A 115343-nucleotide genomic window follows, 5' to 3' on the forward strand; every position below is an offset into this window, starting at 1 on the left:
CGCTGAAGGACTTCGTCCTGCAGTTCCTGTTTTCCTGCGTGTTCGTGATCATGCTGGTGCTGCAGCCGGTCTATGGCTGGCTGGTCAGTCGCTTCCCGCGGCGGGTGTTCCTGCCGGCGGTGTATGGCTTCTTCATCGCCACCCTGCTCGGGTTCTATGCCCTGTTCGACAGTGGCATGCCGGGGCGTGGCATGGCGTTCTTCTTCTGGATCACCGTGTTCAACCTGTTCGCAGTGGCGGTGTTCTGGAGCTTCATGGCCGACGTGTTCTCCAATGCGCAGGCGCGGGCGTACTACGGCTATATCGGTGCAGCGGGTACCGTCGGCGCGTTCCTCGGCCCGATCATCACCAGTGCGCTGGTGCAGCGCGTCGGCATCGCCAACCTGATGCTGGTGTCGGCCGGCTTCCTGGCCGTCTGCCTGCTGTGCATCTGGCGCCTGCGGCATTGGGCGGTGCTGCGCGAGCGCGAACAACAGCTGGTGTCCGGTGAGCAGCCGATGGGCGGCAGTGTGCTTGATGGCCTGAAGCTGATCGTGCGCGAGCCCCTGCTGCGCTGGCTGGCGATCATGGTGGTGTTCGGCGTGGGTGTCGGCACGTTGCTGTACAACCAGCAGGCCGCCATCGTGCGTGCCTCGTTCACCGATGCGGCTGCCAGTACCGCGTTCTTCTCGCGCATCGACCTGGCGGTGAACGCGCTGGCATTGCTGATGCAGCTCGGGCTGACCCGCTGGCTGCTGTCGCGCCATGGCATCGCACCGGCGTTGCTGATTCCGGGCTTTGCGATCCTGATCGGCTTCTCGGTGCTGGCCGCCTCGCCGATGCCGCTGATGGTGGCGGTGGTGCAGGTGATGACCCGCGCCAGCGAATTCGCCTTGGCCAAGCCAGCCCGCGAAACCATCTACACCCGCGTGGACCGCCAGTGGCGCTACAAGGCCGGTGCGGCCATCGACACCGTGGTCTATCGTGGTGCTGACCTGAGCTTCGCCTGGCTGCACAAGGGGCTGTCCCTGTTCGGTTCGCACGTGGTGTTCATCGGTGGCGTGGTGGTGGCTGCCTGCATGACCGCTGCGGCGTTCGGCGTGCTGCGCGAAGAAAAGAAGCTGCCGCGCGACCGTTGAGTGATCCAGGGTCAGAGCCCTTTTCATTGGAAAAGGGCTCTGACCCCAACTTTCCAAAGGAGAGAGTCGATGTCATTGCTAGCGCTGCTGCTGACCGTGCTGGTTGCCGTGCTGCACCTGTATTTCCTGGTGCTGGAAATGTTCCTGTGGACCCGCCCGCTGGGTCTGAAGACGTTCCGCAATACGCCGGAGAAGGCGGAGACCACGCGCGTGCTGGCGGCCAACCAGGGCCTTTACAACGGCTTCCTGGCGGCAGGCATCGTGGTGGGGCTGGTGGTGGCGCAGCCGGTGCTGGTGACGTTCTCGCTGGCGTGCGTGGTGGCGGCGGGGTGCTATGGCGCGTACAGCGTGAGCCGGCGCATTTTCATGATCCAGGCGGTGCCGGCGATCCTGGCGTTGATCCTTCGCGCGGTGGCGTGAGTTTCCAGCCAACGGCGCAGCCCCTCGTGGGTGGGTCGCGTAGAGCGGGTCATGTGGTTGGGTCGGGCGGGTTGGGTTCGCGGGGGACGCCGCAAGTACGTCCATGTAGGCTTGGCCGCGGCATCCATGCCGCGGACACCCCCGCGAACCCAACCCGCCCGACCCCCGACAGTTTCCGTGCGCGGCCAGCCCACGGAGAAGAAAAAGAAGATCAAGAGCAACAGCGGGTCGCTGCGCTCGTGGGTTCTGCGCGCATGAAAAAAGCGGCCACCGGGCCGCTTTTGTTTTTGCTTTTGCTTTTGCTCTTCTTTTTTCTCTTGCGTGGGTGGACGCCGCAGAGAACTGTCAGAGGCCGGAGGGCTGGGGCCGGGCGGGGTATCCGCGCCATGGATGGCGCGGCTAAGCCTACAGGGACGTACTTGCGGCGTCCCCGCCTGGCCCCAGCCCTCCGGCCCAACCCATGACCCGCTTCCAGCGTCCCACCCACGAGGGGCTGCGCCGTTCGCAGGAACATCACTTCGCCGGCGACACCCACATGTCGATCACCGCACTGAATACCTCCGTGCCCGCGCGGTCGCGCACGCTCACCGTCACCGGCAACGCGTAACCTTCGGCCGCCACCACGATCGGCTGCGCCGGCAACGCCGTCGCGTGCAGCGTGCCGCGGGCCTTGGCCAGGTATTGCACCTGCATCCCCTTGGGGATCCAGCGCATGCCCTTCGGCAGCGACGCATCGACCATCAGCCCGGCGGTCAGCTCGGCCAGATTGCACATCGCGATCGCGTGCACCGTGCCGATGTGGTTGCGCACCTTGCGGCGGTCGACGAGCGTGCCCTCGCAGCGGCCGTTCTCGAGGAGAGTGATGCGCGGGGCGATGCTGGCGAAGTAGGGTGCCTTGAAGCACACCGCGCGCGAGAACAACCAGTTGCCGGCAGGCCAGCGCTGCAGGCGGTGGTAAAGCGTAAGCAGTGGAGCAGACATCGGGTGTCTCCCTAAAGAAACGGCGGACCGAAGTCCGCCGTTGTCGTTTACATGGTGGCTGCGATCACGCGGCCTGCGACTGCGCGCCCTTCTGTTCGCGCTTGTAGTAGCCCGCCGAGCGCAGCTCTTCCGGATCGAAGTCGTCCACGGTGATGGTTTCCAGGGTGAGCGTGCGCAGCTCCTCGAGCAGGGTGCGTTCGTCCTGGGTGATCACGCCTTCGGCCACGGCCTCGTCCAACTGGGTGACGAAATCCAGCGCTTCGATGCCCTTGGTCTTGAGCGCCTTGATGAACTTGCGCTCCACCGGCTCGGCCATGATCGCCTTGCTCAGGTAGCTGTTGATGCGGCCACCCGGGTTGTTCTCGCACGGGGTCAGGAACACGCCGCTGGCGAGGCGGTCACGGGCTTCGTTCGGTGCCATCAGCAGCGCAGCCACGCGACGGCTCAGGCGGTCGCCCGGGGCCTCGGCACGACGGCCCAGCGGGAAGATCAGTGCCCACATCAGCCAGCCGATCGGACGGATCGGGAAGTTGCGCAGGGCCGCCGACAGCGATTCCTCGATCTTGTGCACGCTGTCATGGAAAGCCCAGGCCAGCAGCGGCTGGTCGGCCTGCGGTGCGCCTTCGTCGTGATAGCGCTTGAGCATGGCGCTGGTCATGTAGACGTGGCTCAGCACGTCGCCCAGGCGACCGGACAGCGATTCCTTGAACTTCAGCTTGCCGCCCAACGTCATCATCGAGATGTCGGCCATCAGCGCCAGGTTGGCCGAGTAACGGTCCAGCTTGCGGAAGTAACGGCGGGTGTAGGCGTCACCCGGGGCAGCACCGAAGCGCGCGCCGGTCAGGCCGAACCAGAACGAACGCACGGCATTGGAGATGCCGTAGCGGATGTGGCCGAACAGGCTGCGGTCGAAGTCCTGCAGGCCGGCACGGGTGTCCGGATCCTGCGCGGCCTTCATTTCCTTCAGCACCCACGGGTGGCAGAGGATCGCACCCTGGCCGAAGATCAGCAGGCTGCGGGTCATGATGTTGGCGCCTTCCACGGTGATCGCGATCGGTGCGGCCTGCCAGCTGCGGCCGGCGAAGTTGCGCGGCCCCAGGATGATGCCCTTGCCGCCGATCACGTCCATCACGTCCGAGATCACTTCACGGCTCATGTTCGTGCAGTGGTACTTGGCGATCGCCGACGGCACCGACGGCACGTCACCGCGGTCCACAGCGGCAGCGGTGGCCTGCGACAGCGCGCTGATCTTGTACGCCTTGCCACCAATGCGGGCCAGCGCTTCTTCCACGCCTTCGAAGCGGCCGACCGACAGGCCGAACTGCTTGCGGATACGCGCGTAGGCACCGGTCACCACCGCGCCGGCCTTGGCACCGCCACTGGCGGTGGAGGGCAGGGTGATCGAGCGGCCGACGGCCAGGCACTCGTTGAGCATGTTCCAGCCCTTGCCGGCCTTCTCGGCGCCGCCGATCAGCTGGGTCAGCGGGATGAAGACATCCTTGCCACGGATCGGGCCGTTCTGGAAGGTCGAGTTGAGCGGGAAATGGCGACGGCCGATTTCCACACCGGCGGTGTCACGCGGCAACAGGGCCAAGGTGATGCCGATATCGCGGGTGGTGCCGATCAAGCCGTCCGGGTCGTACATGCGGAAGGCCAGGCCGATCAGCGTGGCCACCGGGGCCAGCGTGATGTAGCGCTTGTCGAAGGTGAGCTTGACGCCGAGGACCTGCTCGCCGTTCCACTCGCCCTTGCAGACGATGCCGTAATCGGGGATCGAGGTTGCGTCCGAGCCGGCGAACGGACCGGTCAGGCCGAAGCAGGGCACTTCGCGGCCATCGGCCAGGCGCGGCAGGTACTGGTCTTTCTGTTCCTGGGTGCCGTAATGGTTGAGCAGCTCACCCGGGCCAAGCGAGTTCGGCACGCCGACGGTAGAGCTGACCACCGAAGACACCGAGGCCAGCTTCTGGATCACCTTGTGGTGGGCCAGCGCGCTGAAGCCCAGGCCGCCGTATTCCTTCGGAATGATCATGCCGAAGAACTTGTTCTTCTTGATGAAGCTCCACAGTTCCGGCGGCAGGTCGGCATGGACGTGGGTGATCTCCCAGTCGTTGACCATCTTGCACAGCTCTTCGACCGGGCCATCGAGGAAGGCCTGCTCTTCAGCAGTCAGCTGCGGCTTGGGGTAGTTCAGCAGGATGTTCCAGTCCGGGTCACCGGTGAACAGTTCGCCTTCGAAGCCGACCGAGCCGGTTTCCAAGGCGATGCGCTCGGTCTGCGACAGCGGCGGCAGCACCTTGCGGAACACCTTCATCATCGGGCCGGTCAGCAGCGGCTTGCGGATGAACGGCAGCAGCAGCGGCACGACGATCACGGCCAGTACGGCAGCAGCGACGATCGTGGCGGTCTGGTTGACGTAGGGAATGAACCAGCAGGCGACCAGCAGGGCCACGCTGATCAGCGTCCAGGTCAGCAGGCGCATGCGGTGGTAGGCAACGAACGCGCCTGCCAGCAGCAGGGCGAGGAAGGGAATGACGAGGCTCATGAGCGTGCTCCGGTGACGTGCTCGTTTATGGCGGACGAAGCTGCAGCATCCGCTGCGGGCAACACGTCCAGATAGTCCAACACAGTAGCGGTAAAGGCGTCGTTGTCATCACCGGCGACCATGTGCGTGGCCTGCGGCAACTGTACGTGGCGCGCGTGCGGCGCCAATGCCAGGAATTCGGCCACCGTCTGCGGGGTGACCAGATCGCTGCGGCCACCGCTGACCAGCAGCAGGGGGCACTTCACCTGGCGCGCGGCCTCGGCCAGTGCATCCTGGTGCTGCTCGCTGTCGCGGGCCAGTTCGGCCACCAGGCGCGGGTCCCAATGCCAGCGCCAGCGGCCGTGGCCATCTTCGCGCAGCAGGGCGCGCAGTGAATCCTCGGATTTGCGCGGGCGGTGCGGCACATAGGCCGAAATCACATCGGCAGCCTGCGACAGCGAGGCGAATCCTTCCGGGTGCGCGGTCATGAAGGCGAGGATGCGTTCGACGCCAGCGGTGTCCCAGCGCGGGGTGATGTCCACCAGCACCATGGCCGAGAACAGCCCGGGCCAGCGTGATTCGGCCAACAGGCCGAACAGGCCCCCCATGGACGCGGCCACCAGCACCGGCGGTCGCGGCTGCTCGCCGGCCAGCACGATCAGGTCATCGGCGAACTGCTCGCCGTGATAGGCCAGATCGGCCGCATTCCAGTCGGAATCGCCATGACCGCGTGCGTCGTAGGCCAGTGTCTGCAGGCCAGCGGCCGACAGTGCTTTGGCCGTGGTCGTCCAAGCGTGGCGGGTCTGGCCAAAGCCGTGTGCGAACAGCACGCGTCCGCGACGGCCGGAGGTGCTGGCAGTTGCAGCCAGCGAGGCGCCGTGGGCAGCCTCCAGGCGCAGGTCATGGAATGCAGCGGGAGTAGGGGACATAACCATACTCGCTAGTATGGATTGCTTCTGCAGGAAGTCAATACTGCACGGTATGGTGCGCTGCAGGAATCCCTTCTGGCCCGGCTGCCGACGGTTTCGGCCGCAACCGCGTACTGCAACGAACCCCGGCGTATGGTTAAATCAGCAAATGAATCAACCTGACGCTTCCGCCGGCGAACCGCGTGCCGGCCGCAACAGCCGCCTGAGTGCCGAAGACTGGGCCCAGGCGGCCCTCGATCTGATTGCCGAGCAAGGTGTCAGCGCCGTCGCGGTGGAGCCGCTGGCGCGCCGCCTTGGCGTGACCAAAGGCAGTTTCTACTGGCACTTCCCCTCGCGTGATGCGCTGCTGCAGGCCGCGCTGGAACGCTGGGAACTGTTCGAGCAGGAACAGGTGTTCGGCAGCCTGGAAGACGTGCCGGACCCGCGCGTGCGCCTGCGCCAGCTGTTCCAGATGGTGGCGCACGAAGTACAGCCGCACATCATCTACAGCGAGTTGCTGAAGGCGCTGGACCATCCGATGGTGCGGCCGGTGATCGACCGTGTGTCGCAGCGGCGGCTCGATTACCTGATCGCCTCCTTCCGCCAGGCGGGCCTGAGCTCGACCGATGCACGCCATCGCGCACGCCTGGCCTACGCGGCATATGTGGGCTTCCTGCAGTTGTCGCTGCAGCTGCAGCAGCCCAAGCAGGCACGTGAGGATTTCGAAGCGTATGTCGAGCACCTGATCGACACGTTGATTCCGAACGGCTGAACGATCTTCATCGCTGGATGCAGAAAGGCCGCGGCGATGCCGCGGCCTTTTTCGTTGGGGTTGGCGCCAGCGCGGCGAATGCCCAAAAAACAACGGCCCCTTGCGGGGCCGTTGCTGCGTCAGCTGATCAATGGAGCGATCAGAACTTCTGCTTGTACTGCATGTACATGTAGCGGCCCGGCAGGTCGTACTGCGGGTCGAACATGTTGTACGACACCTGGTAGGAGACCGGCGGCTGCTTGTCCCAAGCGTTGTTCAGGCCCAGCATGATGGTGCCCTTCCACGGGGTGTTGTAGCGCACCTGGATGTCGTGGTATGTGGTGGACGCGATGTGGTTCTTGCCGTTCTGGCCGTCGGAGCAGTAGCCGACCAGATCGGCATCAGCCACAGGATCGAACGGGCAGGCTTCGGTCATGCCCGACTTGTAGCGCAGACCATAGTTCACGCCGAAATCGCCGTAGGACCAATCAACGTACAGGTTGGAACGGACACGCCAGTACGGATCCTGGTCGAGGTAACGACCGGCGCGGCCATCGACCGGGGCATCAGAGGTGGACTTGGTGTCCCACTTGGACAGATAGGTGCTGTCCCAGCTGACGGTGAACTGGCCGAACGAGGTTTCCGGCAGCTTGTACAGGACGCCCAGATCCCAGCCTTCCACCTTGTACGAGGACAGGTTCTGCAGCGGCATGTCGACGTTGGTGATGGTGTAGCGCTGGGTCGCGGTGCCGTAGGTCGGATCACGGGTGATCAGGCCGCAGTACGCTGCCTGCTCCTGCGGCGAACCACCGTAGCAGCGATCCATGATGTCCTGGATGGCCGGGCGGGTGATGGCGTCTTCGATCTCGATCTGCCACCAGTCCAGGGTGACGTTGAGGCCGCTGACGAAGCTCGGGCTCCACACCAGACCCAGCGTCTTGCTGGTCGAGGTTTCCGGCTTCAGATCCGGATTCGACTTCCAGGTGAACGCTTCCGGTGTCTGCTTGTTCGCACCGCTGCCGGCACCCGGCTGCTGGAAGTTGGCCGGTACGCCTTCAGCGGCGCACTGTGCAGCCACCGCACCGGTACGACGGCCACTGGAGGCCGAGCACGGATCGGCGTAGGTCTCGAACGAATCAGTATCGCCGCGGTACAGGTTGTTGATGCTCGGGGCGCGGAAGCCTTCCGAATAGTTACCACGCACCATCAGGTCGTCGATCGGCTTCCAGCGGAAACCAAACTTGTTGTTGGTGGTGTTGCCGAAGTTGCTGTACTTCGAGTAGCGAGTTGCCACGCTGAAGTCGAGCAGCTTGGCGCCCGGCAGATCGGCCAGCACCGGAATCGACAGTTCGAGGAACACTTCATCCAGGTCGTACCCGCCCTTGGTGGGCGCAGCACCGTTACCGGTGCTCAGGCCTGCAGCGATGAAGGCGTCCGGATCGAACTGGCCGGTTTCCTTGCGGTACTCGTAGCCTGCGGCGAAGGCCAGTGCACCGGCCGGCAGCTGCACGATTTCACCGGACAGGTTGGCATAGTAGCCCTTCGACACCAGGCTGGCAGAGTCGTGTGCGGTGAACGAGGCGTAGTCCAGCGCTTCCTGCGAGATCGAGCCGAGGCCACCCAGCGGGTTGATCGGCACGCAGCCGGCGATGACCGCCCCTGCCGAGGTCAAGCATGCCGGCTGGCCATCGCGAATTGCCGACGGGCCGTAGGCCTCGGCCAGACGCTGGCGGTTGAACAGGCCGTAGGTCAGGTCGTTCTGGTCGGTCTTGTCGTAGCGGTAGCCAACGTCCCAGTCGAAGTTACGGTCTGCAAACTCGAAGAAGCCTTCAAAGCCGCCGTAGAAATGCCAGTTCTTGACATTCTGGTTGAACGAGCGGCCGCCCGTCTCGTTGAAGCGACGCGAGACGCTGGTCAGGTCAACGCCGTACGGGTTGTACATGCTGCCTGCGCTCAGACGCTGACCGGTGACGGGCATGGCCGCCAGCAGCTGTTCCGACTTCCGCTCGTTGTACATCGCCTCGGTGCGGAAGGTGATGTTGTCAGTGACGTTGTACGAACCGACTGCGAACAGCGAGGTGCGCTCGTTCGGGGTCAGCAGGTAGTTGTCCGGGGAGGTGTTGTAACCGTGGACATTGGCGTTGAACGGCGTTTCCACACCATTGATGATGACGTAGCGCTGGTCATTGCGGATGTAGGAACCCGGCAGACCGGTGCTGCTCTGGCCGCCGAAGAACGGCGGGCCACCGGCGGAGATCTTGCGATCACCGGCCATGACTTCCTTTTCGTTCACGTAGGACGCACCCAGCACCAGCGATGCGCGATCAGTGGTGGTGCCGATGGTGAAGTCATACGCTTCACGCTCGCCGTCGCCAGCGCTGTACTGGCCCTTGTAGAAGTTTGCCTCGGCGCCGTCGAAGTTCTGCTTGGTGACGATGTTCACCACGCCGGCGATTGCATCGGAACCGTAGATGGTCGAAGCGCCGTCCTTCAGGACGTCGATGCGCTCAACCATTGCGACCGGAATGGTGTTCAGGTCGACGCTGCCGTCCAGACCGGTGGTCCAGCGACGGCCGTTGACCAGCACCAGGGTGCGCTCGGCGCCCAGGTTGCGCAGGCTGATGCCGGCCGTACCGTCACCGCCGTTGTTGAAGGTACGGTTCAGGGCTGCACCGTTGGCGGCAACGCGCTGCAGGATGTCGGCGACCGAGGTCACGCCCTGCTTCTCGATGTCAGCGCGGGTCAGGCTCAGGACCGGCTGCGAGGTTTCGATATCGGTGCTCTTGATGCGCGAACCGGTTACCGAAATGCGATCCAGGTTGGTCGCTTCCTGCGCCTGGGCTGTTACGGACGTCGCCGCACCGGCGATCAGCGCGACGACGACAGCGTCACGCAGCTTGTTGGACTGGAAATTCATTGGCTCTCTCTCTCCAAGAAATCTTGGCTGGGGTAGTGCCTGCGCGGCGGAGTCCAAAAGAGAGCTCCAAAATCGCGAGGCTGAATCGATAGTAACGGCCCTCTGCCAAAAATTAAAGCTGCGTTAATTCACGCTGTGGTTACACATGAATGCGCCTCGATTTCTTTTATTTCAACGAGTTATCCTGGCGCGCGGGCGGTCGCCACTGCGTCTGCCCGCCTCCGAAGCACAAAAAAGTTTCAGTTGATGCATGTCGTGATGTATCTGTTTGTAACAGATGAGTGCTTTTCGCACTTGACAGGGGTGTCCGGAAACAATTCGGGCGCCCCAAGGCGCCCGATGTTGAACACTGCTTGTTACCAGTCGATGAGCGGCTACAGATCCTGCTCGTAGCGCACGTACGGCACGGTGCCGTCATCGTTGCTTTCGTTGCGCGGGGAGAACGGGTTCTTGCCGCGGCTGATGACGTTTTCCGCGCCGACGGTGAGCTGGCCGGACCACGGGGTGCGCCAGGTCAGGCCGATGCCCAAGCCTTCCCATTTGCCGGGCTTGCCGGGAACGTCAACCACGCGACCGATGATGCTGCCACTGAAATTGCCGTAGCCGGCGCCCAGGCTCAGGCTCTTGCTGTCCCAGCGGTCGACGATGGCCGGCGAGGCGTCAGCCAGCGGTACCAGGCGTGCTTTGGCATACGTGCCGGCGATGGAGACAAAGCCCTCGCGACCGATGTTCTTCTGTGCGAACACGGTCAGGTCATTCTGTTCGGCGCGCAGCGAGGGGGTCTTGCTGGGCGTCGCCAGCCAGGCGGGCAGGGTCTCGCGACCGGTGCCGGCAGTGATTCCCAGGCGGCCGGTACCACGGTTGAGCGCGGCGGTGCCGGTCAGGCGCCGGTTGGAGCCGATGGCGTCATCGTCGTCACCCAGGCTGGCCAGCATGCAATGGCTCGCCAGTCCGCTGATGCTCGAACCGCTGCTGCTATTGCACAGCAGGCCCAGCGAGTCGCCCGAGGACAGGCCGAACGCAGCATCGAGCGAATTGCGGCCGAAATGCCAGCGTGCGCCGACGGCCTGTTCACCGGTCGGCTCCAGGTACAGCAGGGCCTCGACCTTGCCACTGCCCTTGTTCCAGACCGGAATCACGGTGCGGGTGTCCTTGCTCTGCGCATGCACGCCCGTGATCGCGCCAAGGGCGATCAGCAGGGTCAGCGGTAGACGCAGGAAGGTACGCATCGGACCAGTTCAGACAGTGACGGACAGTGAAAGTTCCCGCTGGGGCGGGAACTCGATCCTAGGGTGTTTATGAATTCTTAACAAGCCTTGTTCCTCCCCAGATACAAGACTCATTCGTTTTCACTGAAGACGTTCAGGTGCCGGTACAGCCCCCTGGGCACCGTGGAACAGTATGCCGAACTCCGTCAACGGAAAGTGATACTCCTGTCCGCAGAATTCGCAACGTACGTCCACCGCGCCGGTGTCTTCGGCAGCCGCACGGGCCTCTTCCTCGCCCAGCGAGAACAGCATCGAGGCAACCCGCTCACGCGAGCAGGAGCAGGCGAAGGACAGCGCCTTGTCACCCACCAGCTCCGCTTTTTCCTCGTGGAACAACCGGTGCAGCAGTTCCTCGGCCGGGGTGGCCAGCAGCTCCGCCTTGCCCAGGGTGTCGAACAGCGCGCTGGCGCGGGCCCAGCCGTCGTCGTCGCCCTCGTCGCCCGGCAGCTTCTGCAGCAGCAGGCCGGCAGCACCGTCGCGGCCGGCGGCCAGCAGCAGGCGTGTCGGCAACTGCTCGGACTGGCGGAAGTAGTCCTCGAACGCTTCATCCAGTTCCGGCGCGGTCAGTGCGACCAGGCTCTGGTAACGCTGCGGTTCGCGCGGATCCAGGCCCGGATTCTCGATGGTGATGGCCAGCAGCGAGTCCTGGCCCAGGTCGGTCAGGTCGCGGGGGGCGTCACCGCCCTCGGCCAGCTGGACGATGCCGCGCAGGGTGCCGGCGGCAGTGCATTCGGCGAACAGCGTGCGCAGGGCCGTGTTGCTGCGCAGCTGGATCGACAGGCGGCCGTCCACCTTGGTGTGGCCGGTGAACAGCGCCGAGGCCACGCAGGCCTCGCCGAGCAGTTCGGTGGCACTGTCCGGATACTCGCCGTGGGACTGGATGTCCTGCCAGGTGGCCTGCAGGCGCACGTGGACGCCACGGACACCGGCGTCGGGGAGCAGGAAACGGATAAGGGAATCGGATTGGGCGGTCATCGGCTCACATCGCGCGGAAACGGGGATGGTTGCCGGATAATGCGCCGACAACCAGGCATAAGAAGGATGCACCAGTAATGGGGGCAGGGGGAGAGCAGGACAAGGTAGTGGCCGCCGCCGAAACGGCGCCGCGTCGGCGCTGGCGCTGGAAGCGGCTGCTGTGGCTGCCGGTGCTGTTCGTGGCCTTCAGCTGCCTGCAGGTGCTGGTGCTGCGTTTCATCGATCCGCCGCTGTCCACGGTGATGGTCTGGCGTTTCGGCGAGGCAGTGGGTGAAGGCGACTGGTCCTACCGGCTGCACTACCAGTGGCGGGACCTGGACCAGATGGCGCCGAGCCTTCCCATTTCGCTGGTAGCCGCGGAGGACCAGCGCTTCCCTGACCACAGCGGATTCGATCTGCAGGCTATTGAAAAGGCGCGCGACCACAACGCGCGCGGCGGGCGCCTGCGCGGGGCCAGCACGATCAGCCAGCAGGTGGCCAAGAACCTGTTCCTGTGGCAGGGCCGCAGCTGGATCCGCAAGGGCCTGGAGGTCTGGTACACGGTGCTGATCGAAGCGTTCTGGCCGAAGCAGCGGATCCTGGAGATGTACGCCAACATCGCCGAGTTCGGCGACGGCGTGTACGGCGCCCAGGCGGCGGCGCAGACATTCTGGGGCAAGGACGCCGCGCGGCTGAGCCCTGCGGAGAGCGCACGTCTGGCGGCAGTGTTGCCGGCGCCGCGTCGCTACAACGCGGCCAAGCCAGGCCCGTACGTGCAGCGGCGCGCGGCGTGGATCCAGCGGCAGGCACGGCAGCTGGGTGGAGCGGGGTATCTGGCCGAGGATTGAGGGCGCCGACAGCAGCGGCGTCCGTGCTGCCTTTGCTTCTGGTGCCGGAAGCGGGTGGCGTGAACGGTGGACGGGCGGGCTGCACGCCCGTCAACCACGTACAATCCGGCGATGACTCGTGAGCGTCTTACCTTCGTCATCGCCGCGCACAATGAAGAGCTGGTTCTACCCCAGCTGCATCCGCGATTGTGCGCGGTACTGGACGGCTTGGCCGGAATCGATGGACACATCCTATACGTGGATGACGGCAGCAGTGACACGACCTGGTCGTTGATCGCATCGCTGGCCCAGGCCGACCCGCGGGTATCGGCGCTGAAGCTGTCGCGCAACTTCGGCAAGGAGGCGGCGCTGACCGCCGGCCTGGACCATGTGCGCGAAGGCGCGGCGATGATCCTCGACGCCGATGGCCAGGACCCGCCGGAACTTGTGCCGCACTTTGTCGAGCGCTGGCGCGAAGGCTACGACAACGTCTATGGCACCCGTCTGGTGCGTGACGGTGAGAGCTGGAGCAAGCGTGCTGCCGCATCGGTGTTCTACCGGGTGATCGGCCGCCTCTCGCGCACGCCCATCCCTGCCGATACCGGCGATTTCCGTTTGCTGTCGCCGCGCGCGCTGAGCGCACTGCGCGAGATGCGCGAACGTCACCGGTTCATGAAGGGGCTCTTCAGCTGGGTCGGCTTCCGCCGCGTGGCGGTGCCGTATCACCGGCATGCCCGCTTGGCCGGCAGCAGCAAGTTCAGCCTGTGGCGGCTGTGGAACTTCGCACTGGAAGGCATCACCGGCTTCTCGACGGTCCCGCTGCGGGCGGCCACCTACATGGGGCTGGCCACCGCGGGCGTGGCCTTCGTGTTTGCCATCTGGGTGATCGCCAAGGCTGCGATGTATGGCGACCGGGTGGCCGGCTGGCCGACGATGATGGCGGTGATCCTGTTCCTGGGGGGCGTGCAGTTGATCGCGCTGGGGCTTATCGGCGAGTACCTGGGACGCCTGTACGAGGAGTCCAAGCAGCGGCCGTTGTACCTGGTTGACGCATGGTTGGCTCCTTCCGTGGCAGACTCGGAGCTGCAACCCACCCTGGGAGGGCACGCAGATGACGTCGGTACGGCAACTGTTGGACGGCAAGTCCCCTGAAGTGCATGCGGTCGCGCCTGGCGCGGCGGTGATCGATGCGATCCGGCTGATGGCGCAGAAGGGGATCGGTGCGGTGCTGGTGATGGACGGACCGCGACTGGTCGGGATCCTGTCCGAGCGCGACTACGCACGCAAGATCGTGCTCCACGATCGTTCGTCGCGCGACACGGCGGTGTCGGAGATCATGACCGCGAAAGTAGTGACAGTAAGTCCCGGTGAGCAGGTGGAACACTGCCTGCAACTGGTGACCGATTACCGCATCCGCCATCTGCCGGTGGTCGAGGGCGGGCAGGTACTGGGGGTGATTTCCATCGGTGATCTGGTGAAGTCGGTGATCGATGCGCAGCGGCGCGAGCTGGATCAGCTGCAGCAGTACATCGTGGCGGGGTGAGTTTGTCGCTGGCGGGCCTGCGGCCCGCCGGCCCGCTTTTTCAAGCAACTGCCAAAGCCAAAGCCAAAGCAGCGCCTTCCTGATGTGCGGGGAGGCGGAGGGCATGTTCCTGCCAGCGCGGCTGGCTTCAGCCCCGACAATCTGCCGTTGGCAGATGCCAACCTTGGTTGGCACTGCTTTTGATTCTGCTTTTTTTCTTTTGACTTTGAATTCCTGCTCTCGTTACACGGCTGCAGGAAACTGTCCGAAGCCGGAGCAAGGCGGCAGGCAGGACCGTGAGGCGCATGGATGCGCCGACCGAGCTCCCACGGACGGGTTTACGGCGTGTCCTGCCTGTTGCCTTGCTCCGGCTCTCCGCATGGGAATCAAGGCGCCGAACGACCGCTCTACTTCGCGTAGTGCCCACCGCAGTCGGCATCCTTGCCCGGGCCCAGCTCGATGGTTGCCAGCAGTGCCGCCGGCGGCGCGATGCTGCCCAGCGTCAGCGCCACCGCACCACGGATACCCAGCGCCTTGAAGTCCGGACGGAACGACGGGTCCTTGAAGGTGCCGCCGATCCGCAGCGGCGAGCGCAGTACCAGGATGCTCCTGTCCTTCGGTCGTGGCTTCAGCAGCAGGTCCAGTGTTTCATCGCGCAGGCTCACATCGCCCTCGCCGAGGATGATCGTATCGGTGGTGTCCACTGCCATCGACCGGGTATGCATCAGGCCCTCGCGCACGCCGAAATCGGCGAAGGCGCAGCGCAGCGGAATCTGTTTGTCGCCGGTGAACAGGAATTTCAGCGACTCGGTGATGTCCAGCCCTGCCACTTCCATCAGCAGGTTGCCGACATGGCCGCGGCCCACGCCCAAGGCCACGTTGCCGCTGCTGCTGCCGAGCATCGCCGCGATCGAGTTGCCGTTGCCGGTCAGATCAATGTCGCCGCTGATACCCCCCTTGGCCTGCTCGGCCAGCTTGGCATCGGGGAACAACTGGCCCAGCTGCACGCCGCGCACGCTGGCCTTGAGCGAAGTGGCGATCTGCGGGCGGCGTGCGTCCATGCGGATGGTGCTGCGGATGTCGCCGCCGGCAACGCCGAAGTTCAGCGGGTCCAGCCGCAGCACACCATCATCCAGCAGCAGATGCGCATCCATGTCGTCCAGCGGCAGCTTCGGCGCATTGATGCGCTGGGCCTTCCAGCGCACGTCGGCATCCATTGCACGCAGCTTGCCCAGGTTGTACGGGGTGGCCGGCAGCACCTTTGCGCTGGCGGCCACGCGCGCAGCCTCGGCTCTCTGTTCTGCATTGGCGGTCTCGCCGCCACCGGTCTTCGGCGGCGCACCGACGAAGCCGGCAAGGTCATCGAAATCCAGACGACGCGACACCAGGTTCGCGGTCATCCGTGGTCGTTCCCGGGAGACATCGAACTGCACATCGCCGCCCAGATCGCTGTCGCCGACTTTGCCGGTGAAGCGCTCGTAGCGCCACACCTGGTGATCACGCTTCAGGCGACCGTCCAGGGCATACGGCGGGGAGGGTGGAATGGCGATGCCCAGCAGTGGATAGAGGTTGGCCAGGTCGTTGCCGCTCAGCGCGAACTGCAGGTCGAACACCTGCAGCTGGAACGGGTTGGTCAAGGTGCCGCTGGCAACGGCGTGGGTCGCGCCAGCGCGGCCATCCAGATGGATGCGGAAGGGATGGGCGCTGTCGGTCAGTTCAAGCGGCGATTCGGTGCCACCACTCAGGATGAAGGGATTGCCCCGCCAGCGGCCTTTGCCGGCCACCAGCAACGGTGGTGCGGCGTCGGCCCGTTTCGGTTCGCCGCTGCGCACGTTTACCAGGATATCGGTGCGGCCGAGCGCGTCGAGGAACTGCAGGCGGCCATCATCGATGCGCAGGCGCTTGAGCTGCGGTGTGGTGCCGCCTTTGCTGTCGCCGAGGAAATTCCAGTTGCCCGGGTCACCTTTGCGCGGCGCCGTCTCCAGCAGTACGTCAGGGCGGGTCAGGCGCACTTCGGGAAGCTGCACGTTGCCGCGCAGCAGTGGCCATACGCGCACGTCGATCTCGACCCGGTCGGCGCTGGCCATGTTCGGCTGTTTCGCCCACGTCGCATTGGCGAAGGTGAGGGTATCGGCGCGCACGGTGGTGGTGCGGCCGAGGTCGACATCCAGGTTGCCGATGTGCAGGGCGCGCCCGGTACGGGCCTGCACCGCACGTTCCACCGGGCCCTTGAACCAGTTCCAGTCCCACAGGGCAATGAGGATCAGGATCGCCGCGAACAGGAACACCAGCACGGCCAGCCAGCGCTGCCCGCGTGGACTGGGGCGACGCAGGCGCCAGCGCGACGCCTTGGGAGCAGCAGGAGCAGAGGCAGCATTCACGTTGCCATGGTTGCCCCGTCGCGGTGGACGGGGCGCGAAGCGTTCATGTGCATGGCGTGCACAGTGGACGCCTGCTTGCCGGGCAGGGCCCGGCGCTACCGCAGATCAGCGGTCACAGCACCTGTCGGGTCACTGCGACGAAGTGGCAGACGCTGCCGCCAATCACGAACAGATGCCAGATCGCATGCGAATAGGGGATGGATTCGCGGTGGTAGAAGTAGGTGCCCAGCGTATAGGACAGGCCGCCGCCGAACAGCCAGGCCAGGGTGCCGCCATCGATCGAGGCCCACATCGGCTTGATCGCCACCACCACCAGCCAGCCCATGGCGATGTAGATCACCGTGGACAGCACCTTGAAGCGGCCGGTGTAGAACAGCTTGAACACCACGCCGCCGAGCGCCAGCGCCCAGATCGCGGTGAACATGCCCCAGCCCCAAGGGCCGCGCAGGCCGATCAGGGTGAACGGGGTATAGGTGCCGGCGATCAGCACATAGATCGCGCAGTGGTCGAACACCTTCAGGCGACCCTTGGCCTGCGGGTGCTGGATGGCGTGGTACAGCGTGGAGGCGGTGTACAGCAGTAGCAGGGCGATGCCGAACACGATCGCGCTGGCCAGCTGCCAGCCATCGCCGTAGATCGCGGCCAGGGTGATCAGTACCGCGCTGGCGGCCAGGGCAAGCACCGCACCCAGCCCGTGGGTCAGGGCGCTGGCGATTTCTTCACGGATCGAAGCAACAGAAGTCGTGGACATGGCATGGGCATCGTCTGCAGGGAGGGGGACCCGCACCCCCCTATCATCGCCGCGATGGCGGGCGCGTGCACCCCCGCCACCGTATGGTCGCTGCGATCAGTTGCCGGTGACTGTATGCGCGGCTTCCCGGGTTGCCGAGAAACGCACATCCGGCGCGCGTTCCTGCGCCAGCTGCAGGTTGACCCGGGTCGGCGCCAGGTAGACCAGGTGGCCGGCGGCGTCGAGGGCCAGGTTCAGCGCGTTCTTCTCGCGGAACTCCTCCAGCTTCTTCTCGTTGCTGCAGTGGACCCAGCGTGCGGTGGTGACACTGACCGGCTCGAACGTGGCTTCCACGCCGTACTCGTCCTTCAGGCGGTACGCGGCTACATCGAACTGCAGCACGCCGACGGCGCCCAGGATCAGGTCGTTGCTGGTCAGCGGACGGAAGAACTGGGTCGCGCCTTCCTCGGACAACTGTGCCAAACCCTTCTGCAGCTGCTTGAGCTTGAGCGGATCGCGCAGGCGGGCGCGACGGAACAGTTCCGGAGCGAAGTTGGGGATGCCGGTGAAGGTGATCGCTTCGCCTTCGGTGAAGGTGTCACCGATGGAAATGGTGCCGTGGTTGTGGATGCCGATGACATCGCCCGGCCACGCCTCTGCGGCGATTTCGCGGTCGCTGGCCATGAAGGTCAGCGCATTGGCCAGCTTCATATCCTTGCCGGTGCGCACGTGCAGGGTCTTCATGCCGGCAGTGAACCGTCCCGAGCAGACGCGCATGAACGCCACGCGGTCACGGTGCTGTGGATCCATGTTGGCCTGGATCTTGAACACGAAGCCGGTCAGCTTCGGCTCCTGCGGGGCGACGTCGCGGCCGGTGGTGGAGCGTGCCTGCGGCGACGGCGCGTGCTCGACGAAGAAGTCCAGCAGCGGCTGCACGCCGAAGTTGTTCACGCCCGAACCGAAGAACACCGGGGTCTGCTTGCCGGCCCGATAGGCCTGCAGGTCGAACGGGTGGCTGGCGCCCTGCACCAGTTCCAGTTCGTCGCGCAGATCGGCCAGCATGCGCTCGCCGATCTTCTCGGCCAACCCGGGCGAATCGATCGACGGGAAGATGGTCGAATCCTGGCGGGTGAAGTTGCGGCCCTGTTCGTACAGGTGCACTTCGCCGGTGATCAGGTGGACCACCCCCTTCAGGCGCTGGCCCATGCCGATCGGCCAGGTGACCGGTGCGCACTGGATGCCGAGCACGCTTTCAACCTCATCCAGCAGGTCGATCGGCTCCTTGCCCTCGCGATCGAGCTTGTTGATGAAGGTCATGATCGGGGTGTCGCGCAGGCGGCACACTTCCATCAGCTTGATGGTGCGCTCTTCCACGCCCTTGGCCACGTCGATCACCATCAGCGCCGAGTCCACCGCGGTCAGCACGCGGTAGGTGTCCTCGCCGAAGTCGGCGTGGCCGGGGGTGTCGAGCAGGTTGATGATCTTGCCTTCGTACGGGAACTGCATCACCGAGGAGGTGACGGAGATGCCGCGCTCCTTTTCCAGCGCCATCCAGTCCGAGGTGGCGTGGCGGGCAGCCTTGCGGCCCTTCACCGAGCCGGCCATCTGGATCGCGCCGCCGAACAGCAGCAGCTTTTCGGTCAGCGTGGTCTTGCCGGCGTCAGGGTGGGAAATGATGGCGAACGTGCGGCGACGCGACGCTTCGGTGGCGACTTCGGACATGGCAGTGGCGCCCGCACGGGGCGCTTTTCAAAGAGATAAGCGCCCGATTATACCGGCCTGCCGGCGTCGGCGGGTCAGCGCCCGGCGCTGGCGTCGCCGCTGCCCTCGCGGGCGAAGTGCAATTCGCCCTGCGGGGCGAGGATGCGCACCGGCACCGAGCGCAGGCCCATGCCCCGGTTGAGCTGCACCACGAAGTGCAGGTGCGGGGCGGTGCTGTAGCCACTGTTGCCGGACAGGCCGATCGGCTGGCCCGCCTGCACGGCCTGGCCGGGACGGACCCGCATGCCGCCGGCCTGCAGGTGGGCGTACATCGCCATGCTGCCGTCGCTATGCAGGATGCGAATGAAGTTGGCGCGTCCGGCATCGCGTTCACGATCCAGGCCATTGCCGCGGAAACCGTCCTGTACCTGCATCACCGTGCCCTCGCGGGCAGCCAGGACCTGCGTTGCCTCGGGCAGGGCAAAGTCGATGGCGTCGCGGTTCTCCTCGTCATCGTGGCTGAACCGGCCCTGCGGGGCCTGGTCCACACGCAGCTGGACAGCTGCGAACGGCAGGCGATAGGCGACGTCTTCGGCGCGCGCGGCCGGATTGCCCGGCACCGACTGCAGGCGAAGGTCCAGTGCCTTGCCGTTGGAAGGGGAGGGCAGGTGGCCGACTACCAGACTGCCGGTGGCCTGCACCAGCGACTGCAGCGGCAGGCCGTCCACCTGCGTGCCGGGGGCCGCGCGCAGCTCGATCTGCACCGGGCCGGACAGCGGATTGTCGATTCGTGCCTGCCACTGGTCGCCGATCGGCTGCAGCCGCAGGTGCGCCATCGACGTCGCTTGCGGCGCAGCCTCGGTACTGGGCGCGGCTGCAGTCTTCGGCACCATTCCCCAGCCCCGGCGCCAATCGGCGGCGTTCGCGGAGGTGCTCGCCAACAAGGGCAGCAGCAGGCAGGACAGGGGCAGGCGGCGCATCGATGGCTCCAGCGACATGGACCGCCGGGACTCTACGCAAGCTGTCGGGAAGGGGGAAGGGCGGCGGGCCCCCTGCTTATTCATCTCTTTATCCGCATGAAGGGATTGACATGCCCGGAAAGGACTGGCATCGTGGCTCCACCATCGAGACCGGCAGAGGGACAGGCCCTTTGAAGCCGGGGCAGCCCGCAGACGCGAAAGCGCCTGCGTAGGTGCCAAATCCTGCGGGGACCGTGGCGTCCACCGAAAGATGGTTCGAACCTGCACACAACGTGCATTTCGAACGCGAGCCCCGCGAAGGCTCGATGGCCGATTTCCCTACCGGAACCCGCCATGAGCTTCGCCACCAGCACCGTGCTTCGCCCCGAACCCTTTGTCCCCGTCAGCGTGCCGGTCGATGACCGCGTGCACGCCGAGCGCGGCGAGTTCGCCGCCGTGCTGTCGATGCGCCATGCCGGCCCTTGCCCGGTGCGCCTGCGCTATGAATGGGTCGGTCCGGTCAACGCACCGGTGGTGGTGCTGGCCGGCGGCATTTCCGCGCACCGCCATGTGGCCTCCAATGCGCAGTTCGCCGAGAAGGGCTGGGCCGAAGGCCTGGTCGGCAGTGGTCGCGCACTCGATCCGCAGCAGCTGCGTGTGCTCGCGTTCGATTTCATCGGTGCCGACGGTGCCTTGGATGTGCCGATCGATACCGCCGACCAGGCCGATGCGCTGGCATTGCTGCTGGATCACCTCGGCATCCGCACGTTGAAGGCGTTCGTCGGCTATTCCTACGGCGCGCTGGTCGGCCAGCAGTTCGCGATCCGCCACCGTGCACGGGTCCGCCAGCTGGTGCTGGTCAGCGGCGCACATCGCCCGCATCCGTATGCCGCTGCCTGGCGTGCGCTGCAGCGCCGTGCCGTGGCGCTGGGCCAGCTGCAGTGCGGCGAAGACCACGGCCTGGCGCTGGCTCGTCAGTTCGCGATGCTCAGCTATCGCACGCCGGAAGAATTCGGCGAGCGCTTCGACGCAGCACCGGAAGTGGTCAATGGCCGCGTCCGGGTCGCCGCCGAAGATTACCTCGACGCCGCTGGCGCGCAGTACGTGGCGCGCACGCCGGTCAATGCCTACCTGCGCCTGTCCGAGTCGATCGACCTGCACCGCGTGGACCCGAGCGCGATCCTGCCGCCGACCGTGGTGGTTGCCGTTGAAGGCGACCGCCTGGTTCCGCTAGCCGACCTGGTCGGCCTGGTCGAGGGACTGGGCCCGCGCGGCAGCCTGCGCGTGCTGCGCTCGCCCTACGGTCACGACGCCTTCCTGAAAGAAACCGATCGCATCGACGCGATCCTCGCCACCGCCTTCCGCACTTCTGGAGAGTCCGCATGAGCCTGCACGCCGCTGAACCATCCTGTTGTCGCACCACCGCCGCCGTCCGCGCCGGCATCGATCGGGACACCGCCCATGGCGCGGTCACGCCGCCGATCGTGCTGTCGTCGAACTTCAGCTTTGAAGGCTTCGGCAACAAGCGCCAGTACGACTACACCCGCAGTGGCAATCCCACGCGCGACCTGCTGGGTGAAGCGCTGGCCGAACTGGAAGGCGGCGCCGGCGGCGTGGTCACGGCCACCGGCATGGGCGCGATCAACCTGGTGCTGAACGCACTGCTGCAGCCCGGCGATACCCTGGTGGTGCCACATGATGCGTACGGCGGCAGCTGGCGCCTGTTCAACGCGCTGGCGAAGAAGGGCCATTTCGAACTGGTCACCGCCGACCTGACCGACCCGCGCGCGCTGGCCCAGGCGCTGGCCACGCAGCCGAAGCTGGTGCTGGTGGAAACGCCATCCAACCCGCTGCTGCGCATCACCGACCTGCGCTTCGTCATCGACGCGGCGCACAAGGCCGGTGCGCTGGTGGTGGTCGACAACACGTTCCTGTCGCCGGCATTGCAGCAGCCCCTGTCGTTCGGTGCGGACGTGGTGCTGCATTCCACCACCAAGTACATCAACGGCCACAGCGACGTGGTCGGCGGCGCGGTGATTGCCCGCGATCCCGCCGTGCACGAACAGCTGGTGTGGTGGGGCAATGCACTGGGCCTTACCGGTTCGCCATTCGATGCGTTCCTGACCCTGCGCGGCCTGCGTACGCTGGATGCACGCCTGCGCGCGCACCAGGAGAATACTGCCGCGATCGTCGCACTGCTTGATGCGCATCCGGCGGTGGCCAGGGTCTACTACCCGGGCCTGGCCGATCATCCCGGCCACGCCGTTGCCGCCCGCCAGCAGAGTGGCTTCGGCGCAATGCTGTCCTTCGAACTGGCCAGCTGTGCCGGCGATGATCCACATGCGGCTGTGCGCGCGTTTGTCGATGGCCTGCGTTACTTCACGCTGGCCGAGTCGCTGGGGGGCGTGGAGAGCCTGATCGCGCACCCGGCAACCATGACCCACGCGGCGATGACGGCCGAAGCACGCACTGCTGCGGGCATCAGCGAAGGCCTGCTGCGGTTGTCGGTTGGCATCGAAGGCGAGCGCGATCTGCTGGCGGATCTGGGCGCTGCACTGGCGCGTGCGGAGGCGGTGATCGATGCGGTGGCGCGTGGCAAACAGGTGGCAGACGCATGAGCGCTTTGCCTGTCGAGATTCCGCTGCTGGGTACCGGCCGCCTGGCGCTGCTCGGAACCGGCACCGTCGGTTCGGCCTTCGTACAGCGCTACCAGGCGCTGCAGGCGCGCGGGCTGGAGTTGCCCAGCGTGCAGTGGCTGGCCAATTCGCGCACGGCGCTGGCGATCGACCGTGATCTGGCGTTGCCGCTGGAACTGGCACGCCGTGCGCCACGTGATGGTCAGAGTTCGCCGCCGTGGGCCAGCGCCGAAGGGCTGGAGCGTGGTGACGTGGTGGTCGATGCCACCGCCAGTGAAGATGTAGCGGCGCGCCATGTGCAGTGGTTGGCGCGCGGCGTGCACGTGGTGACCGCCAACAAGCTCGGGCGAGGTGCACAGCTGTCGCGCGCGCAGGCCATCGCCGACCGTTGCGCCGACAGCGGTGCGCGCTACGGCGACAGTGCCACCGTCGGCGCGGGTCTGCCGTTGCTCAGCAGCCTGCGTGCGCTGGTAGCCGGTGGCGACCACATCCATGCCATCGAAGGCGTGCTTTCCGGCTCGCTGGCGTGGCTGTTCAATCGGTATGACGGCCAGTCACCGTTCTCGGCAGCGGTGCGTGAAGCGCTGGCGGCCGGCTACACCGAGCCGGACCCGCGACTGGATCTTTCCGGCGAGGATGTGCGCCGCAAGTTGTTGATCCTCGCGCGCAGCAGCGGCTTGGCGCTGGACGCTTCGCAGGTGCAGGTCGATTCACTGGTGCCGGATACGCTGGCAGCGTTGCCGCTGGAAGATGCAGTGAATGCGCTGGAGCAGCTGGATGCACCGCTGCAGGCGCGTTGGCAGCAGGCGCGCGCGAACGGTCGGGTGCTGCGTTTTGTCGGGCGCGTCGATGGCGAGGGTGCGCAGGTAGGCCTGCGTGAGCTGGCGGCCGAGCATCCGCTGGCACAGGGCGCGGGCACCGACAACCGCGTGGCCATCCACAGCGATCGCTACCGCGCGCAGCCGCTGTTGATCCAGGGGCCGGGCGCGGGTGCGGAAGTCACCGCAGCGGCGCTGCTGGATGACGTGCTGCGGATCGTGGGTTGACCCCAGCCGCCGCTGCGCTCGCCGGGCATGGCCCGGCGCTACCGATACCGATCCTGGTAGCGCCGGGCCATGCCCGGCGGTCATGGAACGTCAACGCGCCTTCAGCGACTTCAGCAACGCCGCATTGAACTGCTTCGGATCCTGCACCTGCGGCGAATGGCCCAGCGCTGCGAACTCGACCAGCGTTGAGCCTGGAATCGCTGCGGCGGCCGCCTTGCCCAGCACGGGGTAATTGCCCAGCGCTGCCTTCAGTTCGGGCGATGCCTGGTCACGGCCGATCGCTGTGCGGTCCTTCTGGCCGATGAACAACGTGGTCGGCACCTGCAGGTTCTTCAGTTCATGGACGACGGGTTGGTTGAACACCATGTCCGAGGTCAACGCCTGGCTCCAGGCGACCTGCTGCTTGCCCGGGCCTTCGTACATGCCTGACTGCATGCGCGCCCACGGTTCGTACGCCGGCTTCCACTTGCCGTCGTAGTACACGTCCAGCTGGTAGCGGCGGATGCTGTCATAGCTGATGTTCATTTCGCCGGCATACCACGCGTCCACGCTGCGCCAGGGCACGCCCAGCGCCTTCCAGTCCTCCAGCCCGATCGGATTGACCAGCGACAGACTGCGCAGTTCCTGCGGATACATCAGCGCATAGCGGATGGCCAGCATGCCGCCCATCGAATGACCGACCACATGCACCGGCACGTCACCAAGCTGCAGCTGCTGCAACAACGCATGGGTGTTGTCGGCCAGCTGCCCGAATGAATACTGGTAGCGCTCGGGCTTGCTGGATTTGCAGAAACCCACCTGGTCCGGTGCGATCACCCGGTAGCCTGCAGCCACCAGTGGCTTGATCGTCTCCTTCCAGGTCGCTGCACAGAAGTTCTTGCCATGCAGCAGCACCACCACGCCGATCGGCTTCTTCTTCGGCGCGACATCCAGATAGGCCATCTCCAGCGGCTGGCGCTGCGATTCCAACGCAAAGGTCTTCACCGGATAGCCGTAATCGAACCCCTCCAGCCGCGGCCCGTAGGCCGGCGCAGCGAGAGCGGACAACGGAACGCAGGCAAGCAGGGCAGCAGCGATCACACGCATGGGACATTCCGGAGCAGGGGATGCCCGAGCCTAACCGGAAAGCGGGGACGGTGTTGTCCGCTGTAGAGCCGAGGCCATGCTCGGCTGCACAGTAGAGCCAGGCCATGCCTGGCTGCGCCAACCATCAGCACTCGATGACGTTCACCGCCAGCCCGCCGCGGCTGGTTTCCTTGTACTTGTCCTGCATGTCGCGGCCGGTATCGCGCATGGTCTTGATGACCTTGTCCAGCGACACCTTGTGCTTGCCGTCGCCGCGCATGGCCATGCGCGAGGCATTGATTGCCTTCACCGCACCCATCGCGTTGCGCTCGATGCACGGAATCTGCACCAGGCCACCGATCGGATCGCAGGTCAGGCCCAGGTTGTGCTCCATGCCGATTTCCGCCGCGTTCTCGATCTGGCTCGGGTTGCCGCCCAGTGCCGCGACCAGGCCACCGGCGGCCATCGAGCAGGCCACGCCGACCTCGCCCTGGCAGCCCACTTCGGCGCCGGAGATCGAGGCGTTTTCCTTGTACAGGATGCCGATCGCCGCCGAGGTCAGCAGGAAGTCGAACACCCGCTGTTCGTTCGCGCCGGGGCAGAAGCGGTCGAAGTAGTGCAGCACCGCCGGCAGTACACCCGCCGCGCCGTTGGTGGGCGCGGTGACCACACGGCCACCGGCGGCGTTCTCTTCATTCACGGCCAGCGCGTACAGGTTGACCCAGTCCAGCGTGGTCAGCGGATCACGCATCGCCGCTTCCGGCTTCGACGACAGCTCGCGGTACAGCGCCGGCGCGCGGCGGCCCACTTTCAGGCCACCCGGCAGCACGCCTTCCTCGCGGATACCGCGCGCCACGCAGGCCTGCATTGCGCTCCAGATCTCGCGCAGGTTGTCGCGGATCTCGTCTTCCGTGCGCCAGCACTTCTCGTTCTCGAACATCAACTGGGCGATGCTCAGGCCACTGCGTGCGGTCTGCGCCAGCAGCTCGTCGCCGCTCTTGAACGGGTAGGGCAACGGCGTTTCATCAGGCACGATGCGGTCATCGGCCGCGTCGTCCTGGTTGACCACGAAACCACCGCCCACCGAGTAGTAATCGCGGGTGGCCAGCACTTCGTCATCGGCGTTGTACGCGGTGAAGCGCATGCCATTGGTGTGGTAGGGCAGCTTCTGCCGCTTGTTCAGGCCCAGGTCGCGCTTTTCGTCGAAGGCGATCTCGTGCTGGCCCATCAGCATGATGCGCTTGCTGCTGCGGATGCGCTCCAGCGTGGACGGGATGATGTCCGGGTCGATCAGGTTCGGACGCTGCCCTTCCAGGCCAAGCAGGATCGCCTTGTCGGTGCCGTGGCCGCGACCGGTCAGCGCCAGCGAGCCGTACACATCGGCACGGATGCGTGCGACCTCCCCCAGCTTGCCCGGGTCGAGCAGCCAGCGATGGATGAAACGCTCGGCGGCCCTCATCGGCCCGACGGTGTGCGAGGAGCTCGGGCCAATGCCGATCTTGAAAACGTCGAACGTGCTGACAGCCATGGTTGCCGTACTGCGGGTACCGGGAGAGACCGCTATTCTAGCGGTTCACGCCGCACTTCCATGGCTGCGGCGCAGCATTTCCGCCAAGGGAGCAAACCCCGGTGTTGACCCTGTTCCAGCGTGACGACTGCCATCTGTGTGACATGGCCCTGGCCGAACTGGCCAAGGCGCGGGCGCCCGAGTTCGAATCGGTGTTCCTTGATGACCAGCCGGCGCTGGAGGCGCGTTATGGGACGCGGGTGCCGGTGCTGCGTGATGAGACCGGCGGGCGGGAGCTGGACTGGCCGTTCGATGCGGCTGCGGTGCAGGCCTGGTTGGCTGCGGGCAGGTAGCGCCGGGCCATGCCCGGCGAGCGCGAAGCGCGGCCATCGGGGGAAGCCGCCGGGCATGGCCCGGCGCTACCGCGGACGCCAGGGCGTCTTATTTCGCGTCGAACTTCACGATCGTGCTGATCGCGGTTTCGTCCGGGATGGTCTTGGTATCGGCCCAGTCGCCACCACCGACACCGAAGTCCAGGCGCTTGACCGTGGCCTTGCCGGTCAGCACCGGCTGTGCGCCGGGCTTCCAGGTGAAGGTGAAGGTGACCGGCTTGCTGACGCCGCGCAGTTCCAGCGTGCCATCGGCGGCGAACTGGTCGTTGCCAAGCGCGCGGAAGCCCTTGGCGGTGTAGCGTGCGGTAGCGAACTTGCCGACGTTGAAGAAGTCCGCGCCCTGCAGGGTGGAGTCGCGGTCGCTGTTGCCGCTCTTGGCGCCGGCCAGCGGAATCACCACGTCCAGCGAACCCGCAGCCGGATTGGCCGGGTCGAAGCTGAGCTTGGTGGCGAAGCCCGGGAAGCTGCCGGTGAACACTTCACCGTCGTACTTGGTGGCAAAGGCCAGGAACGAACCGGCACCTGGCGCCTGGGCGTAATCGGCGGCGAGCACAGGTGCGGTGGCCAGCATGCCGGCGAGGGCGGCGGCCACGGCGGCCGGGGTGGTCAGTTTCAGGTTCATCGGTCAGTCCTTCTGGGGAGAGGCGAGCCAGCCACGCGGCAACATCCGGGACAGGGTGGCATCGCGCTGGAACAGGTGGTGGTAGAAGGCAGCACCGGCATGGGCCAGTACCACCGCGATCAACAGCCAGAAGCCGTATTCGTGCAGGGCATGGGAAACCGCCACGACCTGCGGGTCCGGTCCGCTGAGCTTGGGTACTTCGACCAGACCGAACCAGCGGAACGGGCGCAGGCCGCTGGCCGAGTCGTATATCCAGCCCGACAACGGGATGGCGAACATCAGCACATACAACAGCACATGGGTGGCGCTGGCGATGCGCTCCTGCCAGCTCGGCACGCCCGGTACCGGCTTGGGGGCGCCGGCATACAGGCGCCAGCCCAGGCGCAGCACCACCAGTGCCAGCACGGTGATGCCGATCGACTTGTGCGCGGTATAGACCCAGAAGTACTTGGGCGTCTTCGGCAGCTCGCCCATGGTCAGGCCGACGATGCCCAGGGCGAGAATCAGCAATGCGATCAGCCAGTGCAGGGTCTGGCTGACACTCCCCCAGGCGGCGGGGGTGTTCTTGGCGGTCATGAAGGGTCCTTGGTGGCCGTCTGGCTGTCGGAGTGGGGTTGGGGCGCGGGAGTTCCCGGAGAATCGCTGCGGTCGAGCGTGGCTTCAGCCTCGATCCGCACCTGCACCGCGTCGCCGATCACGCCCGGCCAGGCGGTGATGCCGAAGGCTCGGCGGCTCAGTGTCGTGGTGGCGGAGAACCCAGCAGTACGCCGGAACGGCGGCAGCGGATAGCGTTTGACCTGGTTCAAGGTCACCTCCAGCGTGACTTCCTGGCTGACGCCGCGCAGGGTCAGTGTCCCGGTCACGTGGGCACGTTTCGCGTCGATCGGTTCGACATGGTGGGAAACGAAGCGGGCGGTGGGAAAGCGTTCGCCGTCGAGCAGGCTGCGCGCCAGCGTGGCCTGGTTCCACTTGGCATCGCCAAGGTCCAGTCGTGCTACCGGAATCTCGACGTCCAGTGTCGCATCGCGCCAGTTGTCGCTATCGAACTGCAGTTGGCCCTGGCTTCCGGAGATCGTACCCAGCGCCTGCGAGTAGCCGGCGTGGTCGATGGCGAACAGCACCCGAGTGTGTACCGGATCGATGCGGTAGGCATCGTTGCCTGCCCAGGCGGGGGCGACGGCAAGCAGCATCGGCAGCAGGGCCAGGCAGTGGCGCATCGGCGGTGGACTCCGGGAAAAAGACTGTTCGATCATACCCATAGCCCCTGCGCAACGCTGTGTGCATGGCTGCAACAGTTCGTGGTGCCGATGTGGCCGGAAACAGGCTGTTGCAGCGATGGCTGCAGCCCTGTGTGACAATCGGCACAGGACAGGGGGTTCAGGATGACGAGCGGCTGGCGCCGGTGGTGCCAAGGCATTGCAGGAGCAGGTCTGGTGCTGTTGGCGCTTTCCGCGGCAGCCGCGACCTTGGACATGGCCGGCGAAACGCCGCGCCTGCGCCGTTTCGGCGCGGCCGAGGGATTGCCCTCGCGCATGGTGGTCGCGCTGGCCGAAGACCGACAGGGCCGTGTGTGGGCTGCCACCGACGGCGGCCTGGCCAGCTATGACGGCGGTGAACTGCGGGTGTGGCAGCACGACCCGGCACAACCGGACTCGCTGCCCGGCAACGAGATCGAAACCCTGCTGGTCGACCCGCTCGATCGGGTATGGGTCGGCATCAACGGCAAGGGGCTGGCCCGCCTGGATGCCGATCGCGAGCGCTTCAAGACCTTCGATTCCGTCACTGAAGGCTGCCAGGGACAGTTCTGGACGCTGGCCTATGCCGAGGATGCGCTATGGATCGGCAGCAGCAGCCATGGGGTCTGCCGCTTCGGCGAAGACGGCTCGCTGCGCCATTTCCAGCATGATCCGGCGCAGCCTGGCGGTCTGCCGAGCGACACCGTTTTCAGCAGCCTGGTCGATGCGCAGGGACGGCTGTGGGTGGGAACCGAAACCGGCGTGGCGCGCTGGAACGGCCATGCCTTTGAAGCCGTGGCGCCGCGCGAACTGGCGGCGGTCAGCGTGCTGCGGCTGAGCCGCGATGCCGAGGGCGCAGTCTGGGTCGGCACACAGAACGACGGCCTGTACCGCATCGATGCGCAGGATCGGGTAACGCGACCTGCCTGGGCCGACAGCGCCGGTCTGCGTTCGGCACTGGTGCTGCCCGACAGCCGCGGAGGCTACTGGGCGGGAACCTCCGATGGCCTGCTGCGCGGTGACGGCCAGGTGCTGCGCAAGCTGGAAGGCGACCGTGGCAGTGGCTTCCTGACCGGCCATAGTGGCGTGCTCGACCTGCTGCAGGATCATGAAGGAGGGCTGTGGGTCGCGTTGTTGACCCAGGGCCTGGCCTACCTTCCGCCAGACTGGCGGCGTTTTTCGACCTGGTACCAGCTTGATGGCAAACCGCTCGACAGCCAGTACCTGTTGAGCGCCGCCAGTGACGGTCGCAGCTACTACGTTGGCTCTGCCCATGGTGTCTACCAGATCGATGCGCAGGGGACGTTGAGGCTGCTGGCCAGCGACCGCGAGCTCGGCGGTGGCGCGGTGTGGTCGGTGCTGCCACGTCCCGATGGGCGGCTATGGCTGGGCCGCGCCGGACGCATCAGCGTCTATGACCCCGCCACCCGTGCGCTGCGCGACTGGCGCATCGGCGGCGGCTCCGACCTGCGGCAGCGGATCGATCTGATGCGGCAGGCGCCTGATGGCACGGTCTGGGTGTCTGTGATGAATCTGGGCCTGCAGCAGCGCAGTGCCGAGGGCCGCCTGTTGCGCAGTTTCGATGGCGCCATGCTGCGTGGTGATACCGATGCACCGGTCGAACAGATCCGCTTCGATGCCACGGGGCGGGCCTGGGTGATGGGGGAAACGGGGATCATGCGCGAGCAGGGTGACCGTTTCGAAGCGGTGCCGGGCGTTTCCCGGGGCCCGATCTACGATCTGGTGTGGATCGATCCCCGGCAGATGTGGATCGCACGCCAGGGCGCATTTGAACGCTACCAGTGGGATGGCCTCAGCCTGCGCCTGATCCAGCGCGTCGATGCTGGCGCCGGAGTGCCGCCGGTCAGCATGGGTGGGCTGGCCCTGGCCGCGAACGGGCAGTTGTGGGCGACGACACCGCGTGGCCTGCTGCGCTGGGATCCGAAACAGCGTCGCCTGCAGATATTCAATGAGCGCGATGGCCTGCTCGATGCCGAGTTCACCGGACGCCCGCCGGCGATCGATGCGGATGGCCGGGTGCTGGCCGTTACCCAGACCGGCATGGTGGGCTTCGATCCGAATGCTGCGGATGTCGAGTTGCCACCGTCGCAGCTGGTGATCGCGCAGGTGCGCGTGCGTCGTGATGATGCGCGCGGCTGGCAGCCCTTGCCGACCTCCGGCCTGCTGTTGCTGGGGCCCGATGACCGAGACCTGCAGATCGATGCGCGGCTGTTGTCCTATGCCAACCCGCAGGGCAACCGCTACCGGTTCCGTGTGGAGGGCTACGACCAGAACTGGGTGGAACAGGGCGGGGATGGCCAGCGTACGTTGTCGCGGCTGCCGCCCGGGGCCTATTCGATCGAGGTGCAGGCCGCATCGGCCAGTGGCCCGTGGACACCCTCGCAGCAGCTGCACATCAAGGTGTTGCCGCCCTGGTGGCGCAGCGGCATGGCGATCTTCGGCTACGTGATGCTGGGCTCGCTGTTGCTGTTGGCACTGCTGTGGTCGATCCGCAGGCGGCTGCGGCGGCGCCAGCAGTGGCAGTTGACGGTGCACAAGCAGCAGATCGCCGAGCAGGCATCGCAGGCCAAGAGCCGCTTCCTGGCGACCCTGGGCCACGAAGTGCGCACGCCGATGACCGGCGTACTGGGCATGAGCGAACTGCTGCTGGCCACCGAACTGGATCCGGTGCAGCGCAGCTATGCCGGCTCGATCCAGCAGGCCGGCAGCCATCTGCTGCGGCTGGTCAACGATGCGTTGGACCTGGCACGGATCGAGGCCGGCCGGCTTGAACTGGACATCCGGCCGTTCGACCTGGGCGGACTGCTGGACCAGGTGCAGGCATTGATGCAGCCGATGACACAACAGCGCAGGCTGGCTTTCCAGCGCGGGGATGCATTGCCTGGCCCGATCTGCGTCAGTGGCGATGAGATGCGCGTCCGCCAGATCCTGCTGAACCTGCTGGGCAACGCGATCAAGTTCACCGAGCGCGGCCATGTCGGTCTGGTGGCGCGTCTGGACGAGGACGGTGGCGCGGTGACATTTGAAGTCAGCGACAGCGGGCCGGGCATCAATGCCGAACAGCAGCAGCGCCTGTTCCACCGCTTCGAACAGGCCGATGGCCCGCGCACCGCCTCGCGCTATGGCGGCAGCGGGCTGGGTCTGGCGATCTGCCAGGAGCTGGCCGTGGCGATGGGCGGCCGCATCGATGTCGACAGTCAGCCGGGGCGCGGCGCACGTTTCGCAGTGCGGCTGCCGCTGCCATGGAGCCGGCAGCAGGCCTCCAGCCCTGGTGAGGCAGCGTCGCCGACCCTGCCTGCACTGCGCATCCTGCTGGTCGAGGACGATGCAACCGTTGCCGAGGTCATCGCTGGCCTGCTGCGCGGCCGCGGGCATGAGGTGGTGCACGTGCTGCATGGCCTGGGCGCACTGTCGGAGATATCCACAGAGGGATTCGATGTCGGCCTGCTCGACCTCGACCTGCCGGCACTCGACGGCACCGCCATCGCCCGCCAGCTGCGCGCGATGGGCTACGAACTGCCGTTGGTGGCCGTTACCGCGCGCTCGGATGCCTATGCCGAGACCCAGGTGCTTGCGGCCGGATTCGATGGTTTCCTGCGCAAGCCGGTGACCGGCGATCTGCTGGTGGCGGCGATTGCCCAGGCGCGCAGTAAACGCCAGATCATCAGCTGAGTACGGCATCTTGCGGCGTGAATCCCGCAACTTTCGGTTTACCATGCCGACGCCCACGGCGTGGGCATCATCAACAGCAGCGTGAGGAGGCCATCGGTGGTGTATCTGCGGGCAGTGACGCTGCTGATGCTGCTGCTGTGCTGCCTGGCGCCCGCTGCCGCGCAGCCGGTGCCACCTTCGCCGCGGCAGGTCACCGTGTTCGATGGGTTGCCGTCCAACACCGTCAACCGCATGGCCGAAGACCGCTACGGCTACCTGTGGATTGCCACCAACGATGGCCTGGCCCGCTACGACGGGCGCAACTACCGCATCTGGCGTTCCGAAGACGGCCTGCGCGACAACCGCATCTGGAGCGTGCTGGTCGATGCCCGCAACGAGTTGTGGATAGGCACTGAAAATGCCGGTCTGGTGCGGATGTCGGCCGATCGCCGGCAGCTGCGCTTCTACGACCGCAGCAGCCAGCCACTGATGGGCAGCAATACGGTCTGGAGCCTGGCTGCGACGCCGGATGGCGCGATCTGGTTCGGCACCCACGAAGGCGGCCTGTACCGGCTGGACAGCAATGATCGTCTGCAGCGGTTCCTGCCCGAAGCCAACAACCCGCGCAGTCTGCCGGCCGCATCGGTACCGTACCTGGCCACGATTGCCGACGGCAGCCTGTGGGTCGGCACCAAGCATGGTGTGGCGCGCTGGACCGGCACCGATTTCGAACGCATCGGCGGCGACCTGGTGCCCAGCCTGCTGATCAATGGTTTGACCGCCGAGCCCGACGGCAGCCTCTGGATCAGCACGATGGCCGGGGCCACCGTGCGCCGCCCGGATGGCCGTTTCGAATCCGTGCCCTGGACATTGCCGGCCGGCGACCAGGTGCTGGGCATGATGCTGCGCGACGAGCAGGGCGGGCACTGGCTGGATACCCGCAGTGGCCTGGGCCGGGGCATCGATGGCCGTTACCAGACAGTGCCGCTGTACAGCGCCATCGCCCGTGGCCTGGTGCGGCCGAACTGGACCGGCGCCTATGAGGATCGCGAAGGCGGCATCTGGCTGGCCAGCACCAATGCCGGCCTGTGGCATCTACTGCCGCGCTGGTGGCAGTTCTCGGTGTTCTCGCGGCTGGAGGATGATCCGTCCTCGCTGCGCAATTCCTATGTGCTGGGTACCAGCCCCTCCAGCAATGGTGGCGTGTGGACCGTCGGCAGCCATGGCGCGCTGGACCGTTTCAATCCACGCACGGGCGTGATCGAGCAGCACCGCACCTTCGTCAACGGCATGCACTGGCTGACGTCGGTGCGCGAAGACCGGCAGGGACGGGTGTGGGTGGGTTCGACCGACGCCTTGATGCGCTACGACCCGCGCCGGGGCGAGCTGCGGCGCTGGGGCCGGGATGCCGGTGCCGACGCGACCATGGAAGGCAACATCGAGGCGATGATGACCTGCGATGGCGACAGCCTGTGGTTGATGCTGTCGGCGGGCCTGCAGCAGCGCGACCTGGACGGGCACGTGCGCCGGCAGCTGGAAAACGGCCAGGACGGTCTGCAGGCGGGTCAGCTCAATCTGGACGTGGAATGCGGTCCGCAGGACCGGATCTGGCTGGCCAGCAGCCGTGGCCTGCTGCAGTGGCAACCGGACGCGCAGCGCTTCCAGCCGGTGCCCGGCGCGCCGGCCACGGCGGTGTATGCCCTGCACGTCGGCAAGGACGGCCAGGTCTGGTTGTCCGAAGATGGTCGCCTGTCGCGCTACCTCTGGAGCCAGGGCAGGCTGGAACGGCAGGCGGTAGTGGGCGCGGAGCAGGGCTATCCGGCGATCTCCGCCACCGGTCTGGTGGTCGACGCACAGGGCGTGGCGTGGGCGACCAGTGCCCGTGGCCTGGTGCGGGTCAGTGCCGATGGCGAGAGCGTACGCCTGTATGGGGTGCACGATGGGCTTCCCAGCCAGGAGTTCCGCGAACACACCCTGATTGCCTCCGCCGCTGGACGCATGGTGGCCGGTACCCCCGCTGGTGTGGTGGTATTCGATCCCGAGCAGGTGCGGCCTTCCACCCGGCGTGCGCCGCTGGTGATCGAGCGGGTGGAGGTGCGCCGCAACGAACAGTTGCTGGACCTGACCCATGACACGCCGCTGCAGATCGCCGATGGCGACCGCGACCTGCGTATCGTCGCGCGCCTGCTGTCCTTCGCCGATTCGGCCTCCAACACCTACCGCTACCGGTTGGCCGGCTATGACCCTGATTGGGTCGAGGTGGGCCCGGCAGGCGAGCGCCTGTTCTCACGCCTGCCACCCGGGGCCTACCGGCTGGAAGTGCAGGCGCGCTCGGCCGACCACGTGTGGTCGCGGGTGCAGACCCTGGAATTCCACGTGCAGCCGCCATGGTGGCGCAGCTTGTCCGGCCTGCTGGTGCTGGCCTCGATTGCGTTGCTGCTGACCAGCTGGTTCGCCTGGCTCTACCGGCGCCGGCTGCAGCGCCAGCACGCCTATCAGCTCGCCCTGCACAAGCAGGATCTGGCCGAACACGCGTCGGCGGCCAAGACGCGGTTCCTCGCCAATCTCGGCCATGAAATCCGTACGCCGATGACCGGCGTGCTGGGCATGAGTGAACTGTTGCTGGCCTCGCCACTGGATCCGCAGCAGCGTGGCTACACCCAGTCGATCCGGCATGCGGGTGAGCACCTGCTGCATCTGGTCAACGATGCGCTGGATCTGGCGCGGATCGAGTCCGGGCGCCTGGAACTGCAATCCAATGCGTTCGGTCTCAATCGCCTGCTGCAGGATCTGGCCGCGCTGATGGGACCGCTGGCTGCGCAGAAGGGCCTGCGGTTCATCCTCGACAACCAGTTGCCGGCAGGGCTGCAAGCGACCGGCGATGCGATGCGGGTGCGACAGATCCTGCTCAACCTGCTCTCCAACGCGGTCAAGTTCACCAGCCGCGGCAGCATCACCCTGCACGCGCGCTGCGAGGAAGGGCCGCGTGGGCTGTATTTCGAGGTGCGCGACACCGGCCCGGGCATCAGCCAGGAGCAGCAGCAACGGTTGTTCCGGCGTTTCGAACAGGCTGATGGCGCGCGCACTGCCGCGCAGTACGGTGGCAGCGGCCTGGGCCTGGCGATCTGCCGCGAGCTGGCACTGGCCATGCAGGGCCGGATCCGCGTGGAAAGCCAGCTGGGCAGCGGTACCTGCTTCGGTGTCAGCCTGCCACTGCCGCTGCAACAGGGTGCGGCCAGCGACGGAGGTGCCGACAGTGATGCCGCTGCTGCCGCGGTCAACATGCCACCGCTGCGGGTGTTGCTGGTGGAGGACGATGCGACCGTGGCCGATGTGATGTGTGGCCTGCTCGCGACCCGTGGCCATGAGGTGGTCCACGCCGCCCACGCGCTGGCCGCACTGCGTGAGATCAGCGCAGGTGATTTCGATGTCGGCCTGCTTGATCTGGATCTTCCGGGCCTGAGCGGTTTCGAACTCGCCCAGCATCTGCGCAACCAGGGCTACACGCTGCCGCTGCTGGCAGTGACCGCGCGCACCGACCCCGATCTGCAGCAGCAGGTGGAAGCGGCGGGCATCGGTGGTTTCCTGCGCAAGCCGGTGACCGGTGAGCTGCTGGTGGAAGCGATCGCCCGCGTGCTGGGGAGGTAGGGATTCGGCAGGGCTGCGCCCTGCACCTGCAGAGGCAACGGCAACGGCCGAAGCAACAGCAACAGCCGAAGCAACAGCAACAGCAACAGCCGAAGCAACAGCAACAGCAACAGCCGAAGCAACAGCAACAGCTGGCTATCCGTGGGATGGCGGGGTGGGTCCGGTTGCGGGGGACGCCGTAAACCCGTCCATGGGGGCTTGGCCGCGGCATCCATGCCGCGGACACCCCCGCAACCGGACCCACCCCGCCTTCGACAGATTTCCGCGATCTGTCGGAACGGCGTTCTGTGTTGCTGTTGGTGGGTGTCGACCTTGGTCGACCCCAGAATTATTTCGATATCTGAAAGAGATTCATCCACGCATGGCGTAGATCCATCAGCCACCGGAAATCTGTCGAAGGTGGGGCGGTGTCGGATTGCGGGGTGTCCGCGGCATGGATGCCGCGGCCAAGCCTACAGGGACGTACTTGCGGCGTCCCCGCAATCCGACACCGCCCCGCCATCCCACGGATAGCCCGCTGTTGCCGTTGCTGTTGCTTGCGTAGTGGCCTCTGCAGGTGCAGGGCGCAGCCCTGCCGAACCCACTACTCCGCCACGTGCTCGACCTCGCGCGGCTCCGGCTTGGTGTCGGGCAGCTGCCAGAAGATCAGCGTCGAGGTCAGGGTGATCGCGCCCACGCACAGGAACGTGGCATGCAGCGCAGCCGTCGCGCCGTGGCCTTCCAGCTGAGTGCCGAACGCGGCCAGCAGGCTGCCTGCAGCCGCCGCACCGAAGCCGGCGGCGAGCATCATCACCATCGACAGCAGGCTGTTGCCGGAACTGGCGAACTCGCGATCCAGGTCGCGCAGGGTGACGGTGTTCATCACGGTGAACTGCAGCGAATTGACCGCACCGAAGAAGGCCAGCTGCAGCAGGCGAATGCTCAGGTGCTGGCCCGGTGTCATCAGGATGAAGCTGGCCATCGCCAGGCCGACCAGCACGGTGTTGGTCATCAGTACGCGGCGATAGCCGTAGCGTTCAACCAGCTTCACCGCCAGCTTCTTCGACACCATGCCCGCGGCCGCCACCGGCACCATCATCAGGCCGGCGTTCATCGGCCCCAGGCCAAGGCCGACCTGCAGCAGCAGCGGAATCAGCATCGGCATGGCACTGCTGCCGATGCGCGAGAACAGGTTGCCGAGAATGCCGATGCGATAGCTGGGCACGCGGAACAGCGCCAGCGAGAACAGCGGTGCCGTTGAATTGGCCGCGTGCAGCCAGTAGCCGACCAGCGCAGCCAGGCCGGCCACGGTCATCAGCATCACCAGCGCGTGCGGTGTGCCGAGCCCGGAGATGCCATCCAGCGCCAGCGACAGCACCACCATCGCAAAGGCCAGCATGGCGTAGCCGCGCAGGTCGAAACGGGTGCGGTGGCTGGCGTAGTGGTCGGGCATGATCTTCATCGCTGCGATGAAGCCGATGACGCCGATCGGCAGGTTGATCAGGAACACCCAGTGCCATGATGCGATTTCGACCAGCCAGCCGCCCAGGGTCGGGCCGATCAGCGGACCGACCAGTGCGGGGATGGCGATGAAGCTCATCGCACGCAGGAAGTCCTCGCGAGGCACCGAGCGCATCACCGCCAGGCGCCCGACCGGCAGCAGCATCGCACCACCGATGCCCTGCAGCACGCGTGCGCCGACCAGCTGGTGCAGGTGCTGGGCCAAGGCGCAGGCCAGCGAGCCGAGGGTGAACAGGATGATCGCTACCAGGAAGGTGCGACGGGTGCCGTAGCGGTCGGCGATCCAGCCGGAGGCGGGGATGAAGGTGGCCACGGCCAGTGCGTAGCTGAACACCACCGACTGCATCTGCAGGGGGCTTTCGCCGAGGCTGGCTGCCATCGCCGGCAGCGCCGTGTTGACGATGGTCGAGTCCAGCATCTGCATGAAGATCGCCAAGGAAACCAGCCACAGCAGTGGGCGCTGGCGGGTGTAGGTCGATGGCGCTGTGGACATGGGGTGGGGCCGGTGCAGCGTGGGGGCACCATGATCGCGCACTGCGGGTCACGGCGCGATCAACATCGCGCCGCGACTGCATGCGGAATGCTCAGCGTTGGCTGTGCGCGTGCACCGCGTCGACCAGCACCTGTACATGGGCCGGGTCCATGTCCGGCGACATGCCGTGGCCGAGGTTGAACACGTGGCCCTCGCGCGAACCGCCATTGCCGGCGGCATAGGTGTCGAGTACGCGTGCGGCCGCGGCGGCGATCGCATCGGGCGAGGCATACAACGTGGTCGGGTCCAGATTGCCCTGCAGGGCTACGCGCCCGCCAGTGCGGCGCAGTGCTTCATCCAGGTCCAGCGTCCAGTCCAGGCCGAGCGCATCGGCGCCGGTCTGCGACAGCGCTTCCAGGTGCAGGCCGGTGCCCTTGCCGAACAGGATCAGCGGCGTGCGCTCGCTGCCTTCGCCGCGCTCCAGGCCTTCGGCGATGCGCTGCAGATAGCGCAGCGAGAACTCGCGGTACATCGCCGGCGACAGTACGCCGCCCCAGGTGTCGAACACCTGCAGAGCCTGCGCACCGGCGGCGCGCTGCGCGCCGAGATAGGCGATCACCGCGTCGGTGGTTACCTCCAGCAGACGGTGCAGGGCCTGCGGATGATTCAGCGCCATCGCCTTGATGCGGGCGAAATCCTTGCTGCCGCCGCCTTCGACCATGTAGCAGGCCAACGTCCACGGGCTGCCGGAGAAACCGATCAGCGGCACCTGGCCGTCCAGTTCGCGGCGGATCAGGCGTACCGCGTCCATTACGTAGCCCAGGTCCTGTTCCATGTCCGGGACCGCCAGCCTGGCGATGGCCGCTTCATCGCGCACCGGGTGGCGGAACTTCGGGCCTTCGCCTTCGACGAAGTACAGCTCCAGGCCCATTGCATCGGGAATGGTGAGGATGTCCGAGAAAAGGATGGCCGCGTCCAGCGGGAAGCGGCGCAGCGGCTGCAGGGTGACTTCGCAGGCGATCTCCGGGTTCTTGGCCATGGCCAGGAAGCTGCCGGCCTTGGCCCGGGTGGCGCGATATTCCGGCAGATAGCGGCCGGCCTGGCGCATCAGCCAGACGGGGGTGCAGTCCACCGGTTCGCGGCGCAGGGCGCGCAGCAGGCGATCGTTGCGGAGAGGGCTGGTCACAGTGGGCATTCCTTGGGCGAAAAGGGCAGCGGCGCAGTCAGTCGCCGTGCGAAAGAATCTGGAAGCCCCGATGCAGTTCGGCATCGCGGGCCTTCTCGTAGGCGTGGCGGGCTTCGTCGGCCTTGAGGTACAGCTCGCGCCGCAGCTGCGAGCGGGCGCCGACGCGGCCGGATTCGCGCAGCAGCTCCCAGCCGCCGAACAGGTCCGGGACCAAGGTCAGGCGCAGGAAGCGCGGTGCCTGGGCACCGTCGGCGGGTTGTTGCAGGTGGACGTGCATGGCGTCGATTGTAGCGGGGGTGGTGTGACCCCTGCCGCAACGCGGTAGTGCCGGCCGCTGGCCGGCAACCTCATGAAACCTCCCCGGTGGCGCCGGGCCATGCCCGGCGAACGCGGAAGCGGTCAGCCTTCGCCCAGCACCTTCAGTACCGCCGCTTCATCCACATCCGGCACCACTTCGGCACGGCCCATGCCGCGCCACAGCACCAGGCGCAGACGGCCGGCCACGTTCTTCTTGTCCAGGCGCATGCGGCCGAGCAGGGCCTGCGGGTCCAGTCCGGCGGGGATTGCCACCGGCAGGCCCAACTGCTCCAACAGGGCCTGCAGGCGCACACGGTCGGCGTCCTCGGCCAGGCCCAGCTGGGTGGAGAGGCGGGCCGCCAGCACCATGCCCACCGCCACGGCCTCACCGTGGTTCAGTGCATCGCGCCCCGGTGCGGAGTAGCCCTGTTCGGTTTCGATGGCGTGGCCGAAGGTGTGGCCGAGGTTGAGCAGGGCGCGCTCGCCCTTCTCGAAGGGATCGCGCTCGACGATCGCCGCCTTGTGCCGGCAACTGCGGGCGATGGCCTCGGCGATCACGGCATCTTCGCCGGCCGCCAGCGCGTCGGCATGCTGCTGCAGCCATTCGAAGAACACCGCATCACCCAGTGCACCGTACTTGACCACTTCGGCCAGGCCGGCGCGCAGTTCACGCGGCGGCAGGGTGTCCAGCACGCGGGTATCGGCGATCACCGCACGCGGCGGATGGAACGCGCCGACCAGATTCTTGCCGGCCGGGATATCCACGGCGGTCTTGCCGCCCACCGAGGAGTCGACCATCGCCAGCAGCGTGGTCGGCAGCTGCACGCAGTCGACGCCGCGCATCCAGCAGGCTGCGGCAAAGCCGGCAAGGTCGCCGACCACACCGCCGCCGAGGGCGAACACGCAGGCATCCCGGGTTGCGCCGAGCGCAGCCAGCGCCTCGATGACCGAGCCGAACTCGGCCAGGGTCTTGGAGGCTTCGCCGGCAGCCAGCACATGCTCACCCACGATCAGGTCCGGGCGTGCGGCCAGCAGGGTCTGTTTGACGGCATCCAGATAGCGCGGCGCAACCTCGCTGTCGCTGACCAGCAGCACATGGCGGCCACGTACATGGTTGGCCAGCGCGGAACCTTCGGTCTGGGCGCCGGCGCCAATGGTGATGGAGTAGGGGCGGTCGCCGCCAACGGCGACCTGCAGCAGGGCAGGGGAAGTCATGCAGTGGGGTCCTGTCGCTGCCAGTGCGTGGCCAGCTTGAGCACAAGCTGGGCGGTCGCATCGGCTGCGGTAAACGGGTCGGTATCAAGGGTGACATCGGCCAGGTCGCGATACAGCGGGTCGCGATGCGCGGCCAGATCCTGCAGTACCTGTTCGCGGTCCGGCCGCTGCAGCAGGGGGCGCGCCTTGTCGCGTGACAGGCGCTCCAGCTGGGCCGCGACGCTGACCCGGAGGTAGACGACAAAGCCACGCCGGGCGATCAGGGCGCGATTGTCCGGGTCGAGCACGGCACCACCGCCGGTGGACACCAGCTGGCCACGGCCGGCCAGCACCTGTGCCAGTGCCTGGCGCTCATGGGCGCGGAAGCCGGCCTCGCCGGAGTGTTCGAAGATCGTGGGGATGCTGGCCCCGGTCGCATCGACGATGGCCTGGTCGACGTCGACGAAGTCCAGCGTGAAGCGCTCGGCGAGGCGGCGGCCGATGCAGGTTTTACCGGCGCCCATCGGGCCGATCAGGATCAGGTTCGGAGCGGGATTCATGCCCTCTGATGCTAACACCTCCGTGCCTTGGCCTTTACGTTCTTCACGTCAGGGTGGAGGTTCCTGCGGGGTTTCCCGCGCCTGACGGAGTACCTGCCATGTCGGTTGCCAAGGTCATCGAAATCAATGCGTCCTCGCCCAAGAGCGTGGAGGACGCGGTGCGCAGCGGATTGAAGAAGGTGTCCGGGACGGTCAAGGGCATCCAGGGCGCCTGGATCAACGAGACCAAGGTGGTCACCGACGGCAACGGTGAGATCACCGAATGGCGGGTGAACCTGCGGATCACCTTCCTGGTGGAGTGAGCCTGCTCAGCGCAGCCCCAGCACCTGGCGCTGCGCATCCAGCACCACCATCCGGTCGGCAATGGCCGGCAGCGCACGCAATGCCTGCCGGCTGACCCGCTCGTAGTACTGCACGAAGCGCTCCAGCTGTGGCCGGCTCATGCCGTGCCGGCCTGGCTGGGCCGCCTGCAGGTTCTGCTCCTGCTGCCAGCGCCAACGCGGCACCACCGAGAAATCCGGTGGCTGCAGGAACCACAGGCGGTCGCAGCGCTGCCACAGCGCCGGATAGTCGCGGGCCAGCGCCTGGTTGCACCAGCGCCGCCAGCGGCCATCGGCATCGGCCTCCCGCTCCAGGGCGTTCAGAGGAGTATCCAGTTCGGACGCGTCCTGCGCCGGAGTGCCGAGGAACCAGCCCTCGAACACCAGCAGGTCCAGCGGCTTTTCGAGGTGGGGCCACTGCGCTTCGGGCAGGCGCTCGTCGGCCAGTTTGTCGAAGCGGGGCAGGGCCAGCGGCTGTCGTGCGGCCACTGCATCCAGTACCGCATGCGCCAGCGGCAGGTCGTGGGTGCCCGGCGGGCCACGGGTGATCAACAAGGGATGCACCTGACGTGCCAGGCGCTGGCGCTGCGCGCGGGTCAGGTAGACATCGTCGATGGAGAGCGTTGCGGCGTTCAGGCCACGGGCCTGGGCACGGGCGACCACCTGCGCGGCCAGCGTCGATTTGCCGCTCCCCTGCAGGCCGCTGATCGCCAATACTGGAACGGCTGTACTGCTGCCCAGCGCGTCATCCAGCGCCTGCTCGACCACTGTTTCGGGGAATCCTTTCACCTGGGGCATGTACGCAGCAGCGACCATGCCGCCACAATAGCCCAAACCGTGTGAGAAGAATGCTGTCATGAGCGACCTGTACGCCGAAGCCCTGTCGACCTTTGCCGCCCTGTTCGAAGAAGCGAAACAGAGCAGCGAGGTGGAGCCCAATGCGATGACTGTAGCCACTGCCGATACGCAGGGCCGGCCGTCGGCGCGAACTGTGTTGCTGAAGGCGTTCGACGAGCGCGGCTTTGTGTTCTACACCCACCTGGACAGCCACAAGGGCAGCGAACTGCAGGCCAATCCGCAGGCAGCGCTGCTGTTCCTGTGGCGCAGCCTGCGCGAGGCCGGCATCCAGGTGCGCATCGAGGGGCGCGTGGAGCAGGTGGCCGACGCCGAGGCAGATGCCTATTTTGCCAGCCGTCCGCGCATGAGCCAGATCGGCGCATGGGCGTCGCTGCAGTCGAAGACCTTGAGCACGCGCGAGGAGTTCGACGCGCGCGTGGCCGAGGTCGAGGCACGTTTCGACGGCAAGGACGTACCGCGTCCGGACGGCTGGAGTGGTCTGCGGGTGGTGCCTGACCGTATCGAATTCTGGTACGGCGCGCAGTTCCGCCTGCACGAGCGCTGGTGCTATGAAGCGGGTGCCGAAGGGCGCTGGAGCAAGCGTCTGCTGTACCCGTAAGGCGTAGTGATGAGGCGCGTGTGGCACTTGTAGTGCCCCGCGATGCCAGTAGATCCACGCCATGCGTGGATGAGGTGTTTGACGGAAGAGCGGTGCGAGCCAAGGTTCGCACCCACCAGACATCGGTTCGCACCCACCAGGCAACAGGCGGTTACAACCCCTCCGCGCGCAGCCACCGCCACAGCGTGGTGCGCGATACGCCCAGCGCCTGTGCCATGCCTTCGCGGTCATTGCGGTGTTCCTGCAGCAGCGCCTCCAGCTGCGCACGCGGCGGTCGCTTGCCGTTGCTTTCCACCGGTAGTGCCGCGACGCCTTCGTTCACCAGCTCAGGCGCCAGCTGCAGCAGTCGCGCGGCATCGATCAGCCCTTCACCCGGCTGCCAGTGGATGCGCAGCCGATCGACCAGATTGCGCAGCTCACGCACATTGCCCGGCCAGTCGGCAGCGCTGAGCAGGGCCAGCGCTTCTGCATCCAGCGGTGCATCGATGCCGCGCAGCTGGCGGAAGAAGTGCGTGGTCAGCAGCGGGATATCGCCGCGACGCGCGCGCAGAGTCGGCAGCGCGATGCGCAACGCGGCCAGCCGGTAATACAGATCGCGACGGAAGCTGCCAGCCGCCGCGCGCTGTTCCAGCGATTGCAGGGTGGCGGCGACCACGCGCAGGTCGACGGGCGTCGGTTCGGTTGCACCGACGCGCAGCACCTCGCGTTCTTCCAGCACGCGCAGCAGGCGGGTCTGCAACGGTAGCGGCAGTTCGCCGATCTCATCCAGGAACAATGTACCGCCGTCGGCGGCCTCGACCAGGCCGACGCGACCACCGCGCCGCGCACCAGTGAAGGCGCCATCGCTGTAGCCGAACAGCTCGGCCTCCAGCAGCGATTCGCTGATCGCGCCGCAGTTCAGTGCGACGAAGCGACCCCGCCGGCCGCTGGCCGCATGCAGCTGGCGAGCTACCAGTTCCTTGCCGGTGCCGGTCTCGCCGGTGACCAGTACGGTGCTGTCGTGCGGGGCGTACAGCGCGATCTGTGCACGCACGTCGGCCATCGCGTTGCTGTCGCCGAGCAGCGCATGCGCATCGGCGCGCGGTGTGGCCCGTCGGCGCGTAGCCGGGCGCGCGTCCGCCGATCGTGCCAGGGTCTGGGTCAGTTCCAGCGCGTGCTCGAAGGCCTGCCGCACCGAATCTGCCGAGTACAGCAGTACGCCGGGCAGGCCTGCCTGTTCGGCATGGTCGATGGCCATGCCGGTGCCGACGATCACTTCGATGCCGTTGGCGCGCAGGTCGGCGATGCAATCGCGGGCGTCTTCGCGGGTGACGAAACGGCGATGCTCGATGTCCAGGCCGAAGCTCTGCTGGAAGCTGCTGAACACCGGCACGTCGCTGGCGTGGGTGACCAGCCCGATGCGTGGGGCGATGCGGCGCGCCCGCGCCAGCGCTTCCATCAGATCGAAACCGTTGGCCTGGATCGGCACCAGCGGCAGGTCCAGGCGGCCGCGCAGCCAGGCCGCGTTGGAGCCGCCAGCGATCACGACATCGCAGTGCTCGCGGCGCAGGCGTTGGCCGATCACGTCCACTGCTTCCTCGAAGCCGAGGTTGATCTGCTCGATGCGGGCGCGGCGGTCGAATTCGGGAATGACATCGCCCAGCAGGCCGGTCAGGCGCGAGACGCTGACGGTCCAGATCACCGGGCGGCCGGGGTCGGCATCGGCATGGCGCAAGGGCGAGCGGGGCAGGTACATGGCGCGGGGATCGGGTGTGGCGATGTTTCATGATACATCTGTTTCAATGTTTCATATGTTTCGCCGAGGTTGGGTGGTCATCCCCGTGAAATCAATCGCTTGCAGGTTGGCACGGTGCTTGCGCTTACCTCCCCGTCCTTCAACCTGGATCGCCGCATGACCGCTTCCACCCCCTTCTCCGCTGGTGCCCGCTTCCGCGAGGCGCTGGCTGCCGAATCGCCGCTGCAGGTGATCGGCGCGATCAACGCCAATCATGCGCTGCTGGCCAAGCGCGCGGGTTTCCGTGCCATCTACCTGTCCGGCGGCGGCGTTGCGGCCGGTTCGCTGGGCCTGCCGGACCTGGGCATCAACACCCTGGAAGACGTGCTGGTGGACGTGCGCCGCATCACCGATGTCTGCGACCTGCCGCTGATGGTCGACATCGACACCGGCTTCGGCCCGAGCGCGTTCAACATCGCGCGCACCGTGAAGTCGCTGATCAAGGCTGGCGCGGCCGCCTGCCATATCGAAGACCAGGTCGGCGCCAAGCGCTGCGGTCATCGCCCGGGCAAGGAGATCGTCTCGCAGGGTGAAATGGTCGACCGCGTGAAGGCGGCGGCCGATGCCAAGACCGATCCGGACTTCTTCCTGATTGCACGCACCGACGCCATCCAGGTGGACGGCGTGGACAAGGCCATCGAGCGCGCCATCGCCTGCGTCGAAGCTGGTGCCGACGGCATCTTCGCCGAGGCCGCCTACGACCTGGAGACCTACCGCCGCTTCGTTGATGCGGTGAAGGTGCCGGTGCTGGCCAACATCACTGAATTCGGCGCGACCCCGCTGTTCAGCCGCGACGAGCTGGCCTCGGCCGGCGTGGCCATCCAGCTGTTCCCGCTGTCGGCGTTCCGCGCCGCCAACAAGGCGGCCGAGAACGTCTACCAGACGGTCCGCCGCGAAGGCCACCAGCGCAACCTGATAGACAGCATGCAGACCCGCGAGGAGCTGTATGACCGTATCGGCTACCACGCCTTCGAGCAGCAGCTCGATGCGCTGTTCGCCGCCAAGAAATAAGCAGTACCCTGCACCATCAAGTTTCGGAGGGAAACATGAACGATACGACCGCAACCCCGACCTTCAAGCCGAAGAAGTCCGTCGCCCTGTCCGGCACCGCCGCCGGCAACACCGCGCTGTGCAGCGTCGGCCGCAGTGGCAACGACCTGCATTACCGCGGCTACGACATCCTGGACCTGGCCAACACCAGCGAGTTCGAGGAAATCGCCTACCTGCTGGTGCACGGCAAGCTGCCGACCCGCGCCGAGCTGGTTTCGTACAAGGCCAAACTGAAGTCGCTGCGTGGCATTCCGGCTGCGGTGAAGGCTGCGCTGGAAGAACTGCCGCCGTCGGCGCACCCGATGGATGTGATGCGCACCGGCGTGTCCGTACTCGGCTGCGTGTCGCCGGAGAAGGACGACCACAACCATCCGGGCGCACGTGACATCGCCGACAAGCTGATGGCCTGCCTGGGCTCGATGCTGCTGTACTGGTACCACTGGAGCCACAACGGCCGCGCGATCGACGTGGAAACCGACGATGACTCCATCGGTGGCCACTTCCTGCATCTGCTGCACGGCGAGAAGCCGCAGGATTCGTGGGTGAAGGCGATGCACACTTCGCTGATCCTGTACGCCGAACACGAGTTCAACGCCTCGACCTTCGCCTGCCGCGTCATTGCCGGCACCGGCAGCGACATGTACAGCGCGATCTGCGGTGGCATCGGTGCGCTGCGCGGTCCCAAGCACGGTGGCGCCAACGAAGTGGCGTTCGAAGTACAGAAGCGCTATGACAACCCGGACGAAGCCGAGGAAGACATCAAGGCCCGCGTCGAGCGCAAGGAAGTGGTGATCGGTTTCGGCCACCCGGTCTACACCGTGTCCGATCCGCGCAACAAGGTGATCAAGGACGTCGCCCGCGAACTGTCCGAAGAACAGTCGAGCCTGAAGATGTACGACATCGCCGAGCGCCTGGAAACGGTGATGTGGGACATCAAGAAGATGTTCCCGAACCTGGATTGGTTCAGCGCCGTCAGCTACCACATGATGGGCGTGCCGACCGCGATGTTCACCCCGTTGTTCGTGATCGCCCGCACCGCCGGCTGGAGCGCGCACATCGTCGAACAGCGCATCGACGGCAAGATCATCCGCCCGAGCGCCAATTACATCGGCCCGGAAGATCGTGAGTTCGTGGCCATCGACAAGCGTTCCTGATCATCGCCACTGTTGCACTGCTGCATGCATCCGGCCGGCCCCGTGCCGGCCGGATGTTTTCGCCGCCGCATCGCCGGCACCCGGCCCGCCTCAAGCATTCCGCCAGCCCATGAATATCGACTATCGCAAGAACCTCCCCGGCGCCTCGCTGGACTACTTCGACGCGCGCGCCGCGGTCGATGCCATCCAGCCCGGTGCCTATGCCACGCTGCCGTACGTTTCGCGCGTGCTGGCCGAAAACCTGGTGCGTCGCTGCGACCCGGCCACGCTGACCGACTCGTTGAAACAGCTGATCGAGCGCCGTCGCGACCTGGACTTCCCGTGGTTCCCGGCGCGCGTGGTGTGCCATGACATCCTCGGCCAGACCGCGCTGGTCGACCTCGCTGGCCTGCGTGATGCGATCGCCGACAAGGGCGGTGACCCGGCCAAGGTCAATCCGGTGGTGCCGGTGCAGCTGATCGTCGATCACTCGCTGGCGGTGGAGTGCGGTGGTTTCGATCCGCAGGCGTTCGAGAAGAACCGCGCCATCGAGGATCGCCGCAATGAAGATCGCTTCCACTTCATCGACTGGACCAAGCTGGCCTTCGAGAACGTGGACGTGATTCCGCCGGGCAACGGCATCATGCATCAGATCAACCTGGAGAAGATGTCGCCGGTGATCTACGTGCAGGACGGTGTGGCCTTCCCCGATACCTGCGTGGGCACCGACAGCCATACCCCGCATGTGGATGCGCTGGGCGTGATCGCCATCGGCGTGGGCGGCCTGGAAGCGGAGAACGTGATGCTGGGCCGCGCGTCGTGGATGCGCCTGCCGGACATCATCGGCGTCGAGCTGACCGGCAAGCCGCAGCCGGACATCACTGCCACCGACGTGGTGCTGGCCCTGACCGAGTTCCTGCGCAAGGAACGTGTGGTCGGCGCCTGGCTTGAATTCTTCGGCGAGGGTGCCGCCGCACTGACCATCGGTGATCGCGCCACCATCTCCAACATGTGCCCCGAATACGGCGCCACCGCCGCGATGTTCTACATCGACGGGCAGACGCTTGATTACCTGCGCCTGACCGGTCGCGAGGAAACGCAGGTCGCACTGGTCGAAAACTACGCGCGCAGCACCGGCCTGTGGGCCGATGACCTGGTCACCGCGGAGTACGAGCGCGTACTGCACTTTGATCTGTCGACGGTGGTGCGCAACATGGCCGGCCCGAGCAATCCGCATCGCCGCCTGCCGGTATCGGAACTGGTCGAGCGTGGAATCGCCGATGCCGCCAAGCTGGAGGCCGGCAAGGCCGAACAGGCACAGGGCCTGATGCCCGACGGTGCGGTGATCATCGCCGCCATCACCAGCTGCACCAATACCTCCAACCCGCGCAATGTGATCGCTGCGGCGCTGCTGGCACGCAAGGCCAACGAGCGTGGCCTGCTGCGCAAGCCGTGGGTGAAGTCGTCGCTGGCGCCGGGTTCGAAGGCCGTGCAGCTGTACCTTGAGGAATCCGGCCTGCTGCCTGACCTGGAGAAGCTGGGCTTCGGCATCGTCGCCTTCGCCTGCACCACCTGCAATGGCATGAGCGGCGCGCTGGATCCGAAGATCCAGCAGGAAATCATCGATCGCGACCTGTACGCCACCGCAGTGCTGTCGGGCAATCGCAACTTTGATGGCCGCATCCATCCGTACGCGAAGCAGGCCTTCCTTGCCTCGCCGCCGCTGGTGATCGCCTACGCCATCGCCGGCACCATCCGCTTCGACATCGAAAAGGATGTGCTGGGCGTGGACACCGACGGCAACGAGGTGCGCCTGAAGGACATCTGGCCGAGCGACGCGGAAATCGATGCGGTGGTGAAGGCTGCGGTGAAGCCGGAGCAGTTCCGCAGCGTCTACAACCCGATGTTCAACGTGCGCGTGGAGCACGCTGCAAAGGTCAGTCCGCTGTACGACTGGCGCGCGCAGAGCACCTACATCCGCCGCCCGCCGTACTGGGAGGGCGCACTGGCCGGTGAGCGCACGCTGGCGGGCATGCGTGCGCTGGCAGTGCTGCCGGACAACATCACCACCGACCACCTGTCGCCGTCCAACGCGATCCTGGCGTCGAGTGCTGCCGGTGAGTACCTGGCGAAGATGGGCCTGCCGGAAGAGGACTTCAATTCCTACGCCACCCACCGCGGCGACCACCTGACTGCGCAACGTGCCACCTTCGCCAACCCGAAGCTGTTCAACGAGATGGTGCGCAACGAAGATGGCAGCGTGAAGCAGGGCTCGCTGGCGCGCGTGGAGCCGGAAGGCAAGGTCATGCGCATGTGGGAGGCGATCGAGACCTACATGGAGCGCAAGCAGCCGCTGATCATCATCGCCGGTGCCGATTACGGCCAGGGCAGTTCGCGTGACTGGGCCGCCAAGGGCGTGCGTCTGGCTGGCGTAGAGGCCATCGTTGCCGAAGGCTTCGAGCGCATCCACCGTACCAACCTGATCGGCATGGGCGTGCTGCCGCTGGAGTTCAAGCCGGGCACCACCCGCCTGACCCTGGGCATCGACGGCACCGAGACCTTCGATGTGATCGGCGAGCGGACGCCGCGCGCAGAGTTGCGCGTGGTCATCCACCGCCGCGATGGCCAGGACGTGATCGTGCCGGTGACCTGCCGCCTGGACAGCGACGAGGAAGTGGCGATCTACGAGGCCGGCGGCGTGCTGCAGCGCTTCGCCCAGGACTTCCTGGAAGGCGCCAAGGTGGCGTGATGCCGGACTGAATGCCTGCTCCCGGAGGTTGGGGGCGGGCTTGTCCGACATGAGGGCAGGGCGCACACTGACTTGGCAAATATTGCCAATGGAGAGTCTCATGGCCACCATGAATATTTCGCTGACCGATCCGCTCAAGCAGTTCGTGGACGAAGAAGTGCGCGAAGGTGGCTATTCCAGCACCTCCGACTACGTGCGCGACCTGATTCGCCAGCGCCAGAGAAGCAAGGCCGAAGAGCTGCTCAGGCAGTTGATTGCCGAGGGTCTGGCGTCAGGTCCTTCGGCGCCTCTGCCGCCGGATCACTTCGACAAGCTGCGTGAGCGTGCACGGAACCGCAAGTGAAGCCCTTGCACTGGTCCCCTGCGGCAGTTCGAGATCTCGACCAGGCAGCAAGCTGGTATGGAGATCAAGGCGGAGAGGCGCTGGAAATCGGCTTCATCGATGCGGTGGAGTCCGTAGTGAAGCTTATCGAAGCACACCCCGGTGCCGGTTCCGCACTGCATGCGGATCTGTTGCCCTCGCTGTCAGCGCCGTTGCGCTTTCATCCGGTTCGTCGCTTCGACGGCTACCTGGTCTATTACGTGGAGCTGCCTGCGCACATTTCCATCGTGCGCATCTGGAATGCTGCGCGGGGCATGGGAGCATTTTTCGAAGACGATGAGCCCACCCCCGATATCGGTTCACAGTATTCAGGATATTGATCCATGACCTTCTTCCCGCAACTCCGTATTCCCGCCACCTACATGCGTGGCGGCACCAGCAAGGGCGTGTTCTTCCGCCTGCAGGACCTGCCCGAAGCCGCGCAGACGCCGGGCGCCGCGCGCGATGCGCTGCTGATGCGCGTGATCGGTTCGCCCGACCCGTATGGCAAGCAGACCGACGGCATGGGCGGCGCGACGTCCAGCACCAGTAAGTGTGTGATCATTTCCACCGCTTCGGTGCCCGACCACGACGTGGATTACCTGTACGGCCAGGTGTCGATCGACACGGCATTCGTGGACTGGAGCGGCAACTGCGGCAATCTCAGCACCGCTGTCGGGCCGTTCGCCATCGCCAACGGCCTGATCGATCCGGCGCGCGTGCCGCGCGATGGCTTGTGCACGGTGCGCATCTGGCAGGCCAACATCGGCAAGACCATCATCGCCCACGTGCCCATGTGCAATGGCGAAGTGCAGGAGATCGGCGATTTCGAACTGGATGGCGTGACCTTCCCGGCGGCCGAGATCCAGCTGGAGTTCCTCGATCCGTCCGACGATGGTGATGCTGGTGCGATGTTCCCCACCGGTAACCTGGTCGACACGCTGGACGTGCCGGGCGTGGGCAGTTTCGAGGTGACGATGATCACCGCCGGCATCCCGACCATTTTCCTCAATGCTGCCGACCTCGGTTACATCGGCACCGAGCTGCAGCCGGCGATCAATGAAGACAAGGCGGCGCTGGAGCGCTTCGAGAAGATCCGTGCCTATGGCGCCTTGCGCATGGGCCTGATCCAGACGCTCAAAGATGCGGCAACCCGCCAGCACACGCCGAAGGTGGCCTTCGTCGCTTCGGCACAGGACTACGTGTCGTCCAGCGGCAAGGCGATTGCAGCGGCGGACATCGATCTGCATGCGCGCGCGCTGTCGATGGGCAAGCTGCACCACGCGATGATGGGCACCGCTGCAGTGGCGATCGGTACCGCCGCGGCAATCCCCGGCACGCTGGTCAATCGTGCGGCCGGTGGCGGCGAACGTGAAGCGGTGACCTTCGGTCATCCCTCCGGCACGTTGCGTGTGGGTGCGCAGGCGGCGCTCGTTGACGGCCAGTGGACGGTGTCCAAGGCCATCATGAGCCGCAGTGCCCGCGTGCTGATGGAAGGCAAGGTGCGGGTGCCCGCCGAGTGATGGGCTGGTCGGCGGTGGCATCACATGCTTCGGTAGATGCCAACCTTGGTTGGCATGGAGAAGGCAGCGCCGGGTGAACGTCCGCGCCAACCAAGGTTGGCGACTACCGGGTCTGGCGTGGCCTGGCAAACCTACGAGGAGATCGACGATGTCCGAGAATCACACCCCATCCAACACGCGTGCAGCCTGGGATGCGCTGCTGGTGGACATCGTCGACTACGTGCGTGACACCCACATCGATTCACCGCTGGCGTTCCAGACTGCGCATCACTGCCTGCTCGACACGCTTGGCTGCGGGCTGGAGGCGCTGTCCTTCCCCGCCTGCAGCAAGCTGCTGGGGCCGCTGGTGCCGGGCATCAGCGTGGCCAATGGCGCGCGTGTCCCCGGCACCAACTTCGTACTCGATCCGGTGCAGGCGGCCTTCAACATCGGCGCAATGGTGCGCTGGCTGGATTTCAACGACACCTGGCTGGCCGCCGAATGGGGCCACCCCTCGGACAACCTGGGTGGCATCCTTGCCGTAGCCGACTGGCTCGGCCGCAATGCGGCCGCGTTGCGACGCCCGCCGCCGACCGTGCGCGACGTGCTGCTGGCGATGATCAAGGCGCACGAGATCCAGGGCGTGTTGGCGCTGGAGAACTCCTTCAACCGCGTTGGCCTGGACCACGTGCTGCTGGTCAAGGTGGCCACCACCGCTGTCGTCGCGCAGATGCTCGGGCTGGACCGCGAGCGCATGCTCAATGCGGTGTCGCTGGCCTGGGTGGATGGGCAGGCGCTGCGCACCTACCGGCATGCGCCCAACACCGGCTCGCGCAAGAGCTGGGCAGCCGGTGATGCGACCAGCCGTGGCGTGCGCTTGGCGCTGATGGCCGCCACCGGCGAGATGGGCTACCCCAGCGTGCTCAGTGCACCGACCTGGGGCTTCGAGGCGGTATCGATGCATGGCCAGGCGCTGACCCTCGGCCGCGCCTTCGGCAGCTACGTGATGGAAAACGTGCTGTTCAAGATCAGTTTCCCGGCCGAGTTCCACGGCCAGACAGCGGTGGAGGCTGCGGTCCTGCTGCACCATCAGCTGCGCGCGCTGGGGCGGAAGGTCGAGGACATCGAGCACATCGCGATCCGTACCCAGCAAGCCTGCATCCGCATCATCGACAAGCAGGGGCCGCTGCACAACCCGGCCGACCGCGACCACTGCGTGCAGTACATGGTCGCCATCGCGCTGCTGCATGGGCGGCTGGTGGCCGAGGACTACGAGGACGACACGGCGGCCGATCCGCGCATCGACACGCTGCGGGCGAAGATGGCCTGCCATGAAGACCCGCAGCTCAGCGCCGATTACCTGGATCCCGACAAGCGCAGCATCGCCAACGGCCTGAGTGTGCGTTTCAGTGATGGCAGCGGGCTGCCGGAGGTGCTGGTGGAGTACCCGCTGGGCCACGCGCGCCGGCGCGCAGAGGGTATTCCGCTGCTGATGGACAAGTTCCGCCGGCATCTGGCGCACCGCTTCCCGACTGCCCAGCAGCAACGGATCCTGGCTGCCTCGCTGGACCCGGTCGCGCTGGCGGCGATGCCGGTGACCGACTACGTGGACCTGTACCTGCCGGGGTAGAGGGGCATCGCCCGGGCCGAGGCTGTGCCGGGCACCGGCGCTGAGTTTGATTTGGCGGGTGCCGACCTTGGTTGGCACAACGCCGGCAGTGGATGCGTGACGCACAGCGCCAACCAAGGTTGGCACCTACCGGGTTTCCGGTGACGGGTGCCCGGCGTCAACGCCTTGACGCGGCGGCCCTATAATGGGTACCTCGATCAAGGAGTGACGACATGAGCGGTCCGGCACGGCGGATGCGGTGGGGATGGACGGCAGCTTTGCTGGCAGGAGGCCTGTTGCTGGGCCTGGCCGGTTGCCGCAACGACAGCGGGCAGCTGCCGAAGGCCAGCGGCGAGGCCATCGCCACCAAGGCCGAGCAGGTGAAGGAGTTCACCCTGCTGCGAGCCTACCCGGACCAGAAAAGTGAAGGACTGTCGCTGGCGCTGGAGTTCTCGCGCCCGTTGGTCGGCACCCAGGACTTCGACACGCTGGTGCGCTTCGAAGAGAAGGTCGGCAACGATGACAGTAGCTGGACCCTGTCCGATGACGGCCTGACCCTGCGCTACCCCTTCGTCGAAGCCGGCAAGGAATTCAGTCTGGTCGTCTCCCCGGACCTGCTGGCCGCCGATGGCAGCCGCCTGGGCAAGGAACTGAAGCAGAAGGTGTTCAGCGGCGAGCTGAAGCCGGTGGCCGGTTTCGCCTCGCACGGCAGCGTGCTGCCGGCCAAGGACAGCCGCGGCCTGCCGGTGGTGTCGGTGAACGTGCCGGAGGTCGATGTCGAGTTCCTGCGCGTGCGCGAAAAGGACCTGCCGACCTTCTTCAGCCAGTACCAGCGCGGCGGTCGCCGTGGCAGCTGGGAACTGAGCAGCGACTACGAGCGCAGCCCGATCAACAAGCTGGCCGAGCCGGTCTACGTCAACCGTTTCATTCTGGGTGGCAAGCAGAACGAGCGGGTGCTGACCTACCTGCCGACCCAGGACATCAAGGAGCTGCAGGAGCCGGGGCTGTATTTCGCCCTGCTCAAGCGCACCGGTGACTACGAGGGTGAGTTCGATACCGCGTTCTTCTCGGTCAGCGACATCGGCCTGCACACCCGCGCGTACAAGGACAAGCTGTTCGTACACACCGCCGCGCTCAAGGACGGTGCATCGCTGAAGGGTATCGACCTTCGCGTGCTCGATGCCAAGGGCGAGGTGGTGCTGAAGGGCAGCACCGACAGCAACGGCAATGCGCTGCTGAACTACACCCTGGACGCCACCCACGTGCTGGTGGCCAGCAGCGGCAAGGACACCAGCTTCCTGCCCTTCAACCAGCCCGCGTTGGACCTGAGCGAGTTCGCCGTGGCCGGCCGTGACAACGCCTGGTTCGATGTCTACGCCTGGTCGGGCCGCGACCTGTACCGCCCGGGTGAGACGGTGCGCCTGTCGGCGCTGCTGCGTGACAACGATGGCAAGCCGGTGAAGAGTCAGCCGGTGTTCCTGCGCCTGAAGCAGCCCGACGGCAAGACCTTCCGCGAAACCCGCGTGCAACCGGGCGAACAGGGCTACATCAATTTCGAGCAGACCATTCCCGCCGAGGCGCCGACCGGGCGCTGGCAGGTCGAGTTCCGCACCGACCCGGCCAGCAAGGAAGCGATCCAGGGCATGACCCTGCGCATCGAGGAGTTCCTGCCCGAGCGCATGAAGCTGGACCTGGACAGCGCCCAGAAGACGCTGAAGCCGGGCGAAGACCTGCGTCTGCAGGCCAACGGTGCCTATCTGTATGGTGCCCCGGCCGATGGCAACCGCTTCACCGCGCGCATGGCGGTGGCCGCCGAACAGAAGCCGGTGGAGGGGCTGCCGGGTTACTTCTTCGGTGACCCGACCCTGCAGCTGCCGCGCGAAGCCAAGGATGTGATCGACACCACGCTGCCGGCCAATGGCCAGCTGCGCGAAGACGTGTCGTTGCCGGAAGAAGCGGTCAAAGCGAAGGCGCCGATCGCGGTGGTACTGTCTGGCAGCCTGTATGAAACCGGTGGCCGCACGGTCACCCGCACCCTGAAGCGGGTGGTGTGGCCGGCCGCCGCACTGGTCGGCGTGCGCCCGTTGTTCAACCCGGACGACGGCGCTGATTCCAACGGCAACGCGCGCTTTGAACTGATGCGCGTGGATGCGGACGGCAAGCCGCAGCCGGCCAAGGGCCTGAAGATCACCCTGGTGCGCGAGCTGCGCGACTACCACTGGACCTTCAACGACAACCGCTGGGATTACGATTTCACCCGCCGTTTCGAAAACAAGGAAACCCGTACCGTCGATGCGGGCGGCAGCGCGGTCGCCTTCGACTTCCCGGTGGAGTGGGGCGAATACCGGGTGGACGTGTTCGATCCGTCCACCGGCCTGACCAGCCGCTATCCCTTCCGCGCCGGCTGGAGCTGGGGCGATGACAACCGTGGCCTCGATGCCCGCCCGGACAAGGTCAAGCTGGGCCTGGACAAGACCGGCTACAAGGCCGGCGATACCCTGGAAGTGACGGTGACCCCGCCGCACGCCGGCAAGGGTGTGCTGATGGTCGAGACCGACCGCATGCTGTACGTGCAGGACATCGACGCCAAGCCCGGTGCCACCTACAAGATTCCGGTCACCGCCGATTGGGAGCGCCACGACGTCTACATCACCGCCCTGGTGTTCCGCGGCGGCAGTGCGCCGAGCAAGATCACCCCGGCCCGCGCGGTGGGCGTGGTGCACGTGCCGATGGACCGCAAGGGCCGCACCGTAGCCGTCGGCCTGGCCGCACCCAAGCAGATGCGACCGGAGCAGGATCTGCCGGTGACGGTCAGCGCACCGCAGCTGGCCGGCAAGACCGCGCACGTCACTGTTTCGGCGGTGGACGTGGGCATTCTCAACATCACCCGCTTCCCGGTGCCTGATGCTGGCGCGCACTTCTTCGCCCAGCGCCGCCTTGGCATCGATGCCTATGACATCTACAGCCGGGTGATCGAGAGCTTCGACGGCAGCAGTGGCAAGTTGAAGTTCGGTGGCGACATGGCACTGCAGGCGTTGCCGCAGGCCAAGCGGCCGACCGCGCGCGTGCAGACCGTGGACCTGTTCTCCGGCCCGGTGCAGCTCGATGCCAAGGGCATTGCCCGCATCCGCCTGAAAGTGCCGGATTTCAATGGCACCCTGCGCGTGTCAGCGCTGGTCTACAGCGATGACCAGTACGGCAAGCGCGATGTGGAAACCATCGTGCGCGCGCCGATCCTGGCCGAGGCCAGCATGCCGCGCGTGCTCGCCCCGGGCGACCGCAGCACCGTCACCCTGGACGTGCAGAACTTCACCGGCAAGCCCGGTCAGTTCAACGTGCGCGTGGACAGCGAAGGCCCGCTCAGCCTGAGCGAAGGCACCCGTAGCGTGCAGCTCAATGCTGATGCCAAGACCACGTTGAGCTTCCCGTTGTCGGCGCGCGAGGGCCACAGCGTGGCCAAGGTGCGCGTGCGCGTGGATGGCAACGGCTTCAAAGCCGACCGCCGCTACGATCTGCCGGTACGCGCGGCGTGGCCGCAGGTGCTGCGTTCGCAGGTGCGCACGCTCGATCCGCTGGCTGCGGTGAGCCTGGATGGCAGCCTGATGGACGGGCTGATGTCCGAATCGGTCAATGCCCGCCTGTTGGTCAGCCCGCTGCCGCCGATCCCGTTCGCCAGTGCGCTGCAGGGCGCGCTGAACTACCCGTACGGCTGCGCCGAACAGACCACCAGCAAGGGCTACGCCGCGCTGATCCTGGACCAGGCGACTTCGTCCATGCTCGGCGCTGATGGGCTGGACGCGAAGACCCGTCGCGAGCGCATGGAAGGCGCGTTCGGTCGCCTGGCATCGATGCAGGTGGCCAACGGCAACTTCTCGATGTGGGGTGACGATGGCTACGTGAACCCGTGGCTGACGCCGTACATCGCCGAGTTCCTGCTCGATGCCAAGGACGGTGGTTTCGCGGTGCCGGACAACGTGCTGCAGAAGGCGCTGAACCGCCTGAGCGAAGACCTGCTGTCCGGTGGCAACCAGTTCTACGGTCAGGAAAAGCGCGAAAGCCTGAAGTTCGCCAACCAGGCGTACTCGGGTTACGTGCTGGCCCGCGTCAATCGCGCACCGCTGGGCACCCTGCGCACGCTGTACGACAACGAACGCAGCAAGGCCGTGGGTGGCCTGTCGCTGGTGCACCTGGGCGTGGCGCTGTCGCTGCAGGGCGATGCCAAGCGTGGCCAGGCTGCTCTTGCGGCCGGCTTCGCCAAGTCCAGCAGCGAACGCCCGTCGTACTTCGGCGACTACGGCAGTGCCGTACGCGACGACGCACTGATGATCGCGCTGACCCACGAAAACAAGTTGGCCAAGCCGGCATGGGATGCACGCGCGGTCGATCTTGGCCGCGGCCTGGATGCGCGCCGCAACAGTGGCTGGATGTGGCTGAGCACGCAGGAACAGGTGGCCATCGCCCGCCTCGGCAAGGCGTTGGCTGCCAACCAGAAGGCACTGGTGGCAGGTGAGCTGGTGATCGGTGGCAGCACCGAGGCCATCGGCGAGCGCAAGCTGTTTGGTCGCAACTTCGATGCAGGGCAGCTGGCCGCGGGCGTGCGCTTCACGCCGCAGGGGCAGCCGCCGATGTTCGCCAGCATCGACGTGGCCGGCATCCCGCGCAGCGCACCGGCACCGGACAACAGCGTAATCGGCGTCGAGCGCAGTTACTTCGGCACCGATGGCAAGCCGTGGTCGCCGCGTCCGCTGAAGGAGGGTGAAGCGCTGATCGTGCGCGTCACCATCACCGCCGACAGCGAGATGCCCGATGCGCTGCTGACCGACCTGCTGCCGGCAGGCCTGGAGATCGAGAACCTCAACCTGGGCGATGCCAAGCAGTGGGCCGACGTGGTGGTGGATGGCATCACCATCAGCGACCGCAGCGAAGCGGCCGATACCAAGCACGAAGAGTTCCGCGATGACCGCTACGTGGCGGCGCTGAAGCTCTCGCGCGGCAGCAAGGCCAATGTGTTCTATCTGGTGCGTGCGGTCACTCCGGGTACCTACACGGTGCCGCCGTCGCTGGTGGAGGACATGTACCGGCCGCAGCTGCGTGGCGTCGGCCGCAGCAACCCGACCACGTTGACGGTGGTACAGCCGTGATCGTGCGGACGGGCCGCGACGGCGCGGCCCGTCCCACAGGATGCCGTGGATGAAGGTGGGATCGCTGAAAACGCGGCTGCCGCGCCTGCGGCAGCGGCTGCAACCGCTGTGGCCGTGGCTGCGCTGGGGCACGGCTGCGTTGCTGACGCTGTTGCTGGTGCTGGATGTCGTCTTCCCGCCACCGTTGCCGAAGCAGCGCGACACCAGCACGCTGGTGGTTGCCGCTGACGGCAGCCCGTTGCGTGCGTTCGCCGACGCCGAGGGCGTGTGGCGCTATCCGGCGTCGGTCGACAGCGTCTCGCCGCTGTACCTGCAGGCGCTGCTGACCTACGAGGATCGCTGGTTCTGGCAGCACCCGGGCATCAATCCGCTGGCGATCCTGCGTGCCAGCGGCCAGTTGCTGCGCGGTGGCCGCATCGTCTCCGGTGGCTCGACCCTGACCATGCAGGTCGCGCGCATTCTGGATCCGCATACACGCACCCCCTGGGGCAAGCTGAAGCAGATGCTGCGTGCGGTGCAGCTGGAAGTGCACCTGTCCAAGCGCGAGATCCTCGCGTTGTATCTGGAGCGCGCGCCCTACGGTGGCACTATCGAGGGCGTGGAAGCGGCCAGCTGGGCCTATCTGGGCAAACCGGCCGCGCAACTCTCGCATGCCGAGGCCGCGCTGCTGGCGGTGCTGCCACAGGCGCCCAGTCGCTTGCGCCCGGACCGTCATCCCGAAGCCGCGCAGAAGGCACGCGACAAGGTGCTGGCGCGCATGGCCGAGCTGGGCGCGTGGACGCCGGACGAAGTGGAAGATGCGCGCATCGAGAACGTGGTTGCACGCTCACTGCGTCCGCCGTTGCATGCCGCACTGCTGGCGCAGCGCCTGCATTCGGCGCAGCCGGGCAAGGCGCGGATCCAGAGCAGCATCGACATCGGCCTGCAGCGCACCCTGGAAGAGCGCGTGGCCAGCTATTTCTCCACGCTGCCCGAGCGCACCTCGGCGGCGCTGCTGGTGGTCGACAACCAGACCCTGCAGGCGCGTGCTTACGTCGGCACGCTGTCGTTCGGTGATCGGCAACGGCTGGGTCACGTGGACATGGTGCAGGCCTGGCGTTCCCCGGGCTCCACGCTGAAGCCGTTCCTGTACGCGATGGCACTTGATGATGGCCTGATCCACTCCGAGAGCCTGCTGGTGGATGCACCGCAGAGTTTCGGCAATTACCGGCCGGGCAACTTCGACATGGCCTTCAACGGACCGATCAGTGCCGCCAGTGCCTTGCGTCTGTCGTTGAATGTGCCGTCGGTCGACCTGCTGCAACGGGTGGGTGCCGCACGCTTCGCCGCGCGCTTGTCGCACGCCGGCATCCAGCTGCGTTTCCCGCCGGGCAGCTCGCCGAATCTGTCGCTGATTCTTGGCGGCAGCGGCGCGCGCCTGGAAGACCTGGTCGGTGCATTTGCTGCACTCAACCGAAACGGCATTGCCGGCCGCGTGCGCTACACCGATGACGAACCGATGATCGAGCGCCGGCTGGCGTCGCCCGGTGCCAGCTGGATCGTGCGCGAGATGCTGGAATCGAACCCGCGCCCGGGCTATGGCGTTGGTACGTTCGACGTTGGCGGGCGCCCGCGCGTGGCCTGGAAGACCGGCACCAGCTATGGCTACCGCGATGCGTGGGCGATCGGCAGTACCCGCCACTACACGGTGGGTGTGTGGGTGGGGCGGCCCGATGGCACGCCGCTACCGGGTCAGTACGGTGCGGTCACGGCGTTGCCGCTGATGTTCGAAGTGGTCGACAGCCTGCCGCGCCAGCGCGGCGATGCGGCGGCCGCGCCGATGCCGGCCAGCGTGACCGAGGCGGACATCTGCTGGCCGACCGGTGAACTGGCCGAAGCGTTGCCTACCGAACTCTGCCAGCGACGCCTGTCGGCTTACCTGCTGGACGGCGCGGCGCCGCCCACGTTCCCGGAGCGCGATGCGCGTCGTTGGCAGCCCGGTCGTCAACGTTACCTGGCCGACGCGCGCACCGGCCTGCGGGTATCGGCTGACTGCAGCGCACCGCATGACGAAGTCGCGCGCGAGATCGCGCGATGGCCGGCGCTGCTGTCGCCCTGGCTGCCCAAGGCCACGCGCGATGCCTCACAGCTTCCTGCCCTGTCAGCGGACTGCCGCGACGATGGTCGCGAGGCCAGCGTGGCCCTGCATATCGATGGCCTCAACGAGGGTGCGACGCTGGCGCGTGCGCCGAATGCTGAGCATGGTGTACGCCTGCAGCTGCGCGCATTGGGCAGCGAGCAGGCCGTGGATTGGCTGCTGGATGGCCGCTGGATTGCGCAGACGCGCGGTGCGCAGCTGATGCAGCGTGAGTTCGCCGATCCGGGCGCACATACGTTGACCGCGCTGGCCGCAGACGGCGCCTGGACGCAGGTACGGTTCAACGTCCTCAGGTAGGTTCGACCTTGGCCATGACCCGGCGCTACCGATGCACCATGACCCGGTAGGTGCCAACCTTGGTTGGCCCGCTCAGAAGCTGCCCACCAAGGTGGGCGACTACCAAGGCGTTCGCCGGGCATGGTCCGGCACCCCTGATGCACCATGACCCGGTAGATGCCAACCTTGGTTGGCATGCGCAGAAACTGCCAACCAAGGTTGGCAACTACCGGGGTATTCGCCGGCTATGGCCCGGAGCTGTTATTCCCCGATCCAGCCCTCCAGCAGGTCGGCGAACTCATCGGCGTGCTCCTCCTCCTGGGCCAGGATCTCCTCCAGAATGCGCTTGGTGGTGGTATCGCTGTCGCCGATGAAGTTGATCATCTCGCGGTAGCTGTCGATGGCGATGCGCTCGGCCACCAGGTTCTCGCGGACCATGTCGCGCAGGTCGCTGCCTTCCTTGTATTCGGCATGCGAGCGTGCGGTCAGCGTGTCCGGATTGAGGTCCGGTTCGCCGCCGAGCTGGACGATGCGCTCGGCCAGCTTGCTCGCATGTGCCTGTTCCTGCTGCGCGTGCTCGAGGAACTCCCCCTTGACTGCATCGGCCAGCATGCCCTTGGCCATGAAATAGTGGCGGTAATAGCGCAGCACGCACACATATTCGGTGGCCAGTGCGTCGTTAAGCAGCTTTATCACCACCTTGCGGTCGGCGCTGTAGCTGTCGGTGATCGCACCGTCTTCGATGTTCTTCCGCGCCCGCTCGCGCAGGGTCTGGCGGTCGCTGATGCCGGCGACCTTGGCCGAAGGGGAGGCGTTGCTGGCTTTGGCTGGCTTGTTGGACATGGCTGGCCGGTTTCCTTTGCAGTCAGGGTTTCAGATTGGAAGGTGCTCCAGCACATACTCGGCCGAAGACACCTCGAACTGCCCGGGTTCCTCGATCCAGGCTGCGCGTACCGTGCCGTCCACCACGTACAGGGCAAAGCGGCGAGAACGGGTGCCCATGCCCGAGGCACTGGCATCGAGCTCCAGGCCAAGCGCGCGGGTCAGTTCCGCGTTTCCGTCGGACAACATCAGCAGACCGTCGGGCACGTGCTGGTCGGTGGCCCAGGCCTTCATCACGAACGGATCGTTGACCGCCATGCAGTAGACGTCGATGCCGCGCTTGCGGAAGGCATCGAATGATTCCACGTAGCCCGGCAGGTGGCGCGCCGAGCAGGTGGGGGTGAAGGCACCGGGCACGGCGAACAGCACCACCTTGCGCCCGTCGAACAGGGCGTGGGTATCGAGGGTCTCGATGCCTTCGCGGATGCGCTTGAGGGTGACTTCCGGAATGCGGTCGCCGACATGGATGGTCATGGGAACTCCTTGCTGGATGAGAGTAGGGGCCAGGAGGGGACGGACGCGTCAAGACATTGGAAAACCCATGTATACACCCCATCTCCGTCGTCCGCGGCGGGCTGTCAGCCACAGCATGGGGCAGGGCGATGGCAGGCGCATTGCGCTGGATCAGTCGGCCTCACCATTGCCGCACGACCGGCGGCGTAGCATCGCCGGCGCGTAGAATGAACCCGGGGCGGCGCCACCGGCGCCGCCGAAGCGAATCGAGGTAGCTGGATGGAATTCAAGGATTATTACGCCACCCTGGGGGTGGAACCGAGCGCGGGCGAAGCGGAAATCAAGACCGCTTATCGCCGACTGGCACGCAAGTACCACCCGGACGTCAGCAAGGAGGCCGGGGCCGAAGACAAGTTCAAGGCCATCAACGAGGCCTACGAGGCGCTGCGCGATCCCGAGAAGCGCGCGGCCTATGACCAGCTGCGCGCGCAGGGCTATCGCCCGGGCGAGGAATTCAATGTGCCGCCGAACTACGGCGGTGGCGGTTTCAATTTCGAGGAAGTGTTCGGTGGTGGTGGCGGAGGCCCCAATGGGGGCTTCAGCGACTTCTTCGAGAGCCTGTTCGCGCGCCAGCGCGGCGGCCAGAGCGCGGGTCCCGGTCCGGGCTTCAGCAGCCACGGCCACGCGCCCAACCGCGACACCCGGGCCAAGCTGTCGGTACCGCTGGAGGCGGCCTATAACGGCGACAGCCTGCGCATCACCGTCAACGGCAAGCAGCTGGACGTGCGCGTGCCCAAGGGCATCCGTCCCGGGCAGGTGATCCGCCTGGCCGGGCAGGGCAACCACGGCGGCAACCTGCTGCTGGAAGTGGAGTACGCCGCGCATCCGCAGTTCGAGGTGGATGGCCGCAACATCCTGTACACGCTGCCGGTCACCCCGTGGCAGGCGGCGCTGGGCACCAGCATCAGCGTGCCGACCCTGGGCGGAGCGGTGGAGCTGAAGATTCCGGCCGACTCCGATGCCGGTCGCAAGCTGCGCCTGCGTGGGCGTGGCCTGCCGGGCAGCCCGGAAGGCGATCAGATCGTCGAGCTGGAGATTGTCGCCCCGGCGGCGACGGATGAGGCGCAGAAGAAGGCCTATCGGAATCTGGCCAAGGCGTTTGGCGAAACGATCTGAGATTTGCTTCGATGGGTGCGGACCTTGGTCCGCACGCCTTGCGGTAGTGCCGGCCGCTGGCCGGCAAAGGCGTGCCAACCAAGGTTGGCAGCTACCAGAGCGGTGTGTCAGCCCTGGCCGGCGAACACCCGCTCCAGCACTTCGGACAGTTCGTCTTCCGAGAACGGCTTGGTGATGTAGGCCTTGGCACCCTGGCGCATGCCCCACATGCGGTCGGTGTCCTGGTCCTTGGTGGTCACCAGGATCACCGGAATGTGCCGGGTCGCTTCATCGCGGGCGAGGGTGCGGGTGGCCTGGAAGCCATTGAGGTTGGGCATCACCACGTCCATCAGCACCAGGTCGGGCAGCTCGGCCTTGGCGGTCTCCACCCCGGCCGCGCCATCGGTGGCGGTCAGGATCTGGTGCCCGAGCTTCTCGACGATGCGCTGTATCCCCAACAGCTGCGACGGTGAGTCGTCGACGATCAGAATGCGTGCCATGTTGTTCCCCATGTGATGCCGGAAGTGTAGTGCCGGCATCCTGTTGGCGGGAGGGCGACAGCTGCCGTCCGTCGCCTGCCTGCGACGTTCAGTCGATCCGCACCACCGTGCGGCCAAGCGAGCCGCCCGCCAGCATGCGATCGAACACCGCAGGCAGGCCGTCCAGGCCGACTTCGGCGGTGCAGATGCGGTCCAGGTGCTGCGGTTTCCACGCGTCGCCCAAGCGTGCCCACACTTCTTCGCGCAGCGCGCGCGGGGCATTGGCCGACGACACACCAAGCAGCGATACACCGCGCAGGATGAAGGGCATCACGGTCATGTCCAGCGTCGGGCTGGCGGCCAGGCCTGCACTGACCACGCTGCCATAGGGCACGGTCTGTGCCAGCAGACTGGCCAGCATCGGCCCGCCGGCGTTGTCCAGGCCTCCACCGAAGCGTGCCGACTGCAGCGGACCGGTGTCGGCAAGGGCATCACGCGGCAACACTTCGGCAGCACCGATGTCGCGCAGGAAGTCGGTCTGCTCCGTTTTGCCGCTGATCGCGTGCACGGCATAGCCGGCGCGGCTGAAGATGTCCACGGCCAGGGCACCGACTCCACCGCTGGCGCCGGTGACCGCCAGTGGCCCCAACTCGGGCGTCTGCCGGTTGTCCTGCAGGCGCAGCAGGGCCAGCGCGGCGGTGAAGCCGGCGGTGCCCAGCACCATTGCCTCGCGCGGGCTCAGGCCTGCCGGCTGGGCGATGACCGCGCTCGATTCCAGTCGCACGTACTGGCTGTAGCCGCCATCGCGGGTTTCGCTGAGGCCGCAGCCGGTGGCCAGTACCGCATCGCCCTCGCGCCAGGCCGGATCGGTGGAGGCGACCACCGTGCCGGCCACGTCGATGCCGCCCACCAGCGGGAAGCGCCGCAGGATCCGGCCTTTGCCGGTGCCGGCCAGGGCATCCTTGTAGTTGACCGAGGACCAGTGGGCACGGATCAGCACCTGGCCGGGGTTGAGGTCGTCCAGGCTCAGCGGCACCAGGCCGCTGCGGTAACCGGCGTCGTCGTTTTCGATGCGGAAGGCGGTGAACGGGGTGGTGGGGGCCATCGGCGTTGCCTGACTTCAAGGAAAACGCCACCTTACCCGTTCCGGACCCTTTCAATCCTGCCGGTCAGCCCCATCTTGTATGATCGGTAGTGGTTCATGGCTGGCGTTGCGGGAAGGGCCCGCGTCGCAGCCCACATCTTGATGGAGCGTGCATGGCCTGGAATACACCCGGCGGCAACAAGGGCGGACAAGGCCCCGAGGACAATCGACGCGGGCCGTTCGGGTCGCGCGGCGGTGGCAATGGTGGCGGCTGGGGCGGATTGCCCGGACCGCTGAAGGATCTGTTCGACGGCGGCATCCTGCGTTGGGTGGCGGCAGCAGTGGTCCTGCTGGTGCTGTTCTCCAGCTTCCAGCTGATCGGCGAACAGCAGCGTGGCGTCGTGCTGCGCTTCGGCCAGTTCTCGCGCATCCTGACCCCAGGCCCGAACTTCAAGTTGCCCTGGCCGATCGAATCGGTCACCAAGGTCAACGCCACCGAGATCAAGACCTTCTCGATCCAGGTGCCGGTGCTGACCCGCGACGAGAACATCGTCAACGTCTCGTTGAACGTGCAGTACCGCATCGATGACCCGCAGCAGTATCTGTTCGGCACTGTCGATGCCAACCAGGTGCTGGAACAGTCGGCGCAGAGCGCGGTGCGCGAGGAAGTCGGCCGCGCCGACCTCAACGCCGTGTTGAACAACCGTGGCCCGCTGGCCGTGGCCGCTGAAGAGCGCCTGCAGACATTGCTGGCGGCCTTCAAGACCGGTCTGACCGTGACCGGCCTGACCCTGCAGGACGCCCGTCCGCCGGAAGAGGTCAAGCCGGCCTTCGACGAGGTCAACGGTGCCCAGCAGGTCAAGGAGCGCCTGATCAACGAAGCCCAGGCCTATGCGGCCAAGGTCGTGCCTGAAGCGCGTGGCCAGTCCTCGCGTGCCCGTACCACCGCCGAAGGCTATAAGCAGGCCGTGGTATCCAAGGCCGAGGGTGATGCCCAGCGCTTCAGCCTGCTGCAGGCCCAGTACAAGGAAGCACCGGAAGTCACCCGCAAGCGCCTGTGGCTGGAAACGGTGCAGCAGGTGTTGAGCGAGAACCGCAAGGTCATCGGCGGCGATGGCCGTCAGCTGATCTACGTGCCGATGACCGGCGATACCCGTGCCAGCACCTCGGCACAGGCGCCGGTACCGAACCCGGACGTGGTGATGCCGTCGCTGCCGGGTACCACGGCAGTGGAAGCTTCCCGTGATCCGGGCCGGCCGGTGGGCCGCCCGACCGGGCGTTCGAGCGGCCGTGAGGAGGGCAGCCGATGAGAAATTCAATGTGGATCGCCGTTGTCGTAGCGGTGCTGCTGGGCCTGCTGGGCTCGGTGTACGTGGTCCGTGAGGACCAGACCGCCATGGTCCTGAACCTGGGCAAGGTGGTGCGTTCGGACATCAAGCCGGGCCTGCACTTCAAGCTGCCGGTGGTGGAAACGGTGCGGGTGTTCGACCGCCGCTTCCAGGTGCTGGACACCGCCCCGGCACGCTACTTCACCGCCGAGCAGAAGGACGTCAGCGTTGACTTCTTCGCCATCGGTTACATCTCCAACGTGGGTGATTACTTCCGTGCCACCGGTGGCGATCCGCGTATCGCCAACGCCCGCCTGGCACCGATCATCACCGACTCGCTGCGCAACCAGATCAACTCGCGCACCCTGCAGCAGCTGGTCTCCGGCGACCGCAGCGAGCTGATCGCCGAGCAGCTGAAGGGGATCAACGAAGCCGTTGCCGGTCTGGGCATGCAGATGATCGACCTGCGCATCAAGCAGGTGGATCTGCCGACCGACAGCCAGGTGATCAATGACGTGTACGAGCGCATGCGCGCCCAGCGCAAGCAGGAAGCCGCCAAGCTGCGCGCCGAAGGCGAGGAGCAGTCGCTGACCATCCGCGCCCAGGCCGACCGTGACAGCACCGTGCTGATCGCAGAAGCCGAACGCGATGCCCAGCGCCTGCGTGGTGAAGGCGATGCCGAGGCCGCGCGCATCTACGGCAAGGCTGGTTCGGCTGACCCGTCGTTCTACGCGTTCTACCGCAGCCTCGAGGCCTATCGCGGCTCGATGACCGACGGCAACGGCGTGATCGTGCTGGACAAGAACGACCCGTTCCTGCAGTACCTCAAGAACGATCGCTGAGTCCGCACGGCAGTACCTCACGGGGCCCGGCCATACGTCGGGCCCCGTGCTTTTCCGGAGTTCCCCCATGAAAGATCTGTTCGCCGCCGTCTGCCTGGTCGCGGTGCTGGAAGGCCTGTTGCTGTTCGCCGCCCCCGTGGCCTGGAAGCGCATGGCCGAACGCCTGCTGGACCTGCCCAGCCCGGCCCTGCGCAGCTTCGGTGGCCTGGTTCTGCTGGCCGGGCTGAGCCTGCTGTGGTGGGTGCGGCACTGAGGGCCCGGCACGGCCGCCTGCGTCTGGCTCTGGTAGATGCCAACCTTGGTTGGCATTGACGGCCAGCGGCCGGCACCACCGGGGCAGGGCGCCTGACCGGCCGGTGAAGCCGTCCGTCGGAAAGGTGGCAGCCGACCCCGGAAACCCGGATAATGCACAAAAGCCGGACGGGCCTCCCCGTTCGGCTTTTTCCGTGTCTGGGCCTTCCATCGCCGGCCGCTCCCCGTTTGGAGCCGCCACCCAAGCGCTGGCCAGCCCCGCTGCGGTTTACCCGTCCGCGGCCCCGATGGCCGCAACAAATAGAGGAACCCGTCATGGGTCAGTCTGTCGTAGTGCTTGGTGCCCAGTGGGGCGATGAAGGCAAGGGCAAGATCGTCGATCTGCTCACTGAGGAAATCGGCGCGGTCGTGCGCTTCCAGGGCGGCCACAATGCCGGCCACACCCTGGTCATCAACGGCAAGAAGACCGTCCTGCACCTGATCCCGTCGGGCATCCTGCGTGACGATGCGCTGTGCCTGATCGGCAACGGCGTGGTGATCTCGCCGGCTGCGCTGCAGAAGGAAATCGCCGAGCTGGAAACCTCCGGCGTGGAAGTGCGTTCGCGCCTGAAGATCTCCCCGGCTGCGCCGCTGATCATGCCGTACCACATCGCCCTGGACCAGGCGCGCGAACGCGCTGCCGGCGGCAAGGCGATCGGCACCACCGGCCGTGGCATCGGCCCGGCCTACGAAGACAAGGTGGCGCGTCGCGGCATCCGCATCGCCGACCTGCATTACCCCAAGCAGCTGGAAGAACTCCTGCGCACCGCGCTGGATTACCACAACTTCGTGCTGACCAAATATCTGAACACCGACGCGGTCGATTTCCAGAAGACCTTCGACGAGGCGCTGGCCTTCGGCGAGTACGTGCAGCCGATGAAGTCCGACGTTGCCGGCATCCTGCATGACCTGCGCAAGCAGGGTAAGCGTGTGCTGTTCGAAGGTGCGCAGGGCGCGCTGCTGGACATCGACCACGGTACCTACCCGTACGTCACCAGCTCCAACACCACCGTGGGTGGTGCGCTGGCCGGTGCCGGCGTCGGCGCCGATGCGATCGACTACGTGCTGGGCATCGCCAAGGCCTACGCGACCCGCGTTGGCGGTGGCCCGTTCCCGACCGAGCTGGACGATGAAATCGGCCAGGGCATCCGCGACCGCGGTGCCGAGTACGGTGCCTCGACCGGCCGCCCGCGTCGTTGCGGCTGGATGGACATCGTCGCCCTCAAGCGCGCCGTGGCCATCAACGGCATCAGCGGCCTGTGCATCACCAAGCTGGACGTGCTGGACGGCATGGAAAAGCTGAAGGTCTGCATCGCCTACGAATACAACGGCAAGCGTACCGAGTACGCGCCGCTGGACGCGCAGGGCTGGGAAGAGTGCACCCCGGTGTACCTGGAGTTCCCGGGCTGGACCGAGAACACCCACGGCATCACCAACTGGGACGACCTGCCGCCGGCCGCGCGCGCTTACCTGCGTTCGCTGGAAGAGCTGGCCGGCTGCCCGATCAGCATCGTCTCCACCGGCCCGGACCGCGACCACACCATGGTCCTGCAGGATCCGTTCGCCTGAGCGACCGCACGCTGACGTGAAGGAAAAGCCCCGCGAAAGCGGGGCTTTTTCGTTAGTGTGTACGCCGTGCCAGCAGGGAAGCGGACCGATGACCGACGATGTCAGCGTGAGAGGGACCAGGGTGCTGCGGATCACCCTGTGGGTGTTCTGGGGCCTGTGGGCAGCCGCTTGTGTGGTGCTGGCGGTGGGCGCTGTGGCCAACCACCTGGCCTCACGCACGCAGACACTGCCGCTGGTGCTGAGCCCCGGAGCGAGCGCGGAGATCACGGTCTACCGCTTCATTGACGATCGCCTGCGCTTGCGGCTGCGCTACCCGCCCAACGCTGCCGACCCGGCCCTCGACCCCGAGGTGCTGATGCGCATCGAAACGCCCAACGAGCACGCGGACTTCCGCGCAAGCCTGCGATCAGGCCCGCCCGCGACGGAGGTTGTGCGCCGGGTGGAAACCGTTGAAACAGCAGGTTTCACCGCCGCGTACTTCGGCTACGGCCGCGGTGACGCATTGCCCCGTGGCCGATCCTGGCTGCGGGTAACCGTGCTGGAGGTGGAGCCGGCGCTGGCCGGCAGGCCGGCAACCGTCGAGCTGCAACCGCCGCTGGATCTTCTGAAACTGACCGACCTGGACTACATCTGGCTGTGGCCATTCTTCTTCTGGAAACTGGTGGCGCTGTTGCTGCTGATTCCAGGCATCGCACTGGTGATCTTCACCATCGCGCTGCGCAGGAAGGGGCCACGCGCTGCATAGACGCCCCGGACAAACCGTGGGGGTTGCGACTTAATCCCCTCCGTCCCCTTTTTTCAGCAGCGGATAGGGGTTGAGCGATTCGCCCTTCCACCACTGTTTTTCCGGTCCCAGCGCGTGTACTTCGAAATGCAGGTGTGGGGCCTCGGGGTTGGCGTTGCCGGTGCTGCCGACGTAGCCGATCACATCGCCGCGCTTGATGGTCTGCTTCTCGGCCAGGCCGTCGGCGTAGCGCTGCAGATGCGCGTAGTAGTAGCACCAGCGGCCGCTGGGTTCGAACTGGTAGATCGTCAGGCCGCCGCGTTTGCTGTCGAACAGTTTCTCGACATGGCCATCGGCCACGGCCAGCACCGGCGTGCCGGCAGCGGCCATGATGTCGATGGCATCGTGCACACGGCCTTCGCTGCGTGCGTCGGTGAAGGTGTCCTGCAGTTGCGACGGCGCAATGCCCTGTACCGGCAGCAGCAGACCGGAGGGTGTGTCGCCGGTGGCTGCTGGGGCGGGCGCAGCGATTGCCGTCGCTGTCTGCTCCGCGGGTACGGCATGTGCGTGGTCCGCCGCAACCACTGCAGGAGAGTGGGCAGCCGCGCCATCAGACGGCTCGCCATCGCGCTGCAGCCACCACCCGGCAGCCACGCCCATCACCAGTCCCAGCACGATCAGTTGCGCGAGTCGCATCGGCTTACTCCTGCATCACCACGACTACCGACGTATCCACCGCCGCGGCCACGCGCAGTGCATCCCAGTTGGTCATGCGCACGCAGCCGTGCGATTCGGTCTTGCCGACGTGGCCGGGCACCGGCGTGCCGTGCAGGCCGTAATGCGGCTTGGACAGGTCGATCCAGACCCGGCCGACCGGATTGTTCGGGCCGGGTGGAATCGTGGCCTTGCGATCGCCCTTCTTCGCGTCCCAGAACAGCTTCGGGTTGTAGTGGAATGGCGGGTCCGGGTACACGCCGAGGATCTTCCACTCCCCGATCGGCAGCGGGTCGTGCTCGCTGCCCGACGACACCGGTACCTGCGCGATCACCTTGCCCTGCACGTCCAGCAGTTGGAGGGTGGAGTCGGACTTGTCGACCACCAGCTTGGTGGCCTTGGGCAAAGCGGCCGGTGCAATGTTGGGCACCTGGATGCGGCTCCCGGCCTTGCTCAGATCCACGCCGGGATTGAGGGCCTTCAGCAGCTCCGGGGCGGCATGGAAACGTTCGCCCAGTGATTCTTCGATACTGCTGAAGCCCAGGGATTTCAGCTTGGCCTGTTCGGCCGGCTTCTTCGGGATGGCGACAAACGGACCGGCCACGTCTTCGGCGGTCAGCGTGTAGCTTGCCAGCGGACCAGCCGAATCGGCCTGCAGGGCCTTCCAGGTGGCGTCGTCCAGTTCACCGCTGACGGTCAGCCCGTGCGCAGCCTGGAAACCGGACACCGCACGGCGTTGATTGCTGCCCACTTCGCCATCGATCTCGCCCGGAGAGAAATTCGCACGGTCGAGCAGGACCTGCGCATGCAGGGGCGAGTGCGCCGCGGTGTCAGGGCCGGCCTTTTCGGCGATGGGCGCTGGCAGGCCGGCGGGCGGGGGCGTCTGCGCAAAGGCGGGCGACATCAGCAGCGACAGGGCGAGCAGGGCGGGGCGGCATACGGGCATGGGCATCTCCAGGCAGATCACGCCTCCACCCTGCCCGTACATGCTGCGCAGCCGCCGTGAAAGAAAACTGATGCCAGCATGAGCAGTGGGGCCAAGCCGCAGGGCCACCTTCCCACCGCAGAAGCGAAGGGCGGCGCCTCACCAAGGTGAACGGCTTCCGACGCAGGCGAGCGTGGGGCGATCAAGATTCCCGGTCGGCAGGCCGATATGGGCGCATCCCCCCCGTTTTGGATTCACCCCATGAACTACTTGAGGAACGTCAGGGTTGCCTGGCGTCTTGGGCTTGGCTTTGGCCTGTTGTTGCTGCTGGTTGCCGCCGTGGTGGCCACCGGCGCTACCGCCACCACCGTGCAGAAGCGCGCGATGGAGCAGGTGGTCGAGGTTGGCGTAGCCAAGGTACGGCTGCTGTCGGAGATGCTCGATGCCAACAACCAGATGATGGTCGTGCGCCGCGAGATGCTGATCCGCCAGGGCGAAGACCGCGCCAACGACGAGCAGCGCATCGCCGATCTGGTCAAGCGGTACGAGGCCAGCTGGACTGCCTACCAGGCCCTGCCCGGCGATGCCGAGGGCAAGGTGATCGGCGAGACCATCGCCGCCAAGCGTGCGCTCGCCCGTCCGCTCAACAAGCAGACCAGCGAACTGATGGAGCAGGGCGATTTCCCCGCTGCCGTGGCGCTGACCCTGGGGCCGGTGCAGGAAGCGGCCAATGGCTGGAACAAGGCCCTGGCCGATGGCGTGGCCTATGAGGAAAAGGAAAGCCGCGAGGCCGCCGCCGAGGCGATCCGCCTGGGCGAGCGCAGCCTGCTGCAGCTGCTGGCGCTGGGCGGCGTGGCCCTGCTGGTCGGCATCGCCGCGTCGGTGTTGATCGGCCGCAGCATGACCGGCCCGCTGGCACGTGCGGTGCAGCTGGCCGAGCGCTTGTCCAAGGGCGAACTGGACCAGGAATTCCGCCTGGGCGGTCGTGACGAGCTGACCCAGCTTGGCGAGGCCATGGCCAGCGTGCGCCAGAGTGTGCAGGCGGCGATCGGCGCGCAGCTGCAGATGGCCGAGCAGCATGAAGCCGGTGCGATCCGTTACCGGATGGATGCCAGTGCGTTCCCCGGCGACTTCGGTCGCATGGTGCAGGCCACCAATCACCTGGTCGAATCGCACGTGCAGGTGCAGTTGCTGATGGCCGAGGTGATGCAGCGCTATGCGATCGGCGATCTCAGCCGCGATCTGCCCGAGTACCCCGGCGAGAAGGGCACGCTGACCCGCACCCTGGCGGCGGTCAAGCAGAGCCTGATGGCGATCAACGCGCAGATCGATGAACTGGCCCGTGCCGCGCGCGCCGGCGATTTCAGCATGCGTGGCGACGCCGCGGCATTCCAGTATCAGTTCCAGGCGATGGTGAACCACCTCAACGGCATGATGGCCAGTTCGCAGGCCAGCATCGCCGATGTCTCCGACGTGCTGCGTGCGATCTCGCATGGCAACCTCACCGCGCGCATGGATGGCGAGTACGAAGGCGTGTTCGCGCGCATGCGTGACGACGCCAACACCACCACCGCGCAGTTGACCGGCATCGTGCGCGGCATCCAGGTCGCGGCCGACAGCATCAACAACGCGGCACAGGAACTGGCCGCCGGCAACAACGATCTGTCGCGCCGTACCGAACAACAGGCCGCGAATCTGGAAGAGGCCGCCGCCTCGATGGAAGAGCTGACCTCGACCGTGCGCCAGAACGCCGAGCTGGCCCGCCAGGCCGACAGCGAAGCGCACGCGGCCGGCGTTGCCGTGCGCGAGACCGAGCAGGCCATGGCACAGATGGCGACCGTGATGGGCGAGATCGATCAGTCTTCCGCGCGCATTTCGGAGATCTCCACGGTGATCGATGGCATCGCCTTCCAGACCAATATCCTGGCGTTGAATGCCGCGGTGGAAGCAGCGCGCGCCGGTGAACAGGGCCGCGGCTTCGCGGTGGTCGCCAGCGAAGTGCGTACGTTGGCACAGCGTGCCGGCGTCGCTGCCAAGGAGATCAAGGAACTGATCGAGGACGCCGCCGCCAAGGTGCAGAGCGGCCTTGCGGTGACCGTGCAGTCCGAAGCCGCGATTGCGCGCGTGGCCCAGGCCAGCTCGCGTACCACCCTGCTGATGAGCGACATCGCCGCCGCCAGCAAGGAACAGGCTGCCGGCATCGAGCAGGTCAACCAGGTGGTGGTGCAGATGGACCAGGTGACCCAGCAGAACGCGGCCCTGGTGGAAGAGGCCACCGCTGCCAGCCGCGCGCTGGAAGAACAGGCACATGCACTGACGACGTCGGTGTCGGTGTTCCAGCTGGAGCAGGGGGCGCGCATGCCCATCGTGCCTGCACGCGCGGCGTAAGCCAACGGCAGCGCGATGTTGGAGGGCGCCCTGCATGCGATGACCCGCATGCAGGGCGTCGATGCACGCAACGGTTGAGTGCCGTCAGCGCCCGCGCGCCGAGCGTTCGATCAACCAACCGGCCGCGTACAGCAACAGCAGCGTTGGCGGAACCAGCACCGCATACGCGGTCGACCAAGGCTTGCCGTACAGCAGGCCGCCTGCGCCGATGGCATCAAGCGCGGCAGACTGCAGAGTGATGGGCAGCGCCATCAGGATGTAGGTACCTTTCGGGTCCGCATCCGACTGTGCGCCGTGAACCAGCCACGCGGTAAACAGCAGGTAGGCCACGCACAGCGCCAGGCCGGCCCAGCTAAGGAGTCGTCGCTTCTTCATCCGCAGGCTTCCTTTCAACGGACCTCGAAGCGCGCCTGCAGCGGCAGGCCCACACCCCGCAGCAGATCCTTGACCACCACCTGCGCAGTCCACGTACCTTTCGGATCGCCGGGCTCGGCGACGAATTTCAGCTGCACGTTGGTCATGTACAACAAGGTGGGTGGTCCCGGCAGACGGGCGGTGAAGCAGGGAACATCGCGCTCATCCGCGCTGGTGCTGCCGTCCGGGCGCAGCATGCGCACGTCGCAGTGCACCTTGGCTGCGCCATCCTCGCCCAGTTGCGGGTTGGACAGGAACGTCAGCACGAACAACTCTCCGCCCAGCTGCACGTCGCTGGCCTCGGTGAAGTTCGGCGTGGTGTCCGCTGGGGTTTCCCACTTGGCCCGCCAATCGGCGTCGGAGGTGACCAGCAGTGATGCCGCAAATCCATCCTTGGACTTCATGGCATCGGTCTGCGGCACCGCCTTGCCGTCGCCATCTATCCAGCCATCGCCGGCAAAGGTGGTCAGTGGCAGCATCAGGGCCATCATGGCCAGTGCGTAGGTCCATCGCATCAACGGTTCTCCCTGGTAGCCGCATCCTGCGGCGAAGCCGGCAGTATCGCGCAACCTTGACCGGCACAGCAGGGGATAGCCAAAGAAGAGGTTCCTTCGGCCGCCGATCCGGGCGATGCTTGTCAGCCTAGGAGATGGCATGGAAATTGGACGCGAGGAAAAGCAGGGCGGTGATGCCGCGTCGACCACGCCGCTGCACGTAGTGATGCTGCCAGGCCTGGATGGCACCGGCAGGATGTCGACCTCGCTCCTGTCCGCGCTGCGGGCTCATGGGCTGACAACGCAGGCCATCGCACTGCCTGCACAGGGAGGGCAGGATTACGCCACGCTTGCCGAGGGGTTGTGGCCATGGTTGCCACACGGACCATTCATATTGCTTGCCGAGTCCTTCTCGGGCCCGTTGGCGGTTGAACTCGCAATGCGGCACCCGCCCGGGCTGCGCGGAGTGGTACTGGCCGCGACCTTTGCACGTCGGCCCGTGCCATTGCCGGCAGCCGGCGCGGCACTGCTGTCGCCGGCCTGGCCGATGCCTCCGGTAGCGTTGCTGGCACGCCTGCTGCTGGGGCGATGGCGCACCCGCGAGCACCTGTCGATGTTGCGCGATGCGTTGGCTCAGATCCCGGCCGCCACGCTGCGGCAGCGCGCCGCGGCAACCCTGAGGGTGGACGTACGCGCACTGCTGCCGCAGATCACGGTGCCGACGCTGTGCCTGCAGGCGCGTCAGGACCGGTTGCTGTGGCCGCCGAGTGTGGCCGAACTGCAGGCGCTGTTGCCGCATGCGCGGCACGTTGCACTGGAAGGGCCGCATCTGCTGCTGCAGGCCTGTGCCGAACCGGCCGCCGCCGTGGTGGCCGGTTGGGTGAGGGCGCTGCCGACTGCGGGTTAACTGCTGGCGCGGGCCGGCGCTGCCTTCTTCGTACTCGTGCGCGCGCTGCCGCTGCGCTTGCCGCCACCATCCTGCTTGTTCACGGTGGCCCAGGCGATGCGCTCGGCGGTGCCTTCGCTGGCACCACGTTCGCGCTCGCTCTCTTCGATGTGCTCGGCCTGGCGCTTCTGCTTGTCGGTATAGGCGGATTTGTCACCTCGGGGCATGAGCGTTCTCCTGTCGGATGATCAGGCCAGCAGGCGCAGCTTCGGCTCGCGCGCCCACTGGCGGGTGGCGGCAGCGGTGAGGAAGGCTTTGCTGTCTTCTGCCTCGACGGTGCCGGCATCGTTGCCGACGCGCGCTGCCTTCAGCAGGGCCTGTGCACCTTCGTCACTGGCGATCGCTTTGAGATGCGCCCAAGCGTCGCTGACGAAGCCAATGGCCGCCGCTTCCTTGGCCAAGGCCTTGCCGGCATCGGCACTCAGCACTACCGCCACTGCATCGAACACCACCGACGGGGTACCGGCCAGCTGTCCATCGGCGGCCTGCACTTTGCCGTCGCTGAGCGTGGCGCCACCGACTTTCGGTGCGACCAGCTTGACGCTGGCGCCGGCCTTTTCAACGGCCTTGCGCAGGTTGGCGATCACCCGTGCATCGGAACCTTCATCGAACAGGATGCCGATGCAGCGCCCCTGCAGCAGTGGCTTGCTGCGGCCGATCACCCGTACTTCGGGGGCGGCGGGCAGGTCCTGCGCGGGGGTTGCCGTCGGTGCCGGGTCGGGCAGGGTACGCAGGGCCAGCCCATCGGCCACGCGTTTGGCCAGTCCTTCGTCGATGTTGCGCAGATGGCTGACGGTGCGCACGCGCACCTTCTCCGTTTCCACCTTCGACAGCTCGAACACCAGCGCCGAGGCCAGGTGCGCCTGCTCCGGTTTCTCCAGGCTGCGGAAGAACATCCGTGCCTGGCTGTAGTGGTCGGCAAAGCTCTCCGCACGCGTACGACCCTTGCGCCCGTCATCGGCGCTGGCATGGCTGCGGAAACCGGCGGGGGTCTCGCGCGGGCTGTCTTCCTGCAGCGAACTGGGATCGTAGGCTACGCGTCCCTTCGGCACCTGCATCTGCATGTGGCCATCGCGCTGGTGGTTGGCGAACGGGCACTTCGGTGCGTTGATCGGGATCTGGTTGAAGTTCGGCCCGCCGAGGCGGATCAGCTGGGTATCCAGATAGGAGAACAGCCGCCCCTGCAGCAGCGGATCGTTGCTGAAGTCGATGCCGGGCGGCACGTTGGCCGGGCAGAACGCAACCTGCTCGGTCTCGGCGAAGAAGTTGTCCGGCCAGCGGTCCAGCACCATGCGTCCGATCACCTGCAGCGGCACCAGCGACTCGGGGATGATCTTGGTCGGGTCCAGGTGGTCGAACGGGAAGCCGTCGGCCTGTTCCTCGCTGAACAACTGCACCGCCAGCTCCCACTCGGGGAAGTCGCCGCGCTGGATCGCCTCGAACAGGTCGCGCCTGTGGAAATCATTGTCGGCGGCCTGCAGTTTCAGCGCCTCGTCCCAGATCGTGGACTGCAGACCCAGCTTCGGGCGCCAGTGGAACTTGACGAAGGTGGAGTTCCCTTCGTCATCCAGCAGGCGGAAGCTGTGGATGCCGAAACCTTCGATGGTGCGCAGCGAGCGCGGAATCGTGCGGTCGCTCATCGCCCACATGATCATGTGCATCGATTCGGGCATCAGCGAGACGAAATCCCAGAACGTGTCGTGCGCGCTGGCGGCCTGCGGGAACGCGCGGTCCGGTTCCATCTTCACCGCATGGATCAGGTCGGGGAACTTGATCGCGTCCTGGATGAAGAACACCGGGATGTTGTTGCCGACCAGGTCCCAGTTGCCTTCCTTCGTGTAGAACTTCACCGCAAAGCCGCGCACGTCGCGTGGGGTGTCGACCGAGCCGGCGCCGCCGGCGACGGTGGAGAAACGGGTGAACACCGGCGTCTTTACCCCGACCTCGGTGAGGATCTTCGCCCGCGTCACCTTGCCCAGCGACTTGGTCAGTTCGAAGAAGCCATGGGCGGCCGAGCCGCGCGCGTGGACGATGCGCTCGGGAATGCGCTCGTGGTCGAAGTGGGTGATCTTCTCGCGCAGCAGGAAGTCTTCCAGCAGGGTCGGGCCACGCGGCCCCTGGCGCAGGGAATTCTGGTTGTCGGCAACCGGGATGCCCTGGTTGCTGGTCAGTACCGGATGGGCGCCTCCTGCGAGCTGATGCAGTTCATCGCCCTGGCCGCGGCTGTCACGGTCGGCGGAGGGAGTGGCGGGAGCGCGCTTGCCGGTCGGCTTGCTGGCGGCCATGGAGGATCTCCTGGAGCGGGTAGGGGGCAGACCCCAGACACTGGCGCCGTCGGCGTTAATGCAGGGTCCCGTGGGAGTGAACGCGCAGACAAATCGGCGGCTCGGGTATGCTTGCCGCATGCGAGTCGAACCCGCCGACATCGAAGCCCTGTTCGACGCCATTCCGGACGTGCTGTTCTTCATGAAGGACCGCCAGGGCCGCTACACCTACGTCAACCAGACCATGCTGCGACGGCTGGGCCTGCGTGCGCGCAAGGACGTGATCGGCCGCACCGCAGCCGAGATCTACCCCACCGGCCTGAGTGCGGACTATGTCGACCAGGACGCCCGCGTGCTGTCCGGCGAGGTGATCGAGAACCTGATGGAGCTGCACCTGTTCGCCAACCGCGAACCGGGCTGGTGCCTGACCTGCAAGCGCCCGCTGGTGGTCGACGGGCAGGTGGAAGGGCTGATCGGCATCTCCCGCGACCTCGGCCAGAAGGACAGCCTGGGTACCCAGTACGAGCAGCTGCGGCTGGCCCTGGCCCACCTCAATACGCACTACGCCGAGAACGTGCGGATGCAGACCCTGCTGGACATCACCGGTTTTTCGTTGTCCAAGCTGGAGCGCAGCTTCCGCAAGGTGTTCCAGATGACCCCGCAACAGGTGCTTACCCGGCTGCGGATCCAGATGGCCATGCACCTGCTGCATGGCAACGAGAGCATCGCTTGCATCGGCCAGGCCTGCGGTTTCAGCGACCAGAGCGCGTTCACCCGCAAGTTCAAGGCTGAAACCGGTTTCTCGCCGCGCGCCTACCGCGCCCGTATTGGTGGGAATGTCGGCGAGCAGCTACCGGCCTGAGTTCCCTGCTGCGCTGTGCCTATCCCCGCGGCGGCAGGACACGGTAAGGTGTCGCCCTTATCGCCGCCGCCAGCCCTGCCGATGCCCGCCACCCCCGATCAGACTGCTTCGCCCTCCCGCCTCGGCCATTCGCTCAAGCCACGCCAGCTGATCATGATGGGGCTGGGCAGCGCCATCGGCGCCGGCCTGTTCCTCGGCTCCGGCGTGGGCGTGCAGGCGGCCGGTCCGGCGGTGCTGGTGTCCTACCTGGTGGCCGGTGCGCTGGTGATCATCGTGATGAACGCGCTGGGCGAAATGGCGGCCGCCAAGCCGACCAGCGGTGCGTTCTCGGTGTATGCAGCCGATGCCATGGGCGCCACCGCGGGTGCCACCGTGGGCTGGCTGTGGTGGGTGCAGCTGGTCATCGTCATCGCCGCCGAGGCGGTGGGCGCGGCCGGGTTGCTGGCCACGGTCTGGCCGGTGGTGCCGGTACCGATGGCGGCACTGGCCTTCATGCTGTTCTTCACCGCGATCAACCTGCTCGGGGTGAAGAACTTTGGTGAGTTCGAATTCTGGTTCGCCATCCTCAAGGTGGCGGCGATCCTGGCCTTCATCGCCGTTGGCGTGGCGCTGCTGATGGGCTGGCTGCCGCAGGTGGCCTCGCCGGGCCTGAGCAACTTCACCGAGCACGGTGGCTTCGCACCGAAGGGCCTGGCCGGTATCGGTGCTGCGCTGCTGGTGGTGGTGTTCGCCTTCGGCGGCACCGAGATCGTGGCCGTCGCGGCGGCGGAAACCGAAGACCCCGAGCGCAGCATCGCCCGTGCCATCCGCACCGTCGCCTGGCGCATCCTGGTGTTCTACATCGGTTCGCTGAGCGTGATCATCGCCGTGGTGCCGTGGACCAGCGAAGCGTTGAAATCACCGTTCGCCGCGGTTCTCGATGTCGCCAATATTCCGGGGGCAGCCACGGCCATCACCCTGATCGCGGTGATCGCCCTGCTGTCGGCGCTCAACGCCAATCTCTACGGCGCCTCGCGCATGATGTATTCGCTGGCGCAACGCCGCGAAGCACCGGCCGTGCTGGGCTGGACCGACCCGCGCCAGGTGCCGGTGATCGCGGTGCTGGCCAGCGTCCTGTTCGGTTTCGCTGCCACCATCATGGAACTGCTGTTCCCGGACAAGGTGTTGCCGGTACTGCTGAACATCGTCGGTTCCACCTGCCTGCTGGTGTGGACGTTGTCGCTGGTCTCGCAGCTGGTGCTGCGCCGTCGCGCCGACCGCCTGGGCACGCGCCTGCCGTTCCGCATGGCCGGCTTCCCGTGGCTGACCGTCTGTGCGCTGGCGATCCTGGCGCTGATCTTCGGCCTGCTGCTGAGCGAAGCGCATACGCGCCTGCAGTTCCTGTCGATGGTGGCGCTGACGGCGACCATTGCGGCCAGCAGCGCTATCGCCCGGCGCATGCGCGAGGCGTGATTCTGTAGAGCCGACCCTACGGTCGGCTGCTGTTCGGGCAGACGTCAGCCGAGCATGGGCTCGGCTCTACAGAAGGCATACGTCCCGCGTGCGATGCTGATCGCGTGGGCCATACCGGCCCGACGAACGGGAGCACCGCATGTTGCGCAGCCGTCCCTTCCTGATGTTCACCGGCCAGGCCGAAGCCGCGCTGGCCCTGTACGCGGAAGCCTTCGCCGAATTCCGCCTGCTGGCCCTGCAGCGCCATCCGGACGGGGCGGGCGCGGGCGTGCCCGGGCAGGTCCGCCAGGCCATTTTCCTGCTCGGCGGCACCCACTACCTGTGCTTCGACAGTCTGGATGTGCACGACTTCACGTTCACGCCCTCGATGTCGCTGTTCGTGGAATGTGCGGGTGCCGAATCGTTCGAACGTGCCGCGCGCGTGCTGGGCGACGGCGGGCATTGGCTGATGCCGGTAGGCGACTACGAGTTCAGCAGCCGCTATGGCTGGGTGCAGGACCGCTTCGGCGTGTCGTGGCAGTTGAGCCTGGGGCAGGTGCCCGATCCGTGATGGCAAAGCATCCACGCATGGCGTGGATCTACTGGAAAGGAAAACGGCCCGCTTGCGCGGGCCGTTCTGTTACCGAATCACCGATACCGCGAAGGCTTACGCCTCGACTTCATCGTCCTTGTAGGCATCGACCGGGATGCAGGCGCACATCACGTTCTTGTCGCCGTACACGTTGTCGACGCGTGCCACCGGCGGCCAGTACTTCTGCAGCTTCAGGCTCGGCAGCGGGAAGGCGGCCAGCTCGCGCGGGTAGGCGTGGGTCCATTCGCTGGCGGTCACCGCCGTGGCGGTGTGCGGCGCGTTCTTCAGCGGGTTGTCCTCGCGGTCCAGGCGGCCGTCTTCGATCGCGGTGATCTCTTCGCGGATCTGGATCATCGCGTCGATGAAGCGGTCCAGCTCGTGCAGCGATTCGCTTTCGGTCGGCTCGACCATCAGCGTGCCGGCCACCGGGAAGCTCAGCGTCGGGGCATGGAAGCCGAAGTCGATCAGGCGCTTGGCCACGTCTTCAGCACCGATGCCGCTGGTCTTCTCCAGCGGACGCACGTCCAGGATGCACTCGTGCGCGACCAGGCCGTTGCGACCGGTGTACAGCGTCTTGAAGTGCGGGGCCAGGCGCTTGGCGATGTAGTTGGCGTTGAGCTGGGCGACCTGGGTGGCCTTGCGCAGGCCCTCGGTGCCCATCATCGCGATGTACATCCAGCTGATCGGCAGGATCGAGGCGCTGCCGAAGCTGGCGGCGCTGACCATGCCGACCGGACCGTTGTCACCCAGCTTGCCCGGCAGGAACGGGGCAAGGTGCGACTTGACCGCACACGGGCCAACGCCCGGGCCGCCGCCGCCGTGCGGGATGCAGAAGGTCTTGTGCAGGTTCAGGTGCGAAACGTCCGAACCCCACTTGCCCGGCTTGGCCACGCCGACCAGGGCGTTCATGTTGGCACCATCGGTGTACACCTGGCCGCCATGCTTGTGGATGATCTCGCAGATCTCCACCACCTCTTCCTCGAACACGCCGTGCGTGGACGGGTAGGTCATCATGATCGCGGCCAGACGGTCGCTGTACTTCTCGGCGTTGAGGCGGATGTCCTCGATGTCGACGTTGCCGTTGGCATCGGTCTTGGTGACCACGACCTTCATGCCGCACATCTGTGCCGAGGCCGGATTGGTGCCGTGCGCCGAATCCGGGATCAGGCAGATGTCACGGTGATCTTCGCCGCGCGAGCGGTGGTAGGCGCGGATCGCCAGCAGGCCGGCGTACTCGCCCTGCGCGCCGGAGTTCGGCTGCAGGCTGACGGCATCGTAGCCGGTGCACTCGACCAGCATCGCTTCCAGCGAATCGATCAGTTCCTTGTAGCCCAGCGCCTGCTCGGCCGGCACCAGCGGGTGGATCTGCGAGAACTCCGGCCAGGTCACCGGGATCATCTCGGCGGTGGCGTTGAGCTTCATGGTGCACGAGCCCAGCGGGATCATCGTGCGGTCCATCGCCAGGTCCTTGTCGGCCAGCGAACGCAGGTAGCGCAGCAGTTCGTGCTCGCTGTGGTGGGTATTGAACACCGGGTGGGTCAGGAACGCGGACTGGCGCAGCAGGCCGGCCGGCAGCGCGTCGGCGGTGCTGGCATCCAGCGCGTCCACATCAACGTTGGCACCGAACAGCGCGCCCACGGCGACGATGTCGGCGCGGGTGGTGGTCTCGTCCAGGCTGATGCCCACCGAGCTGCTGTCGATCGCACGCAGGTTGTAGCCGGCAGCACGGGCCTTGGCATGGATCGCATCGGCGTCGACACCAGTGACGTGCAGCGTGTCGAAGAAGTCGGCACCGACCTGCACACCGGCGGTGCGCAGCGCGCTGGCCAGGATCGCGGCCAGGCGATGGGTGCGGCGGGCGATGTGGGTCAGGCCTTCCGGACCGTGGTAGACGGCGTACATCGAGGCCATCACTGCCAGCAGCACCTGTGCGGTACAGATGTTGGAGGTGGCCTTCTCGCGGCGGATGTGCTGCTCGCGGGTCTGCAGGGTCAGGCGGTAGGCAGGGGTGCCCTGTGCGTCGATCGAGACGCCGATCAGGCGGCCCGGCATCGAACGCTTGTAGGCGTCACGGCAGGCCATGAACGCAGCATGCGGGCCACCGAAGCCGAACGGCACGCCGAAACGCTGGCTGTTGCCGACCACGATGTCCGCACCCCATTCGCCCGGGGCGGCCAGCAGGGTCAGTGCCAGCAGGTCGGTGGCCACGGCCACCAGGCCGCCGCGCGCGTGCACGGCATCGACCAGCGCCTTGTAGTCGCCGACCTGGCCGAAGGTGTCCGGGTACTGCAGCAGCAGGCCGAAGGCTTCTGCTTCCAGCGCTTCGGCGGGGGTGCCCACGCGCAGCACGATGCCCATCGGCTCGGCGCGCGTGCGCAGCAGTTCCAGCGTCTGCGGGTGCACGGCGTCGTGCACGAAGAAGGTGTCCGACTTCGACTTGGCCGAGCGCTTGGCCAGGGTCATCGCTTCGGCGGCGGCCGTGGCTTCGTCCAGCAGCGAGGCGTTGGCGATTTCCATGCCGGTCAGGTCGGCACACAGGGTCTGGAAGTTGATCAGCGCTTCCATGCGGCCCTGCGAGATTTCCGCCTGGTACGGGGTGTAGGCGGTGTACCAGGCCGGGTTTTCCAGGATGTTGCGCAGGATCACGTTCGGCGTGTGGGTGCCGTAGTAGCCCTGGCCGATGAAGCTGCGCAGCACGGTGTTCTTGTCGGCGATCGCGCGGATCTTCGCCAGCGCCTGCACTTCGGTGATCGACTCCGGCAGCGCCAGCGGTGCCGGCGACTTGATCTTGGCCGGGACGATGGCATCGGTCATCGCATCCAGCGATGCGTGGCCGATGACGCCGAGCATCTGCGCGATCTCGGCATCGTTGGGGCCGATGTGGCGCTCGACGAACGCCGAATGGTGCTCGAGCTCACGCAGGGAAGGGGTGTTCTGGGACATGGCGAAGGATCCGTCAGGAAAGGGCACACGCACGGGCACAAGCCGCCGGTCGGCGGTCTGCGGGCGCCCCTCTGTCCTTTTGCCTGAGAGTTTAAAAGCGCGGAAAACCGCAGCTTCGTGCCCCTTCGGCGCCGGATCGAACCGGTCTCTCCAGAGTTCTGTTACGGGTGGTATCGGGCCTGAGCGATTACGGGCGTTGCGCCTTCGGCAGCGGTGACCTGCTTCTCCCACCGTGTTGCCCGCCGATTATAGCCTCTTGCCGGTGCCCGACGGTGGCCCGCAGCGGCCTCACAGGCCTGAATGGCCGATGGCCCGGGCGTGCGTTCTGTGCACCCGTGCATGGCGTCGCACGCATTCCCCACCTATGATGGTCGGATTCTCGTATTCATCTGGCGCCGTCCCTGCTGCAGGGGATCGGCGCCCGCCGTGCGTGTCACGCATGGCCCTGCCGGACGCTTGCCCGATGACCGCCGCTGTTGCTCCTTCCACCCGCCGCATGGCCCTGTTGCTCGCTGGCCTGGCCATGTTCGGTCCGTTCTCGATCGACACCATCTTTCCTGCGTTTCCGCAGCTGGCCCAGCGCCTGGCGGTGGACGAGGTGGCGGTGCAGCAGACCATCAGCGTCTACCTGCTGTTCTACGGCCTGATGAGCCTGGCCCACGGCCCGCTGTCCGATGCGTGGGGACGCAAGCGGGTGATCCTCGGCGGCCTGGTGATCTTCGTCGGTGCCTCGGTTGGCTGTGCGTTGTCCACCGACCTGACCACGCTGCTGGCGTTCCGCGCACTGCAGGGCCTGTCTGCCGGTGTCGGCATGATCGTCGGCCGCGCGGTGATCCGCGATCTGTACCACGGCCACGACGCGCAGCGGCTGATGAGCCAGGTGTCGATGCTGTTCGGTATCGCCCCGGCCATCGCGCCGATCATCGGCGGTTGGATCCTGCTCAGCGGTGCCGGCTGGCCGCTGATCTTCTGGTTCCTGGTGGTATTCGCGCTGGTGCTGCTGGCGGCCACCGCGCGCTTCCTGCCGGAAACCCATCCGGCGCAGGCACGGGTCGCACTGTCGCCACGCACGTTGATGCGCGACTACGTGCGCATCGGTTTCAACCCGCGTTTCCTGCGCCTGGCGCTGGCCGGCAGCATCGGCTTCGGCGGCATCTTCCTGTACATCTCCTCGGCGCCGGCCATCGTGATGCAGCACCTGCATCTGGGTGAAGGCGGCTTTGCCTGGCTGTTCATTCCCACCATCGGCGGCATGACCACCGGTTCGTTCCTGTCCGGGCGCATGGCCGGGCACAGCACACCGACGCGGCAGGTGGCCCTTGGCTTCACCTTGTGTGCGGTCTCTGCCGTGTTGAACATCGGCTACGTCAGCCTGGCGCCGCAGTTCGCGCTGCCGTGGGCGGTGATGCCGATCTTCCTCGGCGGCATGGGCATGGCGCTGATCTTTCCGATCCTGGCGCTGGCAGTGCTGGACATGTATCCGCAGCAGCGCGGCCTGGCCTCGTCGCTGCAGGCCTTCGTGCAGCTGATGATCAGCACCGTGGTGGCGGGCGTGGTATCGCCACTGCTGCACGACAGCCCGCTGCATCTGGCACTGGGACAGGCGGCCTTCTTCGCGGCCGGCTTCGTGTTCTGGTATTGGGAACATCAGCGCGAGCGCGCAGCAGAGGCAGCCGGCACGGCGCTTTGAGCGTCGCGCAGGGGTAGGGTGCGCGATCACGCGCGGGCCCGTTGCGGCGCCGGGAGCAGGGATTAGGCTGGGGTTTCCAGCGAGCCGGTTCGTGGATGCACGACAGCCAGCCATTCCGATGTCGTCGTATGAGGTACCCGCATGGCTGCGCAGCAGACCTACCGCCTGTTCGAGGTGGCGCTGAAGGAGCGCCGCGTTCTTTCTCCTTCCCTGGACCGCATGGTGTTCACCGGCGCCGACGTAGCGCGCATGAAGACCGAAGGCCCGGACCAACGCATCAAGGTGTTTTTCCCCTTGCCCGGCCAGGATGCGCCGGACGTGCCCAGCGGCGAAGACTGGTACGCCCGTTACCGGGCACTGCCCGATGACGCGCGGCCGCCGATGCGCACCTTTACCATCCGCCAACTGCGCGCCGGCGACTGCGAGGTCGACGTTGACTTCGTGCTGCATGGTGAGACCGGACCGGCCTCGCGCTGGGCCACGCACGCACGGCCGGGCGACCGCGTGGTGCTGCTGGCCCCCGACGCCGACTGCGCGGACAGCAGCGAGGGCTGGGAATGGAAGCCGCCAGCCGGGGTTGGCCAGGTGTTGCTGGTGGCCGATGAGACGGCATTGCCGGCAGTGGCCGGCATCCTCGAGGAACTGGCCGGGCTGGCCGATCCGCCGCGCACGCTGGCCCTGCTGGAGATCGCCCAGGCGGGCGATGCGGTGCCATTGAAGGCACCGGCCACGGCCGAACTGGTGTGGTTGCCGCGCGGGCAGGAGGTTCATGGGCAGCGGTTGCTGCAGGCCGTGCAGGCGCGGCTGGCGGCGGCCTCCGCCGTGGCCGAGGGTGCAGAACTGGACGAGATCGACGTCGACGCGCAGATCCTGTGGGAGCAGGCTGATGCCAGCGCGGACGGCGCGATGTATGCCTGGGTGGCGGGCGAGGCCGGCGCGGTGATGGCGATCCGCCGGTATCTGGTGAAGGACTGCGGCCTGGATCGCCGCGCGATCACTTTCATGGGCTATTGGCGGCAGGGGCGGGTGCTGGACTGAGTCGATACCGTGCCGGTGTGAACCAGCATGCAGGGGGCGTGGGTTATCCTTGCGCCCCCGCAATGCAAGCCCCACTGATGTCGACCTCTTCCAAATCCCGCCGCGACCAGCGCCGTCGCCAGGAACAGCAGGCTGCCAACAAGGCCGCCGCCACCGCCTCGCCCGTCGAGCCGCATGCCGAACTGCGCGACACCCAGCGCACGCTGCTGGCCGGCGTCGTCCGTCGCGATGGCGAATGGGTGCTGGGCATGGATGGCCGCATTGCCGGCCAGAGCGAAAGTGCGGCGCAGGTGCTGGCGCTGATCATGCAGGCCGGTGAACTGCACGAACGGCAGGGCACGCCGGTGCGCTTGATCTATTCGGATGCGCTGCGCGATGCGGCGCAGGCCGAAGCCAACGAGAAGGGCCAGACCTTCGAGGAATTCAAGGCCGAACTGGCTGCACAGCTGGCGGCGAAGAAGAGCAACTGATCGCGCCGAATCTGTAGAGCCGAGCCATGCTCGGCTTACCGTGCGCAGCACGGTGGAAAAGCAGCCGAGCATGGCTCGGCTCTACAACACCTGGAAAGGGGCGGATCCTCGCGGACCCGCCCCTTCTTTCATTTCGCCGCCGCTGCCGGTGCCGCGTTGGCCTGCCAACCGCACATCTGGCCTTCGTTCTGCTGCTTCAACCAGGCGTTGACCGGGCTGAAGTACTCGATCATCGGGCCGGCATCGAGCTTGTCCGAGCCGGTCAGTTCCTTCAGCGTGGCCTGCCACGGCTGGCTGGCGCCCTTGCTCAGCATCGCCCAGTACTTCTGGCCGGCTTCCTTGTTGCCGTAGAAGGTGCACTCGTGCAGCGGGCCCTTGAATCCGGAGGCATCGCACAGGCCCTTGTAGAACTGGAACTGCAGGATGCGCGCCAGGAAGTAGCGGGTGTACGGGGTGTTGCCCGGCACGTGGTACTTGGCACCCGGGTCGAAGAATTCCTCCCCACGGGTGCTGGCCGGTGCCACGCCCTGGTACTTGGCCTTCAGGTCCCACCAGGCCTTGTTGTAGTTGTCCGCAGTGATCGAACCATCGAACACGCCCCAGCGCCAGCGGTCGATCATCAGCCCGAACGGCAGGAACGACACGCCCGACAGCGCCATGCGCATCTGGTTGTTGATGACCGCTTCGCGGCTCTCGGTCGGCGCGTCGACCAGCCCGATCGAGCTGAGGTACTTCGGCGTCATCGCCAGCACGATGGTGTCGCCGATCGCTTCATGGAAGCCATCGTTGGCACCGCCCTGGAACAGCGGCGGCAGCGGGTTGTACGCCAGGTCGTAATAGATGTGGCCCAGCTCGTGGTAGATGGTGGTGAAGTTCTCTTCGTTGGGCTTGATGCACATCTTGGTGCGCACGTCGCCTTCCATGTTCATGTCCCAGGCGCTGGCGTGGCAGACCACGTCGCGGTCGTCGGGCTTGATGAACTGGGTCTTGTCCCAGTACGACTGCGGCAACGACGGCATCCCCAGCGACACGTAGAAGTCCTGCGCACGCTCGGTCATCTGCTTGGCGGTGCGCAGTTCGGCTTCGCGCTGCGCCTTGTACTGCGCGGCCACGTTCGCATCCTTGCCGGCCTTGGCCAGCGCCGCGCTCAGGTTGGTCTGGTACTGCTTTTCCAGTGCCGCGGTGATGTCCAGGCTGCCGGCACCCGGGTACGGTTCCAGCTGGTCCCACAGGTTGGACCAGTCCTGCTGCCACATGTTGCCCATCAGGTGTGCGGCGATCAGGCCGTTGCCCACCTCGGCCTTGTCCTTGCCATAGGTCTTGTCCAGCTTGCCGCGCGCATAGCAGTGCAGCTGCTCGTACATCGGCTTGACCTGTTCCCACAGGCGATCGGTTTCCGGGCCGATCTGCTCCGGCGGCATGTCATAGCCACTGCGCCACATCTGCCCGGCATCGGTGAAGCCCATGCCCTTGGCACCTTCGTTCACCAGGCCGACGAACTTCTGGTAATCACCGCGCATGCTCTTGGTGGTGCTGTGCCAGCCCTGCCAGGCATCAAGCTGCTGGTCGTAATCGCGGCTGCGCGCCAGCACCTGCTCCAGCTCGCCCAGCTGGCGGCAGGAGTTCGGATCGTTGGCGTCGGTGCAGTACTTGCCTGCGCCGTAGCTGCCTTCCATGCGGGTGGCGATCTGGGTCAGCTCGGCCAGCTTGGCCGGGTCGCGCGGCGCCGGCATCGACGACATCAGCTTCAGCAGGTGGATCGCGCGCTTGCTGTCCTCGCTCATCGGCTTGCCGTCGAACTTGCCGGCCTGCTCGATCCAGCTGTTGAGCTGGGTCAGGGAACGCTCATTGGCCTTGGCCGCGATGCGCTCTGAATCACTGTTGATGTAGGTGGAGGACAGCCACTGGGCCGAGGTCATCTCCGGGTAGGCCGCCTTGAATTCGGCATTGATGCGGGCCACGAACTGGTCGGCGGTTTCGCCGGCCGGTGCGCTGCTGCTGGCGGTATCGGTGCCTGGGGCAGCTTCCTTCTTGCAGGCGGCCAGGGCCAGCGTAGCGGCGGCGATTGCCGCGGCCAGCAGGAGATGACGGTGTTTCACGGGCGGTCCTTGGGTGGTGAACGACCGCCGAAGGCTAGTGGGCAGGGCTTGCCACCGCAAGTGGCAAAGGTCGGCAGGGCTGCGCCCTGCACCCGCAGAGGCCTTCAGGCAACGGCAACGTCCAACTTCAAAAGCGGGGATTCCGTGGGATGGCGGGGCAGTGTGGGCTTGCAGGACACGCCGTAAACCCATCCATGGGGGCTCGATGGCGCCATCCATGGCGCCAACGGTCCTGCAAGCCCACACCGCCCCACCTCTGACAGATCGCCTCGGCTGTTGGTGGGTGTCGACCTTGGTCGACACATCTGTCAGGTATCGAAAATCAAGACCCCGAGAAAATGGCCTGACAGATCGCGGAAATCTGTCGAAGGCGGGGTGGGTCCGGTGGCGGGAGTGTCCGCGGCATGGATGCCGCGGCCAAGCCCCCATGGACGGGTTTACGGCGTCTCCCGCCACCGGACCCACCCCGCCAACCCTCAGGAAACCCGCTTCTGCTTTTGCTTCGGCCCCTGCCGTTGCCGTCGCCTCTGCGGGTGCAGGGCGCAGCCCTGCCGACAAACCCTCAACTCTCGCAGCCGGCGAACAGATCGCGATCACGCTCGTACAGCGAGGTCTTCACCTGCATCAGCCCCAGCACCGACGGGAACAGGTTGTCGTGGTCGGTGTAGCTGGCCGAGCGCTTGCGCACGCACTGCAGATCCAGTCCACGGCTGCTGGCAAAGCCCGGTGAGAACCACATCGTCATTGGTACCCGGGTCTGCTCGGCCGGTGCGATCGCGTATGGCACGCCGTGCAGGTACAGGCCCTTTTCGCCCAGCGACTCACCGTGGTCGGACAGGTAGATCATCGCGGTGTCGTAGTCCTGCAGGCCCTGCAGCGTACCGATGGTCTTGCTCAGGAAATGATCGGTGTACAGCACGGCGTTGTCGTAGCTGTTGGTGATTTCTTCGCGCGTGCAGCGGCCGATGTCGCGGGTATCGCAGGTCGGGGTGAAGCGGCGGAAGGCGGGCGGGTAGCGCTCGAAATAGGCCGGGCCATGGTTGCCCAGCTGGTGCATCACCACCACCCGGTCACCCGGGCGTGCACGCACCTGGGTCGCCAGGCCCTGCAGCAGGATCTCGTCCATGCAACGGCCATCGGCACACAGCCCCGGCGTGGTCGCATCCGACAGTGACTGGAAATCCAGGCCCTCGCATACGCCCTTGCAGCCGGACTGGTTGTCGCGCCACAGCGGTGTGATGCCCGCGCGGTTCAGTACATGCAGCAGCGATTGGTGCGCACGGATCTTCTTTTCGTCGTACTCGTGGCGTCCCCACGGCGAGAACAGGCACGGCAACGACACCTCGGTGCTGGTGCCGCAGGAGTGCATGTCCGGGAAATTGACCACCGCCGCCTGGGCCAGCTCCGGCGTGGTGTTGCGGCCGCCATTCAAGCCCCAGTTCTGCGCGCGTACCGTTTCGCCCATCACGATCACCAGCAGGCGTGGCTTGCTGGTCGGTGCGCGCGGGGTCGCCTTGGCATCGGTACCGATCGGCAACTTCGGCGCGCGTTGCACCGGGTTGTCGCCGCGCAGCGCACGCGGCAGCCCCAGCAGCACATTGGCGGGCGTTGCCAGGTAGCGCACTTCGCGCTGGTTGCGCATCAGGGCCGACACATCCTGGAAGGACACCAGCGCGCCACCGAGTGCGGTGGCCGCAGCGACCAGCAGGAAGCCGATGCGCCACAGCAGGCTGCGGCCCCAACTGCGGCGGCGCAGTTCAACGCGCCACAGCACCACCATCGGCAGCGCGGCCAGCAGCAGTACCGGCCACAGCAGCGACACCGTCATCAGTTCGCGGCTTTCCTTCGGGTCGGTGGCCAGCACGTTGCGCAGCATGTCCGCATCCAGATAGATGTGGTAACGGCTCATGTAGTGCGCGGCGAACGCGGTGACCAGCAGCAATACGCTGATCACCACCTTGGCATTCCAGCGCCACACCAGGATGCCCAGCAGCACGCCGTGTGCACCCAGCAGCAGCAACAGCAGCGAAAGCGCATAGCGCAGGCTGCCCGGATGGCTGGCCATGGCGCTGTGCCAGAACAGGCCATTGCCGGCCACAGCGAAGAACAGGCTGGTGAGAATGATCAGCGCTTCGGTGGACAGCTGTGGCCGCCATGCGCGGATGCTGGCCAATGTCGGCAACCGGAAGGAACGTTGGACCGATGCGTTCATGCAATCGCCTCCTGGCAGGTCGAGCGGTCCAACTGACAGCGGACCATCAGGTACAGGCCCAGCGACAGCAGCCAACATATCAACGCGGTAGCAACGTCATGCGAAAGGAAATGGGCGCCACGAAGCTGCTGACCGATGCCGAACACCAGGCCACTGCCGAGGCCGATCCAAAGGCCGGCCCGGCGCCACGACGGTCGCCACAGCAGAGCGAAGAAATACAGGCACAGCCACGCGTAACCGGCGCTTGCGTGGCCGGCGGGGAAACAGGCGCGGGCGGCCATGCCGGTCGGGCGGTTGCTGAAAAGGCCGACGAACGGTTCGTGTCCGCCATAGCGCAGCAGATCCCACGGACAGTCCATCGGTACCAGCGACTTCAGCAGGGAAATCGTGCCCGTACCCAGAGCCATGGCAATCACCACATACAGCAGCGCCCAGCGCAGCGTGCGATCGCGACCACGACGCCAGTGGTGGAAGCACAGCAGCATCACCACCAGGGCCGCAGCGGTGCTCAACCATTTGCCGCCTTTATGCACTACCGAACGGGTCAGCCAGCTGTTCTGCAGGGCCCATTGACCGCCCTCCAGGCGGAACAGATGGTCGGCCAGCCACTGGTCGCCACCGAAGCCCATCAGCAGGGTGAACACCGCAATGCCGATGACAGAGGGCAGCCAAAGATGGGTAACGGCAAAACGCGACGCCAACAGCGATGGCGCGAAGGAGGCTGCCGGGGCAAGAGGACGAGCGGGCATGCAGGGAAGGGGCCGTTACGGGAATCCGCGGCCATGCTCGTCACTGGCATGTCGGAGAAGGGTCGTACATGCGTTTGCGCCGGGTTAATACGCACCCGGCGCAGATCGTCGTTCAGTCTTCATCGTCGTTGGCGCCGGCACGTTCGGCGTGGCACGCCGGGTCCCACGCAGTCCCCGGAAGCAACTGCCAACGATTGCGGTTTGCAACACCGATCTCGATGATCTGGGCCGGATTGACACAGGGGCTCATCGCCTCGTCCAGCACCAGCAACCAGCGCTTGTCCGGGGCCTCGGCCAACCATGGGCCCGCGTCGTGCCACTGCTCCGCCCACGGCCGCTTGAAGCCGAACTCGCGCACCGGCCGGTCGGCCTGCAGCAGGTTCTGTTCGCGCCAGGCCACCAGCGCAAGTTCCGCATCGGGCCCGATCCGCGTACCCACCCGGCGCATCACCGCCGACGCCGAGGCATAGGGGTCCAGCGCCGGTATCAGCACCAGTCCATACAGCATCCACAGCAGGCCGTGGGTGAGCAGCACCAGCGTGGCCGCGCGTCGTACCCGCAGCCACACCGCCAGCGTCGCCACGGCGATGGCGAAGGTCAGCAGGCCGTCGCCGAATACGGGCAGCAACGTGTCGGGCATCGCCCGCCGTGCCAGCTGCGCCTGCGCCCAGGGGCTGTCGGTCAGCATCATCACCCCCAGGACGCCGGTGACCAGCATTAGCAGCAGGCTGTAGCCGAACAGGTAGCGGCGCACGCACAGGCGACGCAGCAGGCCGGGCAGCAACGGTGCAACTGCCAATGCCATCGCCGGCAACATCGGCAGTACGTACACCTCACGCTTGCCGGGGCTGGCAGTGAAGAACAGCAGGACCAGCGCGGCCCAGCCCAGCAGCAGCCACTGGCGCTGGTCACCGCGACGCAGGCGACGCCACCACGGCTTGGTCATCAGCGGCAGCAGCAGGGCGCCGGGCAGCCACAGGGTGGCGATCACCTGCAGGTAATACCAGGCCGGCTGGCGATGGTGCCAGGCGTTGGCATAGCGGGTGCCGGTCTGCTTGAACAGCAGCTCGTGTGCGTACGATTGCAGCGATGCACTGGGTTCATGCAGCAGCGCCCAGCCCAGCGGCGCCAGCCATACCGCGGTGCCCAGCAGGAAGGCCGGGACCAGCCACAGCAGGCTGGCCGGGTGGGGGCCGTCCACCACCTGGCCACGACGGCGTTGGTACAGCCACCAGCCGAACCAGGGCAGCACCATCAGCAGCGGCAGGAAACCCACACCCTTGGTCACCGTGCCCACGCCAGCGGCGAAGCCGGCCAGCCACAGCGCCGGCAGGTTGCGGCGCTCGCAGAGGTGGCGCAGCAGGCCCCACAGGGCCAGCGTGGTCATGCCCACCAGCACCATGTCGATCTGCGCGCGCTTGGCCATCAGGCCGAACTGCAGGGTGCAGAACAGTGCACCAAGTGCATACAGCGAATGGCGTGGCGACCAAAGCCGGCGCGCCAGGTCCGAAACCAGCCACAGGCTGAGCAGCGCGGCCAGCAGCGACGGCAGCAGGAACGACCACTGCCAGCTGCCGACCACCTGATGGGCAGCGGCCTGCAGCCACATGAACACCGGCGGCTTTTCGGCGTACAGCTCACTGCCCCGGTGCGGCAGCAGCCACTCGCCGCTCTCCACCATGGCCCGCGCGGCCAGTACGAACCGTGGCTCGTCCGGTGGCTGCGGCTGGCGCATGCCAAGACCGGCAGCCAGCGCCATCACGATCAGCAGCCACAGCAGGGGAAGGTGCCAGCGGCGGGGCAGGGCAACGGGCACGGGGGGCTCCGGCAGCAAAACGGCCATTCTGATGAGGGGCACGTGGGAAAGCCGTCGGAGCCGCCGCCATGGCGACCGCATTCCGACATCCGCGGCGCTACCATGGTGGCACTTCCCGTGGATGTTTCGTGCATGCGCCTGTTGGTGATCGAGGACAACCGCCAGCTGGTGGCCAACCTGTTCGACTACTTCGAGTCGCGCGGGCATGTGCTGGACGTTGCCCCGGATGGCATCACCGGCCTGCACCTGGCCGGCAGCCACCCGTACGACGCGGTGATCCTGGACTGGATGCTGCCGCGCATGGAGGGCCCGGAGGTGCTGCGCCGGCTGCGCTCCGAGCACGTCTCGGAAGTGCCGGTGATCATGCTGACCGCGCGCGACGAACTGCCGGACAAGATCGCGGGCTTCCGTGCCGGCGCGGATGACTACCTGACCAAGCCATTCGCCTTGCCGGAACTGGAAGTGCGCCTGGAGGCGCTGCTGCTGCGGGCGCAGGGCCGCAATCCGCGCAAGCGCTTGCAGGTGGGCGACCTGGTGCTGGACCTGGCGACCCTGGAGGCGCAGCGTGCCGGCCAGGTGCTGCACCTGTACCCGGCCTGCCGCAAGCTGCTGGAAGTGCTGATGCGGGCCAGCCCGGGTGCGGTGACCCGGCAGCAGCTGGAATTCGCCCTGTGGGGTGATGAGCCGCCGGATGGCGACCTGCTGCGCTCGCATGTGTACGAGCTGCGGCGCAGCGTGGACGGCCCGTTTGCCGACAAGTTGATCCACACCCTGCCTCGGGTCGGTTACCGGCTGGCGTCGACTGCAGGCGCCGACGCACGGAACGATGACGATGGCGCGTAAACCCGGTCCGCTGTACCGGCGGGTGGTGTGGTGGCTGCTGGGCTACCTGGCGCTGATCTCGCTGGCAGTGTTCAGCGTGGGCAACTACGTGCACGAACACGCCGAGCATGCCGCGTGGCGCGCGCTGCTCAATTCGGAACTGGACAGCATTGTCGATCACACCGAGCACGAGCCGCACTATCGCTGGCAGGATTCGGACACATTGAGCCTGTTCCGCTTCAACGAAGCCAACATGCCCGCCAGCCTGCGCACCCTGCATCCGGGGTTGCATGACGGAGTGATGATCGGCGAGCGCGAGACGGCGGTGATGGTGCGCGATACCGGTTCGATGGGACGGGTTGCGCTGGCCCTGGACATCTCCGATTTCCACGACCTGGAACAGTTCGCCACACGCTGGGTGATGCTTGCCGGCATCATCATGATCTTCGTCACCGTGTTGATGGCCTCGTTCGGCATGGAGCGCATGGTGCGCCCGCTGAGCCTGCTGGCCCAGCACATCGGTGCACTGCGGCCTGGCGTGCAGGGCCAGCGCATCGACGTCGATCCGCGCGGTAGTTCCGAGCTGCATACCATTGCCGATGCGCTGAACGATTACCTTGATCGCAACGAGCAGTTCGTCGAGCGTGAGCGGGTGTTCATCAGCACCACGAGCCATGAACTGCGCACGCCGATCGCGGTGATGACCGGTGCCGCCGAGCTGGCCCTGGAACAGCCGGGCCTGCCCGAGCGCGCACGCCAGCAGATGCAGCGCGTACTGCGCACCGCGCAGGGTGTCGAGCAGCTGATCGAGTTGTTGCTGGTGCTGGCGCGTGATCCCGCACGTCTGGCCAGCCGCGCCGAGCGCATCGCCCTGGACCAGCTGCTGCCGGAGATCGTCGACGACCATCGCCATCTGCTGGGCGACAAGGACCTGAGCATCGGCATCCAGGCTGCGCCGGTGGACATCGTTGCACCACTGGCCGTGGTGCAGGCAGCGATCGGCAACCTGCTGCGCAATGCCATCGAGAACAGCGGGCGCGGTCATATCGAGCTGCGCCTGACCTCGGCAGCGGTGTTGACCCTGCAGGACCCCGGCCATGGCATGAGTCCGGAAGAGATCGCTGCGATCCACGCGCGGATGGCACGCGGGGAGCGTGGTGACCGCGGCGGCATCGGCCTGGAACTGATCGCGCGGCTGTGCGAACACCTGGGCTGGACCCTGCAGCTGCAGCCCTGCGAACCGCGCGGCACCCTGGCTTCGCTCGACTTTGGTACATCGCGGCCAGGCTGACCTGTCCGTCGACCGAGGTCGACGCCTACCAGGCAATGGCCGCGTGCGTTCTGGTAGGTGCCAACCTTGGTTGGCACGCTGGCCGCCTCAGCTTGCCGTCGGCCGCGCCACATGCTGGTCGATCAGGATCACGTTGCCGTCGGGATCAGCCAGCTGCAGGTAGCCCGTGCCCTGGCCATCAGGATCGGTGCGGAGCGCCAGTTCAATGCCCTTGGCATCCAGTTCGGCCTGTATCTCGCGGACGTCCTGGAAGGATGCCAGTTCCTGCTTGTGCTGGTCCCAGCCGGGATTGAAGGTCAGCAGGTTGCCCTCGAACATGCCCTGGAACAGGCCGACCACGATGCCGTTGTTGCGCAGTACCAGCCAGTTCTGCGCCGCATCACCACCGGTTACCGAGAACCCGAGCGCCTCATAGAACGCACGCGAGGTGGCCAGGTCCTTCACCGCCAGGCTGACTGAAAAAGCGCCGAGTTGCATGGGGCAGGCTCCAGAAGGGAATGCTGCGATTCTCGGCAGGCCTGCGCGTTGCCGCAAGCAGCGCAGCATGACCCTGCGTGAAGACTATGTTAATTTCGACCCGCGCCGCTTATGCGGCGCTTTTCTTTTCCGCTCTTTCGATCGACAGAGGATCCCATGCCGACCGAACCCGCTACCGCTACTGCCCTGATCAGCAACGACATCGTTGGCCTTGGTCTGATTGCCGCCACCCTCGCCCTGATCTTCTGGGCTGCCAGTGGCCCAACGCCCTTGCTGAAGAAGATCTTCGCCTGGGTACCCGCACTGCTGCTGTGCTATTTCATCCCCGCCATCTACAACACCGCCGGTGTCATCGATGGCCACAACACCTCGTTGTACAACCCGGTCGCACGTGACGTGCTGCTGCCGGCGGCATTGGTCCTGCTGACCCTGTCGATCGACCTGAAAGGCATCGCCAAGCTCGGCCCGAAGCTGCTGCTGGTGTTCTGCGCCGGCACCGCCGGCATCATGCTCGGTGCCATCGTCTCCTTCCAGGTGATGAAGCTGATCCATCCGGAAACCGTCGCCGGTGACACCTGGGCCGGGATGGCTGCATTGGCCGGCAGCTGGATCGGCGGCGGCGCCAACATGGTCGCCATGCGCGAAGTGTTCGGCACCGATGCCACCACCTTCGGCCAGTTCGCCGTGGTCGACGTGGCCTGCGCCAGCCTGTGGATGGCGATCCTGCTGTTCATGGCCAACCGCGCGCAGCAGATCGATGCCCGCAACGGTGCCGACACCCGCGCCATCGATGAGATGAAGGCACGCATCAGCGCCTACGAGGCGCAGAATGCCCGCATCCCCAGCATGACCGACCTGATGGTGATTGTCGGCGTGGCACTGGGCGGGGTCGGCCTGGCCCATGCCATCGCCGCACCGTTGTCCGGCTGGTTCAAGGCCAATGTCAGCTGGGCCAGCCAGTTCAGCCTCGACAGCCAGTTCGTCTGGGTGATCCTGTTGTCCACCGCGATGGGCCTGACCCTCAGTTTCACCCGCGCACGGCGGCTGGAAGCGGCCGGTGCTTCGCGCCTGGGCACCGTGTTCCTGTACTTTCTGATCGCCTGCATCGGTATGCAGATGAATCTGCTGTCGCTGCTGGATCGTCCGTGGCTGTTCCTGCTCGGTGCGATCTGGATGGCCACCCACGTGCTGGTGCTGTGGATCGTGGCCAAGCTGGTGCGCGCGCCACTGTTCTTCTTCGCGATTGGTTCGCAGGGCAACATCGGCGCCGCCGCCTCGGCACCGGTGGTGGCGGCGGCATTCCATCCGACGCTGGCGCCGGTAGGCGTGCTGCTCGGCACGGTCGGTTATGCCACCGGTACCGGACTGGCGTATGTGACCGGGTTGATCCTGAAGTGGATGGCCAACGGCTGAGTCGTCCAGCCGGGCGGCGCCCGGCACCCGCGGTAGTGCCGGCCGCTGGCCGGCAACCTCAACGGCAACAGCCGAAGCAACAGCAACAGCGGGCTATCCGTGGGATGGCGAGGTGGGTCCGGTTGCGGGGGACGCCGTAAACCCATCCATGGGGGCTTGGCCGCGGCATCCATGCCGCGGACACCCCCGCAACCGGACCCACCCCGCCTCCGACAGTTTTCCGCGATCTGCTGGATCCATCCCATCCCTGGATGAATTCCATCGGTCTCCATGAACAAAGAAGGGGTCGGATCCGTTTTCCAAGGAAAACGGATCCGACCCCAGATGTTTCGCGCCGTCACCGGAAATCTGTCAAAGGCGGGGCGGTGTGGGCTTGCAGGACCGTTGGCGCCATGGATGGCGCCATCGAGCCCCCATGGACGGGTTTACGGCGTGTCCTGCAAGCCCACACCGCCCCGCCAACCAAACAGAACCCCAGAGCCGACGCTTCGGCCGTTGCAGTTGCCGTTGCAGTTGCCGTCGCTTCTGCGGGCGCCGGGCTGCAAGCCCGGCACCCACTTCACACTTCAACAGCAGCGACCGCCGTTGCGCCCGCCATATCGCGCTTCCTGCCGCTCGCGGAAGAACGTCTTGTAGTCCATCGGCTCGCGGTCCGGATGCTTCTCCCGCACATGCCGCACATAGTTGTCGTAGTCGGGAATGCCGCAGCACAGTCGTGCCGTCTGCACCAGACGTCGCCATAGGCGGCGATGCGCCTGGTACTGCCCCACCGGAACCAGTTGCGTACTCATTACAGGTCCACCATTTCATGCGGCTTGAGGGCCACGTACGGGGTCTCGCGGTCGCTGCGCTGCGGATTGCGGCGCGCCGCCACGATCGTCTTGATCGAATACACCAGCACCGACGCCACCACCAGCAGGAACAGCGCAGTCAAGCCGGTGTTGACGTAGGCATTGACCACGATCTGCTGCATCTGTGCGACCGACTTCGCCGGTGCGGTGATGGTGCCGCTGGCCAGGGCGTCCTGGAACTTGTGTGCCTGGGCCAGGAAGCCCTGCGCCGGGTTGCTGTCGAAGATCTTGATGAAGCCTGCATAGGTGGTGCAGATCAGCAGCCACACTGCAGGCACCGCAGTGACCCACGCGTAACGGTCACGCTTCATCTTGAACAGCACCACCGTGCCCAGCATCAGCGCGATGCCCGCCAGCATCTGGTTGGAGATGCCGAACAACGGCCACAGCGTCTGGATGCCGCCGAACGGATCGACCACGCCGGTGTACAGCAGGTAGCCCCACAGCGCCACGCAGCCGGCGGTACCGATGATGTTCGCGGTCCACGACTCGGTCTTCTTCAGCGCAGGAACGAAGTTGCCGAGCAGGTCCTGCAGCATGAAGCGACCGGCACGGGTACCCGCATCCACAGCGGTGAGGATGAACAGTGCTTCGAACAGGATGGCGAAGTGGTACCAGAACGCCATCATCGCGTCGCTGCTGCTGGGGATCGCCTCATGCAGGATCTGCGCGATGCCCACCGCCAGGGTGGGCGCACCACCGGCACGGTGCAGGATGGTTGGTTCACCGATGGCTGCGGCCGTGGCCGTCAGCTGTTCGGGAGTAATGGTGAAGCCCCAGGTATTGGTGATGTAGTGCGCGGCCGAGGCCGCATCGGCACCGATCACCGCCGCCGGGCTGTTCATCGCGAAGTAGATGCCCGGATCGATGATCGAAGCGGCCACCAGTGCCATCACGGCAACGAACGATTCCATCAACATGCCGCCGTAGCCGATGTAGCGCATGTGCGCTTCATTGGCCAGCAGCTTCGGTGTGGTACCCGAAGAAATCAGCGCATGGAAGCCCGACACCGCACCGCAGGCGATGGTGATGAACAGGAACGGGAACATGCCGCCCTTCCACACCGGGCCGTCGCCGCTTGCCGCGAACTGGGTCAGTGCCGGCATCTTCAGTTCCGGCATCACCACCAGGATGCCGATGGCCAGCGCGATGATCGTGCCGATCTTCAGGAAGGTTGACAGGTAGTCGCGCGGTGCCAGCAGCAGCCACACCGGCAGCACCGAGGCGACGAAGCCGTAGCCGATCAGCATCCAGGTGATCTGGGTGCCGGTGAAGGTGAAGGCCGGGCCCCAGGTCGGGTCTGCTGCCACCTTGCCACCGAACCAGATCGCGGCCAGCAGCAGCACCAGGCCCACCACTGAGATCTCACCGATCTTGCCCGGCCGGATGTAGCGCATGTACACGCCCATCAGGATCGCGATGGGCATCGTGGCGATCACCGTGAACATGCCCCACGGGCTTTCCGCCAGTGCCTTGACCACCACCATCGCCAGCACGGCCAGGATGATGATCATGATCAGGAAGGCACCGAACAACGCGATGGTGCCGGGCACCTGGCCCATTTCCTCGCGCACCAGGTCACCCAGTGAGCGGCCGTTGCGGCGGCTGGACAGGAACAGGACCATGAAGTCCTGCACAGCGCCGGCCAGCACCACGCCGACCACCAACCACAGCAGGCCGGGCAGGTAGCCCATTTGTGCGGCCAGCACCGGGCCGACCAGCGGGCCGGCACCGGCAATGGCGGCAAAGTGGTGGCCGAACAGCACGTGCTTGTTGGTCGGCACGTAATCCAGGCCATCGTTGTTGATCACCGCCGGGGTGGCCCGGGTCGGATCGAGCTGCATCACCTTGTCAGCGATGAACAGGCTGTAGAAGCGATAGGCGACCAGGTACAGCGATACCGCCGCCACCACGATCCACAACGCGTTGATGTGCTCACCGCGCCGCAGCGCCACCGTACCCAGGCAGAACGCGCCGAGCAGGGCGAGGGCCGCCCAGCCTATTTTGGAAAAACCTTTCATGAGGTGCTCTCTCCCGGAAAGACAGGCAAAGAGTCCCGCGTGCCCCTGGCAGGGTCAATGTGCACGGGACCATTCTGCGGTAGTACTTTGGTCGTACATGGGGGTGGCAGGTGGCGATGTTCCCTCGCTGCCCACAACGCAGGCGGTGCCGGCGTGCGGACATGACATGCGGCGAACACCAGGGATGGAACAATCGGTTGCGACGGCATCCATTGGCGTTGCGCGCCGCAGCGTCCATTTTTACTGGCATCCATCCAACAGGAGTCACCATGAGCCTTCCCGAGCCGGTCCGCGTCCTGCGCACCATCCGTGGCATGCCCACCTCCGACGGTGCCGGTGTTCGCCTGACCCGGGTCATCGGCGGTCCGTCGCTGCCCGACCTCGATCCGTTCCTGCTGCTCGATGAATTCGGCACCGATCGTGCCGAGGACTACATCGCCGGTTTCCCCGAGCATCCGCATCGTGGTTTCGAGACCGTTACCTACATGCTCGATGGCCGCATGCGGCATCGCGACAATCACGGCAACGAAGGCCTGCTGACCCCGGGCAGCGTGCAGTGGATGACCGCCGGCCGTGGTCTGGTGCATTCGGAGATGCCCGAGCAGGAAAGCGGGCAGATGCGCGGCTTCCAGTTGTGGGTGAACCTGCCGGCGCGCGACAAGATGACCGCGCCGAAGTACCAGGAATTCGCTCCCGAAAAGATTCCGGTGGTGCGGCCGGCCGAAGGCGTGCAGGTCAAGGTGATCGCCGGTACGGTCGAGGGAACGGCGGGCCCGATCGCGCAGCCTGCCACCGATCCGCTGTATCTGGATATCGAACTGGCCGCCGACCGCGCCTGGACCTATGCGCTGCCGGAAGGCCACAACGCGTTCGTCTATGTGTTCGAAGGCGGGCTGACGGTGGGCGAGCAGGATGCTGCGCGCGACGTGGCACGGCAGGAACTGGCGGTGCTGGGCGGCGGCGAGCAGCTGCATCTGTCGGCAGGTGCTGACGGTGCGCGGTTGATCCTGGTGGCGGGTCGACCGCTGCGCGAGCAGGTGATGCGCCACGGCCCGTTCGTGATGAACACCCGCGAAGAACTGATGCAGGCCTTCGTTGATTTCCAGGAAGGCAGGTTCTGAGGGGCAGCGCCGGGCCATGCCCGGCGGATGACGGGTGTGCCGGATCCTGCGGGGACGCTGCCAAGCAGTCATCCCCGCACCCTCTCAGCGGCCGTCGGCCACGGCAGACGGCGTCAGGTTCATGCCCTGCGCAAGCTGCTGCAGTGTGCCCAGTTCCTGGGAGCTGTCGGGATACAGCGCGATCTGCGCGTAGCGACCCTTGTCCAGCTTGACCACGCTGATGCGGCGTTCGGCATAACCCGGTGGCTCCTGGCCACCAAGATCCGGCTGGTACCAGTACATCGATTCACCGGCAAAGCTGCCCTTTTCCTGACGCAGCGAGCGGGTCAGGGGAATGCCCGGATCGCGCTGGCTGAGCATCAGGCTCAGCACTTCGCGACCGTCGCCGGTGGCCGCACGGCAGATCAGGAAACCGGACTGTACCTGCTGCTGCCATTGCAGGCCGCTGCTGGCGGGCAACGAAGGGCATTCGACCGGGGCCTGCGCGCAGGCAGACGCCGCAACGAACAGCAGGCTCGACAAAACAACAGGCGCGAACTTCATGCATCCCCCAAGGTGGCGTGTCGTTGGCACCGCCGGTGTCACCGGCGGCCGAGGCATCCCATCCCCGGATGCCGTCCTGCCCGGCGAAAGCACGGGCGGATGACCAGACCTTAACGGAACGTGAGCGATCGCACAAATCGCGGTTACATCCGTAACCATTGCGGCCGAAGGTCGGCCGCAATGGCACGGTCACGGCTCAGCGGTCGTTGCCGATCCACTTGTAGATGATGCCGCCGATCGCACCGCCCAGCAGCGGGGCGACCCAGAACAGCCACAGCTGGCCGGTTGCGCCGCTGCCGGCGAAGAAGGCCACCGCCGTGGAGCGGGCCGGGTTCACCGACGTATTGGTGACCGGAATGCTGATCAGGTGGATCAGGGTCAGGGCCAGGCCGATGGCCAGCGGCGCGAAACCTGCCGGCGCCTTGCCATGGGTCGCGCCCATGATCACGATCAGGAACACTGCCGTGAGCACCACTTCGCACAGGAACGCGGCCGCCACGCTGTAGCCACCGGGCGACAGCGCACCATAGCCGTTGCTGGCGAACGCACCCGCCTGGCTGCCATCAATGGCGAAGCCGCTGGCACCGGAGGCGATCTGCAGCAGGATGAAACCCGCCAGCAGGCCGCCGGCCACCTGGGCAATGATGTAGGGCAGCAGATCCCTGGTCGGGAAGCGGCCGCCGGCCCACAGGCCCACGCTGACGGCCGGATTGAAGTGCGCACCGGAGATATGGCCGAACGCGTAGGCGCCGGTCACCACGGTCAGGCCGAAGGCCAGCGCCACGCCGAGGAAACCGATACCCAGCGGATTGCCGTCGCCACCGAACTTGGCGGCCAGCACGGCACTGCCACAGCCACCCAGAACCAGCCAGAACGTGCCGAGGAACTCGGCGGACAAGCGTTTACCCATGCTCATGTGTTGCACTCCTTTGACGGTCGAAAGTGTGATTTATGTCACATTTCAGTGATCAGCGGGTGACTGTAGCGTCAACGCCGGGTGCAGGGATACACCCTCGGATGTGTGCAACACGCGATGCTCAATGCTCGGGCAGGGGAATGAATTCCTTGTCGTCGCCGGGAATGGTGCCGAAACGCCCGGCTTCCCAGTCGTGCTTGGCCTGCTCGATACGTTCCTTCGAACTGGAAACGAAGTTCCACCACAGATGGCGCGGGCCATCCAGCGGCTCGCCGCCGAACAGCATCGCCTTCACCGGCGTCTTCGCGCGCAGGCGGCCACGCGCACCGGCTTCGGGAATCACCAGGTGCTGGGCCGGAATGTCCACGCCATCCAGCTGCGCTTCGCCCTCGAGGATGTACAGCGCACGCTCGCGGTGACCATCATCGATGTCGATCTCTGCATCCGGGTCGAGGTCGATCGCCACGTTGAGCGTATCGGCGAACACCTTTACCGGCGACTCCTCGCCGTAGGCGCGCCCGGCGATCACCCGCAGCCAGGCGCCGTTGCGACGCTGCTCGGGCAGGGTGGCAGCCGCATGGTGGTAGAACGCCGGTTCGATTTCCTCATGCGACTTCGGCAACGCTACCCAGGTCTGCATGCCGTGGATCGGGTTGTCATGGTCGCGATCGGGTTGCGGCGTGCGCTCGGAATGGGCGATGCCGCGGCCGGCGGTCATCCAGTTGACGTCGCCGGGGCGGATCACCTGGTCCGAACCCAGCGTGTCGCGGTGGCCGATGGCGCCCGACCACAGATAGGTGACGGTGGCCAGGCCGATATGCGGATGCGGACGCACGTCGATGGCCGTACCGGGGTGCATGAGTGCCGGGCCCATCTGGTCGACGAACACGAACGAACCGATGCTGCGGGCCTGCAGGGTGGGCACTGCACGGCGCACTTCCAGGCCGCCGATGTCGTGTACGCGCGGGGCGATGATGGTGGTCATGCGGGCGTTCTCGCTGGCAGGGATCAAGGCGGTCAGCATCGCATGCTGTCGTGACGGTGACATTCCCCGTTCGGGTAACAGGTTGTTCCAGCCAACGGCGCAGCCCCTCGTGGCTGTTGGTTGGTCGCTGAAGGCAAAAGCAGAAGTCGCGCTTGGCCGGGCGGGTGGGTTGCGCAGGGGGCGCTGCAAGTACGTCCCTGTAAGCTCGGGCGCCGCATCCATGCGGCTCACGCCCCTGCGCAACCCACCCGCCCGACCTCTGACAGTTTCCGTGTGCCGTCCAGCCACGGAGAAGAAAAAAGAAGATCAAAATCAAACGCTGGTCGCTTCGCTCGCATCCACGCATGGCGTGGATCAAGCGTGTCGACCAAGGTCGACACCTACCAGCAATCGCAGTTCACCGACCGTCACCGGGAAACTGTCAGGGGTGGGGCGGTGTCGGGTTGCGGGGTGTCCGCGGCATGGATGCCGCGGCCAAGCCCCCAAGGATGGGTTTACGGCGTCCCCGCAACCCGACACCGGCCCACCCAACAAACAGAAAAGCCAGAGCCGCTTTGGCTCTGGCTTCTGCTGTAGCTGTAGCTGTTGCCTCTGCGGGTGCCGGGCCGCAGGCCTGGCCGATCAAACCACCGGTTCGCGCAGGAGCGGGTTGTCCCAGCCTGGGCGCGGTGCGAAACGGTCGCCGTGACGCTGCTGCAACGCCTTCAGGCGTTCCACCAGTGCATCGGCACCGACTGCACGGATGTGCTGGATCGGACCGCCGCGGAACGGTGCGAAACCGGTACCGAAGATCACGCCCGCATCCAGCAGGTCCGCGTCGGACACCACGCCCTCGTGCAGGCACGCCACTGCCTCGTTCAACAGCGGCAGGATCAGGCGATCTTCCAGATCGGCAGGCGCCTGGTAGTCGCGTGCCACGTCCGGCTTCTTGGCCCGGCCGTTCTCCCAGGTGTAGATGCCCTGGCCATCCTTCTTGCCGCGCTTGTCCGGTTCCACCGTCTGCAGCGCCGCCGGAATCTGCAGGCCCAGGAACGGTGCCAGTTCCTTGCCCACGCCAGCGGCCACGTCCAGGCCCACGGTGTCGATCAGTTCGATCGGGCCCATCGGCATGCCGAACTTCACCGCCGCCTTGTCGATCACCGGACCCGGAATACCTTCGGCATACGCGGTGGCCGCTTCCAGCATGTACGGGAACAGCACGCGGTTGACCAGGAAGCCGGGAGTGCCGGCCACCGGCACCGGGAACTTGCCCAGCGCCTTGCAGAAGGCGGCCAGGCGACGCTCGGTCTCAGCGGCCATGCCGTCGTGATGGATGATCTCCACCAGCGGCATCTGTGCCACCGGATTGAAGTAATGCAGGCCGGCGAACTGCGCCGGACGCTGGATGTGATCGCGCAGTTCCACCAGCGGAATCGACGAGGTGTTGGTGGTCAGCAGCGCGTCGAGCTTCATCTTCGGCTCCAGCGTCTGGTACAGCGCACGCTTGGCTTCCGGGTTCTCGATGATCGCTTCGATCACCAGATCGGCCTGGGCCGCGCCGTTGCCTTCCAGATCCGCACGCAGGCGTGCGGCCACCGCCGGGCGCTTGCTCTCGTCGCGCACCTTCTTGGCAAACAGTGCCTGCGCGCGTTCCATGGCCGGGTCGATGAAACGCTGCTCGCGGTCCTGCAGGGTCACGTCGAAGCCCTTGTAGGCGGCCCACGCCGCGATGTCACCGCCCATCACGCCGGCACCGACCACGTGCACGTGGCGGATGCCGGAATCTCCACCACCCAGGCCCTTCAGGCGTTCGGTGAGGAAGAAGATGCGGATCAGGTTGCGCGCGGTCGGCGTGCTGGCCAGCTTCACCACCGCGCGTCGTTCGGCATCCAGGCGTGCCTGCACCGGCTTGCCGCCGCTGCGCTGCCAGGTGCTGATCAACGCATACGGCGCCGGGTACTGGTCCTTCTTCGCCTTGCGCGCAACCTGCTTGACCATCTGCGGTGCCAGCAGCTGGCGTGCAAGCCAGGTATTGGTCGCCCACGCCGTCGCGCGCTGCTTGAACGGGCGGGTGGTGCCGGACAGCGCCAGCGCCACGGCGGTGTCGAGCACTACGGCCGGTGCCACCACCTTGTCGACCAGGCCGATGCCGCGTGCGGCCGAGGCCGACAGCGTGCGTCCGGTCAGCATCATGTCCATCGCCGCCGGCGCGCCGACCAGCTGCGGCAGGCGCGCGCTGCCACCCCAGCCCGGGAAGATGCCCAGCTGGGTTTCCGGCAGGCCGATGCGGGTGGAGCTGTCATTGGACGCGACGCGGTAGCGGCAGGCCAGGGCCAGCTCGGTGCCGCCGCCCAGGCAATGGCCATGGATGGCGGCCACGGTCGGGCAGGGCAGTTCGGCCAGCTTCTGGTAGGTCGACTGGCCACGGCGGATGGCATCGTTGACGGTGCCGCGGCGATCGAATTCCTGGAATTCCTTCAGGTCGGCGCCGGCGATGAAGCCTGCCTTCTTGATCGACTGGATCACCACGCCCTTCGGCGGGTCCATGGCGATGCGCTCAAGCAGATCGCCCAGCTCCAGCAGGACATCCTGCGACATTGCGTTGACACTGCTGTCCTGACGATCAAGGGAGAGGACCACCACGCCATCGTCGCGGATCTCGGGGTGCCAGTGGCTGAAGCGGAGACCATCGAAGCTTGAGAGCATGGACGTTCCATCCGGTTGTGTATGGAGAAGGGGGCTATGATCCAGAGGTTGTTTCCCCCGCGTCAAATCCCAATAGCAGGGGTGTGGCGCCCCGGATCGCAGGCCTTGGACCGGAACGTTAACGGAACGGTGGTTAAAAGCTGGTGCGGCGCCAGGTGATCGGCGACTGAACTTTTCCCGGGATTGGCAGTCTCATTGCCCGACGTCGGTTGGGCTGACAGGAGTGCGGCCCCTCATGGCCGATGTTGATACACCACAGGAGCTGGATCTGGAACTGGTCCGGCGCGTGCAGCACGGCGAGAGTGCCGCCTTCGATGTCCTGGTGCGCAAGTACCAGCATCGGGTCGTGGCCCTGGTCGGTCGCTACATCGCCGACTGGAGTGAATGTCAGGACGTGGCCCAGGACACTTTCATCCGTGCTTACCGTGCGATTGGAAGTTTCCGTGGCGACGCCCAGTTCTCAACCTGGTTGCATCGGATCGCCGTGAATACCGCCAAAAACCACCTGGCTTCGCACAATCGCCGCCCGCCGACCGATGACATCGACATCGGCGACGCCGAGCAGTTCGACAGCGGAACACGCCTGCGCGACACCGACACGCCCGAGCGCGAGTTGATGCGCCAGGAACTGGAACAGACGGTGATGAAGGCCGTCAATGCGCTGCCGGAAGAACTCCGGTCAGCGATCACCCTGCGCGAGGTGGAAGGCCTGAGTTACGAGGAAATCGCGCAGAAGATGGGGTGCCCGATCGGCACCGTGCGTTCACGGATCTTCCGGGCGCGCGAGGCGATCGACACCGAACTCCGGCCGCTGTTGGACATCGGCAGCGCCACCCGCGAGAAGAGCCGTATATGACCCGCATTCCGAACAACGAATCGCACAACCACCAGTCTCCCGCCGGGCAACGCCTGGACGAACGCCATCGCCAGCAGTTGTCGGCGCTGGTGGACGGCGAGCTGGGGGCAGACGAGGCGCGCTTCCTGGTGCGCCGCATGGAACACGATCCGGAACTGGCTGGCTGCCAGGAACGCTGGCAGCTGCTGGGTGACGTCATGCGTGGCCAGGCGTCACTGCTGGCACCGGCCGGTTTCAGTGCCGCCGTGGCTGCCGCCATCGCCGCCGAGCCTGCGCCGCAGGCTGAGCCGAAGCGTCAGGCCCGCCGCAGTGGTTGGCGTGCCTGGGGTGGTGGCGCGCTGGCGGCTTCGGTTGCCGCCGTGGCGCTGTTCGTAGGCCGCGAAAAACTGCAGGAGGCGCCGCCCGTCGATGTCTCCGCACCGCAGGTGATCGCCAGCCAGGCGCAGTTGCCGCCGGCATCCGGGCAGCCTGCGGCTGTCACCGAGGCATCGGTGGACACCGCCGCGATGGCCGTGGCCAGCGTGCCGGCGGTGGCCATGGCAGCGGCCAGCCGCCGCCAGGACGCACGCCGCGCCAGCGCCACCCGCAGCCAGCAGGCCGCACGCGTGGCCCAGCGCGATGACGCACCGCTGCGCGCGGTCGCCAGCCAGGCGCCTCTGACCCCGACCGTGCCCGCCAGTAGCGCGCGCAACCTGCCATTTGGCGAGGTCGGCAGCCTGCAGGCACGGCCGTGGCCGCGCTCCAGCCTGGCGCCCGCCGCCGGTGGCGCTCTCAATGCCAGCTTCCCGGCCCATGCCGGTGGCGCCGCGTTCTATCCGTTCGAGCCGCGCCTGCAGGATGATCTGCCGGCGCCGCAGCGCCCGCGCGACTGAGCCGGGTACCGTCCCACGCCCCGCCGTCGGCGGGGCGCTTCTTTCCCTTTCCATCCGACCCGGAGGTTGCCGTCCGATGACTCCCCGACTCCGCACACAGGCCATTGGCCTGTTCGCCTTGACCCTGCCGCTGGTGGCCTGTGCCCAACCGGCGGCGCCTGCCGCCCAGCCGCAGGCCGCGGCCGCCGCTGCGGCGCCGCGCGCACCGGCGCAACCGCTGGTCAGCGGTCTGCCTGATTTCACCAATCTGGTGGAACAGGTCGGCCCCGGTGTGGTCAACGTCGACACCACCATCGTCCGCAGCAACCGCCAGGCACGGGGCGGCATGGGCCCGGGTGATGACGAGATGCCCGAGTTCTTCCGCCGCTTCTTCGGCCCGGATTTCCCGATGCCGGGGCAGGGGCCCGGTGGCCAGGACGGTGGACCCAGCATCAAGGGCCGCGGCATGGGTTCGGGCTTCATCATTTCGCCTGATGGCTACGTGCTGACCAATTACCACGTGGTCGCCGACGCCAGTGAAGTGAAGGTCAAGCTCGGCGATCGTCGCGAGTTCACCGCCAAGGTGGTCGGCAGCGACCAGCAGTACGACGTGGCCCTGCTGAAGATCGACGGCAAGAACCTGCCGACCGTGCGCGTGGGTGATTCCAACAGCCTGAAGCCCGGTCAGTGGGTTGTCGCGATCGGCTCGCCGTTCGGGCTGGACCACTCGGTTACCGCCGGCGTGGTCAGCGCCCTCGGCCGCAATACCGGTGGGCCGGACCAGCGCTATGTGCCGTTCATCCAGACCGACGTGGCGATCAACCAGGGCAATTCCGGCGGTCCGCTGCTGAACACCCGCGGTGAAGTAGTCGGCATCAACTCGCAGATCTTCTCGGCCTCGGGTGGCTACATGGGCATCAGCTTCGCGATCCCGATCGACCTGGCGATGAGTGCGGTCGAGCAGATCAAGAAGACCGGCAAGGTCACCCGTGGCCAGCTCGGCGCGGTGGTCCAGGAAATCGACGGCCTGAAGGCACAGGCGATGGGCCTGCCCGACAGCCGCGGCGCGCTGGTCAACCAGATCGTGCCGGACAGCGCTGCGGCCAAGGCCGGGGTCAAGATCGGTGACGTGATCCGCACGGTGAACGGCGCGCCGGTCAACAGCTGGTCCGATCTGCCGCCGCTGATCGGTGCGATGGCGCCGGGCAGCCGGGTCACCCTGGGCGTGATCCGCGACGGCAAGCCGCGTGACCTGAGCGCGACCCTGACGGCCCTGGCCGAGGATGCGCAGGGCAACGCCCGCAGCCCCTCCGCAGGCAATGACACGGCAGCCCCGCAGACCGGCGCCAATGCCCTGCTGGGGTTGGAGGTTGCCGACCTGACTGCGCCGCAGCGCAAGCAGCTGGGCCTGGAGACGGGCGAAGGTGTCCGCATCACCGCAGTGAAGGGCGAGGGTGCCCGGGATGCCGGCCTGTCCGGCGGCATGGTGATCCTGCAGGTGGCCAGCACCCCGGTCGGCAGCGTGGAAACCCTGAACCGTGCACTTTCCGGGTACAAGAAGGGTGACGTGGTCATGCTGCTGGTCCGTACCGGCAGCGGCAACAGCGCCTTCGTGGCGGTCAAGGCCGGCCCGTAACAACGGATGGCCGCCTTCACGGCGGCCCATGTGGTATCCCCGAAGCCCCGCCCCGGCGGGGCTTCGGCCATTCCGGAGGCTGTCCGGCCCGGCCAACCACGCGGTCACCCTCCGGGCATGCGATAATCGACCGTTACCCTGACGACGCCGCGCGCCGCCGCCACCTCTCTATGTCCTCTGATTCGATGCGGAACATCCGCAACTTCTCCATCATCGCCCACGTCGACCACGGCAAGTCCACGCTGGCCGACCGCATCATCCAGCTCTGTGGCGGCCTCCAGGCCCGCGAGATGGAAGCGCAGGTGCTCGACTCCAACCCGATCGAGCGCGAGCGTGGCATCACCATCAAGGCGCAGTCGGTGTCGCTGCCGTACGTGGCGAAGGACGGCCAGACCTACCACCTGAACTTCATCGACACCCCCGGCCACGTCGACTTCTCCTATGAAGTCAGCCGCTCGCTGGCCGCCTGCGAGGGCGCGCTGCTGGTGGTCGATGCGGCGCAGGGTGTGGAGGCGCAGTCGGTGGCCAACTGCTACACCGCGGTGGAGCAGGGGCTGGAAGTGGTGCCGGTGATCAACAAGATCGACCTGCCCACCGCCGATATCGAGCGCGCCAAGGCCGAGATCGAGGCCGTGATCGGCATCGATGCCAGCGACGCGGTCCCGGTCAGTGCCAAGACCGGCCTGAACGTGGTCGACGTGCTGGAAGCGATCGTGCATCGCATTCCGGCGCCGGTGCCGCGTGATACCGACAAGCTGCAGGCGCTGATCATCGACTCGTGGTTCGACAACTACCTGGGCGTGGTCTCGCTGGTGCGCGTGATGCAGGGCGAGATCAAGGCCGGCGACAAGCTGCAGGTGATGTCCACCGGCCGCAACCACCAGGTCGACAACGTCGGTGTGTTCACCCCCAAGCGCAAGGTGCTGCCGGCACTGCGCGCGGGCGAAGTGGGCTGGGTCACCGCCAGCATCAAGGACGTGCATGGCGCGCCCGTCGGTGACACCCTCACCCTCGCTGCCGACCCGGCGCCGAAGCCGTTGCCGGGCTTCCAGGAAATGCAGCCGCGCGTGTTCGCCGGCCTGTTCCCGGTCGATGCCGAGGATTACCCGGACCTGCGCGAAGCGCTGGACAAGCTGCGCCTGAACGATGCCGCGCTGCGCTTCGAGCCGGAAAGTTCCGAAGCGATGGGCTTTGGTTTCCGCTGCGGCTTCCTCGGCATGCTGCACATGGAAATCGTGCAGGAACGCCTGGAACGCGAATACAACCTGGACCTGATCAGCACCGCGCCGACGGTGGTGTATGAAGTCCTGAAGACCGATGGCACGATCATCAACATGGACAACCCGGCCAAGCTGCCGCCGGTGAACCATGTGCAGGAGATCCGCGAGCCGATCATCCGCGCCAACGTGCTCACCCCCGAGGAGTACATCGGCAACATCATCAAGCTGTGCGAAGAAAAGCGCGGCAGCCAGCTCGGCATCAATTACCTGGGCAGCCAGGTGCAGATCAGCTACGAGCTGCCGATGGCCGAAGTGGTGCTGGACTTCTTCGACAAGCTGAAGTCGGTCAGCCGTGGCTATGCCTCGCTGGACTATCACTTCGTGCGCTTCGATGCCGGTCCGTTCGTGCGCGTGGACGTGCTGATCAATGGCGACAAGGTCGATGCGCTGTCGCTGATCGTGCACCGCAGCCATGCCGATCGTCGTGGTCGCGAGCTGTGCGAGAAGATGAAGGACCTGATCCCGCGCCAGCAGTTCGACGTCGCCATCCAGGCCGCCGTCGGCTCGCAGATCATCTCGCGCACCACGGTCAAGGCCATGCGCAAGAACGTTCTGGCCAAGTGCTATGGTGGCGACGTTTCGCGCAAGAAGAAGCTTCTGGAAAAGCAGAAGGAAGGCAAGAAGCGCATGAAGCAGGTCGGCCGCGTGGAAATTCCGCAGGAAGCCTTCCTGGCCGTGCTGCAGATGGACAACAAATAAGCCCCGAAACCGGCCTTCGGGCCGATCGTCCGGTGACGTTGCAAAGGACCCTGAATGAAACTGTTTGAGATCCTCCTGGTCGTGCTGACCCTGGCCTCCGGCCTGATCCTGCTGGCCGACAAGCTGTACCTGGCCAAGCGTCGCGCCCAGCGCGCCGGCCTGCTCGACACCGAGCCGGTGCTGGTGGACTACTCGCGTGCGTTCTTCCCGGTGCTGGCGATCGTGCTGATCGTGCGCAGCTTCATCGCCGAGCCGTACAAGATCCCGTCCAGCTCGATGATGCCGAACCTGCTGATCGGCGATTTCATCCTGGTCAACAAGTTCTCCTACGGCCTGCGCCTGCCGATCACCAATACCCGCTTCGTGCCGGTCGGCGATCCGGCCCGCGGTGACGTGGTGGTGTTCCACTTCCCCGGCCATGGCGACAACGACCCGGCCAAGGGCGAGAACTTCATCAAGCGCGTGATCGGCGTGCCGGGTGACACCGTGGTGTTCGAAGGCGACGGCGTGATCCTCAACGGCGAGCCGCTGAAGTACGACAACAAGGGCATCTACGCCGGCCACAAGGGCCAGGGCGAGGGCGCCAACCTGCTGGTCGAGCACCTGCCGGGCCGCACCCACACCGTGCTGGAGACCGACTATCCGCGTGGCCAGGGCCAGTGGACCGTGCCGGCTGGCAAGTACCTGGTGATGGGCGACAATCGTGACAACAGCGACGACGGCCGTTTCTGGGGCCTGCTGCCGGAAGAGAACCTGCGTGGCAAGGCATTCCTGATCTGGCTGAACTGCCAGGGCTGGTTCTGCAAGGACGGCTTCGAACCGTCGCGGATCGGCTCGAGCATCAACTGACTTCACATCCACTCGCGTATCTGGGGAGAACGCAATGAAGACGATGAACACGCAGCGCGGCATGACCCTGACTTCGTTCCTGGTAGTCCTGATCGTGGTTGGCTTCTTCCTCTACGTCGGCATGAAGCTGTTCCCGATGTACCAGGAGTATTACGCGGTGCGCTCGGCAATGAAGAGCCTGGCCAAAGAACCCGGTATCGGCAGCATGGCGCCGGCCAACATCCAGGACCTGTTCTTCAAGCGGCTGTACATCAACTACTCGGACAATGTGAAGCCGGCCAACGTCAAGTTCGACCGTCGCGACAATGGCTGGACCCTCAAGGTCAACTACGAAGTGCGCCGCCCGCTGGTCGGCAACCTGGACGTGGTTGGCAAATTCGATTCTTCCCAGGACCTGACCCGTAGCGGTGTCGAATAAATCTTTCCAACGTGAAGACCTGATCGGTCATGCCTTCCGCGATCCAGACCTGCTCAAGCAGGCGCTGACCCATCGCAGTGCCGGCGCGCCGCATAACGAGCGGCTGGAGTTCCTCGGCGACAGCATCGTCAACATGATGGTCGCCGAGGCGTTGTACCTGCGCTGGCCCAAGGCAGACGAAGGCGCGATGACCCGCGCCCGCGCCGAACTGGTGCGCGAGGGTGCGCTGGCGGTGATCGCCCGCACCCTGCAGCTGGGTGATCGGCTGACGATGGGGCCTGGCGAAATGAAGTCCGGCGGCCATCGCCGCGACTCGACCCTGGCCGATGCATTCGAGGCCGTGGTCGCGGCGATCTACCTGGACGTGGGCTTTGAAGCCTGCCGGGCGATGGTCCTGCCCTGGTTTGCCGCCTCGATGGAGGCGCTGCCGGCCACCGGGCGACCGGAGAAGGATCCCAAGACCCGCCTGCAGGAATGGCTGCAGGGCCGACAGAAGGCGTTGCCACAGTACGAACTGGTGTCAGAATCCGGTGACGACCACGCCAAACACTTCCGGGTACGCTGCAACGTAGCCGACCCCGCCGCCAGCACCGAGGGCGAAGGCTCCTCGCGGCGGATCGCCGAACAACAAGCGGCTGCGGCCGTCCTTGAACAACTGGATTCCAAGTGAGCGAACAAACTCCCCATCATTGCGGCAGCGTGGCCGTCATCGGCCGCCCGAACGTGGGCAAATCGACCCTGACCAATGCGTTGGTCGGGGCCAAGGTCAGCATCGTGTCCAACCGGCCGCAGACCACCCGTCACCGCCTGCTGGGCATCGCCACCTACCCGGAAGGGCAGCTGGTGCTGGTCGATACACCTGGTCTGCACAAGGTGCAGAAGCGGGCGATGAACCGGGTCATGAACCGCGCCGCCCGCGGTTCGCTGGAAGGCGTCGACGCCGGCCTGCTGGTGATCGAAGCCGGACGCTGGGACGAAGAGGACAGCCTGGCCTTCAACGTGCTGCGCGACGCCGGTATCCCGGTGGTGCTGGTGGTCAACAAGATCGACCGCATGAAGGACAAGGGCGCACTGCTGCCGTTCCTGCAGGAAGTGACCGCCGGCCGTGACTTCTCGTCGGTGCATCCGATTTCGGCGCAGAAGCGCAACGGCCTGGAAGCCCTGGTCCGTGATGTGCTGGCGCTGTTGCCGGAAGCCCCGCCGATGTTCGGCGAAGACGAAATCACCGACCGCAGCCAGCGCTTCCTGGCGGGCGAACTGGTGCGTGAACAGCTGATGCGCCAGTTGGGCGAAGAGCTGCCGTACGCCACCACGGTGGAGATCGAGCGCTTCACCGAGGACGGCAACCTGCTGCGCATCGGTGCGGTGATCTGGGTCGAGCGCGAAGGCCAGAAGGCGATCGTGATCGGCAAGGGCGGCACCCGCCTGAAGGAGATCGGGGCCAAGTCCCGCCTGCAGATGGAGCGTCTGTTCGGGGCCAAGGTGTTCCTGGAAACCTGGGTGCGCGTGCGTGAGGGCTGGTCCGATGACGAGGCCGCGCTGAAGGCCTTCGGCTACGAATAAGCCGCGACGGTCGCTTCGATGCTGATCGAGGACGACACCGGCTTCGTGCTGCATGCGCGGGCCTATCGCGAGACCAGCTTGCTGGTCGAGGTATTGAGCGCCGAGCACGGCCGGATCGGCCTGCTCGCGCGTGGTGTTTCCACGGCCAAGGGCCAGGTGCTGCGAGCGGCCCTGCAGCCCCTGCAGTGGATCCGCTTCAGCGCGCTGCAACGTGGCGAACTGGCCCAGCTGCGCGGTGCTGAAGCGTTGGATGTGGCGCCGCGCCTGCTCGGCCAGGCCATGCTGGCCGGGTTCTATTTGAGTGAACTGACCCTGCGCCTGGCACCGCGCCAGGATCCGTTGCCGGAGTTGTACCTGGCCTACGGCGAAGCGCGTGCGCGTCTGGCCGTGGGTGCTGGACTGGCCTGGACCCTGCGCCGGTTCGAACGCGAGCTGCTGGCGGCGCTGGGTGTGGGCTTCGATCTGGAGACCGCCAGCGATGGCCAGCCGATCGACCCGGCGGCGCGCTATGAACTGGACCCGCAGGAAGGACCGCAGCGCCTGCTCAGTGAGCGTGGCGGCGAGCGTCGCGCCGCCGCTACCGGCTCGGCACTATTGGCCCTGGCAGCCGACGACGAACCGGAAGCCGCCGATCTGGCCAGCCTGCGCCTGCCGATGCGGCGGGTGCTGGCTCATCACCTTGGCGCGCGCGGGTTGAAGTCGTGGGAGATGCTG

General features: G+C 66.3%; 94 protein-coding genes and 2 riboswitches (2 of these 96 cut by a window edge). Of the genes, 50 read left to right on the forward strand and 44 right to left on the reverse strand.

Translation table 11 applies throughout. The features are described from left to right. Together HFK18_RS09910 and HFK18_RS09915 are read left to right on the forward strand one after the other, a co-directional pair. Positions 1–1118, forward strand: partial view of an MFS transporter gene (locus tag HFK18_RS09910; protein ID WP_180166136.1) — the 3' portion only. 211 nt of this gene lie to the left of the window's left edge; only the last 1118 of its 1329 coding nucleotides appear in the window; the start codon falls outside the window, past its left edge; its stop codon occupies positions 1116–1118. 69 nt (positions 1119–1187) lie between these two features. Next, positions 1188–1538, forward strand: coding sequence for a DUF1304 domain-containing protein (locus tag HFK18_RS09915; RefSeq protein ID WP_180166138.1), 351 nt, complete (start codon positions 1188–1190; stop codon positions 1536–1538). Positions 1539–2051: 513 nt separating this feature from the next. On the opposite strand, the gene HFK18_RS09920 is transcribed toward HFK18_RS09915, so the two are convergent. From HFK18_RS09920 to HFK18_RS09930, 3 genes are all read right to left on the reverse strand, one after another. Next, on the reverse strand, positions 2052–2519 hold the full coding sequence (locus tag HFK18_RS09920; RefSeq protein WP_180166140.1) for a hotdog fold domain-containing protein: 468 nt from the start codon (positions 2517–2519) through the stop codon (positions 2052–2054). A gap of 64 nt (positions 2520–2583) precedes the next feature. After that, the gene (locus HFK18_RS09925; protein ID WP_089236501.1) at positions 2584–5061 is read right to left on the reverse strand and encodes an acyl-CoA dehydrogenase; all 2478 of its coding nucleotides are present in this window, start codon (positions 5059–5061) and stop codon (positions 2584–2586) included. Further along, positions 5058–5975 carry an alpha/beta hydrolase gene (locus tag HFK18_RS09930; protein ID WP_033831779.1) on the reverse strand — a complete coding sequence of 306 codons (918 nt, stop codon included), beginning with the start codon at positions 5973–5975 and terminating at the stop codon, positions 5058–5060. The genes HFK18_RS09925 and HFK18_RS09930 overlap by 4 nt, the downstream gene beginning before the upstream one ends. A 142-nt stretch (positions 5976–6117) precedes the next feature. Here HFK18_RS09930 and HFK18_RS09935 point away from each other — a divergent pair, with 142 nt between their 5' ends. Continuing rightward, entirely contained in the window at positions 6118–6720 is a 603-nt protein-coding gene (locus HFK18_RS09935) for a TetR/AcrR family transcriptional regulator (protein ID WP_025877807.1), read from the forward strand. Positions 6721–6859: 139 nt separating this feature from the next. Here the strand turns inward: HFK18_RS09935 and HFK18_RS09940 are convergent, their stop codons facing one another. The 3 genes from HFK18_RS09940 to HFK18_RS09950 form a co-directional block, all read right to left on the reverse strand. Continuing rightward, a complete protein-coding gene (locus HFK18_RS09940; protein WP_180166142.1) occupies positions 6860–9616 on the reverse strand; it encodes a TonB-dependent receptor in 2757 nt (918 codons plus the stop codon). A 374-nt stretch (positions 9617–9990) separates the two neighbouring features. Next, entirely contained in the window at positions 9991–10845 is an 855-nt protein-coding gene (locus HFK18_RS09945) for a hypothetical protein (protein WP_180166144.1), read from the reverse strand. A gap of 120 nt (positions 10846–10965) precedes the next feature. Beyond that, positions 10966–11859, reverse strand: a complete 894-nt coding sequence (locus HFK18_RS09950; RefSeq protein WP_088100577.1) for an Hsp33 family molecular chaperone HslO — start codon at positions 11857–11859, stop codon at positions 10966–10968. Positions 11860–11936: 77 nt separating this feature from the next. Between HFK18_RS09950 and mtgA the strand changes: the two genes are divergently transcribed. From mtgA to HFK18_RS09965, 3 genes are all read left to right on the forward strand, one after another. Next, positions 11937–12686 (forward strand): monofunctional biosynthetic peptidoglycan transglycosylase, encoded by a 750-nt coding sequence (gene mtgA / locus HFK18_RS09955; RefSeq protein ID WP_180166146.1) that lies wholly within the window; start codon positions 11937–11939, stop codon positions 12684–12686. Between the two features lie 111 nt (positions 12687–12797). Further along, a complete protein-coding gene (locus tag HFK18_RS09960) occupies positions 12798–13817 on the forward strand; it encodes a glycosyltransferase family 2 protein (protein WP_180166148.1) in 1020 nt (339 codons plus the stop codon). Then, complete coding sequence (locus tag HFK18_RS09965) at positions 13777–14208, forward strand: CBS domain-containing protein (RefSeq protein ID WP_025877817.1); 432 nt, start codon at positions 13777–13779, stop codon at positions 14206–14208. The genes HFK18_RS09960 and HFK18_RS09965 overlap by 41 nt, the downstream gene beginning before the upstream one ends. A 386-nt stretch (positions 14209–14594) precedes the next feature. Here HFK18_RS09965 and HFK18_RS09970 read toward each other — a convergent pair whose 3' ends face one another. From HFK18_RS09970 to HFK18_RS09985, 4 genes are all read right to left on the reverse strand, one after another. Further along, a complete protein-coding gene (locus tag HFK18_RS09970; RefSeq protein ID WP_180166150.1) occupies positions 14595–16568 on the reverse strand; it encodes an AsmA family protein in 1974 nt (657 codons plus the stop codon). 112 nt (positions 16569–16680) lie between these two features. Next, positions 16681–17319: a hemolysin III family protein gene (locus HFK18_RS09975; RefSeq protein WP_176019903.1), complete on the reverse strand. Its 639-nt coding sequence runs from the start codon at positions 17317–17319 to the stop codon at positions 16681–16683. Positions 17320–17415: 96 nt separating this feature from the next. Then, positions 17416–19020 carry a peptide chain release factor 3 gene (locus HFK18_RS09980; protein WP_100460065.1) on the reverse strand — a complete coding sequence of 535 codons (1605 nt, stop codon included), beginning with the start codon at positions 19018–19020 and terminating at the stop codon, positions 17416–17418. A 74-nt stretch (positions 19021–19094) separates the two neighbouring features. Next, positions 19095–19979 carry a M23 family metallopeptidase gene (locus HFK18_RS09985; RefSeq protein ID WP_180166152.1) on the reverse strand — a complete coding sequence of 295 codons (885 nt, stop codon included), beginning with the start codon at positions 19977–19979 and terminating at the stop codon, positions 19095–19097. 138 nt (positions 19980–20117) lie between these two features. After that, positions 20118–20236: riboswitch (SAM riboswitch) on the forward strand. Between the two features lie 76 nt (positions 20237–20312). On the opposite strand from HFK18_RS09985, the gene HFK18_RS09990 reads away from it, so the two are divergent. The 3 genes from HFK18_RS09990 to HFK18_RS10000 are packed head-to-tail and all read left to right on the forward strand — an operon-like array spanning position 20313 to position 23640. Then, positions 20313–21344, forward strand: coding sequence for a homoserine O-succinyltransferase (locus HFK18_RS09990; RefSeq protein ID WP_180166154.1), 1032 nt, complete (start codon positions 20313–20315; stop codon positions 21342–21344). Then, a complete protein-coding gene (locus HFK18_RS09995) occupies positions 21341–22576 on the forward strand; it encodes an O-succinylhomoserine (thiol)-lyase (protein WP_180166156.1) in 1236 nt (411 codons plus the stop codon). The genes HFK18_RS09990 and HFK18_RS09995 overlap by 4 nt, the downstream gene beginning before the upstream one ends. After that, positions 22573–23640, forward strand: a complete 1068-nt coding sequence (locus HFK18_RS10000) for a homoserine dehydrogenase (protein WP_180166158.1) — start codon at positions 22573–22575, stop codon at positions 23638–23640. The genes HFK18_RS09995 and HFK18_RS10000 overlap by 4 nt, the downstream gene beginning before the upstream one ends. A 90-nt stretch (positions 23641–23730) precedes the next feature. Here the strand turns inward: HFK18_RS10000 and HFK18_RS10005 are convergent, their stop codons facing one another. Further along, complete coding sequence (locus tag HFK18_RS10005) at positions 23731–24726, reverse strand: alpha/beta hydrolase (protein WP_180166160.1); 996 nt, start codon at positions 24724–24726, stop codon at positions 23731–23733. Between the two features lie 124 nt (positions 24727–24850). Next, a complete protein-coding gene (locus tag HFK18_RS10010; protein WP_089236487.1) occupies positions 24851–26233 on the reverse strand; it encodes an L-serine ammonia-lyase in 1383 nt (460 codons plus the stop codon). A gap of 101 nt (positions 26234–26334) precedes the next feature. Between HFK18_RS10010 and HFK18_RS10015 the strand changes: the two genes are divergently transcribed. Next, the gene (locus HFK18_RS10015) at positions 26335–26565 is read left to right on the forward strand and encodes a glutaredoxin family protein (RefSeq protein WP_180166162.1); all 231 of its coding nucleotides are present in this window, start codon (positions 26335–26337) and stop codon (positions 26563–26565) included. An 88-nt stretch (positions 26566–26653) separates the two neighbouring features. Here the strand turns inward: HFK18_RS10015 and HFK18_RS10020 are convergent, their stop codons facing one another. The 3 genes from HFK18_RS10020 to HFK18_RS10030 are packed head-to-tail and all read right to left on the reverse strand — an operon-like array spanning position 26654 to position 28443. Next, on the reverse strand, positions 26654–27226 hold the full coding sequence (locus tag HFK18_RS10020; RefSeq protein WP_099818880.1) for a YceI family protein: 573 nt from the start codon (positions 27224–27226) through the stop codon (positions 26654–26656). 3 nt (positions 27227–27229) lie between these two features. Further along, on the reverse strand, positions 27230–27802 hold the full coding sequence (locus tag HFK18_RS10025) for a cytochrome b (protein WP_100553249.1): 573 nt from the start codon (positions 27800–27802) through the stop codon (positions 27230–27232). Continuing rightward, complete coding sequence (locus HFK18_RS10030; protein WP_100553248.1) at positions 27799–28443, reverse strand: YceI family protein; 645 nt, start codon at positions 28441–28443, stop codon at positions 27799–27801. Before HFK18_RS10030 ends, HFK18_RS10025 begins: the two co-directional genes overlap by 4 nt. A gap of 165 nt (positions 28444–28608) precedes the next feature. On the opposite strand from HFK18_RS10030, the gene HFK18_RS10035 reads away from it, so the two are divergent. Both HFK18_RS10035 and HFK18_RS10040 read left to right on the forward strand, forming a co-directional pair. Continuing rightward, complete coding sequence (locus HFK18_RS10035; RefSeq protein ID WP_180166164.1) at positions 28609–32154, forward strand: ATP-binding protein; 3546 nt, start codon at positions 28609–28611, stop codon at positions 32152–32154. 96 nt (positions 32155–32250) lie between these two features. Next, entirely contained in the window at positions 32251–35781 is a 3531-nt protein-coding gene (locus HFK18_RS10040; protein ID WP_180166166.1) for a hybrid sensor histidine kinase/response regulator, read from the forward strand. A 583-nt stretch (positions 35782–36364) separates the two neighbouring features. Here the strand turns inward: HFK18_RS10040 and mdtD are convergent. The 5 genes from mdtD to HFK18_RS10065 form a co-directional block, all read right to left on the reverse strand. Then, on the reverse strand, positions 36365–37774 hold the full coding sequence (gene mdtD, locus HFK18_RS10045) for a multidrug transporter subunit MdtD (RefSeq protein WP_180166168.1): 1410 nt from the start codon (positions 37772–37774) through the stop codon (positions 36365–36367). A gap of 91 nt (positions 37775–37865) precedes the next feature. Continuing rightward, a complete protein-coding gene (gene hemE, locus HFK18_RS10050; protein WP_032951968.1) occupies positions 37866–38948 on the reverse strand; it encodes a uroporphyrinogen decarboxylase in 1083 nt (360 codons plus the stop codon). 28 nt (positions 38949–38976) lie between these two features. Beyond that, complete coding sequence (locus HFK18_RS10055; protein WP_099818886.1) at positions 38977–39216, reverse strand: WGR domain-containing protein; 240 nt, start codon at positions 39214–39216, stop codon at positions 38977–38979. Between the two features lie 122 nt (positions 39217–39338). Beyond that, a complete protein-coding gene (gene aroB / locus HFK18_RS10060; protein WP_180166170.1) occupies positions 39339–40451 on the reverse strand; it encodes a 3-dehydroquinate synthase in 1113 nt (370 codons plus the stop codon). Next, the gene (locus tag HFK18_RS10065) at positions 40448–40990 is read right to left on the reverse strand and encodes a shikimate kinase (protein WP_100553243.1); all 543 of its coding nucleotides are present in this window, start codon (positions 40988–40990) and stop codon (positions 40448–40450) included. Before HFK18_RS10065 ends, aroB begins: the two co-directional genes overlap by 4 nt. Positions 40991–41088: 98 nt before the next feature. On the opposite strand from HFK18_RS10065, the gene HFK18_RS10070 reads away from it, so the two are divergent. Then, positions 41089–41292, forward strand: coding sequence for a dodecin family protein (locus HFK18_RS10070; RefSeq protein WP_049465447.1), 204 nt, complete (start codon positions 41089–41091; stop codon positions 41290–41292). A gap of 6 nt (positions 41293–41298) precedes the next feature. On the opposite strand, the gene HFK18_RS10075 is transcribed toward HFK18_RS10070, so the two are convergent. Continuing rightward, positions 41299–42126 (reverse strand): kinase, encoded by an 828-nt coding sequence (locus HFK18_RS10075; RefSeq protein WP_180166172.1) that lies wholly within the window; start codon positions 42124–42126, stop codon positions 41299–41301. 40 nt (positions 42127–42166) lie between these two features. Here HFK18_RS10075 and pdxH point away from each other — a divergent pair, with 40 nt between their 5' ends. After that, positions 42167–42766, forward strand: coding sequence for a pyridoxamine 5'-phosphate oxidase (gene pdxH, locus HFK18_RS10080; RefSeq protein WP_180166174.1), 600 nt, complete (start codon positions 42167–42169; stop codon positions 42764–42766). A 151-nt stretch (positions 42767–42917) separates the two neighbouring features. Here pdxH and prpR read toward each other — a convergent pair whose 3' ends face one another. After that, the gene (gene prpR, locus HFK18_RS10085; protein WP_180166176.1) at positions 42918–44501 is read right to left on the reverse strand and encodes a propionate catabolism operon regulatory protein PrpR; all 1584 of its coding nucleotides are present in this window, start codon (positions 44499–44501) and stop codon (positions 42918–42920) included. A gap of 156 nt (positions 44502–44657) precedes the next feature. Here prpR and prpB point away from each other — a divergent pair, with 156 nt between their 5' ends. The 9 genes from prpB to pbpC all read left to right on the forward strand — a co-directional run bounded on the left by prpB (position 44658) and on the right by pbpC (position 60519). Further along, complete coding sequence (gene prpB / locus HFK18_RS10090; protein WP_089236473.1) at positions 44658–45551, forward strand: methylisocitrate lyase; 894 nt, start codon at positions 44658–44660, stop codon at positions 45549–45551. Between the two features lie 35 nt (positions 45552–45586). Further along, complete coding sequence (prpC, locus tag HFK18_RS10095) at positions 45587–46744, forward strand: 2-methylcitrate synthase (protein WP_089236472.1); 1158 nt, start codon at positions 45587–45589, stop codon at positions 46742–46744. A gap of 109 nt (positions 46745–46853) precedes the next feature. Continuing rightward, a complete protein-coding gene (acnD, locus tag HFK18_RS10100; RefSeq protein ID WP_180166178.1) occupies positions 46854–49472 on the forward strand; it encodes a Fe/S-dependent 2-methylisocitrate dehydratase AcnD in 2619 nt (872 codons plus the stop codon). A gap of 100 nt (positions 49473–49572) precedes the next feature. Beyond that, complete coding sequence (locus HFK18_RS10105) at positions 49573–49815, forward strand: type II toxin-antitoxin system ParD family antitoxin (RefSeq protein WP_176019927.1); 243 nt, start codon at positions 49573–49575, stop codon at positions 49813–49815. After that, entirely contained in the window at positions 49812–50174 is a 363-nt protein-coding gene (locus tag HFK18_RS10110) for a type II toxin-antitoxin system RelE/ParE family toxin (RefSeq protein WP_180166180.1), read from the forward strand. Before HFK18_RS10105 ends, HFK18_RS10110 begins: the two co-directional genes overlap by 4 nt. 3 nt (positions 50175–50177) lie before the next feature. Further along, the gene (prpF, locus tag HFK18_RS10115; protein ID WP_180166182.1) at positions 50178–51356 is read left to right on the forward strand and encodes a 2-methylaconitate cis-trans isomerase PrpF; all 1179 of its coding nucleotides are present in this window, start codon (positions 50178–50180) and stop codon (positions 51354–51356) included. Between the two features lie 148 nt (positions 51357–51504). Next, positions 51505–52965 carry a bifunctional 2-methylcitrate dehydratase/aconitate hydratase gene (locus tag HFK18_RS10120; protein ID WP_180166184.1) on the forward strand — a complete coding sequence of 487 codons (1461 nt, stop codon included), beginning with the start codon at positions 51505–51507 and terminating at the stop codon, positions 52963–52965. 212 nt (positions 52966–53177) lie between these two features. After that, complete coding sequence (locus HFK18_RS10125) at positions 53178–58085, forward strand: alpha-2-macroglobulin (RefSeq protein ID WP_180166186.1); 4908 nt, start codon at positions 53178–53180, stop codon at positions 58083–58085. A 49-nt stretch (positions 58086–58134) separates the two neighbouring features. Next, positions 58135–60519 (forward strand): penicillin-binding protein 1C, encoded by a 2385-nt coding sequence (gene pbpC / locus HFK18_RS10130; protein ID WP_180166188.1) that lies wholly within the window; start codon positions 58135–58137, stop codon positions 60517–60519. 240 nt (positions 60520–60759) lie between these two features. Here the strand turns inward: pbpC and HFK18_RS10135 are convergent, their stop codons facing one another. Both HFK18_RS10135 and HFK18_RS10140 read right to left on the reverse strand, forming a co-directional pair. Continuing rightward, a complete protein-coding gene (locus tag HFK18_RS10135; RefSeq protein WP_180166190.1) occupies positions 60760–61341 on the reverse strand; it encodes a ferritin-like domain-containing protein in 582 nt (193 codons plus the stop codon). A 30-nt stretch (positions 61342–61371) separates the two neighbouring features. Then, complete coding sequence (locus HFK18_RS10140; protein ID WP_180166192.1) at positions 61372–61854, reverse strand: peroxiredoxin; 483 nt, start codon at positions 61852–61854, stop codon at positions 61372–61374. A gap of 258 nt (positions 61855–62112) precedes the next feature. On the opposite strand from HFK18_RS10140, the gene HFK18_RS10145 reads away from it, so the two are divergent. Beyond that, positions 62113–63009 carry a DnaJ C-terminal domain-containing protein gene (locus HFK18_RS10145; RefSeq protein WP_180166194.1) on the forward strand — a complete coding sequence of 299 codons (897 nt, stop codon included), beginning with the start codon at positions 62113–62115 and terminating at the stop codon, positions 63007–63009. Positions 63010–63116: 107 nt separating this feature from the next. On the opposite strand, the gene pilH is transcribed toward HFK18_RS10145, so the two are convergent. Both pilH and HFK18_RS10155 read right to left on the reverse strand, forming a co-directional pair. Next, on the reverse strand, positions 63117–63488 hold the full coding sequence (gene pilH / locus HFK18_RS10150; protein ID WP_005410644.1) for a twitching motility response regulator PilH: 372 nt from the start codon (positions 63486–63488) through the stop codon (positions 63117–63119). A gap of 88 nt (positions 63489–63576) precedes the next feature. Beyond that, complete coding sequence (locus tag HFK18_RS10155) at positions 63577–64572, reverse strand: YhdH/YhfP family quinone oxidoreductase (RefSeq protein ID WP_180166196.1); 996 nt, start codon at positions 64570–64572, stop codon at positions 63577–63579. Positions 64573–64724: 152 nt separating this feature from the next. Here HFK18_RS10155 and hflK point away from each other — a divergent pair, with 152 nt between their 5' ends. The 5 genes from hflK (at position 64725) to HFK18_RS10180 (ending at position 69326) form a co-directional block, all read left to right on the forward strand. Next, positions 64725–65861 carry an FtsH protease activity modulator HflK gene (gene hflK / locus HFK18_RS10160; RefSeq protein ID WP_180166198.1) on the forward strand — a complete coding sequence of 379 codons (1137 nt, stop codon included), beginning with the start codon at positions 64725–64727 and terminating at the stop codon, positions 65859–65861. Further along, positions 65858–66721 (forward strand): protease modulator HflC, encoded by an 864-nt coding sequence (locus HFK18_RS10165; protein ID WP_089236460.1) that lies wholly within the window; start codon positions 65858–65860, stop codon positions 66719–66721. The genes hflK and HFK18_RS10165 overlap by 4 nt, the downstream gene beginning before the upstream one ends. A 67-nt stretch (positions 66722–66788) precedes the next feature. Next, complete coding sequence (locus HFK18_RS10170; RefSeq protein WP_089236459.1) at positions 66789–66974, forward strand: DUF2065 family protein; 186 nt, start codon at positions 66789–66791, stop codon at positions 66972–66974. Positions 66975–67288: 314 nt separating this feature from the next. Continuing rightward, on the forward strand, positions 67289–68581 hold the full coding sequence (locus tag HFK18_RS10175) for an adenylosuccinate synthase (protein ID WP_025877044.1): 1293 nt from the start codon (positions 67289–67291) through the stop codon (positions 68579–68581). A gap of 106 nt (positions 68582–68687) precedes the next feature. Then, on the forward strand, positions 68688–69326 hold the full coding sequence (locus HFK18_RS10180) for a hypothetical protein (RefSeq protein ID WP_180166646.1): 639 nt from the start codon (positions 68688–68690) through the stop codon (positions 69324–69326). A gap of 30 nt (positions 69327–69356) precedes the next feature. Here the strand turns inward: HFK18_RS10180 and HFK18_RS10185 are convergent, their stop codons facing one another. After that, positions 69357–70001, reverse strand: a complete 645-nt coding sequence (locus HFK18_RS10185) for a M23 family metallopeptidase (RefSeq protein ID WP_180166200.1) — start codon at positions 69999–70001, stop codon at positions 69357–69359. A gap of 4 nt (positions 70002–70005) precedes the next feature. Next, complete coding sequence (locus tag HFK18_RS10190) at positions 70006–70971, reverse strand: L,D-transpeptidase family protein (RefSeq protein ID WP_180166201.1); 966 nt, start codon at positions 70969–70971, stop codon at positions 70006–70008. A gap of 234 nt (positions 70972–71205) precedes the next feature. Between HFK18_RS10190 and HFK18_RS10195 the strand changes: the two genes are divergently transcribed. After that, a complete protein-coding gene (locus HFK18_RS10195) occupies positions 71206–73332 on the forward strand; it encodes a methyl-accepting chemotaxis protein (protein ID WP_180166203.1) in 2127 nt (708 codons plus the stop codon). Between the two features lie 84 nt (positions 73333–73416). On the opposite strand, the gene HFK18_RS10200 is transcribed toward HFK18_RS10195, so the two are convergent. Both HFK18_RS10200 and HFK18_RS10205 read right to left on the reverse strand, forming a co-directional pair. Further along, on the reverse strand, positions 73417–73707 hold the full coding sequence (locus HFK18_RS10200) for a hypothetical protein (protein WP_099818909.1): 291 nt from the start codon (positions 73705–73707) through the stop codon (positions 73417–73419). A 14-nt stretch (positions 73708–73721) separates the two neighbouring features. Beyond that, on the reverse strand, positions 73722–74261 hold the full coding sequence (locus HFK18_RS10205) for a hypothetical protein (RefSeq protein WP_180166205.1): 540 nt from the start codon (positions 74259–74261) through the stop codon (positions 73722–73724). 139 nt (positions 74262–74400) lie between these two features. On the opposite strand from HFK18_RS10205, the gene HFK18_RS10210 reads away from it, so the two are divergent. Beyond that, entirely contained in the window at positions 74401–75147 is a 747-nt protein-coding gene (locus tag HFK18_RS10210) for an alpha/beta hydrolase (RefSeq protein WP_180166207.1), read from the forward strand. On the opposite strand, the gene HFK18_RS10215 is transcribed toward HFK18_RS10210, so the two are convergent. After that, on the reverse strand, positions 75144–75353 hold the full coding sequence (locus tag HFK18_RS10215; RefSeq protein WP_180166209.1) for a hypothetical protein: 210 nt from the start codon (positions 75351–75353) through the stop codon (positions 75144–75146). The genes HFK18_RS10210 and HFK18_RS10215 overlap by 4 nt on opposite strands. A 21-nt stretch (positions 75354–75374) precedes the next feature. Further along, positions 75375–77471, reverse strand: a complete 2097-nt coding sequence (locus HFK18_RS10220) for a catalase (protein WP_180166210.1) — start codon at positions 77469–77471, stop codon at positions 75375–75377. Between the two features lie 118 nt (positions 77472–77589). Between HFK18_RS10220 and HFK18_RS10225 the strand changes: the two genes are divergently transcribed. From HFK18_RS10225 to HFK18_RS10235, 3 genes are all read left to right on the forward strand, one after another. Continuing rightward, entirely contained in the window at positions 77590–78312 is a 723-nt protein-coding gene (locus HFK18_RS10225; RefSeq protein WP_100460033.1) for an AraC family transcriptional regulator, read from the forward strand. A gap of 81 nt (positions 78313–78393) precedes the next feature. Further along, on the forward strand, positions 78394–79764 hold the full coding sequence (locus HFK18_RS10230; RefSeq protein ID WP_306669828.1) for an amino acid permease: 1371 nt from the start codon (positions 78394–78396) through the stop codon (positions 79762–79764). Positions 79765–79903: 139 nt separating this feature from the next. Beyond that, positions 79904–80314 carry a VOC family protein gene (locus tag HFK18_RS10235; RefSeq protein ID WP_165377825.1) on the forward strand — a complete coding sequence of 137 codons (411 nt, stop codon included), beginning with the start codon at positions 79904–79906 and terminating at the stop codon, positions 80312–80314. 96 nt (positions 80315–80410) lie between these two features. On the opposite strand, the gene gcvP is transcribed toward HFK18_RS10235, so the two are convergent. Next, positions 80411–83278: an aminomethyl-transferring glycine dehydrogenase gene (gene gcvP, locus HFK18_RS10240; RefSeq protein WP_180166212.1), complete on the reverse strand. Its 2868-nt coding sequence runs from the start codon at positions 83276–83278 to the stop codon at positions 80411–80413. Between the two features lie 61 nt (positions 83279–83339). Continuing rightward, positions 83340–83442, reverse strand: a riboswitch (glycine riboswitch). Positions 83443–83741: 299 nt separating this feature from the next. Between gcvP and HFK18_RS10245 the strand changes: the two genes are divergently transcribed. The 3 genes from HFK18_RS10245 (at position 83742) to HFK18_RS10255 (ending at position 86476) form a co-directional block, all read left to right on the forward strand. After that, complete coding sequence (locus tag HFK18_RS10245; RefSeq protein WP_099818917.1) at positions 83742–84968, forward strand: multidrug effflux MFS transporter; 1227 nt, start codon at positions 83742–83744, stop codon at positions 84966–84968. Between the two features lie 141 nt (positions 84969–85109). Further along, on the forward strand, positions 85110–86006 hold the full coding sequence (locus HFK18_RS10250) for a siderophore-interacting protein (protein ID WP_180166214.1): 897 nt from the start codon (positions 85110–85112) through the stop codon (positions 86004–86006). Between the two features lie 77 nt (positions 86007–86083). Continuing rightward, positions 86084–86476 (forward strand): hypothetical protein, encoded by a 393-nt coding sequence (locus HFK18_RS10255; RefSeq protein ID WP_180166216.1) that lies wholly within the window; start codon positions 86084–86086, stop codon positions 86474–86476. A 128-nt stretch (positions 86477–86604) separates the two neighbouring features. Here the strand turns inward: HFK18_RS10255 and HFK18_RS10260 are convergent, their stop codons facing one another. The 4 genes from HFK18_RS10260 to HFK18_RS10275 form a co-directional block, all read right to left on the reverse strand. Further along, positions 86605–88575: a M2 family metallopeptidase gene (locus HFK18_RS10260; RefSeq protein ID WP_180166218.1), complete on the reverse strand. Its 1971-nt coding sequence runs from the start codon at positions 88573–88575 to the stop codon at positions 86605–86607. Positions 88576–89137: 562 nt separating this feature from the next. Continuing rightward, entirely contained in the window at positions 89138–90787 is a 1650-nt protein-coding gene (locus HFK18_RS10265) for a phosphoethanolamine--lipid A transferase (protein ID WP_180166220.1), read from the reverse strand. Continuing rightward, positions 90784–91536, reverse strand: a complete 753-nt coding sequence (locus HFK18_RS10270) for a phosphatase PAP2 family protein (protein WP_180166222.1) — start codon at positions 91534–91536, stop codon at positions 90784–90786. Before HFK18_RS10270 ends, HFK18_RS10265 begins: the two co-directional genes overlap by 4 nt. A gap of 112 nt (positions 91537–91648) precedes the next feature. Beyond that, positions 91649–93352, reverse strand: coding sequence for a glycosyltransferase family 39 protein (locus HFK18_RS10275; protein ID WP_180166224.1), 1704 nt, complete (start codon positions 93350–93352; stop codon positions 91649–91651). Positions 93353–93484: 132 nt separating this feature from the next. On the opposite strand from HFK18_RS10275, the gene HFK18_RS10280 reads away from it, so the two are divergent. Beyond that, a complete protein-coding gene (locus HFK18_RS10280) occupies positions 93485–94195 on the forward strand; it encodes a response regulator transcription factor (protein ID WP_089236438.1) in 711 nt (236 codons plus the stop codon). Continuing rightward, positions 94185–95465, forward strand: coding sequence for a HAMP domain-containing sensor histidine kinase (locus HFK18_RS10285; RefSeq protein ID WP_180166226.1), 1281 nt, complete (start codon positions 94185–94187; stop codon positions 95463–95465). Before HFK18_RS10280 ends, HFK18_RS10285 begins: the two co-directional genes overlap by 11 nt. A gap of 87 nt (positions 95466–95552) precedes the next feature. Here the strand turns inward: HFK18_RS10285 and HFK18_RS10290 are convergent, their stop codons facing one another. Beyond that, positions 95553–95942: a VOC family protein gene (locus HFK18_RS10290; RefSeq protein WP_180166228.1), complete on the reverse strand. Its 390-nt coding sequence runs from the start codon at positions 95940–95942 to the stop codon at positions 95553–95555. Between the two features lie 156 nt (positions 95943–96098). Here HFK18_RS10290 and HFK18_RS10295 point away from each other — a divergent pair, with 156 nt between their 5' ends. Then, the gene (locus HFK18_RS10295) at positions 96099–97355 is read left to right on the forward strand and encodes a DUF819 family protein (RefSeq protein WP_180166229.1); all 1257 of its coding nucleotides are present in this window, start codon (positions 96099–96101) and stop codon (positions 97353–97355) included. Between the two features lie 566 nt (positions 97356–97921). Here the strand turns inward: HFK18_RS10295 and HFK18_RS10300 are convergent. Together HFK18_RS10300 and HFK18_RS10305 are read right to left on the reverse strand one after the other, a co-directional pair. Next, entirely contained in the window at positions 97922–98146 is a 225-nt protein-coding gene (locus tag HFK18_RS10300; protein WP_089236433.1) for a CstA-like transporter-associated (seleno)protein, read from the reverse strand. Next, the gene (locus tag HFK18_RS10305; RefSeq protein ID WP_025877093.1) at positions 98146–100227 is read right to left on the reverse strand and encodes a carbon starvation CstA family protein; all 2082 of its coding nucleotides are present in this window, start codon (positions 100225–100227) and stop codon (positions 98146–98148) included. Before HFK18_RS10305 ends, HFK18_RS10300 begins: the two co-directional genes overlap by 1 nt. A gap of 269 nt (positions 100228–100496) precedes the next feature. Between HFK18_RS10305 and HFK18_RS10310 the strand changes: the two genes are divergently transcribed. Continuing rightward, positions 100497–101348 (forward strand): pirin family protein, encoded by an 852-nt coding sequence (locus tag HFK18_RS10310; RefSeq protein ID WP_180166230.1) that lies wholly within the window; start codon positions 100497–100499, stop codon positions 101346–101348. A gap of 84 nt (positions 101349–101432) precedes the next feature. Here the strand turns inward: HFK18_RS10310 and HFK18_RS10315 are convergent, their stop codons facing one another. The 4 genes from HFK18_RS10315 to HFK18_RS10330 form a co-directional block, all read right to left on the reverse strand. Next, on the reverse strand, positions 101433–101891 hold the full coding sequence (locus HFK18_RS10315) for a hypothetical protein (RefSeq protein WP_180166231.1): 459 nt from the start codon (positions 101889–101891) through the stop codon (positions 101433–101435). 196 nt (positions 101892–102087) lie between these two features. Beyond that, positions 102088–102807 (reverse strand): aquaporin Z, encoded by a 720-nt coding sequence (gene aqpZ, locus HFK18_RS10320; protein ID WP_180166232.1) that lies wholly within the window; start codon positions 102805–102807, stop codon positions 102088–102090. A gap of 121 nt (positions 102808–102928) precedes the next feature. Next, a complete protein-coding gene (locus tag HFK18_RS10325; protein ID WP_099818932.1) occupies positions 102929–103792 on the reverse strand; it encodes a pirin family protein in 864 nt (287 codons plus the stop codon). Positions 103793–104413: 621 nt separating this feature from the next. Then, entirely contained in the window at positions 104414–106477 is a 2064-nt protein-coding gene (locus tag HFK18_RS10330) for a 3-hydroxyacyl-CoA dehydrogenase NAD-binding domain-containing protein (protein ID WP_180166233.1), read from the reverse strand. A 235-nt stretch (positions 106478–106712) separates the two neighbouring features. Between HFK18_RS10330 and rpoE the strand changes: the two genes are divergently transcribed. The 9 genes from rpoE to recO form a co-directional block, all read left to right on the forward strand. After that, on the forward strand, positions 106713–107333 hold the full coding sequence (gene rpoE / locus HFK18_RS10335; protein WP_025877103.1) for an RNA polymerase sigma factor RpoE: 621 nt from the start codon (positions 106713–106715) through the stop codon (positions 107331–107333). Continuing rightward, positions 107330–108205: a sigma-E factor negative regulatory protein gene (locus HFK18_RS10340; protein ID WP_180166234.1), complete on the forward strand. Its 876-nt coding sequence runs from the start codon at positions 107330–107332 to the stop codon at positions 108203–108205. The genes rpoE and HFK18_RS10340 overlap by 4 nt, the downstream gene beginning before the upstream one ends. 76 nt (positions 108206–108281) lie before the next feature. Then, positions 108282–109820, forward strand: coding sequence for a DegQ family serine endoprotease (locus tag HFK18_RS10345; protein ID WP_180166235.1), 1539 nt, complete (start codon positions 108282–108284; stop codon positions 109818–109820). Between the two features lie 185 nt (positions 109821–110005). Next, positions 110006–111799, forward strand: coding sequence for a translation elongation factor 4 (gene lepA, locus HFK18_RS10350; RefSeq protein WP_180166648.1), 1794 nt, complete (start codon positions 110006–110008; stop codon positions 111797–111799). A gap of 54 nt (positions 111800–111853) precedes the next feature. Then, positions 111854–112648, forward strand: a complete 795-nt coding sequence (lepB, locus tag HFK18_RS10355) for a signal peptidase I (RefSeq protein WP_025877111.1) — start codon at positions 111854–111856, stop codon at positions 112646–112648. A 34-nt stretch (positions 112649–112682) separates the two neighbouring features. Then, a complete protein-coding gene (locus HFK18_RS10360; RefSeq protein WP_180166236.1) occupies positions 112683–113066 on the forward strand; it encodes a DUF4845 domain-containing protein in 384 nt (127 codons plus the stop codon). Continuing rightward, positions 113056–113736, forward strand: a complete 681-nt coding sequence (rnc, locus tag HFK18_RS10365; protein WP_180166237.1) for a ribonuclease III — start codon at positions 113056–113058, stop codon at positions 113734–113736. Before HFK18_RS10360 ends, rnc begins: the two co-directional genes overlap by 11 nt. Further along, entirely contained in the window at positions 113733–114629 is an 897-nt protein-coding gene (gene era / locus HFK18_RS10370) for a GTPase Era (protein WP_025877117.1), read from the forward strand. The genes rnc and era overlap by 4 nt, the downstream gene beginning before the upstream one ends. A gap of 18 nt (positions 114630–114647) precedes the next feature. Beyond that, a protein-coding gene (recO, locus tag HFK18_RS10375; protein ID WP_180166238.1) for a DNA repair protein RecO crosses the window boundary here: on the forward strand, positions 114648–115343 show its 5' portion. 24 nt of this gene lie beyond the right edge of the window; the window shows 696 of its 720 coding nt (coding positions 1–696); its start codon is at positions 114648–114650; its stop codon lies beyond the right edge, outside the window.

Origin of the sequence: Stenotrophomonas sp. SbOxS2 (assembly GCF_013416715.1) — a bacterium.
Classification (GTDB): Bacteria; Pseudomonadota; Gammaproteobacteria; order Xanthomonadales; family Xanthomonadaceae; genus Stenotrophomonas; species Stenotrophomonas lactitubi.

Bases quoted from the DNA above. Each gene is read 5' to 3' on its own strand.
- HFK18_RS10265 (WP_180166220.1), bottom strand. From the start codon at position 90,787: ATGAACGCATCGGTCCAACGTTCCTTCCGGTTGCCGACATTGGCCAGC.
- HFK18_RS09935 (WP_025877807.1), top strand. From the start codon at position 6,118: ATGAATCAACCTGACGCTTCCGCCGGCGAACCGCGTGCCGGCCGCAAC.
- HFK18_RS09985 (WP_180166152.1), bottom strand. From the start codon at position 19,979: ATGCGCCGCCTGCCCCTGTCCTGCCTGCTGCTGCCCTTGTTGGCGAGC.
- rpoE (WP_025877103.1), top strand. From the start codon at position 106,713: ATGGCCGATGTTGATACACCACAGGAGCTGGATCTGGAACTGGTCCGG.
- HFK18_RS10270 (WP_180166222.1), bottom strand. From the start codon at position 91,536: ATGCCCGCTCGTCCTCTTGCCCCGGCAGCCTCCTTCGCGCCATCGCTG.
- HFK18_RS10255 (WP_180166216.1), top strand. From the start codon at position 86,084: ATGTCGACCTCTTCCAAATCCCGCCGCGACCAGCGCCGTCGCCAGGAA.
- HFK18_RS10020 (WP_099818880.1), bottom strand. From the start codon at position 27,226: ATGAACCTGAAACTGACCACCCCGGCCGCCGTGGCCGCCGCCCTCGCC.
- HFK18_RS10250 (WP_180166214.1), top strand. From the start codon at position 85,110: ATGGCTGCGCAGCAGACCTACCGCCTGTTCGAGGTGGCGCTGAAGGAG.
- HFK18_RS10205 (WP_180166205.1), bottom strand. From the start codon at position 74,261: ATGCGATGGACCTACGCACTGGCCATGATGGCCCTGATGCTGCCACTG.
- HFK18_RS10165 (WP_089236460.1), top strand. From the start codon at position 65,858: ATGAGAAATTCAATGTGGATCGCCGTTGTCGTAGCGGTGCTGCTGGGC.
- hflK (WP_180166198.1), top strand. From the start codon at position 64,725: ATGGCCTGGAATACACCCGGCGGCAACAAGGGCGGACAAGGCCCCGAG.
- mtgA (WP_180166146.1), top strand. From the start codon at position 11,937: ATGGGGGCAGGGGGAGAGCAGGACAAGGTAGTGGCCGCCGCCGAAACG.
- HFK18_RS09980 (WP_100460065.1), bottom strand. From the start codon at position 19,020: ATGTCCGAAGTCGCCACCGAAGCGTCGCGTCGCCGCACGTTCGCCATC.
- HFK18_RS10200 (WP_099818909.1), bottom strand. From the start codon at position 73,707: ATGAAGAAGCGACGACTCCTTAGCTGGGCCGGCCTGGCGCTGTGCGTG.
- HFK18_RS09995 (WP_180166156.1), top strand. From the start codon at position 21,341: ATGAGCCTGCACGCCGCTGAACCATCCTGTTGTCGCACCACCGCCGCC.
- HFK18_RS10135 (WP_180166190.1), bottom strand. From the start codon at position 61,341: ATGTCCAACAAGCCAGCCAAAGCCAGCAACGCCTCCCCTTCGGCCAAG.
- HFK18_RS10290 (WP_180166228.1), bottom strand. From the start codon at position 95,942: ATGCAACTCGGCGCTTTTTCAGTCAGCCTGGCGGTGAAGGACCTGGCC.
- HFK18_RS10125 (WP_180166186.1), top strand. From the start codon at position 53,178: ATGAGCGGTCCGGCACGGCGGATGCGGTGGGGATGGACGGCAGCTTTG.
- HFK18_RS10210 (WP_180166207.1), top strand. From the start codon at position 74,401: ATGGAAATTGGACGCGAGGAAAAGCAGGGCGGTGATGCCGCGTCGACC.
- HFK18_RS10155 (WP_180166196.1), bottom strand. From the start codon at position 64,572: ATGGCCCCCACCACCCCGTTCACCGCCTTCCGCATCGAAAACGACGAC.
- acnD (WP_180166178.1), top strand. From the start codon at position 46,854: ATGAATATCGACTATCGCAAGAACCTCCCCGGCGCCTCGCTGGACTAC.
- aqpZ (WP_180166232.1), bottom strand. From the start codon at position 102,807: ATGAGCATGGGTAAACGCTTGTCCGCCGAGTTCCTCGGCACGTTCTGG.
- HFK18_RS10055 (WP_099818886.1), bottom strand. From the start codon at position 39,216: ATGCACGTCCACCTGCAACAACCCGCCGACGGTGCCCAGGCACCGCGC.
- HFK18_RS09960 (WP_180166148.1), top strand. From the start codon at position 12,798: ATGACTCGTGAGCGTCTTACCTTCGTCATCGCCGCGCACAATGAAGAG.
- HFK18_RS10005 (WP_180166160.1), bottom strand. From the start codon at position 24,726: ATGCGTGTGATCGCTGCTGCCCTGCTTGCCTGCGTTCCGTTGTCCGCT.
- HFK18_RS10035 (WP_180166164.1), top strand. From the start codon at position 28,609: ATGACGAGCGGCTGGCGCCGGTGGTGCCAAGGCATTGCAGGAGCAGGT.
- HFK18_RS10190 (WP_180166201.1), bottom strand. From the start codon at position 70,971: ATGCCCATGCCCGTATGCCGCCCCGCCCTGCTCGCCCTGTCGCTGCTG.
- HFK18_RS10170 (WP_089236459.1), top strand. From the start codon at position 66,789: ATGAAAGATCTGTTCGCCGCCGTCTGCCTGGTCGCGGTGCTGGAAGGC.
- HFK18_RS10000 (WP_180166158.1), top strand. From the start codon at position 22,573: ATGAGCGCTTTGCCTGTCGAGATTCCGCTGCTGGGTACCGGCCGCCTG.
- gcvP (WP_180166212.1), bottom strand. From the start codon at position 83,278: ATGTCCCAGAACACCCCTTCCCTGCGTGAGCTCGAGCACCATTCGGCG.
- HFK18_RS10315 (WP_180166231.1), bottom strand. From the start codon at position 101,891: ATGAAGTTCGCGCCTGTTGTTTTGTCGAGCCTGCTGTTCGTTGCGGCG.
- lepA (WP_180166648.1), top strand. From the start codon at position 110,006: ATGCGGAACATCCGCAACTTCTCCATCATCGCCCACGTCGACCACGGC.
- HFK18_RS10305 (WP_025877093.1), bottom strand. From the start codon at position 100,227: ATGAAAGGTTTTTCCAAAATAGGCTGGGCGGCCCTCGCCCTGCTCGGC.
- HFK18_RS10175 (WP_025877044.1), top strand. From the start codon at position 67,289: ATGGGTCAGTCTGTCGTAGTGCTTGGTGCCCAGTGGGGCGATGAAGGC.
- prpF (WP_180166182.1), top strand. From the start codon at position 50,178: ATGACCTTCTTCCCGCAACTCCGTATTCCCGCCACCTACATGCGTGGC.
- HFK18_RS09975 (WP_176019903.1), bottom strand. From the start codon at position 17,319: ATGTCCACGACTTCTGTTGCTTCGATCCGTGAAGAAATCGCCAGCGCC.
- HFK18_RS10185 (WP_180166200.1), bottom strand. From the start codon at position 70,001: ATGCGACTCGCGCAACTGATCGTGCTGGGACTGGTGATGGGCGTGGCT.
- HFK18_RS10235 (WP_165377825.1), top strand. From the start codon at position 79,904: ATGTTGCGCAGCCGTCCCTTCCTGATGTTCACCGGCCAGGCCGAAGCC.
- prpR (WP_180166176.1), bottom strand. From the start codon at position 44,501: ATGTACCTGCCCCGCTCGCCCTTGCGCCATGCCGATGCCGACCCCGGC.
- HFK18_RS09925 (WP_089236501.1), bottom strand. From the start codon at position 5,061: ATGAGCCTCGTCATTCCCTTCCTCGCCCTGCTGCTGGCAGGCGCGTTC.
- HFK18_RS10300 (WP_089236433.1), bottom strand. From the start codon at position 98,146: ATGAGTACGCAACTGGTTCCGGTGGGGCAGTACCAGGCGCATCGCCGC.
- aroB (WP_180166170.1), bottom strand. From the start codon at position 40,451: ATGACTTCCCCTGCCCTGCTGCAGGTCGCCGTTGGCGGCGACCGCCCC.
- HFK18_RS09945 (WP_180166144.1), bottom strand. From the start codon at position 10,845: ATGCGTACCTTCCTGCGTCTACCGCTGACCCTGCTGATCGCCCTTGGC.
- HFK18_RS10105 (WP_176019927.1), top strand. From the start codon at position 49,573: ATGGCCACCATGAATATTTCGCTGACCGATCCGCTCAAGCAGTTCGTG.
- HFK18_RS10245 (WP_099818917.1), top strand. From the start codon at position 83,742: ATGACCGCCGCTGTTGCTCCTTCCACCCGCCGCATGGCCCTGTTGCTC.
- HFK18_RS10215 (WP_180166209.1), bottom strand. From the start codon at position 75,353: ATGCCCCGAGGTGACAAATCCGCCTATACCGACAAGCAGAAGCGCCAG.
- HFK18_RS10220 (WP_180166210.1), bottom strand. From the start codon at position 77,471: ATGGCCGCCAGCAAGCCGACCGGCAAGCGCGCTCCCGCCACTCCCTCC.
- hemE (WP_032951968.1), bottom strand. From the start codon at position 38,948: ATGCCCACTGTGACCAGCCCTCTCCGCAACGATCGCCTGCTGCGCGCC.
- HFK18_RS10330 (WP_180166233.1), bottom strand. From the start codon at position 106,477: ATGCTCTCAAGCTTCGATGGTCTCCGCTTCAGCCACTGGCACCCCGAG.
- prpC (WP_089236472.1), top strand. From the start codon at position 45,587: ATGAACGATACGACCGCAACCCCGACCTTCAAGCCGAAGAAGTCCGTC.
- HFK18_RS09920 (WP_180166140.1), bottom strand. From the start codon at position 2,519: ATGTCTGCTCCACTGCTTACGCTTTACCACCGCCTGCAGCGCTGGCCT.
- HFK18_RS10065 (WP_100553243.1), bottom strand. From the start codon at position 40,990: ATGAATCCCGCTCCGAACCTGATCCTGATCGGCCCGATGGGCGCCGGT.
- HFK18_RS10285 (WP_180166226.1), top strand. From the start codon at position 94,185: ATGGCGCGTAAACCCGGTCCGCTGTACCGGCGGGTGGTGTGGTGGCTG.
- HFK18_RS09965 (WP_025877817.1), top strand. From the start codon at position 13,777: ATGACGTCGGTACGGCAACTGTTGGACGGCAAGTCCCCTGAAGTGCAT.
- HFK18_RS10295 (WP_180166229.1), top strand. From the start codon at position 96,099: ATGCCGACCGAACCCGCTACCGCTACTGCCCTGATCAGCAACGACATC.
- HFK18_RS09950 (WP_088100577.1), bottom strand. From the start codon at position 11,859: ATGACCGCCCAATCCGATTCCCTTATCCGTTTCCTGCTCCCCGACGCC.
- HFK18_RS10225 (WP_100460033.1), top strand. From the start codon at position 77,590: ATGCGAGTCGAACCCGCCGACATCGAAGCCCTGTTCGACGCCATTCCG.
- pilH (WP_005410644.1), bottom strand. From the start codon at position 63,488: ATGGCACGCATTCTGATCGTCGACGACTCACCGTCGCAGCTGTTGGGG.
- HFK18_RS09990 (WP_180166154.1), top strand. From the start codon at position 20,313: ATGAGCTTCGCCACCAGCACCGTGCTTCGCCCCGAACCCTTTGTCCCC.
- HFK18_RS10140 (WP_180166192.1), bottom strand. From the start codon at position 61,854: ATGACCATCCATGTCGGCGACCGCATTCCGGAAGTCACCCTCAAGCGC.
- HFK18_RS10145 (WP_180166194.1), top strand. From the start codon at position 62,113: ATGGAATTCAAGGATTATTACGCCACCCTGGGGGTGGAACCGAGCGCG.
- HFK18_RS10070 (WP_049465447.1), top strand. From the start codon at position 41,089: ATGTCGGTTGCCAAGGTCATCGAAATCAATGCGTCCTCGCCCAAGAGC.
- pbpC (WP_180166188.1), top strand. From the start codon at position 58,135: ATGAAGGTGGGATCGCTGAAAACGCGGCTGCCGCGCCTGCGGCAGCGG.
- HFK18_RS10345 (WP_180166235.1), top strand. From the start codon at position 108,282: ATGACTCCCCGACTCCGCACACAGGCCATTGGCCTGTTCGCCTTGACC.
- HFK18_RS09915 (WP_180166138.1), top strand. From the start codon at position 1,188: ATGTCATTGCTAGCGCTGCTGCTGACCGTGCTGGTTGCCGTGCTGCAC.
- HFK18_RS09930 (WP_033831779.1), bottom strand. From the start codon at position 5,975: ATGGTTATGTCCCCTACTCCCGCTGCATTCCATGACCTGCGCCTGGAG.
- HFK18_RS10195 (WP_180166203.1), top strand. From the start codon at position 71,206: ATGAACTACTTGAGGAACGTCAGGGTTGCCTGGCGTCTTGGGCTTGGC.
- HFK18_RS10360 (WP_180166236.1), top strand. From the start codon at position 112,683: ATGAAGACGATGAACACGCAGCGCGGCATGACCCTGACTTCGTTCCTG.
- pdxH (WP_180166174.1), top strand. From the start codon at position 42,167: ATGAGCGACCTGTACGCCGAAGCCCTGTCGACCTTTGCCGCCCTGTTC.
- HFK18_RS09940 (WP_180166142.1), bottom strand. From the start codon at position 9,616: ATGAATTTCCAGTCCAACAAGCTGCGTGACGCTGTCGTCGTCGCGCTG.
- HFK18_RS10120 (WP_180166184.1), top strand. From the start codon at position 51,505: ATGTCCGAGAATCACACCCCATCCAACACGCGTGCAGCCTGGGATGCG.
- HFK18_RS10230 (WP_306669828.1), top strand. From the start codon at position 78,394: ATGCCCGCCACCCCCGATCAGACTGCTTCGCCCTCCCGCCTCGGCCAT.
- HFK18_RS10075 (WP_180166172.1), bottom strand. From the start codon at position 42,126: ATGGTCGCTGCTGCGTACATGCCCCAGGTGAAAGGATTCCCCGAAACA.
- HFK18_RS10325 (WP_099818932.1), bottom strand. From the start codon at position 103,792: ATGACCACCATCATCGCCCCGCGCGTACACGACATCGGCGGCCTGGAA.
- HFK18_RS10030 (WP_100553248.1), bottom strand. From the start codon at position 28,443: ATGCGCCACTGCCTGGCCCTGCTGCCGATGCTGCTTGCCGTCGCCCCC.
- prpB (WP_089236473.1), top strand. From the start codon at position 44,658: ATGACCGCTTCCACCCCCTTCTCCGCTGGTGCCCGCTTCCGCGAGGCG.
- lepB (WP_025877111.1), top strand. From the start codon at position 111,854: ATGAAACTGTTTGAGATCCTCCTGGTCGTGCTGACCCTGGCCTCCGGC.
- HFK18_RS10025 (WP_100553249.1), bottom strand. From the start codon at position 27,802: ATGACCGCCAAGAACACCCCCGCCGCCTGGGGGAGTGTCAGCCAGACC.
- HFK18_RS10340 (WP_180166234.1), top strand. From the start codon at position 107,330: ATGACCCGCATTCCGAACAACGAATCGCACAACCACCAGTCTCCCGCC.
- HFK18_RS10010 (WP_089236487.1), bottom strand. From the start codon at position 26,233: ATGGCTGTCAGCACGTTCGACGTTTTCAAGATCGGCATTGGCCCGAGC.
- mdtD (WP_180166168.1), bottom strand. From the start codon at position 37,774: ATGTCCACAGCGCCATCGACCTACACCCGCCAGCGCCCACTGCTGTGG.
- HFK18_RS10280 (WP_089236438.1), top strand. From the start codon at position 93,485: ATGCGCCTGTTGGTGATCGAGGACAACCGCCAGCTGGTGGCCAACCTG.
- HFK18_RS10310 (WP_180166230.1), top strand. From the start codon at position 100,497: ATGAGCCTTCCCGAGCCGGTCCGCGTCCTGCGCACCATCCGTGGCATG.